The organism is Aquamicrobium defluvii, from assembly GCF_004363725.1.
GTDB classification, from domain to species: Bacteria; Pseudomonadota; Alphaproteobacteria; order Rhizobiales; family Rhizobiaceae; genus Mesorhizobium; species Mesorhizobium defluvii.
This window is the reverse complement of record NZ_SNZF01000001.1, coordinates 112116-224615: the sequence shown is the minus strand read 5'-3', so window position 1 is coordinate 224615 and position 112500 is coordinate 112116. Positions and strand designations below refer to the sequence as shown.

The 112500-nt window shown below is 62.9% G+C and carries 111 protein-coding genes, 1 tRNA gene and 1 riboswitch (2 of these 113 running past the window's edge); of the genes, 43 read left to right on the top strand and 69 right to left on the bottom strand.

Translation table 11 applies throughout. From position 1 onward, the window contains the following. From DES43_RS01105 to DES43_RS01090, 4 genes are all read left to right on the top strand, one after another. A protein-coding gene (locus tag DES43_RS01105; protein WP_035023698.1) for an RDD family protein crosses the window boundary here: on the top strand, window positions 1–429 show its 3' portion. Its footprint begins 42 nt before the window's first position; 429 of the gene's 471 nt are visible here — the last part of the coding sequence; its start codon lies off the left edge, out of view; its stop codon occupies window positions 427–429. A gap of 35 nt (window positions 430–464) precedes the next feature. Beyond that, window positions 465–526: riboswitch (Fluoride riboswitch) on the top strand. 85 nt (window positions 527–611) lie between these two features. Beyond that, window positions 612–1058 carry a fluoride efflux transporter CrcB gene (gene crcB, locus DES43_RS01100; RefSeq protein ID WP_035024087.1) on the top strand — a complete coding sequence of 149 codons (447 nt, stop codon included), beginning with the start codon at window positions 612–614 and terminating at the stop codon, window positions 1056–1058. 52 nt (window positions 1059–1110) lie between these two features. Then, a complete protein-coding gene (locus tag DES43_RS01095; protein WP_035023701.1) occupies window positions 1111–1863 on the top strand; it encodes an arginyltransferase in 753 nt (250 codons plus the stop codon). Between the two features lie 151 nt (window positions 1864–2014). After that, window positions 2015–2857: a DMT family transporter gene (locus DES43_RS01090; RefSeq protein WP_051520392.1), complete on the top strand. Its 843-nt coding sequence runs from the start codon at window positions 2015–2017 to the stop codon at window positions 2855–2857. 22 nt (window positions 2858–2879) lie between these two features. Here the strand turns inward: DES43_RS01090 and DES43_RS01085 are convergent, their stop codons facing one another. The 3 genes from DES43_RS01085 to DES43_RS23140 all read right to left on the bottom strand — a co-directional run bounded on the left by DES43_RS01085 (window position 2880) and on the right by DES43_RS23140 (window position 6726). Then, complete coding sequence (locus DES43_RS01085; protein WP_425352062.1) at window positions 2880–4106, bottom strand: AI-2E family transporter; 1227 nt, start codon at window positions 4104–4106, stop codon at window positions 2880–2882. A gap of 214 nt (window positions 4107–4320) precedes the next feature. Further along, window positions 4321–6588 carry a DNA topoisomerase IV subunit A gene (gene parC / locus DES43_RS01080; RefSeq protein ID WP_035023707.1) on the bottom strand — a complete coding sequence of 756 codons (2268 nt, stop codon included), beginning with the start codon at window positions 6586–6588 and terminating at the stop codon, window positions 4321–4323. A gap of 9 nt (window positions 6589–6597) precedes the next feature. Continuing rightward, window positions 6598–6726, bottom strand: coding sequence for a hypothetical protein (locus tag DES43_RS23140; RefSeq protein ID WP_280940152.1), 129 nt, complete (start codon window positions 6724–6726; stop codon window positions 6598–6600). A 59-nt stretch (window positions 6727–6785) separates the two neighbouring features. On the opposite strand from DES43_RS23140, the gene DES43_RS01075 reads away from it, so the two are divergent. Next, window positions 6786–7979, top strand: a complete 1194-nt coding sequence (locus tag DES43_RS01075; RefSeq protein WP_035023711.1) for a hypothetical protein — start codon at window positions 6786–6788, stop codon at window positions 7977–7979. A 75-nt stretch (window positions 7980–8054) separates the two neighbouring features. Here DES43_RS01075 and DES43_RS01070 read toward each other — a convergent pair whose 3' ends face one another. Then, on the bottom strand, window positions 8055–8609 hold the full coding sequence (locus DES43_RS01070; RefSeq protein WP_035023713.1) for a GNAT family N-acetyltransferase: 555 nt from the start codon (window positions 8607–8609) through the stop codon (window positions 8055–8057). Window positions 8610–8926: 317 nt separating this feature from the next. Between DES43_RS01070 and rirA the strand changes: the two genes are divergently transcribed. Next, entirely contained in the window at window positions 8927–9424 is a 498-nt protein-coding gene (rirA, locus tag DES43_RS01065; RefSeq protein WP_051520394.1) for an iron-responsive transcriptional regulator RirA, read from the top strand. A 65-nt stretch (window positions 9425–9489) separates the two neighbouring features. Here rirA and DES43_RS01060 read toward each other — a convergent pair whose 3' ends face one another. The 6 genes from DES43_RS01060 to DES43_RS01035 form a co-directional block, all read right to left on the bottom strand. Next, window positions 9490–10278 (bottom strand): heme ABC transporter ATP-binding protein, encoded by a 789-nt coding sequence (locus DES43_RS01060; protein ID WP_035023715.1) that lies wholly within the window; start codon window positions 10276–10278, stop codon window positions 9490–9492. A gap of 7 nt (window positions 10279–10285) precedes the next feature. Continuing rightward, a complete protein-coding gene (locus tag DES43_RS01055) occupies window positions 10286–11386 on the bottom strand; it encodes a FecCD family ABC transporter permease (RefSeq protein WP_051520395.1) in 1101 nt (366 codons plus the stop codon). 12 nt (window positions 11387–11398) lie between these two features. Next, the gene (locus DES43_RS01050) at window positions 11399–12292 is read right to left on the bottom strand and encodes a heme/hemin ABC transporter substrate-binding protein (RefSeq protein WP_035023717.1); all 894 of its coding nucleotides are present in this window, start codon (window positions 12290–12292) and stop codon (window positions 11399–11401) included. 10 nt (window positions 12293–12302) lie between these two features. After that, window positions 12303–13364 carry a hemin-degrading factor gene (locus tag DES43_RS01045; protein WP_035023719.1) on the bottom strand — a complete coding sequence of 354 codons (1062 nt, stop codon included), beginning with the start codon at window positions 13362–13364 and terminating at the stop codon, window positions 12303–12305. Between the two features lie 25 nt (window positions 13365–13389). Beyond that, entirely contained in the window at window positions 13390–13599 is a 210-nt protein-coding gene (gene hemP / locus DES43_RS01040; protein WP_035023721.1) for a hemin uptake protein HemP, read from the bottom strand. Window positions 13600–13710: 111 nt separating this feature from the next. Next, window positions 13711–13905 carry a hypothetical protein gene (locus DES43_RS01035; protein ID WP_035023724.1) on the bottom strand — a complete coding sequence of 65 codons (195 nt, stop codon included), beginning with the start codon at window positions 13903–13905 and terminating at the stop codon, window positions 13711–13713. 156 nt (window positions 13906–14061) lie between these two features. Between DES43_RS01035 and DES43_RS01030 the strand changes: the two genes are divergently transcribed. Then, window positions 14062–14475, top strand: coding sequence for a hypothetical protein (locus DES43_RS01030; RefSeq protein ID WP_051520406.1), 414 nt, complete (start codon window positions 14062–14064; stop codon window positions 14473–14475). A gap of 133 nt (window positions 14476–14608) precedes the next feature. After that, the gene (gene hmuQ / locus DES43_RS01020) at window positions 14609–14923 is read left to right on the top strand and encodes a heme-degrading protein HmuQ (protein ID WP_035023727.1); all 315 of its coding nucleotides are present in this window, start codon (window positions 14609–14611) and stop codon (window positions 14921–14923) included. A gap of 74 nt (window positions 14924–14997) precedes the next feature. Here the strand turns inward: hmuQ and putA are convergent, their stop codons facing one another. Next, window positions 14998–18624: a bifunctional proline dehydrogenase/L-glutamate gamma-semialdehyde dehydrogenase PutA gene (gene putA / locus DES43_RS01015; protein WP_035023729.1), complete on the bottom strand. Its 3627-nt coding sequence runs from the start codon at window positions 18622–18624 to the stop codon at window positions 14998–15000. A 171-nt stretch (window positions 18625–18795) separates the two neighbouring features. Between putA and DES43_RS01010 the strand changes: the two genes are divergently transcribed. Next, entirely contained in the window at window positions 18796–19245 is a 450-nt protein-coding gene (locus tag DES43_RS01010; protein WP_035023731.1) for an Lrp/AsnC ligand binding domain-containing protein, read from the top strand. Between the two features lie 20 nt (window positions 19246–19265). Here DES43_RS01010 and DES43_RS01005 read toward each other — a convergent pair whose 3' ends face one another. Together DES43_RS01005 and DES43_RS01000 are read right to left on the bottom strand one after the other, a co-directional pair. After that, a complete protein-coding gene (locus tag DES43_RS01005) occupies window positions 19266–19697 on the bottom strand; it encodes a FixH family protein (RefSeq protein WP_245264638.1) in 432 nt (143 codons plus the stop codon). 170 nt (window positions 19698–19867) lie between these two features. After that, window positions 19868–21325 carry an NAD-dependent succinate-semialdehyde dehydrogenase gene (locus DES43_RS01000; RefSeq protein WP_035023732.1) on the bottom strand — a complete coding sequence of 486 codons (1458 nt, stop codon included), beginning with the start codon at window positions 21323–21325 and terminating at the stop codon, window positions 19868–19870. Between the two features lie 430 nt (window positions 21326–21755). On the opposite strand from DES43_RS01000, the gene DES43_RS00995 reads away from it, so the two are divergent. After that, complete coding sequence (locus DES43_RS00995) at window positions 21756–22304, top strand: histidine phosphatase family protein (protein ID WP_035024098.1); 549 nt, start codon at window positions 21756–21758, stop codon at window positions 22302–22304. Between the two features lie 16 nt (window positions 22305–22320). Here the strand turns inward: DES43_RS00995 and DES43_RS00990 are convergent, their stop codons facing one another. Next, a complete protein-coding gene (locus DES43_RS00990; RefSeq protein ID WP_035023734.1) occupies window positions 22321–22755 on the bottom strand; it encodes a GFA family protein in 435 nt (144 codons plus the stop codon). Window positions 22756–22933: 178 nt separating this feature from the next. On the opposite strand from DES43_RS00990, the gene DES43_RS00985 reads away from it, so the two are divergent. From DES43_RS00985 to DES43_RS22270, 6 genes are all read left to right on the top strand, one after another. Continuing rightward, window positions 22934–23215 carry an acyl carrier protein gene (locus DES43_RS00985; protein ID WP_035023736.1) on the top strand — a complete coding sequence of 94 codons (282 nt, stop codon included), beginning with the start codon at window positions 22934–22936 and terminating at the stop codon, window positions 23213–23215. Between the two features lie 34 nt (window positions 23216–23249). Then, window positions 23250–24437, top strand: a complete 1188-nt coding sequence (locus DES43_RS00980) for a beta-ketoacyl-ACP synthase (RefSeq protein ID WP_035023738.1) — start codon at window positions 23250–23252, stop codon at window positions 24435–24437. Between the two features lie 14 nt (window positions 24438–24451). Then, a complete protein-coding gene (locus DES43_RS00975) occupies window positions 24452–25723 on the top strand; it encodes a beta-ketoacyl-ACP synthase (RefSeq protein WP_035023740.1) in 1272 nt (423 codons plus the stop codon). Between the two features lie 77 nt (window positions 25724–25800). After that, window positions 25801–26829, top strand: coding sequence for a zinc-binding dehydrogenase (locus DES43_RS00970; protein WP_035024100.1), 1029 nt, complete (start codon window positions 25801–25803; stop codon window positions 26827–26829). A gap of 82 nt (window positions 26830–26911) precedes the next feature. Then, window positions 26912–27829, top strand: coding sequence for a lipid A biosynthesis lauroyl acyltransferase (locus DES43_RS00965; protein ID WP_133674773.1), 918 nt, complete (start codon window positions 26912–26914; stop codon window positions 27827–27829). A gap of 99 nt (window positions 27830–27928) precedes the next feature. Beyond that, on the top strand, window positions 27929–28096 hold the full coding sequence (locus DES43_RS22270) for a hypothetical protein (RefSeq protein WP_156953449.1): 168 nt from the start codon (window positions 27929–27931) through the stop codon (window positions 28094–28096). A gap of 67 nt (window positions 28097–28163) precedes the next feature. Here the strand turns inward: DES43_RS22270 and DES43_RS00960 are convergent, their stop codons facing one another. From DES43_RS00960 to DES43_RS00945, 4 genes are all read right to left on the bottom strand, one after another. Beyond that, window positions 28164–29087 (bottom strand): dimethyl sulfoxide reductase anchor subunit family protein, encoded by a 924-nt coding sequence (locus tag DES43_RS00960; RefSeq protein WP_035023744.1) that lies wholly within the window; start codon window positions 29085–29087, stop codon window positions 28164–28166. Window positions 29088–29090: 3 nt separating this feature from the next. Then, on the bottom strand, window positions 29091–29849 hold the full coding sequence (locus DES43_RS00955; protein ID WP_035023746.1) for a 4Fe-4S dicluster domain-containing protein: 759 nt from the start codon (window positions 29847–29849) through the stop codon (window positions 29091–29093). Next, on the bottom strand, window positions 29846–32692 hold the full coding sequence (locus tag DES43_RS00950; RefSeq protein ID WP_035023748.1) for a molybdopterin oxidoreductase family protein: 2847 nt from the start codon (window positions 32690–32692) through the stop codon (window positions 29846–29848). Before DES43_RS00950 ends, DES43_RS00955 begins: the two co-directional genes overlap by 4 nt. A gap of 106 nt (window positions 32693–32798) precedes the next feature. After that, window positions 32799–33230, bottom strand: a complete 432-nt coding sequence (locus tag DES43_RS00945; RefSeq protein ID WP_035023751.1) for a L,D-transpeptidase — start codon at window positions 33228–33230, stop codon at window positions 32799–32801. Window positions 33231–33435: 205 nt separating this feature from the next. Here DES43_RS00945 and DES43_RS00940 point away from each other — a divergent pair, with 205 nt between their 5' ends. From DES43_RS00940 to DES43_RS00920, 5 genes are all read left to right on the top strand, one after another. Next, complete coding sequence (locus tag DES43_RS00940; RefSeq protein ID WP_035024102.1) at window positions 33436–34713, top strand: acetylornithine deacetylase/succinyl-diaminopimelate desuccinylase family protein; 1278 nt, start codon at window positions 33436–33438, stop codon at window positions 34711–34713. Window positions 34714–34812: 99 nt separating this feature from the next. Continuing rightward, entirely contained in the window at window positions 34813–36291 is a 1479-nt protein-coding gene (locus DES43_RS00935; RefSeq protein ID WP_035023753.1) for an ABC transporter substrate-binding protein, read from the top strand. Between the two features lie 31 nt (window positions 36292–36322). Further along, entirely contained in the window at window positions 36323–37270 is a 948-nt protein-coding gene (locus tag DES43_RS00930; RefSeq protein WP_035023755.1) for an ABC transporter permease, read from the top strand. A gap of 13 nt (window positions 37271–37283) precedes the next feature. Next, window positions 37284–38105, top strand: a complete 822-nt coding sequence (locus DES43_RS00925; RefSeq protein ID WP_035023757.1) for an ABC transporter permease — start codon at window positions 37284–37286, stop codon at window positions 38103–38105. Further along, window positions 38102–39736 (top strand): ABC transporter ATP-binding protein, encoded by a 1635-nt coding sequence (locus DES43_RS00920; protein ID WP_035023759.1) that lies wholly within the window; start codon window positions 38102–38104, stop codon window positions 39734–39736. The genes DES43_RS00925 and DES43_RS00920 overlap by 4 nt, the downstream gene beginning before the upstream one ends. 2 nt (window positions 39737–39738) lie before the next feature. Here the strand turns inward: DES43_RS00920 and DES43_RS00915 are convergent, their stop codons facing one another. Further along, complete coding sequence (locus DES43_RS00915; RefSeq protein WP_035023761.1) at window positions 39739–40170, bottom strand: TerB family tellurite resistance protein; 432 nt, start codon at window positions 40168–40170, stop codon at window positions 39739–39741. A 170-nt stretch (window positions 40171–40340) separates the two neighbouring features. On the opposite strand from DES43_RS00915, the gene DES43_RS00910 reads away from it, so the two are divergent. Then, complete coding sequence (locus DES43_RS00910; RefSeq protein ID WP_035023763.1) at window positions 40341–41126, top strand: TSUP family transporter; 786 nt, start codon at window positions 40341–40343, stop codon at window positions 41124–41126. Between the two features lie 3 nt (window positions 41127–41129). Here the strand turns inward: DES43_RS00910 and DES43_RS00905 are convergent, their stop codons facing one another. Further along, entirely contained in the window at window positions 41130–42584 is a 1455-nt protein-coding gene (locus DES43_RS00905) for a cobyric acid synthase (RefSeq protein WP_035023765.1), read from the bottom strand. 208 nt (window positions 42585–42792) lie between these two features. Between DES43_RS00905 and DES43_RS00900 the strand changes: the two genes are divergently transcribed. Next, entirely contained in the window at window positions 42793–43962 is a 1170-nt protein-coding gene (locus DES43_RS00900) for an isobutyryl-CoA dehydrogenase (protein WP_035023767.1), read from the top strand. Between the two features lie 78 nt (window positions 43963–44040). Beyond that, on the top strand, window positions 44041–44925 hold the full coding sequence (gene mmsB, locus DES43_RS00895) for a 3-hydroxyisobutyrate dehydrogenase (RefSeq protein WP_035023768.1): 885 nt from the start codon (window positions 44041–44043) through the stop codon (window positions 44923–44925). Window positions 44926–45254: 329 nt separating this feature from the next. Here the strand turns inward: mmsB and DES43_RS00890 are convergent, their stop codons facing one another. Together DES43_RS00890 and DES43_RS22610 are read right to left on the bottom strand one after the other, a co-directional pair. Further along, window positions 45255–46631, bottom strand: a complete 1377-nt coding sequence (locus DES43_RS00890; protein WP_035023770.1) for an aspartate aminotransferase family protein — start codon at window positions 46629–46631, stop codon at window positions 45255–45257. Window positions 46632–46683: 52 nt separating this feature from the next. Further along, window positions 46684–46809: a capsid protein gene (locus DES43_RS22610; protein WP_198027467.1), complete on the bottom strand. Its 126-nt coding sequence runs from the start codon at window positions 46807–46809 to the stop codon at window positions 46684–46686. A gap of 173 nt (window positions 46810–46982) precedes the next feature. Between DES43_RS22610 and bmt the strand changes: the two genes are divergently transcribed. Beyond that, window positions 46983–47993, top strand: coding sequence for a betaine--homocysteine S-methyltransferase (gene bmt, locus DES43_RS00885; protein ID WP_035023772.1), 1011 nt, complete (start codon window positions 46983–46985; stop codon window positions 47991–47993). Window positions 47994–48098: 105 nt separating this feature from the next. Here the strand turns inward: bmt and DES43_RS00880 are convergent, their stop codons facing one another. The 7 genes from DES43_RS00880 to DES43_RS00850 all read right to left on the bottom strand — a co-directional run bounded on the left by DES43_RS00880 (window position 48099) and on the right by DES43_RS00850 (window position 55590). Beyond that, window positions 48099–48362 (bottom strand): hypothetical protein, encoded by a 264-nt coding sequence (locus tag DES43_RS00880; protein WP_035023774.1) that lies wholly within the window; start codon window positions 48360–48362, stop codon window positions 48099–48101. Window positions 48363–48498: 136 nt separating this feature from the next. Next, window positions 48499–50496, bottom strand: a complete 1998-nt coding sequence (locus DES43_RS00875) for a vWA domain-containing protein (RefSeq protein ID WP_035023776.1) — start codon at window positions 50494–50496, stop codon at window positions 48499–48501. Window positions 50497–50498: 2 nt separating this feature from the next. Next, window positions 50499–51059, bottom strand: coding sequence for an RNA polymerase sigma factor (locus tag DES43_RS00870; protein WP_035024104.1), 561 nt, complete (start codon window positions 51057–51059; stop codon window positions 50499–50501). A 55-nt stretch (window positions 51060–51114) separates the two neighbouring features. Continuing rightward, window positions 51115–52437, bottom strand: coding sequence for a CynX/NimT family MFS transporter (locus DES43_RS00865; protein WP_051520396.1), 1323 nt, complete (start codon window positions 52435–52437; stop codon window positions 51115–51117). Continuing rightward, a complete protein-coding gene (locus DES43_RS00860) occupies window positions 52434–53111 on the bottom strand; it encodes a FadR/GntR family transcriptional regulator (protein WP_035023778.1) in 678 nt (225 codons plus the stop codon). Before DES43_RS00860 ends, DES43_RS00865 begins: the two co-directional genes overlap by 4 nt. Before the next feature lie 92 nt (window positions 53112–53203). Further along, on the bottom strand, window positions 53204–53908 hold the full coding sequence (locus tag DES43_RS00855) for a 4Fe-4S dicluster domain-containing protein (RefSeq protein WP_133674767.1): 705 nt from the start codon (window positions 53906–53908) through the stop codon (window positions 53204–53206). A gap of 95 nt (window positions 53909–54003) precedes the next feature. Further along, entirely contained in the window at window positions 54004–55590 is a 1587-nt protein-coding gene (locus tag DES43_RS00850; protein WP_035023780.1) for a trimethylamine methyltransferase family protein, read from the bottom strand. 262 nt (window positions 55591–55852) lie between these two features. On the opposite strand from DES43_RS00850, the gene DES43_RS00845 reads away from it, so the two are divergent. Beyond that, complete coding sequence (locus tag DES43_RS00845; RefSeq protein ID WP_035023782.1) at window positions 55853–56551, top strand: corrinoid protein; 699 nt, start codon at window positions 55853–55855, stop codon at window positions 56549–56551. A gap of 66 nt (window positions 56552–56617) precedes the next feature. Here DES43_RS00845 and DES43_RS00840 read toward each other — a convergent pair whose 3' ends face one another. Further along, on the bottom strand, window positions 56618–56746 hold the full coding sequence (locus DES43_RS00840; RefSeq protein ID WP_063608040.1) for an entericidin A/B family lipoprotein: 129 nt from the start codon (window positions 56744–56746) through the stop codon (window positions 56618–56620). Between the two features lie 64 nt (window positions 56747–56810). On the opposite strand from DES43_RS00840, the gene DES43_RS00835 reads away from it, so the two are divergent. The 7 genes from DES43_RS00835 (at window position 56811) to DES43_RS00805 (ending at window position 63492) form a co-directional block, all read left to right on the top strand. Further along, window positions 56811–57452: a DUF1638 domain-containing protein gene (locus tag DES43_RS00835; RefSeq protein WP_035023784.1), complete on the top strand. Its 642-nt coding sequence runs from the start codon at window positions 56811–56813 to the stop codon at window positions 57450–57452. Between the two features lie 35 nt (window positions 57453–57487). After that, entirely contained in the window at window positions 57488–58057 is a 570-nt protein-coding gene (locus DES43_RS00830; RefSeq protein WP_133674766.1) for a DUF4893 domain-containing protein, read from the top strand. A 193-nt stretch (window positions 58058–58250) separates the two neighbouring features. Continuing rightward, complete coding sequence (locus DES43_RS00825; RefSeq protein WP_035023787.1) at window positions 58251–58553, top strand: virulence factor; 303 nt, start codon at window positions 58251–58253, stop codon at window positions 58551–58553. Further along, window positions 58546–59190: a methylenetetrahydrofolate reductase C-terminal domain-containing protein gene (locus DES43_RS00820; RefSeq protein WP_051520398.1), complete on the top strand. Its 645-nt coding sequence runs from the start codon at window positions 58546–58548 to the stop codon at window positions 59188–59190. The genes DES43_RS00825 and DES43_RS00820 overlap by 8 nt, the downstream gene beginning before the upstream one ends. Next, a complete protein-coding gene (locus DES43_RS00815; RefSeq protein WP_035023789.1) occupies window positions 59187–60287 on the top strand; it encodes a methylenetetrahydrofolate reductase in 1101 nt (366 codons plus the stop codon). The genes DES43_RS00820 and DES43_RS00815 overlap by 4 nt, the downstream gene beginning before the upstream one ends. A 67-nt stretch (window positions 60288–60354) precedes the next feature. Next, the gene (locus DES43_RS00810; RefSeq protein WP_035023792.1) at window positions 60355–61338 is read left to right on the top strand and encodes a methyltetrahydrofolate cobalamin methyltransferase; all 984 of its coding nucleotides are present in this window, start codon (window positions 60355–60357) and stop codon (window positions 61336–61338) included. A 123-nt stretch (window positions 61339–61461) separates the two neighbouring features. After that, window positions 61462–63492, top strand: coding sequence for an ASKHA domain-containing protein (locus DES43_RS00805; RefSeq protein ID WP_051520408.1), 2031 nt, complete (start codon window positions 61462–61464; stop codon window positions 63490–63492). Window positions 63493–63599: 107 nt separating this feature from the next. Here DES43_RS00805 and DES43_RS00800 read toward each other — a convergent pair whose 3' ends face one another. Continuing rightward, complete coding sequence (locus tag DES43_RS00800; protein ID WP_035024112.1) at window positions 63600–64499, bottom strand: LysR substrate-binding domain-containing protein; 900 nt, start codon at window positions 64497–64499, stop codon at window positions 63600–63602. Between the two features lie 144 nt (window positions 64500–64643). On the opposite strand from DES43_RS00800, the gene DES43_RS00795 reads away from it, so the two are divergent. Together DES43_RS00795 and DES43_RS00790 are read left to right on the top strand one after the other, a co-directional pair. After that, complete coding sequence (locus DES43_RS00795) at window positions 64644–64844, top strand: hypothetical protein (protein WP_035023796.1); 201 nt, start codon at window positions 64644–64646, stop codon at window positions 64842–64844. Between the two features lie 251 nt (window positions 64845–65095). Then, a complete protein-coding gene (locus tag DES43_RS00790) occupies window positions 65096–66034 on the top strand; it encodes a GlxA family transcriptional regulator (protein WP_425352064.1) in 939 nt (312 codons plus the stop codon). Between the two features lie 22 nt (window positions 66035–66056). On the opposite strand, the gene DES43_RS00785 is transcribed toward DES43_RS00790, so the two are convergent. From DES43_RS00785 to DES43_RS00770, 4 genes are all read right to left on the bottom strand, one after another. Further along, window positions 66057–66905 carry a DUF1194 domain-containing protein gene (locus DES43_RS00785; RefSeq protein WP_035023801.1) on the bottom strand — a complete coding sequence of 283 codons (849 nt, stop codon included), beginning with the start codon at window positions 66903–66905 and terminating at the stop codon, window positions 66057–66059. A 118-nt stretch (window positions 66906–67023) separates the two neighbouring features. Further along, window positions 67024–69585 (bottom strand): GcvT family protein, encoded by a 2562-nt coding sequence (locus DES43_RS00780; protein WP_035023804.1) that lies wholly within the window; start codon window positions 69583–69585, stop codon window positions 67024–67026. 198 nt (window positions 69586–69783) lie between these two features. Further along, entirely contained in the window at window positions 69784–70047 is a 264-nt protein-coding gene (locus DES43_RS00775; protein ID WP_035023807.1) for a hypothetical protein, read from the bottom strand. 138 nt (window positions 70048–70185) lie between these two features. Beyond that, window positions 70186–72666 carry a mechanosensitive ion channel family protein gene (locus tag DES43_RS00770; RefSeq protein WP_035024113.1) on the bottom strand — a complete coding sequence of 827 codons (2481 nt, stop codon included), beginning with the start codon at window positions 72664–72666 and terminating at the stop codon, window positions 70186–70188. A gap of 239 nt (window positions 72667–72905) precedes the next feature. Here DES43_RS00770 and DES43_RS00765 point away from each other — a divergent pair, with 239 nt between their 5' ends. After that, window positions 72906–74087: a pyridoxal phosphate-dependent aminotransferase gene (locus DES43_RS00765; protein ID WP_035023809.1), complete on the top strand. Its 1182-nt coding sequence runs from the start codon at window positions 72906–72908 to the stop codon at window positions 74085–74087. Between the two features lie 86 nt (window positions 74088–74173). Next, on the top strand, window positions 74174–74977 hold the full coding sequence (locus DES43_RS00760) for a creatininase family protein (RefSeq protein WP_035023811.1): 804 nt from the start codon (window positions 74174–74176) through the stop codon (window positions 74975–74977). Window positions 74978–75077: 100 nt separating this feature from the next. Here DES43_RS00760 and DES43_RS00755 read toward each other — a convergent pair whose 3' ends face one another. Continuing rightward, window positions 75078–75587 (bottom strand): tyrosine phosphatase family protein, encoded by a 510-nt coding sequence (locus tag DES43_RS00755; protein ID WP_035023813.1) that lies wholly within the window; start codon window positions 75585–75587, stop codon window positions 75078–75080. Next, on the bottom strand, window positions 75584–76633 hold the full coding sequence (gene cobD, locus DES43_RS00750; protein WP_245264639.1) for a threonine-phosphate decarboxylase CobD: 1050 nt from the start codon (window positions 76631–76633) through the stop codon (window positions 75584–75586). Before cobD ends, DES43_RS00755 begins: the two co-directional genes overlap by 4 nt. Between cobD and cbiB the strand changes: the two genes are divergently transcribed. After that, on the top strand, window positions 76611–77579 hold the full coding sequence (gene cbiB, locus DES43_RS00745; protein ID WP_035023816.1) for an adenosylcobinamide-phosphate synthase CbiB: 969 nt from the start codon (window positions 76611–76613) through the stop codon (window positions 77577–77579). The two genes, cobD and cbiB, sit on opposite strands and share 23 nt — an antisense overlap. Here the strand turns inward: cbiB and DES43_RS00740 are convergent, their stop codons facing one another. The 4 genes from DES43_RS00740 to DES43_RS00725 are packed head-to-tail and all read right to left on the bottom strand — an operon-like array spanning window position 77580 to window position 80674. Continuing rightward, entirely contained in the window at window positions 77580–78332 is a 753-nt protein-coding gene (locus tag DES43_RS00740) for a class I SAM-dependent methyltransferase (protein WP_035023818.1), read from the bottom strand. Continuing rightward, window positions 78332–78955: a cob(I)yrinic acid a,c-diamide adenosyltransferase gene (gene cobO, locus DES43_RS00735; protein ID WP_035023820.1), complete on the bottom strand. Its 624-nt coding sequence runs from the start codon at window positions 78953–78955 to the stop codon at window positions 78332–78334. The genes DES43_RS00740 and cobO overlap by 1 nt, the downstream gene beginning before the upstream one ends. 1 nt (window position 78956) lies before the next feature. Then, window positions 78957–79463: a bifunctional adenosylcobinamide kinase/adenosylcobinamide-phosphate guanylyltransferase gene (cobU, locus tag DES43_RS00730; RefSeq protein WP_035024118.1), complete on the bottom strand. Its 507-nt coding sequence runs from the start codon at window positions 79461–79463 to the stop codon at window positions 78957–78959. Window positions 79464–79474: 11 nt separating this feature from the next. After that, on the bottom strand, window positions 79475–80674 hold the full coding sequence (locus DES43_RS00725) for an MFS transporter (RefSeq protein WP_035024120.1): 1200 nt from the start codon (window positions 80672–80674) through the stop codon (window positions 79475–79477). Window positions 80675–81087: 413 nt separating this feature from the next. Here DES43_RS00725 and DES43_RS00720 point away from each other — a divergent pair, with 413 nt between their 5' ends. Further along, window positions 81088–82083 carry a heparan-alpha-glucosaminide N-acetyltransferase gene (locus DES43_RS00720; RefSeq protein ID WP_035023822.1) on the top strand — a complete coding sequence of 332 codons (996 nt, stop codon included), beginning with the start codon at window positions 81088–81090 and terminating at the stop codon, window positions 82081–82083. Then, on the top strand, window positions 82080–82553 hold the full coding sequence (locus tag DES43_RS00715; protein ID WP_035023824.1) for a methyltransferase family protein: 474 nt from the start codon (window positions 82080–82082) through the stop codon (window positions 82551–82553). Before DES43_RS00720 ends, DES43_RS00715 begins: the two co-directional genes overlap by 4 nt. Before the next feature lie 68 nt (window positions 82554–82621). Here the strand turns inward: DES43_RS00715 and DES43_RS00710 are convergent, their stop codons facing one another. Both DES43_RS00710 and mgtE read right to left on the bottom strand, forming a co-directional pair. After that, on the bottom strand, window positions 82622–83008 hold the full coding sequence (locus DES43_RS00710) for a MerR family transcriptional regulator (RefSeq protein WP_035024121.1): 387 nt from the start codon (window positions 83006–83008) through the stop codon (window positions 82622–82624). Between the two features lie 337 nt (window positions 83009–83345). Next, the gene (gene mgtE / locus DES43_RS00705; RefSeq protein ID WP_035023826.1) at window positions 83346–84764 is read right to left on the bottom strand and encodes a magnesium transporter; all 1419 of its coding nucleotides are present in this window, start codon (window positions 84762–84764) and stop codon (window positions 83346–83348) included. A 213-nt stretch (window positions 84765–84977) separates the two neighbouring features. On the opposite strand from mgtE, the gene DES43_RS00700 reads away from it, so the two are divergent. Next, on the top strand, window positions 84978–85187 hold the full coding sequence (locus DES43_RS00700; RefSeq protein ID WP_035023828.1) for a hypothetical protein: 210 nt from the start codon (window positions 84978–84980) through the stop codon (window positions 85185–85187). Between the two features lie 250 nt (window positions 85188–85437). Here the strand turns inward: DES43_RS00700 and DES43_RS00695 are convergent, their stop codons facing one another. The 3 genes from DES43_RS00695 to DES43_RS00685 all read right to left on the bottom strand — a co-directional run bounded on the left by DES43_RS00695 (window position 85438) and on the right by DES43_RS00685 (window position 86869). Then, window positions 85438–85671, bottom strand: coding sequence for a hypothetical protein (locus DES43_RS00695; RefSeq protein ID WP_051520399.1), 234 nt, complete (start codon window positions 85669–85671; stop codon window positions 85438–85440). A gap of 133 nt (window positions 85672–85804) precedes the next feature. After that, window positions 85805–86014 (bottom strand): cold-shock protein, encoded by a 210-nt coding sequence (locus DES43_RS00690; RefSeq protein WP_035023830.1) that lies wholly within the window; start codon window positions 86012–86014, stop codon window positions 85805–85807. A 770-nt stretch (window positions 86015–86784) separates the two neighbouring features. Continuing rightward, window positions 86785–86869: transfer RNA gene (locus DES43_RS00685), tRNA-Leu, on the bottom strand. 186 nt (window positions 86870–87055) lie between these two features. On the opposite strand from DES43_RS00685, the gene lipB reads away from it, so the two are divergent. Continuing rightward, the gene (lipB, locus tag DES43_RS00680) at window positions 87056–87826 is read left to right on the top strand and encodes a lipoyl(octanoyl) transferase LipB (protein WP_051520409.1); all 771 of its coding nucleotides are present in this window, start codon (window positions 87056–87058) and stop codon (window positions 87824–87826) included. Between the two features lie 759 nt (window positions 87827–88585). Here the strand turns inward: lipB and DES43_RS00675 are convergent. The 23 genes from DES43_RS00675 to DES43_RS00565 all read right to left on the bottom strand — a co-directional run bounded on the left by DES43_RS00675 (window position 88586) and on the right by DES43_RS00565 (window position 111700). Further along, window positions 88586–89266: an ABC transporter ATP-binding protein gene (locus tag DES43_RS00675; protein WP_035023831.1), complete on the bottom strand. Its 681-nt coding sequence runs from the start codon at window positions 89264–89266 to the stop codon at window positions 88586–88588. Further along, the gene (locus DES43_RS00670) at window positions 89266–90549 is read right to left on the bottom strand and encodes a lipoprotein-releasing ABC transporter permease subunit (RefSeq protein WP_035023833.1); all 1284 of its coding nucleotides are present in this window, start codon (window positions 90547–90549) and stop codon (window positions 89266–89268) included. The genes DES43_RS00675 and DES43_RS00670 overlap by 1 nt, the downstream gene beginning before the upstream one ends. After that, window positions 90546–91874, bottom strand: coding sequence for a proline--tRNA ligase (proS, locus tag DES43_RS00665; RefSeq protein ID WP_133674764.1), 1329 nt, complete (start codon window positions 91872–91874; stop codon window positions 90546–90548). Before proS ends, DES43_RS00670 begins: the two co-directional genes overlap by 4 nt. 742 nt (window positions 91875–92616) lie before the next feature. Continuing rightward, window positions 92617–92886, bottom strand: coding sequence for a DUF1467 family protein (locus tag DES43_RS00660; RefSeq protein WP_035023837.1), 270 nt, complete (start codon window positions 92884–92886; stop codon window positions 92617–92619). Then, the gene (gene mce / locus DES43_RS00655) at window positions 92883–93290 is read right to left on the bottom strand and encodes a methylmalonyl-CoA epimerase (RefSeq protein WP_035023839.1); all 408 of its coding nucleotides are present in this window, start codon (window positions 93288–93290) and stop codon (window positions 92883–92885) included. Before mce ends, DES43_RS00660 begins: the two co-directional genes overlap by 4 nt. Before the next feature lie 29 nt (window positions 93291–93319). After that, complete coding sequence (locus tag DES43_RS00650; protein ID WP_035023841.1) at window positions 93320–94990, bottom strand: ribonuclease J; 1671 nt, start codon at window positions 94988–94990, stop codon at window positions 93320–93322. A gap of 99 nt (window positions 94991–95089) precedes the next feature. Beyond that, window positions 95090–95926, bottom strand: coding sequence for a biotin--[acetyl-CoA-carboxylase] ligase (locus DES43_RS00645; protein ID WP_035023843.1), 837 nt, complete (start codon window positions 95924–95926; stop codon window positions 95090–95092). Beyond that, a complete protein-coding gene (gene nuoN / locus DES43_RS00640; RefSeq protein ID WP_035023845.1) occupies window positions 95926–97362 on the bottom strand; it encodes an NADH-quinone oxidoreductase subunit NuoN in 1437 nt (478 codons plus the stop codon). Before nuoN ends, DES43_RS00645 begins: the two co-directional genes overlap by 1 nt. Window positions 97363–97380: 18 nt before the next feature. Then, a complete protein-coding gene (locus DES43_RS00635) occupies window positions 97381–98886 on the bottom strand; it encodes an NADH-quinone oxidoreductase subunit M (RefSeq protein ID WP_035023847.1) in 1506 nt (501 codons plus the stop codon). Beyond that, a complete protein-coding gene (nuoL, locus tag DES43_RS00630; RefSeq protein WP_035023849.1) occupies window positions 98883–100856 on the bottom strand; it encodes an NADH-quinone oxidoreductase subunit L in 1974 nt (657 codons plus the stop codon). The genes DES43_RS00635 and nuoL overlap by 4 nt, the downstream gene beginning before the upstream one ends. A 10-nt stretch (window positions 100857–100866) precedes the next feature. Then, window positions 100867–101175: an NADH-quinone oxidoreductase subunit NuoK gene (gene nuoK, locus DES43_RS00625; RefSeq protein WP_035023851.1), complete on the bottom strand. Its 309-nt coding sequence runs from the start codon at window positions 101173–101175 to the stop codon at window positions 100867–100869. Between the two features lies 1 nt (window position 101176). Further along, window positions 101177–101797 (bottom strand): NADH-quinone oxidoreductase subunit J, encoded by a 621-nt coding sequence (locus DES43_RS00620; protein ID WP_035023853.1) that lies wholly within the window; start codon window positions 101795–101797, stop codon window positions 101177–101179. A 134-nt stretch (window positions 101798–101931) separates the two neighbouring features. Further along, window positions 101932–102423: an NADH-quinone oxidoreductase subunit NuoI gene (nuoI, locus tag DES43_RS00615; protein ID WP_035023855.1), complete on the bottom strand. Its 492-nt coding sequence runs from the start codon at window positions 102421–102423 to the stop codon at window positions 101932–101934. Further along, on the bottom strand, window positions 102423–103469 hold the full coding sequence (nuoH, locus tag DES43_RS00610; RefSeq protein ID WP_035023857.1) for an NADH-quinone oxidoreductase subunit NuoH: 1047 nt from the start codon (window positions 103467–103469) through the stop codon (window positions 102423–102425). Before nuoH ends, nuoI begins: the two co-directional genes overlap by 1 nt. Window positions 103470–103472: 3 nt before the next feature. Further along, window positions 103473–105554, bottom strand: a complete 2082-nt coding sequence (gene nuoG, locus DES43_RS00605; protein ID WP_133674763.1) for an NADH-quinone oxidoreductase subunit NuoG — start codon at window positions 105552–105554, stop codon at window positions 103473–103475. Between the two features lie 70 nt (window positions 105555–105624). Further along, window positions 105625–106170, bottom strand: a complete 546-nt coding sequence (locus tag DES43_RS00600) for a hypothetical protein (RefSeq protein ID WP_035023861.1) — start codon at window positions 106168–106170, stop codon at window positions 105625–105627. Between the two features lie 4 nt (window positions 106171–106174). Then, window positions 106175–106489 carry a hypothetical protein gene (locus DES43_RS00595; protein ID WP_133674762.1) on the bottom strand — a complete coding sequence of 105 codons (315 nt, stop codon included), beginning with the start codon at window positions 106487–106489 and terminating at the stop codon, window positions 106175–106177. Window positions 106490–106536: 47 nt separating this feature from the next. Further along, window positions 106537–107841: an NADH-quinone oxidoreductase subunit NuoF gene (gene nuoF / locus DES43_RS00590; protein WP_035023865.1), complete on the bottom strand. Its 1305-nt coding sequence runs from the start codon at window positions 107839–107841 to the stop codon at window positions 106537–106539. Between the two features lie 10 nt (window positions 107842–107851). Next, a complete protein-coding gene (locus DES43_RS00585) occupies window positions 107852–108964 on the bottom strand; it encodes an NADH-quinone oxidoreductase subunit E (RefSeq protein WP_035023866.1) in 1113 nt (370 codons plus the stop codon). Further along, window positions 108964–110154 (bottom strand): NADH-quinone oxidoreductase subunit D, encoded by a 1191-nt coding sequence (locus DES43_RS00580; RefSeq protein ID WP_035023868.1) that lies wholly within the window; start codon window positions 110152–110154, stop codon window positions 108964–108966. Before DES43_RS00580 ends, DES43_RS00585 begins: the two co-directional genes overlap by 1 nt. After that, window positions 110155–110757 carry an NADH-quinone oxidoreductase subunit C gene (locus DES43_RS00575; protein ID WP_035023870.1) on the bottom strand — a complete coding sequence of 201 codons (603 nt, stop codon included), beginning with the start codon at window positions 110755–110757 and terminating at the stop codon, window positions 110155–110157. Window positions 110758–110762: 5 nt separating this feature from the next. Continuing rightward, window positions 110763–111344 (bottom strand): NuoB/complex I 20 kDa subunit family protein, encoded by a 582-nt coding sequence (locus tag DES43_RS00570; RefSeq protein WP_035023872.1) that lies wholly within the window; start codon window positions 111342–111344, stop codon window positions 110763–110765. Beyond that, a complete protein-coding gene (locus DES43_RS00565; protein ID WP_035023873.1) occupies window positions 111335–111700 on the bottom strand; it encodes an NADH-quinone oxidoreductase subunit A in 366 nt (121 codons plus the stop codon). The genes DES43_RS00570 and DES43_RS00565 overlap by 10 nt, the downstream gene beginning before the upstream one ends. A gap of 317 nt (window positions 111701–112017) precedes the next feature. Here DES43_RS00565 and DES43_RS00560 point away from each other — a divergent pair, with 317 nt between their 5' ends. Then, window positions 112018–112500 carry the 5' end (the start) of a winged helix-turn-helix domain-containing protein gene (locus DES43_RS00560; RefSeq protein WP_035023875.1) on the top strand. The gene runs 720 nt beyond the window's last position, so only the first 483 of its 1203 coding nucleotides appear in the window; it begins with the start codon at window positions 112018–112020; the stop codon falls past the right edge of the window.

The window sequence follows — 112500 nt, the reverse complement described above, 5'->3', positions numbered from 1 at the left end:
CTTGACGATATCCGCGCTTATGACGGCGTGCGCACCCGGCGTGTGCTGGCCTTTGCGATCGACTATCTCATCGTGGGCCTGCTTTCGATCCCGTTCGCCGTTCTCGTGCTTCTGCTTGGCCTCATCACATTCGGCCTCGGCTGGGCGCTGTACGGCTTGCTGTTGCCCGTGGTCGCGCTCACCTATGTCTGGTTCACGCTGGGCAGCACGGATCAGGCCACCACAGGCATGAAGCTGATGAACCTTCGCCTTGAACGGCTGGATGGCCGTCCGGTCGACGGCATCTTCGCGATGGTGCATTCGGTGCTGTTCTGGGCCGGAAACGTCATCCTGACGCCGCTTGTGCTGCTGATCACGCTGTTCTCGGACCGCAAGCGCACCCTGCACGACCTGCTGCTCGGCACCGTCGTGGTGCGCACCGATCGCTGACAAGCCTTGCGCGCACCGCGCGCAGGGCTTAGGCTTAAATGGATGGGGATGGAGCTCCCCGAAACCGCCTGAAATGGCTGATGGCTCCTGTCGCAACGAAATCGCGGCAGGGGTGCGTCTGGAAGAGACCCCGCCGCATGGCGGGTTTTTTGTGCCCGCGGGCCAAGAAGGAACTGAAAACGATGTCGTTCACGTCCTGCCTCGCAGTTGCTTTCGGGGGCGCGCTGGGAAGCCTGGCCCGCTACATGCTTTCGGTCGCGGCCCAGCCGATCAGCGGCTCCCTGCCATGGGGCACGATCATCATCAATATTCTCGGCTCCTTCATCATCGGCCTGTTCGGCACGCTGACGCTGGCGCAGGGCCGCTATCCGGTTTCGGAAAATGTGCGCCTGCTGGTGATGGTCGGCATATGCGGCGGCTTCACCACCTTTTCCTCCTTCAGCCTCCAGACCCTCGACCTCATGCGCACTGGCGCGATGGGACGGGCCGCGGTCAACGTCATCGCCTCGGTGGTGCTGTGCGTCGGCGCGGTCGCGCTCGGCCATTTCACCGCCACATGGTTCAACCGCGACGTGCGCATCGTCCAGTTCGCCATCGAGGAAGAAAGCGGGCCTGTGCAAACATCTTGAATTTTTCGGAGAACGGGCCAAGCTATAAATTGTCGCGGAGTTCGCTTGCCAGATGACGCAGCACCTGACCCAATCGCCGCAGTTCTTCCTGACTGCGCCTTCGGCCTGCCCCTATCTCGAGGGCCAGTTCGAACGCAAGGTCTTTACCCATCTCGTCGGCAACAAGGCTGCGGAAATGAACGACCTGTTGACGCAAGGCGGCTTCAGGCGCTCGCAGAACATCGCCTATCGTCCGGCCTGCGAGACCTGCCGGGCCTGCGTGTCGGTGCGTATCCTCGCGCAGGAGTTCGAGGTCAGCCGCAATATGCGGCGTGTGCTGCAACAGAATCGGGATCTGGTGAGCACCATGGCCAATGCCCAGCCCTCGACGGAACAATATTCCCTGTTCCGAACCTATCTCGATGCGCGCCACCGGCTTGGCGGCATGTCCGACATGACTGCCCTCGACTATGCCATGATGGTCGAAGATACCCATGTCGACACCAGGATCATCGAATACCGCAGGCGGGGTCCAGACAGCTTCATCACCGGCAAGGGCGAAGGCGAGCTGATTGCCGTCGCCCTCACCGACCGCATGGCCGACGGCCTGTCCATGGTCTATTCCTTTTTCAACCCCGACATGGACGAGCGCTCGCTGGGGACCTTCATGATCCTCGACCACATCGAGCGCACGCGCGCCATGGGCCTGCCCCATGTCTATCTCGGCTATTGGGTCAATGGCTCTCGCAAGATGGGCTATAAGATGCGTTTCCAGCCGCAGGAGCATCTCAACCCCAAGGGCTGGGAGCGCTACCAGGCCAGATAGGGCGCGAACCGCCCTCGACGGGGCGATGAGTCCGGCTGCGGGCCAACCTGCCGCACATCTTATCCTGTTCCCGCCGCCTGCCGGAGTTATTGCCTTGCCCAAGAACATTGACCAGCACACCAGGGGCTTGTTGCTGACAGCTTTCGGGGGCATGGCCCTGACCATCGATATTCCCCTGATCAAGCTCGCCGGCGGCGATCCGTGGTCGATCCTGTTCGTGCGAAGCGCCACGACCTTTACGGCCGGCCTGCTGATGTGGGCGATCTGGCGTTTCTTTTCCGCGGATGCGCCGAAGCTTGTGCCGGGGCGAACCGGATTTGTCGTCGCCGGGCTCTACGGCCTCAGCTCGATCATGTTCATCACCGCCGTCTTCAACACCTCGACGGCGGACCTCGTCTTCATCCTTGCGTTCAACACCATGTTCTCGGCGCTGTTGTCATGGCTGTTTCTGCGTGAGCGCCCCCGTCCGCAAACCCTGCTTGCCATGGCGCTGATGATCGTGGGGATCTCGATCATCGTCGGCTCGTCGCTGGGAACCGGCAACCTGTTCGGCAACCTGATCGCCATGTTCGCCGCCTTCCTGCTTTCCTGCGCAATCACCGTCTCGCGGGCGAGCGGCAAGGACATGGGTTTCACCGCGCTCGTGGGTGTCATCCTGCCATGTCTCGTCGCCGGCTTCATGGTCTCGAAAAACGGCCTGCATATCGCCGAGCCCGGCTGGATCATCTTCAACGGCGCCGTGATCATGCCGATTTCGTTCTTCTGCCTCGCCAATGGTCCAAGGTACATTTCCGCGCCGGAAGTGGCGATGTTCTATCTTCTGGAAACGGTTCTGGCTCCTGTCTGGGTCTGGATGATCTTTTCGGAGACCCCCACCCGCAACAGCCTGATCGGCGGTGCGATCCTCATCCTGACCCTGGCAGGACATTCGTTCTGGCAGTTGCGGGAAGGCCGCAGGCGGCGCGCCACACTGGCCCTGCGCCATCCCGCCTGAAAAAGCGGGGCGGCGGACGGACTCAGCTTTCGGCCGGTGCCGTCTCGCCCGTCTTGTAGCGCGCGGGCGAAGAACCCTGGGGCGCCTCGACCACGGCTTCCGCCGTCACAACGGGCACGACGGCCGTTTCGGTAACGTCGACCTCATGCTGCCACTCACGCCAGATGGCAACGAGCAGCGCCATCAATACGGGGCCGACGAAGAGGCCGACAAAGCCCATGGTCTTCACCCCGCCGACCAGACCGAAGAAGGTCGGCAGGAACGGCAGCTTGATCGGTCCTCCGACCAGTTTGGGGCGCAGGGTCTTGTCGACGATGAAAAGCTCGACGGAACCCCACATGAACAGGCCGATGCCGGCAAGCGGCGAACCGCTGGCCACGAGGTAAAGCGAGACGAGGGTGAAGGAAAGCGGAGCGCCGCCGGGAACAAGGGCCATCAGCCCCGTGAGCGCGCCAAGCGTGACCGGCGAGGGAACACCGGCAAGCCAGTAGGCAATGCCCAGCACCACACCCTCGCCTATCGCGATCAGCGTCATGCCGGTGACGGTCGAGCTGATGGTGGCCGGGACGACGCGCGAGAAACGCTCCCACCGCGCCGGCAGGATACGTTCGCCGATGCGGTCCACCTGCACCGCGAAGGCTTCGCCGTCGCGGTAGGTGAAGAACAGCGCGATCAGCATGAACAGCAGGGCGAGCAGCAGGCTGAAGGCGCTGCCGCCGGCTGCCACGACGCCACGGTAGATGCTGCCTATATTGGCGCCGCTGACGAGCTGGATCAGCTCTCCGATACCACCAGGATGATCGATGGTAACCGACCATTGCTGCGCCAGCCATTCGCCGATCACGGGCAGCGCCGCGATCCATTCGGGCACCGGCGCACCGTGGCGGTTCGCCTCGACTGCCCACACCACCCAGTCGTGGATTTCGTTGAACGCATACATGCATGCCAGAACAATGGGCACGATGATGAAGGTGAGGATGAGCAGCAGCGCCAGACTGGCGGCCGTCGTCCTGTTGCCGCCGACGGCCGCCAGCAGGCGGCGGTAGAGCGGCCAGCTTGCAAAGGCGATGACCAGCGCCGCCAGAACCGGCACGAGGAAACCGTGAAAGAAGTAGACGCCGGCAGCGACGATCATGATCAGCAGCCAGCGGGCCGCCGACAGCGGCTGGATCACCGCTGACCTGATCGGCGCGGCGCGCCCCATAAGGCGCATCTCACGGCCGTTCGTCTGACTGTCCTGTTCTTTCAAACGTCGCGCCTCCAGCCGACTCGGTCTGTCGGAGTCTCACTATGCATCAGCATAGTGCAGCAATCATTACGACAATCCAATCACGACGAGGATGCAGAAAATATTGTCGGAAGCGTGTTCACAAACCCCTGCCGCCCGGCGAAAGGCTGGCAGAATCCGTTGATTCAATTCCGCAGCGAATGAGGCCGGCCCGTTGAAAACAAAAAGGAAAGCCCTATCCGAACTTCCCCGTGCGCGGGAACCCCTTCGGGACCATCCGCCCGGCGGATGCGCGCGCGCCGATCCATTCCGCAAGTTCCGCCTGCGTGCGTGTGAAGGTCCTGTCCGCTGAATCCTGCCAGGTCAGACCCGCATCCATCGCGAAAGTCTTCAGATCGAGCACCCCGCCGGACTTGTATTTTTGAAGCCGGACGCCCTTGCCGCGTGTCATTTCCGGAATTTCAGACAGCGCAAATACCAGCATCTTGCGGTTCTCGCCGACGATGGCGACATGGTCGCCTGCCGCGGGAATGCAGAAGCGCGCTTCGTCCGGGGTCTTGACGTTCATCACCTGACGGCCCTTGCGGGTGTTGGCGGCGGCCTCATCCTCCGAGACAAGGAAGCCATTGCCCTGATGCGAGGCAAGAAGCAGCCTGCGCTTCGGCTCGTGCACGAAAGCGGTGACGATGTCCTGATCGGTCTCCATGTCGACCATGATGCGGATGGGCTCGCCATGGCCACGGCCTCCGGGCAACCTGTCGGCACCGATCGTGTAGAATTTGCCGCCCGTCGTGAAGATGAGGATCTTGTCCGTCGTCTGCGCGTGGAAGGCAAGCTTGAGGCTGTCGCCCTCCTTGAAGGAAAGCTGGGTGTAGTCGCCGAGATGCCCCTTCATGGCCCGCAGCCAGCCTTTTTCCGACACGACGACCGTGACAGGCTCCTTCTCGATCATCGCCTGCGCAATATCGGTCAGGTCGTGCTCCGGGGCCTCGGCGAAGGCGGTGCGGCGCGGACCGAGTTCCTTGTTCTCCTCCGGGCCGAAATCGCGGCGGATCGTCTGGATTTCCCACGCGATGGTGTTCCATTGCTTCTGCTCGTCGCCGAGCAGGGCCTCGATCTGGCGCTTTTCCTCGGTAAGAGCGTCGAACTCCTTGCGGATTTCGAACTCCTCCAGCTTGCGCAGCGACCGCAGGCGCATGTTGAGGATGGCTTCCGCCTGCGTGTCGGTCAGGTCCCAGCGCCCCATCATGACGGGCTTGGGCTCGTCCTCCTCGCGGATGATGCGGATCACCTCGTCTATATTGAGATAGGCGATGAGGTAGCCGGCCAGTATCTCCAGCCGCCGCTCGATCTCGGCCAGCCGGTGGCGCGAACGGCGCAGCAGCACCTCGCGGCGATGGTCCAGCCATTCGCGCAGCACGCTTTTCAGCGACAGCACGTTCGGCACCTTGCCGCGCGACAGCACGTTCATGTTGAGCGAGAAACGGCTTTCAAGCTCGGTCAGCTTGAACAGCGATTCCATCAGGATGCCCGGATCGACCGAGCGGCTCTTGGGCACCAGCACGACGCGGATGTCCTCCGCGCTCTCGTCGCGGATGTCCTCCAGCAGCGGCAGCTTGCGCGCGATCAGCAGTTCGGCGATCTTCTCGATCAGCCGCGATTTCTGCACGCCATAGGGGATTTCGGTGACGGCGATGACCCAGGTGCCGCGGCCCTGATCCTCCTGATGCCAGCGCGAGCGCACGCGGAACGAGCCGCGCCCCGTGCGATAGGCTTCGGCGATCGAAGCACGGCTGTCGATAACGATGCCCCCGGTCGGGAAATCCGGCCCCTGCACGAAATCCATCAGCCGGTCGTCGGAGACATCCTGTCGGGACTTGATACCGTCGATGAGGCACAGCGCGGCATCGCACAGTTCGGCAGCGTTGTGCGGCGGGATCGAGGTCGCCATGCCGACCGCTATGCCCGAAGAGCCGTTGGCGAGCAGGTTCGGGAACGCGCCCGGCAGCACGACCGGCTCCTCGTCCTCCTCGTTGTAGGTGGGGCGATAGTCGACTGCGTCCTCGGTGATGCCGGCAAGCAGCTCGGTCGCCACATCGGTCATGCGCGCTTCCGTGTAGCGCATGGCAGCGGCGTTATCGCCATCGATATTGCCGAAATTGCCCTGCCCGTCGACCAGCGGGTAGCGCATCGAAAAACCCTGCGCCAGCCGCACCAGCGCGTCGTAGATCGACTGGTCGCCATGGGGGTGGAACTTGCCCATGACCTCGCCGACGATGCGCGCGCATTTGGCGAAACCCTGATCCGGGTTCAGGCGCAACAGCCGCATGGCGTGCATGATGCGCCGGTGGACGGGCTTGAGGCCGTCACGCACATCCGGCAGGGCGCGATGCATGATGGTCGACAGGGCATAGGCGAGGTAACGCTCCTCGAGCGCCTGCTTCAGGTCGACCGGTTCGATATGATCGCCGCCATCACCGGGCGGCAGAAGGCTCTTTCCCATGGGGGTTGACTAAACGAGGTGCCGATTCGCGGCAAGGGCAAGAGGAGCGTCAAGACCTTTTCGATCACCGAAAAATGCAACCGTCTCTGCTATTTTGACGTGAATTTCTACCAATGGATCAAGATTGGCCTTGCTCATGCCCTGCTGCTGCGGGCAGATGCAGGAATATTTCTCTCAAGATACCACTGGAGCCCATGATGAGCTTTCAACGCAAGAACCGGAACAGGCTGTCACTTTCTACCTTCCTGTTCGCGCTGGCCATGGGTCCCGCATCGGCTCAAAGCATCGATGACGTGGCGGCGCGCCTGAAGTCGACCTTCAGCGAGCAGGGCGTCGAAATCGACTGGTCGGGCGTTTCCGGCGACACCTCGTCGATGCTGCTTCAGGGCGTGAAGTTCAAGCCGGCCGGCGTTGAACAGCCCATGGACATCGGCGATGTGACGCTCAAAGGCATAAGCGAGGCGAACGGCGACTACAGGATCGCCACGGTTTCGACGAATGCCTATTCCCGGACCGAGGGAGAACTCGCCTTCGAAATGAGCCCGTTCGTCATGCGCGACGTGGTTCTCTTTGCCGACGGCACCAACAGCCCGTTCGGCGGCATGCTTTATTACCGCGCGGCCAATCTCGACGACCTTGCCGTCAAATCGGCCGGCAAGACGGCGTTCTCCGCCTCCGGCATCGCGATCGAAATGTCCGAGTTCGACGGCGGCAAGCCCGTTTCCATGACAGCCACCGTTCCGTCTTTCACCAGCGATCTCACGCTGATCGAGGACCCCAGGTACAAGGATGCCATCAACGCTCTGGGCTACCAGAACATCAAGGGCTCCATCCTCATGGACGGCAGCTGGAACCTGGCCGATGGCAAGATGGACATTACGAAATACGACATCAAGGTCGACGACGCCGGCACATTCGGCATGACCTTCAGCATCGGCGGATACACCGTCGAGTTCATCAAGTCCGTTCAGGAGTTGCAGAAGCAGATGGCCGCCATGCCCGAAGATGCCGACAATTCCGCGCAGGGCATGGCCATGCTGGGTCTGATGCAGCAGCTCAGCTTCAACAGCGCATCGGTCCGCTTCATCGACAATTCGCTCACCAACAAGGTTCTCGAATATGTCGGAAAGCAGCAGGGCATGTCCGGCAAGGATGTCGCCAACCAGGCCAAGGCCATCATTCCGTTCGGCCTCGCCCAGTTGCAGAACCCCGATCTGACGGCACAGGCTTCGGCGGCTGTGAACCAGTATTTCGACAATCCGCGCAGCCTGGAAATTCTCGCCAGCCCCGCCTCGCCCGTGCCGTTCGCCATGATCATGGCCGACGCCATGGCCAACCCGGCCAATCTCACCAAGACGCTGGGTGTCGCGGTCAAGGCCAACCAGAACTGACCGGCAGAGCCCGTAAACAGAAAGGCCGTAGCGGAAACGCTGCGGCCTTTTTCATACGCTGAACTCCGTAGCTTTTCAGGCCGGCTCCAGGACGGCTCCCTGATACCCATGGCTGGCCGCGAGCACGCCCACCGGCATCAGCGGATCGAGATGGATGGTGCCGAGCGTTTCCCCGTCCTCGAACACCAGCTTGGCATTGTAGCTCCGCGCAAGTGCGCGCATGGCAGCATTCTGCGGGTGGGTGGTGACCAGCAGCTTGGTGTAGCCGAAGTCCCTTGCCTTCTCGATAAGGCGCTCGAAAAGCTTGCCGCCGAGCCCGCGATGCTGGAGATGGCGTTCGACGCTGAAGGCGATCTCGGCCGTCGGCTGGCTTTCCTCGGCGCGCTCGTGAATTTCGGCTGCGCCCAGCACCTCGTCCCCCTCGACATAGCCGATCACCGTGGTGCCGGCTGCGAAGGAACGGTATGCATAGGCGGAAATGAATCGATCGTCGGCAAGGCCGTTGAAACGGTCACGCCGGCTTTCAGCATCGAGCCTGAGAAGATGCGCGCGGAACCTCGGCAAATCCGAGGGTCTTAGCTGGCGTATGGTCCCCGTCAGGCGAGCGGGGCTGTTGAAGTTCTGCTCCATGTCGCACTCCTCTGGGTTCCTCCCTGAGTCGCTTCCGACGCGCCTAATATTGTGCAATGCAGCATAATTATCAAGTGGTTGCGGCCCATCGCAAACCACCAGGAACGGGAGGCTGCCATGCGAAATCGGATGGCTTGCAGCGCCGCTTCCGCACTTTGAACGCCCTGCCCGGCGACAAAGCGTGCATTGCCACGTTTGACGCCATAAAACTGCGTCCATAAAGGTGACGAATAAATTCATAATTTTTAGCGGGCTTGTCTAGAATTATTCCAAGGTATAGGTCATATATAACGCACTGCTTCCTGCGAGGATGAATCATGCGACTCACGCGCCAGACCAATTACGCCATACGTATCCTGATGTATTGCGCGACAAATGACGGCCAGCTGAGCCGTATCCCCGAGATCGCCGCAGCCTATACGGTCTCGGAACTCTTCCTCTTCAAGATCCTCCAGCCGCTCGTCGAGAACGGGCTGGTGGAAACCGTGCGGGGCCGCAACGGCGGCGTTCGTCTCGGCAAGCCGGCCGAGGAGATCACCCTGTTCGAGGTCGTCCGCGTCACGGAAGACAATTTCTCGATGGCCGAATGCTTCGATAGCGATACCGCCGATTGCCCCCTCATCGACAGCTGCGGGCTCAACTCTGCGCTGCGGGAGGCTCTTGGCGCTTTCTTCGCCGTTCTGGAAAAGCACACAATCGCCGATCTGGTCGCTGCCCGCCCCAATATGCGCGAGGCGCTCGGCATCGACAACATTGCGCCCCGCAAAGTCGGCGTGCGCAAGGTCGCGGTCGAGCACAGGGCGCCCGCGGCCTGATCCGGCGGCAGGCCGGGTCCTGCAAATAAAATCATCGACGGCCGGCCTTGCTGGCCGTTCTCGTTTCAGATCGCAGATTGCGGCAGAACGAACGGCGTATTGCCGGCGGGCACGGCACCGACGCGCAACTTGCAGCCGAAAACGCGCTCGATCAACGCATCGCTGAGCACGTCCTTCGGAGCACCCACCGTATCCAGAGTGCCCCGATGCATGACATGAATGCGGTCCCCATACATCGCAGCCAGATTGAGGTCGTGCAATATGGCGACCACCCCGCCTCCGGCGCGCGCGAAATCGCGTGCAATGTCCATGATGATGAGCTGGTGCTTGATATCGAGACTGGAAACCGGCTCATCGAGGAACAGGTAACGCGGCCGCCCATCCAGAACCGGCATCCACACCTGGCACAGCACCCGTGCAAGCTGCACGCGCTGCTGCTCTCCGCCGGAGAGTTCCTGGTAGAAGCGGCCGGCGAAACCGTCCAGATCGACGCGCGCCAGAGCCCGCTCGGGCAGAAGATCCGCTTCCGGCCCGATCACCCCGGATCGCCCTCCGATGAGTCCCATCTTGACGATTTCGCGGACCGTGAAGGGAAACGACAGCATCGTCGCCTGCGGCAGCACGGCACGGATGGCCGCAGCTTCCGCGGGCTTGAGGGACTTCAGATCACGGCCATTGAATGTGACGCGGCCGGAATGGGAAAGCTCCCCGCATAAAGCCTTCAGCATCGTGGTCTTGCCCGAGCCGTTCGGGCCGACGATGGTGGCGAGTTCGCCGGGCCCGGCAGAGAAGTCGACACCATGGACGATGCGTTTCGTGCCGATATGAACGGAAATGCCCTGCGCTTCGATCATGACGGCCTCACAGATCGATGACGCCGCGCTTGCGCAGCAATATCCACAGGAAGAAAGGCGCACCGGCAATGGCCGTGACGATCCCGATCGGCAGTTCTGCGGGCGCCACGATGGTGCGTGCCACGGCGTCCCCCAGCAAAAGCAGCGAGGCGCCCAGCAGCGCCGAGGCCGGCAGCAGATAGCGGTTGTCTGGCCCCATGGCCAGCCGCAACAGATGCGGCACCACGATGCCGACGAAGCCGATGCCGCCGCTGACCGCCACGGAGGAGCCGACCGATGCCGCCACGCTGACGATGGCGATATATTTCAGCCTCTGCACCGGGATGCCAAGGTGGGTAGCCGTCGCCTCGCCCAGCGCCAGCGCATTCAGGCCACGCGCCAGAAAAGGCGTTGCGGCCATGGCAAGAACCATGATCGGCGCCACCGCGCCGATCTTGAGCCAGGTGGCGCCCGCCAGCGAGCCAAGCTGCCAGAATGTCAGGTCCCGCAATTGCCGGTCGTCGGTCACGAACACCAGAATGCCGGTGACGGCACCCGCAAGCGCGGCAAGCGCAATACCCGCCAGAAGCATGGTGGCGACTGACGTGCGCCCCTGACGCGTCGCCACCTTGTAGAGCACGAGCGTTGCAGCAAGACCGCCCAGAAACGCACCGACCGGCAACGAAAACGTACCCAGCGCCGTTGTCAGCGGCGCCAGTACGGTGCCGCCGAGAACAATGATCAGCACCGCGCCGAGACCGGCGCCGGCCGAAACGCCGATCAGGCCGGGATCGGCCAGCGGATTGCGGAACAGGCCCTGCATCACCGCGCCGGAAACGGCCAGCGAAGCGCCGACAAGAGCGCCCAGCATAACCCGCGGCAGGCGTATGTCGTTGATGATGATACGGTCGCGCACCCTCAGCGCGTCTTCGCCGGCACCGGAAAGCCAGCCCCGCGCAACCGAGATGGCCGACGCGTCGGAGGCCCCGGATGCAAGGCTGAACAGCATGGTCAGGCCAAGCAGGACAGCCAGTATGACGATGACCAGCCGGGCGAGCGCCGAGCGGTCACCGGCGGCAACAGCGTTTCTGAGGCCGGAGCTTCTTCGGGCGGCAATGTGGTTCGTCATTCGGGTGCGCGTTCAGTCGGCGATCTGGTCGCCATAGAGTGCCACCGCAACGTCACGAACAGCGTCGGCGGTGCGTGGACCGAAACCGAGCATGTAGGCGCCATCCATGCGCATGATCTTGCCGGCCTTTCCGGCAGGCGTGCTCGCGATGGCCGGATTATTTAGGATTTCGTCGTCGTTCGCAGTATGCTCGCCTGCCCGGCTCATCATCAGGATGACGTCGGGACGCGCCTCGACGATCGCCTCTTCCGTGAGCTGCTTGTAGCCAGAATATCCCTCTATGGCGTTCACCGCGCCAGCGAGGGCGATGATGCCGTTGGCAGCCGTATCGGCCCCGGAAGCCATGACCTTGCCGCCCTGCATCGACAGGATGAAGAGGACGCGCTTGTGTTCCTTCACGTCCTTCGTACGCTCTTCGGCGGCCCTGAGCTTCGCATCGATCTCCTTTGCCAGAACATCCGCCTTCTGCTCGACGCCAAGCGCCGTGCCGACAGCACGGATCTTCGCGAGGATGCCTTGATGATCGAAGCGTTCCGCCACCTCTATATAAGGCACGCTTGCCTTCTTCAGGACATCGATGGTTTCCTTCGGACCGCTTCCTTCGAGGGCCAGAATGCCGCCCGGGCTTACCGAAAGCACACCTTCCGGCGAAAGCTGGCGCATGTAGCCGACATCGGGAAGCGCCATCGCCTCGGGCGGAAACACGCTCGTGGTATCGCGCGCGATGAGGCGGTCACCTTCCCCCAGCGCGAAAACGATCTCGGTGATCGAGCCGCCAATGGCCACGATCCGCGAAGGATCGTCGAATTTCCCAATCGCCTCATCGGCCTGAGCGGAAAACGGCGTGGCCACGGCCAGGCACAACATCACGGCAGCGCGCGATGCGAAACGGGAGAGAATTGTCATTGCAGCACCTTCAAGCCGGAAGCGAAACCGGCACCTTGGGAAGATTTTCGGCAAGGAAGCGCCAGTCGTCACGCTCCATTTCGCCCTCATGGCGCTCACCGAAAAACTGGATAATCATCCTGCCCCGGGAATCGTAGGCTTCTATCGACGTCACAAACCCATCTCGCGTCGGTTTGCGAACACCCCACACCTCGGCGATATGGTCGAGGCGCAAATGCAGGTGGAACGTCTCGTCGAGGACGTTCAGCCACGGCCCCATCGGCTTCACCGAGCTGATCGGACCCGTATGTATCTGGATGCAGCCGTGATTGCCGACGAAACACATGATCGGCAAGCCTTCGGCCGCAGCATGGTGCATCAGGGCGGCAACCGCATCCTCGTCGACCCTCCACGCGTATTCCGGGCCGACCATGCGCATGGCCTGAAGGCGGCCGATCTTCAGCGCACGCAGCATTCCGAAGAACTGATGCACATCCATGAGCGCACCCCAGCGCTCGCGCAGGTCCTCGACATCGACCGACGCTCCCTCGAAAGACGCAGAATCAGGTTCGGAAGCCGGATCGATGTCGATATGAAGACCCTGATCGGCGCTGCGCAATTCCTCGACCAGCTTGTGAAAGGCATAAAGATTGGAGGCGTTGCGCAGATGGATCTTGTGCACCGCATGGCCTGCCCGGTCGAAGAACTGCAGGCTGTGGCGCAGGTCGTCGCCAGTGCGCTTTTCCACCGCAAATCCATGCGCCCACGCCTTTGGGAAAATGCGCAGGTCGATGTCGCGGCCGAGCACGAGCGCATTGTGCTCGCCAGCCGAAATCTTGTCATAGACGCCGATCTTCTCGTGCACGGCGCTCTCGTTGCGGGTCAGCGCCATCACTTCGCCCACCCCGCGCAGACCGCTGAGAACGGCCGCGACCCGGGTATCGATGCGCACGACCTCATGGCCGCAATGCGCCGCCAGAAGCTCGGCCTCCGATATGCCGAGCTGCGCCGACAGATCGCGCTCGCGCATCCTGGGATTTTCGGTCCGGGCCCGCCTGATCTCGAACGGGCTCGGCTTTACGCGCTGGTCCATGGCTCCACCTGTTGAAAGGCGACGCTTACTTGTTCAGGATCAGCTTGCCCTGACGGGTGATCTTGAGCCGGTAGAGCGCACCGTGATGCTCGATGCCGATCTCGTGCTCGCCCTGGAACAGGCTGTTGGAAGAAAGCGTCCTGACGGAAAATGGCGTGCGCTCGACCCGCACCGGAACAGGCTGGTCCGCGCGGCGGATGCGATAGCGGAAGTCGTCGGGAGTGTGCGCAGTCATCGGTCTCGGTCCCTCTCGTTGGATGGCTAGGGGCTAGCTCGACATGACCATTTCTTGACTGCAATGATCATGTTTTATAACCACTGCAATACCGGACCAAATTAGTCAACATTAAAGGTCGGCGCCAGAACAAAAAAGCAGCGGATGAAAGCTGCCGTGCGGATTTTCACCCACAGGGAATATCTCCGCCGCGACTGCCGTCATCGGGACGGCCAGCCCGCCGATCGGCGGCAAGGGTAGCGAGGCACCGCCGTCATCCGACTTTTTTGACAACACAGCCGAATTTGGGCTCTCGACAATCGCCATGCGAGCATGCAGGACTTATAACATGCCAGAGCGGTTCAAGTTTTCAATTCCGGTCCGGTATCCGGCGAAACGCGGCCAGCGTGCTGGTCAAACTGCATGCTGAACGGCAAGAAAGGTGACGACGAAGTGAAACGCCCTGCACTTTTCCAGATCGCGATGCTGGCATTCGCCGGCCTTGTGGCTTCCCCGAGCTTTGCGCAGGACGCCGCGCCTGAACAAACTTCCGCGCTTTCGCTCGAACTCAACGCGGCCCAGCCGTCCGACAAAGGTTGCAGGCTGACATTCGTGGTCAACAACGGCCTCGGCTCGGACCTCACCAAGGCATCTTACGAGATCGCCCTGTTCGATGATTCGGGCGTCGTGGACCGCATGACGGTCCTCGACTTCAAGGAACTGCCGGCCGGCAAGACCAAGGTAACACGCTTCGACCTTTCAGGCATGGACTGCACGAAGATCTCGCGCGTGCTCGTCAACGGTTCAAACGATTGCGCCGGAGAAGGTATCGAGCCATCAGCCTGCATGAAGGCGCTCAAGCCCAGTTCGAAGACCGACATCAGATTCGGCCTGTGAACCGGTTTCCGTTAGAGCATTTCCGCTTTTCCTCGAATCGCAGAAGCGCTCTAACCTTTTGTTTTTACGCAATTCCGAACGCAAAACCGCTTCGCACTTTTGCTGGAATTGCTCTAATCTGAAAGGATAGTCGATGTACATTGCCATGAACCGTTTCAAGGTCCTGAAGGGCTCGGAAACGGATTTCGAGAACCTCTGGAAAAACCGCGATTCGAAGCTGCACGAGATGAAGGGCTTCCGCACCTTCCACCTGCTGCGCGGGCCGGTGAATGAAACCGAGGGTTACACGCTCTATGCCTCGCACACGGTGTGGGAAAGCGAGGACGACTTCATCGCCTGGACGAAGTCGCAGAACTTCCGCGATTCTCACAAGAACGCCGGAACCGGCAAGGTATTGACGGCGGGGCATCCCCGGTTCGAAGGCTTCTCGGCGATCGAGGGCGCCTGAGCCCCTTTTGCCACGGCCTTTCAACCCTTCATGATGACAGCGGCTCCGGGGCCATGTCCCCGGAGCCTTTTAAATCATACGCTCGCAAGCAGGCTGGCATTGCCTCCGGCCGCGGTCGTATCGACACAAACCGCACGCTCATGCGCGTAAGCGGCCGGATAGATCACTTCGGTGACCAGCGGCACAATCGGGCCTGCCCGTTCGGCCAGTGCGCGACGAATGGCGCTCGCCTCATCCGCAGCGCCTGAAAAGGCAACGACGTCGACCGGCAGCGACGAGAGCTGCGCCTCGTCGGGACGCGCATCCAGCACGGCGATGGGCAGCCCCTTGCCGGTCAGCGCCGAAAGTACGGCAGCAGCATCAGGTGCGGCGGCCAGCACGGCATTTCCGGCCGCCAGAGCCTGAATCGCCTGCGCCAGAAGCGTGTCGGCATCGGGACCGAGGACGAGCACGCGGCCGCGCGGCGTCAGCGCCAGGGTGTTCGCCTCGCCGGTGGGGCCCGGCAGGTCGACCTGCCCGAAATCGATGCCCGCAGCGGCGGCAACCGCAGCCGCTCCCTTGCCCCGCAAATGCTTGCGCAGGATGGCGATGCGATCCGGCCGCGCCGACCAGTTGCCGAGCGACGGATCGGGCATGTTGTCCTTCAGTTCCTTCGCCGTCGCCACGCGGGCCGCCGCCACGCGGGCCGCCGCAAGCGCTCCGCCCGCTTCAGCACTTTTGCGGAACCGGCGCAGATAATGCGGGCCGCCGGCTTTGGGACCTGTGCCCGACAGCGCCTCGCCTCCGAATGGCTGCGACCCGACCACGGCACCGATCTGGTTGCGGTTGACATAGATGTTGCCGGCATGGATCCCATCCACGAAGTGCTGGGCGCGGCCTTCGATGCGGGTATGCAGGCCGAAGGTGAGACCATAGCCGCGTGCATTGACCGCTCCGATCACCGAATCGAGCTTGTCGGCCTCGAATGCCGCCACATGCAGCACCGGGCCGAACACCTCGCGCTCGATCTCCTCGATGCCACGCACCGAGATGACATGCGGTGCGACGAAACGGCCGCCTTCCGGTGCATCCAGCTTTGCCACGACCTTGCCGCGCGACGCCATATCGCTGCAGTAGCCGCCGATGGCCTCCTGCGCCTCAGCGTCGATGAGCGGGCCGACATCGGTGGAGATCGACCATGGATTGCCGAGCCGCAGCTCCTCCATGGCACCGACGAGCATTTCCCGCACTTTCTTTTCCACGTCCTTCTGGACGTAGAGGATGCGCAGCGCCGAGCAGCGCTGGCCCGCACTCTGGAAGGCTGAAGCCAGAATATCGCGCACCGCCTGCTCGGGCAGCGCGGTGGAATCGACCACCATGGCGTTGAGGCCGCCGGTTTCGGCGATGAGCATGGAATCGGGCTGCGCAGTGTCGGCAAGCTGCCTTTCGATCAGCTTTGCGACATCGGTCGAGCCTGTAAAGCAGACGCCGGCGATTCGCGGATCGGCGGTCAGCGGTGCCCCGACCGAGGGACCGTCACCCGGCAGGAGCTGGATCACATCTTCGGGAACGCCCGCCTCGCGCAGCAGTTCAACGGCACGACAGGCGATCAGCGGCGTCTGCTCGGCCGGCTTGGCGACGACAGCATTGCCAGTAACGAGTGCCGCCGCGATCTGGCCGGTGAAGATGGCGAGCGGAAAATTCCATGGCGAAATGCAGGCAATCACGCCGCGTGCTTCCGTTCCCGCTTCCGCATTTTCGGCTTCGGAAGCATAATAACGCAGGAAGTCCACCGCCTCGCGCACCTCGGCCACGCCATCGGCCAGTGTCTTTCCCGCTTCGCGCGTGGCCAAGGCGAAGAACTCGGCTGCATTGGCTTCATAAAGATCGGCCGCACGGCGCAGAATATCGGCCCGCTCGGCGACAGGGCGCGTGGCCCAGCCAGGCTGCGCCTTCACGGCAAATCCAACCGCCGCCTGCACCTGCGCTTCACCGGCCTCCGTCACCGTTCCAACCACCTCCCCGATAACGGCGGGGTTGACGACATCGCGCGCGCTGCCCTTGCCTTTGGCACGGGTGAGCGGCTTCGCCTGCCATCTGTACGGGGCGGCGAAGGGTGCCCGCTCCCGTTCGATTGCATCGAGCGTCACGACGTCGGTGATGTCCCAGCCTCTGGCGTTGCGGCGGTCTGCACCGAAGATTGCCGCTGGCTTCGCGATATTCGGATTGGCCGCCGGCCCCTGCGTTTCAACGATCTCCAACGGATCGCGGGCGATGGCTTCAGGCGGCACCGCCTCGTCGGTGAGCTGGTGCACGAAGGAGGAATTGGCGCCGTTCTCCAGAAGGCGGCGCACCAGATAGGCAAGCAGATCCGAATGAGCGCCGACAGGCGCATAGATGCGGCAACGCGTGCCTTCCGCCTTGCGCACCGTCTCGTGCAGCTGTTCGCCCATGCCATGCAGCCGCTGGAACTCGAAGCAGTTCCGGTCCGGGGCCATGGAGAGGATCGCGGCGACCGTATGGGCATTGTGCGTGGCGAACTGCGGATAGATGCGGTCGGTCATCGACAGCAGCTTTTTCGCGCAGGCCAGATAGGACACGTCCGTATTGGCCTTGCGGGTGAAGACCGGATAGCCGGAAAGTCCCATCACCTGCGCCCGCTTGATCTCCGTATCCCAGTAGGCGCCCTTCACCAGCCGCACCATGATGTTGCGGTCGAGCTTCTTCGCCAGTGCATGAAGCCAGTCGATGGCGAAGGCGCAGCGCGGCCCGTAAGCCTGCACAACGACACCGAAGCCGTTCCAGCCGGCAAGGCGCTCATCGGCCAGAACGCGCTCGATGACGTCCAGCGACAGGTCGAGCCGGTCGGCTTCCTCGGCGTCGATATTGAGGCCCATATTGGCCTTCTTCGCCGCCAGCGCCAGCGACAGCAGCCGCTCGGCCATCACCGGCAGCATGGTTTCCTTCTGGGCCACCTCGTAGCGTGGATGGATGGCCGACAGCTTCACCGAAATGCCGTGGTTGCGGCGAATGTCGGGGCCGTTTGCGGGCGTGTCCAGCGCGGCGATGGCGTCGGCATAGGCATTGAGATAGCGCAGGGCGTCCGCCTCTGTGCGCGCCGCCTCGCCCAGCATGTCGAAGGAATAGAGATAGCCCTTGTCGGTCATCGACCTGCCGCGCTTCATCGCCTCTGCGATGGTACGGCCAAGCACGAACTGCTCGCCCATTTCGCGCATCGCCGCAGCCACCGCCTTGCGGATCACCGGCTCTCCCAGACGGCGCACCATGGAGCGCAGCGTCTTTTCGATAGTGCCCTCGCCCTCGTCCAGAACCCGCCCGGTCAGCATCAGCGCCCATGTCGAGGCGTTGACGAAGATGGACGAGGACGAGCCGGAATGGGCCGACCAGTCGTGCGGGGCGATCTTGTCGGCGATCAGGTCGTCCATGGTCTCGGCGTCCGGCACGCGCAGCAGCGCTTCGGCCAGGCACATCAGCGCGACGCCTTCCTTGGTGGAAAGCCCGTAGGCCGAGAGGAAGACTTCCATCAGGCGCGGGTCGGACGAGCCGCGCACGGCCTTCACGAGTTCGACTGCCCGTTGGGTGATGCCCCTGCGCTCTTCGGGCGACAGGGCGACGGTCTCGACCAGCCGTTTTACGGCGGCGCCCTCGTCGGGCAGATAATTGGCGCGAATCTGCTGGCGGATGGAGGCAAGGGTGGGCATGGCGTTCCTGTCGAAACAAAAGCAAATCTCAACGGTCTGGCGGCCGCCACGACCGATAGGAAAATCCTAGCACGAGCCCTGAAATTTATCCGGTCCAAAAAAATGGACAATTCAGCTCATATGAACTAATTATTTTCCAATTTTTCGCTCAAAGGAATTTCATAAGCGCATATGGAAGATCATCTGGACCGCATGGATCGAAGCATCCTTGCCGCGCTGGGACGCGATGGCCGGCTTTCCATGGCGGAACTGGCCGCAAGGGTGGGTCTGTCGAAGACGCCGGTGCAGGCACGCGTGAAGCGGCTGGAGCGCGACGGCTTCATCCGCGGCTACAGCGCCATCATCGACCGCGAGCGCATGGGCGAAGGCCATGTCGCCTTCGTACAGGTGAAACTGTCGGACACGCGCTCGGCGGCGCTCGACGAGTTCAACCGTGCTGTCCAGAATGTGCGGGAAATCGAGCAATGCCACATGATGGCGGCGAGCTTCGACTATCTCCTGAAAGTCCGCACCAGCGACATCGCCAGCTATCGCCGCGTGCTGGGAGAGCGCATTTCTGCCCTGCCCCACGTCGCACAGACCTCGACCTTCGTGGCGATGGAGACCGTCAAGGAGCGGTAATCTATAGAAAATTCAATACATTACAGGACGATGTTGAAGACCACCGTATCGGTTCCGGCAGCCGCGAATATCCACAGGCGCAACTGCCACCAGCCGGGAACGGAGAACCTAACGCCTTCGATCCGGTAGCGCCCGTTGCCCAGATAGCCTGTCGCCTGCGGGCTGGTCGGCAAGCCCAGATTTTGCTCGGCCATCCCGCCGGAAACGTGCAGCGCGGCGTTCTCCACCGGCTGCCCCTCTTTCGATTTGACCGTGACCAGCCACGACTGGGTTTCGCCTATGCGAATCGCGCCCTTTTCCGGCTGCATGATGACGCTGAACAGGCCATTCTCGCTCTGCTTGGCCTTGGCGATGTCCTGCCTGGTCTTGTCTGCCCCCCAGAAATAGACAGCGGCAAGAATGGCGATAAACGCCGCCGTGATGCCGGCGGAGATGAGAAGATTGCGCCCCAAGGATGCCAAAACGTTGCCCCGGCCGGAAATGGAACCTGATCGCCCGGCAAACCGGATCACGATCGGATTATATGGGTTTCATGATCCTTATGACCAGAGTCCGTTGCCTTCGGAAACGGAAAAGGGCGCGCCGAAGCGCGCCCTGATCTCAGGGGACCAGAGGTCCCTCATCAAAGGCCAAGTCCGCCGATGCAGACATATTTGGTGTCGAGATAGTCGTCCATGCCCTGATGGCCGCCCTCGCGGCCGAGGCCGGATTCCTTGACGCCGCCGAACGGCGCTTCCGGCGTGGTGATGATGCCTTCGTTAACGCCGACCATGCCGTATTTCAGGCCCTCCATGACGCGGAAGGCGCGGCCGAGATCGCCGGTGTAGAAGTAGCAGGCCAGCCCGAACTCCGTATCGTTGGCCAGTGCGACGGCCTCTTCCTCGGTCTCGAACCTGAAGACAGGCGCGAGCGGCCCGAAGATTTCCTCCTTCATGAACTTCATCTGCGGGGTCGCGCCGGCCACCACGGTCGGCTGGAAGAACGAACCGCCCAGTTCATGGCGCTTGCCGCCGGTGACGACCTTGCCGCCCTTGGCAACCGCGTCCTCGATGAATTCCTCGACCTTTTCGACCGCATTGACGTCGATCAGTGGGCCCTGCTGCACGCCTTCGTCAAGCCCCGGCCCGACCTTCAGCGACGCGGAAGCCTCGGCGAGCTTTTCCACGAAAGCATCGTAGATGCCGGCCTGCACGAAGAAACGGTTGGTACACACGCAGGTCTGGCCGGAATTGCGGAACTTCGCGGCGATCGCACCCTGCACCGCGCGGTCGATGTCGGCATCGTCGAACACAAGGAACGGCGCGTTGCCGCCGAGTTCCATGGAAACTTTCTTCACCGTCGAGGCGCATTTTTCCATGAGCATCTTGCCGACTTCCGTCGAGCCGGTGAAGGTCAGCTTCTTGACCAGCGGGTTGGCGCAAATCTCATCGCCGATAGCGCCGGCCGAACCCGTCACGATGTTGACGACGCCCTTCGGGAAGCCGACTTCCTCGCACAGCGCACCCCATGCAAGACCGGAGTAAGGCGTCTGCGAAGCAGGCTTGACGACAGCGGTACAGCCAGCGGCGAGCGCGGGGCCGAGCTTGCGCGACAGCATGGACGAGGGGAAGTTCCACGGCGTGATCGCGGCAACCACGCCGACCGGCTCCTTCGTGACCAGCACACGGCGATCGGCCCATGGAGAAGGCACCACATCGCCATAGGCGCGACGCGCTTCTTCGGCGAACCACAGCACATAGGCGGCGGAAGAGCCGACTTCACCCCTGGCCTCCGTCAGGGACTTGCCCTGCTCCATGGTCAGCAGTTCGGCCAGCGCATCCTGATTGTCCATGATGGCGTCATGCAGCTTGCGCAGCAATTTCGAGCGATCCAGCGCCGAAGTCCTGCGGAACGACTGAAACGCCTCTTCGGCAGCTGCGATGGCGCGGCGGGTTTCGGCAGCGCCCGATTTCGGCACGGTGCCGATCTTGAGGCCCGTGGCAGGATTGATCACGTCGATGGTCTGGCCGGAATCGGCCTGCACCCATTCACCGTTGATGAGATTGGCCTGCTTCATGAAATGGCTGGTCTTCTGGAGCATATGCTTGCCTCCGCTGGGCGCTGTTCCAGCGCCGCTGTCAGGAATTCGTGAAACGACGCGCCGGGAAACACGCGCACACGCCGCTCTTATCGCAGGCAAACTACACGGATCAACCGCTTTCGCCTATCTTTGCGCTGGTCCAGTGCGGCGTATTTCATCCCGATATGTACCCGGCCACGACCAGCCACGTTGATGCCGTCACCGTCGCCATCAACGTGGACAGGGTCATCTGGTTCGAGGCCAGCCCCTGCCCGATCAGGGAAGACATGCAACTCCACGCCAATACACGCCGGCAGCACGCTTCATCGCAGCGGGCACAGGGAAGGTAAGGGTTCGTCAACGAATAGTTGATTCGCCCGCAAACCCCGCCTTCTTGTTTTTCAAAGGGCTTTGGCGTCCCTATATGCCTCGAATCGAAACAGGAATGCTCATGCTCCGATACCTCACCGCGCTGCTCGTCCTGCTCTTTGCCCTGCCCGCCAGCGCCACGGATGCAGGCTGGGCGGCATTGCGCGAAGGCGGGCATGTCGTGCTGCTGCGGCATGCCATGATCAGCGGCAGCGCCGAGCCCGCCAATTTCGACATCGGGCAATGCAATACGCAGCGCAACCTGTCCGATCGTGGCAGGCAGCAGGCGCGAAAGATCGGCGCGCTGTTCGGCGCGCGCGCCGCCCGCATCGAAAGGGTGCAGTCGAGCCGCTATTGCCGGTGCCTGGATACGGCGCGCCTTGCCTTCGGAAGTCAGCCCGAAGCTCTCGACGCGCTCGACCCGCTGAGCGAGGACGCAGAAGAACGGTCCCGGCAGATAGACGCGATTCTCGAAGAAATCCGCACCTATTCGGGTTCGGATCTGCTGGTGCTGGTCACCCATCTGGAAAATATTCAGGAAATCACCGGCGTTTCCCCCCGCGAGGGCGAGGTTGTCATCGTCGCTCCGCAAGGCGACGGCGTTCGAGTGCTGGGGCGTGTGACGTTCTGAAGCCGACGTGCGGCCCTCACGCCTCGGCTGCGATGAATTTCAGGACGCCGACGATGCCCGACCCGCTGCGCTTGCCGTCCGAAGGATGGTTGATGCCATCCGTCACCGGCACTTCTCCGAAATCGAACGGGCTCACGCCTTCGAGGCAGGCCGCATTGACACCGTATTCATTCGGGTTGGAGCGCCTCTGGTGATGGGTGTAGATGCCGCAGACCGAACAGAAATAGTGTTTGGCGGTGCCAGTGTTGAATTGATAGAGGGTCAGCTTGTCCCGCCCCTCCAGAATATCGAAGTCGCCGGGTTCGGCCGTCACCGCAACGGCACCGCGCATCCGGCAATAGCTGCATGTGCAGCGGCGCGCCGAACGCAGCCCGTCGCGCAGGCGCACATGGAACCGGACAGTTCCGCAATGGCAGGCGCCGCGGGCTTCACTCATATCGAAATTGGGCATTGCAATCTCCATCTGGTGGACCGACATCAGGCTGGCATGGAAAAGCGCCACCAAGCGTCAACAGCAGGGCCATGGCCCGGGCTGCGGCACATTCGGCCTTTTCCTGCCGGCAAAAACCGATTAGACAGCGGCCAAACGCTTGAATACAGCTTTCGCCGGAAAACCGAAGGAAAAGCCCTTGTCTACCACGTTCGATAAAGTCGCCAAGATCATCGCCGACACCAGCGAGATCGACCTTGCCACGATCACGCCCGACAGCCACACCATCGACGATCTGGGCATCGACAGCCTCGACTTCCTCGACATCGTGTTCGCCATCGACAAGGAATTCGGCATCAAGGTTCCGCTCGAAAAGTGGACCCAGGAGGTCAATGACGGCAAGGCATCCACCGACGAATATTTCGTCATGAAGAACCTCTGCGCCAAGATCGACGGTCTGATCGCCGCCAAGGGCGCCTGAGCCCTCCGGACAGGCAGAGGATCGTCAAAATCATATGAGCGCTCGCGACGTCGTCATCACCGGCATCGGCCTCGTCTCCTCCCTTGGGGAGGGTGCCGATACGCACTGGCAGAAGCTGTCCGCTTCCGGCACGAAGCCGGTGATCGATGCAGAGCGCTTCGCGCCCTACACCATCCATCCGCTGCCGGAGATCGACTGGAGCCTCCAGATCGCCAAGCGCGGCGATCAGCGCCAGATGGAGACCTGGCAGCGCCTCGGCACCTATGTCGCCGGGCTCGCACTGACCGACGCCGGCATCAAGGACAATGAGGACCTTTGCGCCACCATGGACATGGTGGTGGCGGCAGGCGGCGGCGAGCGCGACGTGGCCGTCGATTCCGACATTCTGGCCGCTTCCGTGCAGCGCGACGACTTCGACGTTCTGCTCAACGAAAAGCTGACCACGGAGCTGCGCCCCACCCTCTTCCTGGCCCAGCTTTCCAATCTGCTGGCCGGCAACATCTCCATCGTCCACAAGGTCACCGGCTCCTCGCGCACCTTCATGGGCGAGGAAGGCGCGGGCGTTTCGGCCATCGAGACGGCGGCCGCGCGCATCCGGTCGGGCCAGTCCACCCACATGCTGGTCGGCGGCGCGTTCCAGACCGAGCATCCCGATATGCTGCTGGGCTACGAGCTTGCCGGCTACCTGCATCGCGGCGAGTGGAAGCCGGTCTGGCAGCGGCAGGGCGCGGAAGGCGGTGGCATCGTTTCCGGCTCCGGCGGCGCGTTCCTCGTGCTGGAAAGCCGCGAGCATGCCAAAAAGCGCGGCCAGCGCATCTATGCCACCCTCGGTCCCGTTGCCTCCGGCCGTGCCCGTCGCGGCAAGGACGAACTGGCAGCCGGAATCGGGAAGCTGCTCGATACGATCGATGCACCCGAAAACGGGCTGCTCGCCATTTCCGGTGCATCCGGCGCGCACAAGGCGACCGCCACCGAAAAGGCCGTAATAGACGCCAGGACCGACATTGCAGCGCGCGCTTTCTCGACGCTGACCGGCCATCTCAAGGAAGCGCAGTTCCCGTTCGCCGTGGCCCTCGCCGCCCTCGCCGTCGCCAACAGCGCCGCCTATCCGCCTTTCGAGGCCGGCGAGAAGGCATTCGACGGGCCGCTGAAATCCGTTCTGGCAACGACCATCGGCTATCACCATTTCGAGGGCATGGCGCTGGTCAGCGCATCAGATTGAAGCCGGAGCCTGACATGACGAAGTTCACGGATCATCTTGGACGTCCCGTCGTGGCCGTCACCGGTATCGGCGTAGTGACTTCGCTCGGCGTCGGCAAGAAAGACAACTGGGAAGCGCTGACCGCCGGCAGGTCCGGCATCCATCCGATCACGCGCTTTCCTGTCGACCAGCTCAACACCCGCATCGCCGGCACGGTGGATTTCCTCGCCTCCAGCTCCAAGGGCGCCAGCGCGCTGACCTACGAACTGGCCGAGACTGCCGCCGGGGAAGCCATCACCGAAGCGGGCTTTACCATCGACGATTTCGGCGGACCGCTGTTCCTCGCCTCTCCGCCGGTGGAACTCGACTGGCACGACCGCCTCGCGCTCTACAAGGGCGGTGATCGCGAACCCGCCTCGGACCGGTTGCTGGAGGTTGCGCGCAACCTCAATTCGCTGGAGATGTTCGATTCCGCGCAGTTCGCCTCCATCGCCGACCGTCTGGCCGACCGTTTCGGCGCGACCGGCCTGCCGATCACGCTTTCCACCGCCTGCGCATCCGGCGCGACCGCCATCCAGCTCGGCGTCGAGGCAATCCGGCGCGGCGAGGCGCAGCGCGCGCTCTCCATCGGTGCGGACGGCTCGGCCACCGCCGAGGCGCTGATCCGCTTCTCGCTGCTGTCGGCGCTCTCGACCAGCAACGACGCTCCTGAAAAGGCTTCAAAACCCTTCTCGAAGGACCGCGACGGATTCGTTCTGGCCGAAGGCTCGGCGGCGCTCGTGCTGGAATCGCTGGAATCCGCCACAGCCCGCGGCGCGACAGTGCTTGGCATCATTCAGGGCTGCGGCGAGAAGGCCGACGATTTCCACCGCACCCGCTCCAAGCCGGACGGCTCACCTGCCATCGCGGCGGTGCGCGCCGCCCTTGCCGACGCGGGACTGGGCGAGGATGGCATCGACTACATCAACGCCCATGGCACCTCGACGCCGGAAAACGACAAGATGGAGCATATGTCGCTGTCGACCGTGTTCGGCGAGCACATCAACCGCATTCCGATCTCGTCCAACAAGTCGATGATCGGCCACACGCTGTCCGCCGCCGGCGCCATCGAGGCCGCCTTTTCGCTGATGACGATGCGCGAGGGCGTCATTCCGCCGACCATCAATTACGACAATCCCGATCCGGCGATTGCGCTGGATGTCGTGCCCAACGTGAAGCGCGAGGCCAGTGTGAGGACGGTGCTCTCCAACTCCTTCGGCTTCGGTGGCCAGAACACCTGCCTTGTCATGGCACGGGAACCTGTCTAATCCCCCTGGGGTGAAATTAATTGCACGGACGGGACGGCCCTGCCGCCCGTTCTTTCGTTGATATGGAGCGTCGTTCGATGCGCGCACTGCAACTCATCGAGGATCGCCGTCTGGAGACGGTTGACATCGCCCCGCCGCCCGCCCCCGCACAGGGCGAGGTGACGCTGCGCATCAAGGCCGTGGCGCTCAACCACATCGACGTCTGGGGCTGGCGCGGCATGGCCTTCGCCAAGCGCAAGCTGCCGCTCACCGTCGGCGCTGAGGCTTCCGGCGAGGTCGAGGCGGTCGGCCCCGGCGTGTCGAACCTCCTGCCCGGCCAGCTCGTTTCCATCTACGGCGCGCGCACCTGTGGGCTGTGCCGCGCCTGCCGCGAAAAGCGCGACAATCTGTGCGAGCATGTTTCCGGCGTGCACGGCTTCCACCTCGACGGCTTCGCGCAGGAAAAGATCAACCTGCCCGCCCGCCTTCTGGTGCCCGCCCCGCCTGGCGTCGATGCCATAGGCGCCGCCGTCGCGCCCGTCACCTTCGGCACGGTAGAGCACATGCTGTTCGACAACGCGAAGCTCCAACCCGGCGAGACGATCCTCATCCATGCCGGCGGTTCCGGCATCGGCTCAGCCGCCATCCAGCTTGCCAAGAAGATGGGCTGCACCGTCATCACCACGGTCGGCTCGAACGACAAGATCGAGAAGGCGAAGGCGCTGGGCGCCGATCATGTCATCAACTACCGCGAGGACCGCTTCGAGGGCGTCGTGCGCAAGCTGACGAAGAAGAAGGGCGTCGATGTGGTGTTCGAGCATGTCGGCAAGGACACCTGGGCCGGTTCGATGCTGAGCCTCAAGCGCGGCGGCCGTCTCGTCACCTGCGGCTCGACCTCGGGCGTATCGACCGAAGTGAACCTGATGATGCTGTTCCAGCAGCAGCTGAAGCTGCTCGGCTCCTTCGGGTGCCGCATGGAGAACATGGCCGATGCCATGCAGAAGATGGCGGCGGGGCTGGTCCATCCGGTCATCGACACTCAAGTCGATTTTGACGGTATCGACGCGGCGCTGAAGCGCATGGAAGGCCGCGACGTGTTCGGCAAGATCATCCTCAACGTCGGCTGAGGGATTTTTCGCCTTGGCCTCCGGTTCGACCGGCAACTGGCGGCGCGAGCTGAAATTCCGCACCGCCCTGCGCTTCCGCAAGATGCGGCATTGGCTGGTGGCGAAGCTTGCCATCGGCATCATGTCGGTACTGCGCCTGCTGCCGCCGGACAGCGCGCTCAACTTCGCCGGCCGTGTCGCCCGCCGCATCGGTCCGCTGACCGGCCGCCATCGGCTGACACTGGACAATCTGCGCCACGCCTATCCCGAAAAGAGCGAGGCCGAGATCGAAGCCATCGCCCTCGACATGTGGGGCAACATGGCGAAACTGGGTGCGGAATACATCTTCCTCGACAAGCTGTTCGATCTCGACCCCTGGTCGGACAAGCCCGGCCGCATCGAAGTCTCGAAGGAAAGCATCGCGCTGTTCGAGCGGATCGCTGCCGATAGTCATCGCCCGCACATCATCTTCACCGGCCATCTCGGCAATTTCGAATTGCTGCCGGTGGCGGCGGCTACCTTCGGCATGAAGGTGACGGCGCTGTTTCGTCCCCCGAACAATCCCTACATCGCCGAATATATCCAGTCGATGCGCGCATCGAACATGGGCGCGCTGCTGCCCTCGCTCAGCGGCGCATCCTTCGCGCTGGCCTCGATCCTCGATCAGGGCGGCAATGTCGGCGTGCTGGTCGACCAGAAATTCATCAGCGGGCTGGAAACGACCTTCTTCGGCCGCACCTGCCAGACCAATCCCCTGCTCGGCATGCTGGCGCGCCATTACGACTGCGACGTCTATCCGGCCCGTTGCGTGCGCCTACCGGGCAACCGATACCGGCTGGAAATCGAGGAAAAGCTCGACCTGCCGCGCGGTCCGAAAGGCAATGTGGACGTGAAGGCAACCACCCAGCTCGTCACCGATGTGGTCGAGCGCTGGGTGCGCGAGGACCCCGGCCAATGGATGTGGTTCCACAAGCGCTGGCAGCTCAGCGGCCGCCGCCGCACCATTCGCGGACGCAACTGACGCATCCCCGCAATCCGGTCATGAAGTGCCTTTGCGTCACTTCACCTTTCCCCACGATATGTTACACTATTTGTACGATGTTCGTGAGGGAGGCTTATTATGAAGACGACCAGGGACAGCAACCGCCCCCCGATGCTCTGGACCCCATGGGGAGAGCAGAAGATCGCGCAGCCGGGTGAGAAATTCGCAGCACTGCGCCGGCTCGCACTGAGACTGCGCAAGTCGCGCCAGTTCAAGCTTGCCCAGCAGAAGCCCACGGCAAACTGAACGCCACGCGATACGGCAGTTCGCCAGTCACATGGAACCGGCAGGGATGAGCATCCCTGCCTTTTTGTTATCCGCCATAGTAGTTCATCACCGCATGGCGGGCTTCGGCGAAAAACAGCCACCGCTCCGCCAGAAGCCCGGCCGAGAAGGCGGCCAGCGCAAGGCCGGCAATCAACGCTCCCGCCATGCCGCCTTGTGCCCACACCATCAGAACCAGCAACAGCATGGCCGGGACCACTGCCCCGAATGATACCGCAATCTTCCACAGTTTGGCGGCGTGCTTGCGCCCGACGCGAAAACCCATTTCACGGGTAAGATAGTTCTCCGTCATATGCGGACGCTCGAACAGGCGCACGCTGCCGAGATAACCAAGACCCGTCGCGCTTTCCTGCGTGGAAAGTGGCGCAAGCTCCCGCATCCGCATGCGCCATTTCACCTTCACCGCCCACGCCGCCGCCAGCGCAGCCAGTGCGCCTGCGGGCAGCAATCGCTCGACCGCACCGGAACATGCGGCAACGAAAAGAGCGATCATCAGCCCTCCGGCTATCGCGAAAAGAAGATAGCAGGCCGGTGTCAGCCTTGTGTGCCATGCCTGTACGGATTTGAGCGACGCATAGATCATGGCCGTGCAGAATACCGTGAAAAGGCTCATTGCCATGCCAAGAAGCCCCGGCAGCCAGAAATAGCGGCCCTCGATGACCGCCAGCCAGGCCGACCATGTGAGCGGCACGAAGGTGGCGATCGCCATAACCCCCTCGCGCGACAGCCAGCTCGAACGCCACTGGCTGAGCGCCCTCCAGGCGCGCTGCGGGTTGCCGAGATGTGCGGTTGAAGACAACAGCCCCGCCGAGATCAGCGCCAGCGCAACGACATGCGCGAGTTTCGTCGCTATGTGGGCGGGATCGAGCAGGCCGAGGCCAAGCATCGCTGCCAGCCCGTAGCCAAGGCCGGACAGTGTGGTGAACAGGATGATCGAAGGCGCCGGATGCAAATTTCAGATCCTGTCCAGCATCTTGTCCAGCCATCCGAACAGGCCGGTGGCGTCGCTTGTGTTTTCCGCTAGCAGGCCCGAGCTTGCCGAAAGCGGCTTGCGCTGGCGTGGTGGCAGGTACTTGTTGACCGGCCGGGTTCCCTGCTCCGGCATCAGATCGATGCCGCCGCGCTCCGCGACCAGTTTCGACACGTCCGATTCGGGATCGCCAAGATCGCCGAAATGGCGCGCATTGGCCGGGCAGGTGCGCACGCAGGCAGGCGTCCTGTCCGCTTCGTCCAGCGTCTCGTTGTAGATGCGGTCGATGCACAGTGTGCACTTCTTCATCACGCCGGCGGCAAGATCCATCTCGCGCGCGCCATAAGGGCATGCCCAGGCGCACAGGCCGCAGCCGATGCACTTGTCTTCCTCCACCAGAACGATGCCGTCATCGGCGCGCTTGTAGGAAGCGCCGGTAGGACACACGGTCACGCACGGCGCATTCTCGCAATGCAGGCAGGATTTGGGGAAATGCACGATGCGCGCCTCACCCGCTTCGCCCACCACCTCCCCATCCGGAACCACTTCGAAGGAATGCACGCGGTTCAGCCACGCGCCTGAAACCTCCGCCCCGTAAGGGTCCTGGTCGGAAAGCGCTGCACCATAACCGCCGGTGTTCCATTCCTTGCAATTGACCACGCAGGCATGGCAGCCGACACAGGTGTCGAGATCGATGACGAGGCCGAGCTTTCTCGGCGTAGGCAGGGCGGGAAGCGAGGTCATTGCGCCCACTCCTGTCCATAGCGGAGTTCCGAGGGGTGGGGCTCAGGCTCCGGCTGCGCGACCGGCGTCAGTTGTGGCTCGCTGACCGGACCGGCATCCGCCTTCTCGATGCGTACGCGCAGGTCGTACCAGGCAGCCTGTCCGGTCACCGGATCGGAGTTTGAAAGCCGCAATCCACCCTCACGCGGTGGCAGAAGTTCCGAGATCAGGTGATTCAGCAAAAAGCCTTTTCTGGCTTCGGGAACGTCTCTGTCCAGCGCCCATGTCCCGGCCCGCTTGCCGATGGCGTTCCAGGTCCACAAGGTGGACGCGTTCACCGCCTCCATGCGCGCTACCTCGACCTTGATGCGGCCGTGATGCGAACTCACCCACGCCCAGTCGCCGTCCCTGAGGCCAAGCTCGTCGCAGATCGGTCCCGGCACATAGAGTGGGTTGCGTGTGTGGATCTGGCGCAGCCATGCATTCATCGATCCCCATGAATGGTACATGGCCGCCGGCCGCTGGGTGATGGCGTGATAAGGGAACTCCTTCTGGTCCACCATCGCCTCGCCGAATGGCCGGTACCAGTGCGGCAGCGGGTCGAAGGACTGCATGATCCGCTCGCGATGCGTCCCGGGCGCTACCGGTTCGCGTACCCCTTCGGCCGAGAGCCGGAACTTTTGCAGGGATTCCTGATAGAGCTGGAAAGTCACCGGCTGCGGCGTGTCGAAGAAGCCCATGCGTACGGCGAAATCCTGATAGGCCTGGTTTGCGTGCTTGAAGAACTGCGCTTCCATCGGGATATGCGCCGAAAAGAACGAGCCGTTTTCGATATAGCGCTGCAATTGCCGCCGATTGGCCGCACCCCTGCCCGCCTTGTCGCCTTCCCGTCCACGGAAACCGGCCAGCGGCCCGATGCCCGGCCGCCGCTCATGGCGCACGATGTAGTCGGCGTAGTCCTTGTAGAGCGGCCTGCCGTGGCCGTCGGAAAACCCCGGCAGGTTGAGCCGCACGCCAATATCGAGCAGCACCGTCTGGAACGGCCGCACGTCGCGGTCCGGCTCCAGAACCGGCCAGCGGATGGCGTCCTGCACGGCATCCGGCTCGGAAATCGGCCGGTCGAGCAGCGAAATGCAGTCGTAACGCTCCAGATAGGTGGTGTCGGGCAGCACGAGATCGGCATAGGCAACCATCTCCGAGGCGTAAGCGTCGGAATAGATGATCTTCGGGATGCGGTATTCGCCGGTCTTCTCGTCCTTGTCCTCCAGCATCCTGATGGTGCCGGCCGTGTTCATGGACGAGTTCCACGCCATGTTGGCCATATACATGAACAGGACGTCGATCGGATAAGGGTCGCCGGCATGGGCATTGGCGATCACCATGTGCATCATGCCGTGCGCCGCGAAAGGCGCATCCCATGAAAATGCCTTGTCGATGCGCGCCGGCCTGCCGTTGGCATCGATCAGCAGGTCTTCCGGTCCGCGCGGGAAGCCCAGATGCGGCCCGGCCAGCGGCGTGTTGGAGCCGAAATGCTCGGCCTTGCCGTGCGGTGTCGGATGCGCCGACATCGGCTTCGGATAGGGCGGCTCGAAGCGGAAGCCGCCGGGGCAATCCACCGCGCCGATCAGCACCTGAAGCATATGCAGCGCCCGCGCCGTCTGGAAGCCGTTGGAATGGGCCGAAAGCCCGCGCATGGCGTGGAAGGAAACCGGCCGCCCGACATACCCTTGATGCCGCTGGCCGTTCATGTCCACCCATGGCTGCCCGATGAAGATTTCCTCCTCGAACGCCACGCGGGCGATTTCGGCCGCCAGCCCGCGAATCGTTTCGGGCCGCACGCCGGTTTCGGCCGCCACCGCCTCCGGTGCATATTTTTCATCCAGATATTTTTCGGCCAGAAGCTGGAACGACGGCACGGCAAAGCGCCCGTCACCGAGCTGCACCCGGCCAGACAGCGCCGCCCGCGCACCCCTGGTCCCAAGCGGCACGACCCTTTCCGTCACCGTTTCATGAATGAGCGGCCTGCCCTTGCCGTCGCGTGCGAACAGGCCATGATCGGCCGTGCCGGGTGCATCGATCACGAGCCAGGTGGCATTGGTGTAGCGCACCAGATAATCGACATCGATCCTGCGCGCCTTCAGCAATTCATGCACGACCGACAGGATCAGCAGCCCGTCCGTGCCCGGCCTGATGCCGATCCAGTTGTCGGCCACCGCCGAATAGCCGGTGCGGACCGGGTTGACCGAGACGAAGCGCGCGCCCCGCTTCTTCAGCCTGGCGATGCCCATCTTGATGGGGTTCGAATCATGATCCTCGGCCACGCCGAACATGACGAACAGTTTTGTCCGCTCCCAGTCCGGCGCGCCGAACTCCCAGAACGCCCCGCCGATGGTCATGATTCCCGCCGCCGCCATGTTGACCGAGCAGAAGCCGCCATGGGCGGCATAGTTGGGCGTGCCGAACTGCTGCGCCCAGAAACCGGTCAGCGATTGCGACTGGTCGCGCCCGGTGAAGAAGGCCAGTTTCTTCGGGTCGTTCGCACGAACCGCGCCCAGCCATTCGGCGGCCGTTGAAAGCGCCTCCTCCCACGATATTTCCTGAAACTGCCCGGAACCGCGCGGCCCGACCCGCTTCAGCGGCGCGCGCAGCCTCGCCGGGGCATAGTGCTGCATGATGCCGGCCGATCCCTTGGCGCACAGCACGCCCCTGTTCACCGGATGATCGCGGTTGCCCTCGATGTAGCGGATCTTGCCGTCCTTGATATGGACGTTGATGCCGCAGCGGCACGCGCACATGTAACAGGTGGTCTTGCGCACCTCATCCGCGACCGGCCTTGAAAGCGCGACACGCTCTCTGGGTTTCATCGGCAATGCTCCTCGCCACCAGTGGTAGCCGGGCTTGGCCGGAAAAGAAACTCCGGCGCTCAGCCATCAAGAGCAAAATGATTTCGGTACGCCTTCGGTTGCCTTGTCAATTGGTGACGATGATGCGGGTGTTGCTCATGCCGGCTTCGCGGACCAGCGCATAGAAAGTCGCCGCATTGCCGGTCTGCAAACGGACACAGCCATGCGAGGCGGGACGGCCAAGCTGCCTGACGGCCCCGGTGCCGTGTATGGCGTAGCCGCCATGGTAGAAAACCGAATAGGGCATGGGCGACATGTCGTATTTGCGCGAATGCCACATCCTGTGCATGCGCTTCGGCCGCCATGTTCCGCGCGGCGTGACATACCCCTTGCGCGCCGTGGAAACCTTCCATGTGTAGAGCACGCGGCCATGCTTCCTGACCGTCATGGTCTGCGAGGAGATGCTCACCTTCGCCTCAAGCACTCCAGCACCGGCCGCAGCGATCGGTCCGAGCATCATCGCCAGCAACGCGGTTACGACAAGTATGGTTTTCTGCATCGGACACTCCCCTTTTTCAGCCCCCGCTGCAATCCGCTCTCCGGATTTTCTTGCCCAACCAAATGTGGTTTTGGATGATCTTCCCTATTGATTGAGATTTTACTGAAGCAATGCGTGGCATTGATGCCTTTCGCCTTGCACAACATACGGCTTGCCAAAGACACTCGTTCCTTGCTCAACTGACGGCATGCAAGATCGACCCTCCCTGCCTGAAAAGCTGCTTGAAGCCGTGGAAGCGCGCCGCGACGAGGTGACGGTGCTGACAAGGGAACTGATCCGCTTCCCGACCGTCAATCCGCCGGGAGAAGCCTACACCCCATGTGCCGAATTCATCGGCAGTTACCTGAAACGGCATGGCTTCGAGGTCGAATATATCCGCGGCGAAGGCGCGCCAGGCGACACCGACCGCTATCCGCGCACCAATGTGGTGGCCCGGTTCGACGGGCGCGTGCCCGGCCCCACCGTGCATTTCAATTCGCATATCGACGTTGTGGAAGCCGGCGACGGATGGACGGTCGATCCTTTCGAGGCGGTCGTGAAGGACGGCCGCGTCTATGGCCGCGGCGCCTGCGACATGAAGGGCGGCCTCGCCTCCTCCATCGTTGCCGCGCTCGCCTTCATGCAGATTTATCCGGATTTTCCGGGGGCCATCGAGATCTCAGGCACGGTGGACGAGGAATCGGGCGGTTTCGGCGGCGTCGCCCATCTGGCGAGGCTCGGCTATTTCTCGAAGCCGAAGGTCGATCACGTCATCATCCCCGAACCGCTCAACAAGGAGCGCATCTGCCTTGGCCATCGCGGCGTGTGGTGGGCGGAGATCGAGACGAAGGGCGAGATCGCGCACGGTTCCATGCCCTTTCTCGGCGACTGCGCCGTGCGCCACATGGGCGCTGTGCTGCAAGCCTTCGAGGAAGAACTGTTCCCGGCGCTGGATGCCAAGCGCACGGCAATGCCGGTGGTGCCGGAAGGCGCGCGGCGCTCGACAATGAACATCAACTCCATCCATGGCGGCCAGACCGACGACTTCCGCCCCGGCCTGCCCTCGCCCAATGTGCCCGACCGCTGCCGCCTCACCATCGACCGCCGCTTCCTGCTGGAGGAGAAGATCGACGAGGTGAAGGGCGAGGTCGTTTCGATTCTCGACCGGCTGAAACGCGACCGTGCAAAGTTCGACTATGAAATCCGCGACCTGATGGAAGTTCAGCCGACCATGACCGAGCGCGACGCGCCGGTGGTCAGGGCCGTTGCGCAGGGCATCATGGCGCTGTTCGACCGCGAGCCGGACTATGTCATCTCGCCCGGCACCTACGACCAGAAGCACGTCGCGCGTCTCGGGCACCTCTACGATTGCATCGCCTATGGCCCCGGCATTCTGGATCTTGCGCACCGCCCCGATGAATGGGTCGGCATCGACGACATGGTGGACGCAGCCAAGGTCATGACAATCGGCCTCAACGTGCTGCTGCGCGGCGGCGCACATTGACGCGCCATACTGCAATGCACAAAAAGCGCGACAAAGGCGATTTACTCACGGGCGATTCCGCGCTTTGATCCGCCACATCGGGAGACAGGGAGAAGACCGATGAAATCCTGGACATCTTTCCTTGCAGCGGCAGCCGTGGCGACGGCGTTGAGCCTGCCTGCCTTCGCGGCCCGCACCGACCTTGTCATCGGCATTCCGCTGGAGCCGCCTCATCTCGACCCGACGGCTGGTGCCGCCGCAGCCATAGACGAAGTGCTTTATGCCAACGTGTTCGAGGGCCTCACCCGCATCGGCCCCTCCGGCGAGGTGTTGCCGGCGCTTGCCGAAAGCTGGGACATTTCCGAAGACGGCACCGTCTATACGTTCAGGCTGCGCAGCGGCGTGAAATTCCATGACGGCAGCGATTTCGACGCAGAAGACGTGAAATTCTCGCTCGACCGCGCCCGCGCCGAAGATTCGGTCAACGCCCAGAAAATTCTGTTCGAAGCCATCGACAGCGTCGAAGCCGTCGATCCGGCTACGGTGAAGATCATGCTCAAGCATCCGCAGGGTGCATTCCTTTACAATATGGGCTGGGGCGACGCGGTGATCGTGGCGCCGGAATCGGCGGATACCAACAAGGAAAAGCCCATCGGCACCGGCCCGTTCCGCTTCGAGAACTGGGCCAAGGGCGCGTCCATAAGGCTGGCAAAGGCCGACAGCTATTGGGGCGAGCCGGCTTATCTCGACAAGGTTGAGTTCCGCATCGTGCCCGATGCCGCCGCCGCCGTGCCCGCTCTCCTTTCGGGCGACGTTCAGGCATTCCCCTTCTTCCAGCCGGATGGCGTCGCCCAGATCGAGGGCGATCCGCGCTTCAGGATCGAGGTTGGCGCCACCGAGGGCGAAACGCTGCTGTCGATGAACAACAAGAAGGAGCCCTTCGACAAGTTGCAGGTGCGGCAGGCGATTTCCTATGCGCTCGACCGGCAGGCGATTATCGACGGCGCTTCGGCCGGGCTCGGAACCCCCATCGGTTCGCACCAGTCGCCGGCATCCAAAGCCTATGTCGATCTTACCGGCACCTACCCGCATGATGTCGCCAGGGCGAAAGAGCTGCTCAAGGAAGCCGGGCTGGAGAACGGATTCAAGACCAGCATAAAGCTGCCGCCACCTTCCTATGCGCGTCTTGGCGGCGAAATCATCGCCTCGCAGTTGCGCGAGATCGGCATCGAGGCCGAGATCATCCCGGTCGAGTGGGCGCAGTGGCTGGATCAGGTCTTTACCCGCAAGGACTACGACCTCACCATCGTCTCGCACACCGAACCGAACGACATCGATATCTATTCACGCAAGGACTATTACTTCAACTACGACAATCCGGCCTTCGACAAGGTGATCGCGGAGCTGAACCTCACCTCCGACGAGGCCAAACGCAACGAGTTGCTCGGGCAGGCGCAGAAAATCCTCGCCGACGACGCCGTGGTCGGCTTCCTCTACGAACTGCCGAAGGTGGGCGTATGGGATGCGAAGCTGGAAGGCTTCTGGAAGGACGCCCCCATTCAGGCCAACGATGTGACGAAGGTGCGGTGGACCGACTGAGCGCCTTACCCCGCGCCGGATCGCCGATCCAATGACAGCCTATCTCGCGAAACGGCTCGCCATCGCCGCCATCACGCTGGCTCTGGCTTCCGTGGTGGTGTTCGCGGTGCTGGAGATCGTGCCGGGCGATCCGGCCCGCGTCATGCTCGGCATGAACGCCAGCGAGGCGCAGGTGGAACAGTTGCGCCAGCAGATGGGTCTGGATGGCGGCCCGGTGCAGCGCTACCTGCATTGGGCGGGCAACCTGCTGTCTCTCGATTTCGGACGCTCCTACACCTATTCCGTGCCGGTCATCGATCTGGTTACGGAACGGCTCGCCGTTTCCCTGCCGCTGGCGCTGATCGCGCTGGCGCTCTCCACTGCCATCGCCATTCCGGTCGGGCTTTACGCCGCCTCTCGGCGCGGCAAAACCGGCGACGTCATCTCGATGGGCGCTGCACAGCTTGGCGTGGCCGTGCCCAATTTCTGGTTCGCGCTGCTGCTCGTTTACCTGTTCGCCGTGTGGCTGCGCTGGCTGCCCGCGGGCGGCTTCCCCGGCTGGGGCGCCGGCATCTGGCCGGCCCTTAAGGCCCTGATGTTGCCCGCGCTGGCGCTTGCCCTGCCGCAGGCCGCCATCCTCGCCCGCGTCACCCGCTCGGCGCTTGTCGATGTGCTGTCGGAGGACTACATCCGCACCGCCCGCGCCAAGGGCATGCCGTGGCGCAGGGTGCTGTGGGGCCATGCGCTGCGCAATGCGCTCATCCCCGTGGTCACCATCATGGGCCTGCAATTCGCCTTCCTTTTGGCCGGCACCATCATCATCGAGAACGTTTTCTACCTGCCGGGCCTCGGCCGCCTCATCTTCCAGGCGATCACCCAGCGCGACCTGATCGTGGTCGAAAGCGTGGTCATGCTGCTGGTCGCCACCGTCATCGCCGTCAACCTGATCGTCGACCTGTCCTATGCGCTGGTCGATCCCCGTCTCAGGCACCGGACATGAGGGGGAACCGGGCATGAAGGCGCTCGCCAACCGCTCCCTGCTCGCCGGCTGCCTGATCACCGCGCTCGTCGCCCTCATGGCGCTCGCCTCCTTCCTGTGGACGCCCTATGACGTGACGAAGCTTGTCGTGGCGGACCGGACGCAGGCTCCTTCCCTCATCCACTGGTTCGGCACCGACCATTTCGGTCGCGACATCGCCTCGATGATCATGGTGGGCGCGCGCAATTCCATTGCCGTCGCGCTGGTGGCGGTCGGTATCGGCATGGGTATCGGCGTGCCGCTCGGCCTGTTCGCGGCCGCACGCGGCGGCCTGCTCGATGAAGCGCTGATGCGCCTGAACGATCTCGTCTTCGCCTTTCCCGCGCTTTTGTCCGCGATCATGATCACCGCCATTTTCGGCCCCGGCGCCATCAACGCCATCATCGCCATCGGCATCTTCAACGTGCCGGTCTTTGCCCGCGTGGCGCGCGCCGGCGCGCTGTCGGTCTGGCCGCGCGAATTCATTCTGGCCGCCCGCGCCGCCGGCAAGGGCCAGACTCTGATCACCGTCGAACACATATTGCCGAACATCGCCAACCAGTTGCTTGTGCAGGGAACGATCCAGTTCGCGCTCGGCATATTGGCGGAAGCCGGCCTTTCCTATCTCGGCCTTGGCGCACAGCCGCCCATGCCGAGTTGGGGGCGCATGCTGTTCGATGCCCAGACCCGCATGACCATCGCGCCGTGGATGGCGCTGTTTCCCGGCATGGCCATCGTCATCACCGTGCTGGGGCTGAACCTTCTGGGCGACGGCATTGCCGACCTGCTCGATCCGAAATCGAGGCGGCGCCGATGAGCCTGCTCGAGATCGAAAACCTTTCGCTCTCCATCGGGGCCGTGCCTGTTCTCAGCGATGTCGACCTGTCGGTTGAACAGGGCGAGATCGTGGCTCTGGTCGGCGAATCCGGCTCCGGCAAGTCGATGACCGCGCTCACCGTCATGCAGCTTCTGCCCCATGCCGCGCGCACGTCCGGACGTGTGCTGCTGGACGGAGCCAATCTGCTGGAAGCCAGCGAAGAGCATATGTGCACGCTGCGCGGCGACGACATCGGCATGGTGTTCCAGGAGCCGATGACTGCGCTCAACCCGCTCAAGACCATCGGCGAACAGGTGGCCGAGGGCATACGCTGGCACGCGCGCGCCAGCCGTGCGGAGGCGGAGGAGCGCACACGTCGGATACTCGACCGCGTCGGCCTGCCGGAGGCGAAATTCCCGCTCTCGCGCTATCCCCACGAATTGTCCGGAGGCCAGCGCCAGCGCGTGGTCATCGCCATCGCCTGCGCGCTGAAGCCCCGGTTGCTGATCGCGGACGAGCCTACCACGGCGCTCGATGTGGTATTGCAGGCGCAGGTGCTGGACCTGCTGCGCGATCTGGTGGCGGAAAACCGTATGGGCCTGCTTCTGATCTCGCACGACCTCGCGGTCGTGGCCGACATGGCGGACCGCATCACCATTCTGCGCAACGGACAGGTGATGGAGGATGGCGAGGCCGCACAGGTGCTCTCAGTACGGACGCATCCCTATACGCGGCAACTGGCGCAAGCCTCGACCCATGTGCCGGAAATCCGCGCTGCGGCTGCACACAACACGCTCGACAGCCCGCAAGCCCCGCTGCTTGTCGTCCAGAACCTCACCCGCGACTATCCCGGCCGCCGCTTGTCCCTGCTCCGGCGCGGGGCGCCCACCCGCGCCGTGGACGATGTGTCGTTTTCCATCGCGCCCGGCCGTTCGGTGGCGCTCGTCGGCCGTTCCGGCTGCGGCAAGTCCACGCTGGCGCGCATGGTGCTGGCGCTGGATCGGCCGACCGCCGGTGAAATCCGCTTCCGGGGTGAAACCCTCACCGGCAGGAGCGAGGTCGAGCTGAAGCCCGCCCGCCGCGACATGCAGGTGGTGTTCCAGGACCCTTACGGCTCCTTCGACCCGCGCCAGAAGGTCGTAAAACTGGTGACGGAGCCGCTGCATCTGCTGGAAAAATCACCATCGAGGGCAGAGCGCCGCGATATGGCAGCCGCCGCGCTGGCAGAGGTGGGCCTCGGGCCGGACGCGCTCGACAGATATCCGCATGAGTTCTCCGGCGGTCAGCGTCAGCGCATTTCGATTGCCCGCGCCATCATCACGAGGCCCAGGCTTGTGGTGGCAGACGAGCCGGTTTCGGCGCTCGACGTCTCGATCCGCGCCCAGATTCTCGATCTTTTCGCCGATCTGAATGCACGGCTCGGCATCGCTTACCTGTTCATCACCCATGACCTGACCGTCGCGCGCGCCATAACGGACGAGGTGATGGTCATGGAGGAAGGCCGCGTTGTCGAGCGCGGTCTCACACATGCAGTGCTGGACAATCCGCAATCCGGCGCGGCACAGGAACTGGTTTCCGCAGCCCCCGACCTGAAGCGCGCGCTTGAAAGGCGGCTGCGGGAACAGGGATAAGCTTAATCCCTGCGCTTCACCACATCGGCGGGGTCGACATCGAGAACTTCGAGCGTACGTTTCAGCAGCCTGATCTCGGTGTCGGCGAGGCTGGCATCGGCCTTTGCGATCTCGGCCATGTGGCTTGCCAGAACGCGCCGGCGCTCGACCGGCAGATCGCGGAACAGCGCAATCGCCTGCGCGCCGGTCGTCTCGTAGCCGGACTCGTTGAGATACTCGATCACGCTGTCGATGCTGGATTCGGCAATGCCGAAAGCGTCCCGGCAGATGCGGCGGAACGTTTCCATTTCGCTATCGCTGACGGAGCCGTCGGCCAGGATCATGCGAAACAGCATCAGCAGTTCGGCCGACAGAACAGGATCGTCGGCAACCTTGCGTACGCCTGGATCGCCCTCGAACATGCTGCGGATATGGTCCAGAAACGCAAACGCCATGACAAGCCCCCTTATGCGGCAATGGCGACATAGTTAGAGCATCCCGGCGCAAAGGGGAATCCCGCTTTCACCCTCATGCATCAACACAAGGTCGGGTGTGGCCATTGCGCAATCCCGCATCATGTGATCGAAGCAGGCTCCACCCCCGCTCTTCCTCCCGCCGGTGCAAAATGTTCGAACTTGCCGCCGATACCGTGGCCCTTCTGGCGCTGGCCGCCTTCTTCGCCGGCATCATCGATTCGATTGCCGGCGGCGGCGGTCTCATCACCATCCCCGCCCTGCTGCTGGCCGGCATGCCGCCGGTCGAAACGCTGGGCACCAACAAGTTGCAGGGCCTGTTCGGCTCCGGCTCGGCAACGATCGCCTATGCGAGCAAGGGCCATGTCGACCTGCGCAGGCAACTGCCTGCCGCTACATTCGCCCTGATCGGCAGCGCGCTGGGTGCGATAGCGGCCACCGTCGTGCCGGCCGAAATCATGCAGGCGGCACTTCCCGTCCTGCTGATCGCCATTGCGCTCTATTTTGCGCTCAAGCCCAATATGGGCGACGTGGACCGCACCGAGCGGATCTCGCCTTTCCTGTTCGGATTGACCGTGGTGCCAGCCATCGGTTTCTACGACGGCCTGTTCGGGCCCGGCACAGGCTCCTTCTACATGCTGGCCTTCGTGACGCTGGCCGGCTACGGCGTCCTGAAAGCCACGGCCCACACCAAGCTGCTGAATTTCGCCACCAATATCGGCGCTTTCGGCGTCTTTGCGCTCGCCGGCGTCATCTACTGGAAAATCGGCCTGATCATGGGTGTCGCCCAGTTCCTCGGCGCGCGGCTGGGGGCCATGCTGGCCATGCGCATAGGCGCGGGCCTCATCAAGCCGCTTCTGGTCATCGTCTGTCTGGTGCTGGCGGTGAAACTGCTTGCCGATCCCGCCAATCCGCTGCGCCTCCTGCTTGGCGTGTAGGGACTATCTCGCCAGCGCGAAAATGGCATCGCAGTCCAGACAGGCTTCGAGTTCGGCCGCGATATCGTCCAGCGCCCGCTCCACCTGCGCGCGATAATCGAGGCCGGAACCCTTCAAGCCAAGGCTTTCAAGGAAGCGCGCCCGAAAACCGTCCACACCGAAAAGTCCATGCAGATAGGTGCCGAACACCTTGCCGTCGGACGAGGTCGCGCCATCCTCGACGCCGTCGATCACGGCAACCGGCCGGCCGCAATCGGGGCCGGACGTGCGTCCGAGATGGATTTCGTAGCCGTCCAGGGGCAGATCGTATGCGACCGAGTGGGCGCTGACATTGCGCACCGTCTTTTCAGGTTCCAGCACCGTCTCTACATCGAGCAGGCCAAGCCCGTCGGCTTCCCTCACCCCGCCTTCGACACCGCCCGGATCGCGCACCTTGCGGCCCAGCATCTGGTATCCGCCGCAGATTCCGACGACGTGCCCGCCCCGCCTCCGATGCGCCGCCAGATCGCTGTCCCAGCCGTTATCGCGGAACTGAATGAGATCGCCGATGGTCGATTTTGAGCCCGGAATAACGACCAGACCCGCATCTTCCGGCAATTGCCGGCCGGGCGGCACGAACACCACCTCGACCTGAGGTTCGGCGCGCAAGGGATCGAGGTCGTCGAAATTGGCGATGCGCGACAGCATCGGCACCGCCACCCTGAGCGCCCGCCTCTCGCCTGCGGCAAGGCGTTCCAGCATGACCGAATCCTCGGAAGGAAGCCGCGACGCAGCCTTCAGCCACGGCACCACGCCAAAGCAGGGCCAGCCGGTGAATTTACCGATCGCATCGATGCCTTCGCTGAAAAGGCTGACATCGCCGCGAAACTTGTTGACGATGTAGCCGGCCACCATGCTTCGGTCTTCTTCCGGCAGGATGAGATGCGTGCCCGCCAGCGATGCAATCACTCCGCCGCGGTCGATATCCCCCACCATCACCACCGGCACATTGGCGCGGGTGGCAAAGCCCATATTGGCGATATCGCGTGCGCGCAGGTTGATTTCAGCCGGCGACCCGGCCCCCTCGACGATGACAAGATCGGCTCCGTCGCCAACCTTCCCCCAGGAGTCCATCACCGCGTCCATCAGTTGCCCCTTCAGGGTCTGATAGTCGCGGGCGCGCGCTTCGCCCTTCACCTTTCCCTGCACCACGACCTGCGAGCCGATGTCGGTCTGCGGTTTCAGCAGAACCGGATTCATGTGCACGCTTGGCGCGACCCCGCACGCCAGTGCCTGCAACCATTGCGCCCGGCCGATCTCGCCGCCGCCGGCCTCGCCCGGAATGTCGGCGACGGCAGCATTGTTCGACATGTTCTGCGGCTTGAAGGGGCGGACCGTCAGCCCGCGGCGCCGCGCAACGCGGCACAAGCCGGCCACCAGAACGGTCTTGCCGACATCGGAGCCGGTACCTTGCAGCATCACCGCCCGAGCCGTCAAAGGGTGTTCCTCCGGCAAAGTGGCTCATGCATTTGTGCCAGCATGCGCTATCCCGATCTTCAAATTTTGCACAGCCGCTCCGCTCATCGTCGGGTTGCGCGACCTCTTCATTGGTCTAGAGTGTCCCGCATCCATAGCCAAGCATTGCCGGCGAGCAAAATGACGGCCCGCCGATTGACCGGAGGACGCGATGGACGGCGCTGTTTCGACACATGGCAACCAGTTCGAGCTCACCGAGGATCAACGTGCGATTCAGGAAATGGCGCAAGCCTTCGCGCAAGACCGCGTCGCCCCGAACGCGCTCGACTGGGACAGGCAAAAGCACTTCCCCGCAGACGTGATCCGCGAGACCGGGCCGCTCGGGCTTGGCGGCATCTATGTGCGCGACGATGTTGGCGGCTCCGCCCTTTCGCGTCTGGACGCCGTGCTGGTCTTCGAAGCGCTTTCGCACGCATGCCCCGCCTTCTCGTCCTTCATTTCCATTCACAACATGGCCGCCTCGATGATCGACCGCTACGGCGACGACGAGCAGCGCCAGCGCTTCCTGCCGAAGCTCACCTCCATGGAATGGCTGGCGAGCTACTGCCTGACCGAGCCCGGCTCGGGCTCCGACGCGGCGGCGCTGCGCACCAGGGCCGTGCGCGATGGCGACGACTATGTGCTGAACGGCGTCAAGCAGTTCATTTCCGGAGCCGGCGACAGCGACATCTACGTGGTGATGGCGCGCACCGGCGAGGATGGCCCCAAGGGCATCTCCACCTTCGTGGTCGGGAAGGACACGCCCGGCCTCTCCTTCGGCGCCAACGAGCACAAGATGGGCTGGCACATGCAGTCCACCCGTCAGGTCGTCTTCGAGGATTGCCGGGTTCCGGCCTCCAACCTGCTCGCTCAGGAAGGCAAGGGATTCTCCATCGCCATGTCCGGGCTCGATGGCGGCCGCCTCAACATCGGCGCCTGCTCGCTGGGCGGGGCGCAGTCCGCGCTCGACAAGGCGCTGGCCTATGCGGGCGAACGCAGGGCCTTCGGCAAGAGCATCGACCAGTTCCAGGCGCTCCAGTTCCGCCTTGCGGACATGGAAACCGAGCTCCAGGCGGCGCGCATCTTCCTTTACACCGCAGCTGCGAAAATGGACGCAAAGGCCCATGACACGTCCAAATGGTCGGCCATGGCCAAGCGCTTCGTCACCGACACCGGGTTCAGGGTGGCGAACGACGCGCTCCAGATACTCGGCGGCTACGGCTATCTGCACGACTATGGCATCGAGAAGCTGGTTCGCGATCTGCGCGTCCACCAGATCCTCGAAGGCACCAACGAGATCATGCGCGTGATCGTCGCAAGGCACATGATCGGAAGGCAATAGGGCGGCATCTTCAGACCCTTTTCCCGATTTGCCTTTCCGTCTGCTTCCCTGCTGCCCCAATTCCGGAGGAAAACCACCATGACCACCATCGCCTTCATCGGCCTCGGCAATATGGGCAACCCCATGGCCGCCAATCTGGTCAAGGCAGGCCACTGCGTCACCGGCTTCGATCTGATGGCGGAAAATCTTGCCACGGCGCGCGAACATGGCCTGTCAATTGCCGCCGACGCCAGGGAAGCGGTGAAGGATGCCGATGTTGTGGTGACCATGCTGCCCGCAGGCAAGCATGTGGTCGCCGTCTACGAAGAGATCGCACCGGCGGCGAGGCCCGGCACGCTGTTCATCGATTCCTCCACCATCGATGTGGAATCGGCGCGCAAGGCCCATGCGCTGGTCGCCGACCATGGCCATGTTTCGGTCGACGCCCCCGTTTCAGGCGGTACAGGCGGCGCGGCCGCCGGCACGCTGACCTTCATGTGCGGCGGAGCCGAAGGCGCTTTCACCCGCGCCGAACCGATCCTGCAACCCATGGCCGGACGCATCGTGCATTGCGGGGGCGCCGGGGCCGGTCAGGCCGCCAAGATCTGCAACAACATGATCCTCGGCATCTCGATGATCGGCGTCGCGGAAGCCTTCGTGCTGGGTGAGAAGCTCGGCCTGTCGCATCAGGCGCTGTTCGACGTGGCCTCCACCTCCTCCGGCCAGTGCTGGTCGCTCACGACCTATTGCCCGGTCCCCGGCCCTGTACCGACCTCGCCCGCGAACAATGGCTACAAGCCCGGTTTCGCCGCCGCTCTCATGCTAAAGGACCTGAAGCTGGCGCAGGAAGCTGCACAAGGCGCCGGCGCACCGACGCCGCTCGGCGCCGAAGCCGCACAACTCTACGCCCTGTTCAATGCCCAGGGTGGCGGCGGTACGGATTTTTCCGGGATCGTCGAGTTCCTTCGCGGCAAGATCGCCTGAATCTGAAACCGTCCGGATGTCGTTTTTGCGCCTCCGGGTTGCAGCCCGGGATGGCTTTGCACGCCCTGCGTTAGGGTCTAAGCCTTCAGGAAATATCGCAAATTTAGGTTTGCTTAAGCACTTGCTAACCGTCCGGTAACGATGTCGCGGTAAAACCACATTCGAAGGCGGGCGACCGCCCTGAGCTCCGGATCAGGTGTTGCGTACCGGAGCGTATAGTTTGAGTGAGCGTACAGGTTTCGCGGTGTTCGAGTAGCGAAACCGCCTGGCGTATCCGGCAATGCCGCGCCCCGAAAGGAGCGCGGCTTTTGCTTTACGGGGCTCGCGGATCAGCCGAAAAGATCTTTCTCCGCCAGATCCAGCGCCTTCACGATACGGTCGCAGGCGAGGTCGATGGTCTCGCGGGTCCAGATCAGCGGAGGCGACAGGATCATGGTGTCACCGGTGGCGCGCAACATCAGCCCGCTGGCGATGGCATGGTCGCGCACCACGACAGCCGCGCGGCCCTCGCCCTCGAAGCGCTCCCTGGTCGCCTTGTCCCTGACGATCTCGATCGCGCCCATCAGGCCGAAGGAGCGCACCTCGCCCACCAGGCGATGATCCGCAATGCGTTCGCGCAGCGCCTGGGCGAAATAAGGGCCGGTATCGTTCTTCACCCGGTCGACCAGCCCTTCCCGCTCAATGATGTCGAGATTGGCGAGCGCCACCGCGCACGCCACGGGATGACCGGCATAGGTGTAGCCATGGTAGAACTCGCCCCCCTTCTCCACCAGCGTCCTGGCGATGCGGTCGCCGACCAGCAGCGCCGAAAGCGGCTGATAACCGGAAGTCAGCGCCTTGGCCGTGGTGATGGTGTCCGGCTCGATCCCGAAGGACTGCGCCGCAAACCACTCGCCCGTACGGCCATAACCGGTGATCACCTCGTCCAGCATCAGCAGCACGTCGTATTTGCGGCAGATGCGCTCCACTTCGGGCCAATAGCTCATCGGCGGAATCTTGACGCCGCCCGCCCCCATGATCGGCTCGCCGATGAAGGCCGCGACCTTTTCCGGACCGGCCTCGACGATGGCGTCCTCGACCGCCTTTGCCGCACGCAGACCGAACTCATGGTCGCTCTCGCCCGGCAGCGCCAGTTCATATGCATAGGGCATCATCACATGCACGATGTTGGGAACCGCACCGCCGAGCTGCTTGTGCATAGGCTCCATGCCGCCCAGCGATGTGCCGGCCACGGTGGAGCCGTGATAGGCATTCCTGCGCGAAATGATGCGGTTCTTCTCCGGCTTGCCTTCCAGCGCCCAGTAGTGGCGCACCAGGCGCAGCGCCGTGTCGTTGGCCTCCGAGCCGGATGAGCCAAAGAACACCTGATTGACGCTCTTCGGCGCCAGTTCCGCCAGTCTTTTGGCCAGCAGCACCGGTGTCGGCGTCGAGCACTTGAAGAAGGAATTGTAATAGGGCAGCTCCTTCATCTGCCTGTAGGCGGCCTCGGCCAGTTCGTTGCGGCCATAGCCGACATTGACGCACCACAGGCCGGCCATGCCGTCGAGAATCTCGTTCCCTTCCGAATCGTAGATGTAAGGCCCCTCGGCACGCGTGATGATGCGTGAACCGGCCTCCCGCAATTCCTTGTGGTCGGTGAAGGGATGAAGATGGTGCGCTGCATCGATCTGCTGAAGCTGCTTCAGCGAATAATTCTGATAGGTCATGATGTTATCCCTGTTTCCTGAATCTGTCCGGCAAGCTGGCCGGTGGCGGATTTCAGGTCAGGATGTGCGGCGAATAGCCGATGCGCGCGCACAGGCGCAGAAGTTCGGCATGGCGCGTGCGCGGCGACGGTGTCGCCCCGACGAACCCCATCGCAGAATGGTTTACAGCCGAGCACATGCCACAATCCTAGCAAAGCGCATTGCGAAACGCCAGTTTGGAGCGCGCCGCGCGCAGGCAAACTCCTGTCGCAACCTGCGCCGCGCGCAGGCAAATGCCTGTCGCAACCTGCATTGACGTAACCGCCCGTGAATCCTTATGTCTGGGGAAACAGACGCCGAAGGCAGTTCTCCATGACAAATCCGATCGAGGCCCTGATCGCCGAAAAAGGCGTGCTGCTTGCCGATGGCGCGACCGGCACGAACCTGTTCGCCATGGGCCTGTCCGCGGGCGAGGCGCCCGAACTGCTCAACGATACGGCGCCCGACACCATCGCCGCCCTGCACCGGAATTTCGTCGATGCCGGCGCCGACATCATCCTCACCAATTCGTTCGGCGGCACACGCCACCGGCTCAAGTTGCACCATGCGCAGGATCGCGTTCACGAACTGAACAGGCGAGCGGCCGAAATAGCCCGCTCGGTTACCGACAAGGCAGGCCGCAAGGTTATCGTTGCCGGTTCGGTCGGCCCCACAGGCGAATTGCTGGTTCCGCTGGGCGCCCTCACCTACGAGGAAGCCGTTGACGCCTTTGCCGAGCAGATGGAGGGGCTCAAGGCGGGCGGTGCGGAAATTGCATGGATCGAGACCATGTCGGCGCCCGATGAAATCCGCGCGGCAGCCGAGGCGGCCATCCGAGTGGGTATGCCCTATGTCTACACCGGCTCCTTCGACACCGCCGGGCGCACCATGATGGGCCTTCTGCCGAAGGATATCCATGGAGTTGCGGACGGTTTGGAGCGAGCGCCGCTCGGGGTCGGAGCCAATTGCGGCGTCGGCGCCTCCGATATTCTCGCCTCGCTGCTCGACATGACCGGGGCGAAGCCGGAAGCGACCGTCATCGTCAAGGGCAATTGCGGCATTCCCGAATTCCATGGCTCGGAAATCCGCTACTCCGGTACACCCGAACTGATGGCCGATTATGTGCGGCTTGCGGTCGACGCCGGGGCAAGAATCATAGGAGGTTGCTGTGGCACCTCCTTCGCCCATCTGGCAGCCATGCGCGAAGCGCTGGACAGTCACAGCAAGGCTGTCCGCCCGACCATCGAAACCATCGTCGAACGCATCGGCCCCCTCCGCAACAAGCCGGCAAGCCCCAATGAAGCTGGCGAAGGCAGGCGCGAACGACGCCGTTCAAGAGTCTGATTTAAAGCGTATCGCGATCTTTCAGCTTTGCTCCTTACGCTTTAAATAATTGTTTTTACGCATGTCTTTGTCCCGAAACCGGTTTCCGATTTCGGGCGACATGCTTCAGAACTCGGTATAGCTGGAAAGCACCGACGCCTGATCCCTGACCGCGCCCTCGCCGCCGCGCATCATCATCACGGCTTCGCTGGAGCGTGGATCGGAAATCCGCTCCAGCATGGCCCCGAAGCGTTCGTTGTGGAGCGCCGACAGTGCCGTCTGGCGTGCCGCCTGCACCGCGCTCATCATCTGTTCGGAATTGCTGCGATTGCCGGCAACGCTCTCGCGCGCCGCGTAGGCGCCAGATCCTGCATATCCATCGACGCGCATCCAACGAGCCCCCGTGTCTGAAGCACTCACCATAGTGTGCAGGGATTTCGATGCCGTCTTTCAGTTTGGTTGCATTTTAACGATCCGGAAAAAACCGGCGAAGCTGTCGCCGGTTTGCAAAGGAAACCGGAAACCGTCAGTTCCGGTCCGACAATGCCTGCGCCAGACGCACCAGCGCCAGGAACTCCGACCGGTAGCCGAACGGATCGGCCCCCCGGGCTTCGGACGCCATTTGCAGGATGCGATCATAGCCGAAGCCGGCAAGTTCTCCCTCCTGGCGCAGTTTCTGCGCAAAAGCCGCAACGGCCACGGAGAAACGCTGATCCACACTCGCCGCTTCAGGTGACATCACCTCATCTGCGGCCGTCACCGGACGGGTGATGAGTTTCGATACATCTTCGCCCGGCAGCTTGTAACGGATCTTCACGAAAGCATATTCTTCGGCACCAGAAATCCCGCCATTGTCGGTCGATGCCTCGCCATAGCGCAGCGGATCGATACGCTGGGCCGCGCCCTTCGGCGTGATTTCATAGATTGCCGTGACCGAGTGGCCTGAGCCGATATCGCCGGCATCGACGCGGTCGTTGTTGAAATCCTCGCGGGCGAGAGCGCGCGTTTCATAACCGATCAGCCGATATTCCGACACCTTCTGCGGGTTGAACTCGACCTGGATTTTCACATCGCTGGCGATGGGAAACAGGGTCGATGCCGATTCCTGCACCAGAACCTTTTCGGCCTCCGCCAGCGTGTCGATATAGGCGGCAGTGCCGTTGCCGTTCTGGGCAATCGTCTGCATCATGCTGTCGTTGAGGTTTCCTCGCCCAAAGCCCAGAACCGAAAGGAAGATTCCGGCCTTGCGCTCTTCTTCGATCAGGCGCTTCAGGTCACCGTCATCGGTCTGGCCGACGTTGAAGTCGCCATCGGTGGCCAGCATGATGCGGTTCACACCACCTTGCACGAAAGACTGTTTCGCCAGCCGGTAGGCTTCGCGGATGCCGGCCTCCCCGGCCGTCGACCCGCCTGCCAGCAATCCATCCATGGCGGCGAGGATCTTCGCCTTTTCCGATGCCTTCGTGGGTTCGAGAACCGTTCCGGCCTCGCCCGCATAGGTGACGATGGACACTGTGTCGTCCGCCTCCAGCCGGTTCACCAGCAGGCGGAAGGCCGATTGCAGCAGCGGAAGTTTGTCCGGCTCGTTCATCGAGCCGGAAACGTCGATGAGGAAGACAAGATTGGACTTCGGCTTTTCGGCCGGCTGCACGTCATAACCCTTGATGGCGACATGCATGAGCTTGTGCTCGCCGTTCCACGGCGCGGGCATCACAGTCACATCGGCGTTGAATGGCGTTTCGGCCGATTGCGGCCCTTTCCAGTCGTAAGGAAAATAGTTGACCATTTCCTCGACCCGCACGGTATCGGCCTGCGGCAGCATACCCTCCCTGAGCGAGCGGCGCACATAGGCATAGGAAGCCGTGTCCACATCGACGGAGAAGGTCGAGACCGGCTGTTCGGCGACAGAGCGCACCGGATTGCTGTCGAAATTGCCGATCCGGTCGCGGTTTGGATTGGCAGGCACATAAGGCTCCGGCACGGGAGGAGCCAGAATCGTGCGCTGCATCGGAGCGGCGCCTCCCCGCCCGATCTGCGCCTGCAAAGGCGCATTGGTCCGGGCTGCGGGTACCTCCGCGGATGTCGGCGCGGGCGCGGCCTGCGGCACCGGCGCTTCGGCATCGGCGAAAGCCTCGCGCACCCTGTTCTCCGATGCCTCGGTTTTTGCATGGGGCTGGCTGGCGACCTGATCGGCTGCCTCCCCGACTGCATCAGGAACTTGCCGGCCCGCCCCGAACGGCGATTCCTGCAAAAGATAAAGCGCCGTATAACCGGCGATCGGCAGGGCGACGAGGCCGGCCAGGGCCGGAACGGCAATCAGTTTTTTCTGCATCACGTCTCTCCAGAGCTTGCGTGCTCGATCGGTGAGACGTTGCCTGCTGTCCATTCCTTGGGGTGCGCCCGAAATTTCCTCGTTCGCGTCGAAAGCCTGCATGGCCGCATGCAGGGCGCGCACCTTCGATTCCGGGCTCGCGCCGGGTGCGGGCATCCTGCCAAGCCTGCCGAGTTCCTTGTCATCGACCATGGTCACACTTCCCCGGCCTGGCGCATCAGCACCTTCAGCCGCTTCTTCGCTTCATGGATGTGCCAGGATACCGTCGCTTCCGAGATCGCCATGGCTGCGGCGGCCCCGGCGTGGGTCAACCCCTCGCCATAGACGAGAAGCACGGCATCGCGTTGCCTGTCGGGCAATGCGCGAACGCAATGCCACAGGGTCTCCGACGCCTCGTCCGTCATGCCGTCGGCCTCGGCCACCGTCAGAAGCTCGGCGCCATAAGCCTGCGCCTTTGCCGTCTCGCGGGCGTTCTTGCGGGCCATATCGCGCACCGCGTTCAACGTCATGGCATAGAGCCATGTGGTGAACGCGCCATTGCCCTGATAGGACCGGATCGAACGACCGATGCGCACGCAGACCTCCTGCGCGATGTCTTCGGCGTCTGCGCGGCTGCCGCTCCAGCGCCAGGCCACACGGCGGACGAAATCGTAATATCTTTCGACCAGTGCGCCGAAAGCCGCCCTGTCCCCGTTCCTCGCCCTGCCGATCAGCTCGGCATCCGCGGTATCGCCGTCATCCAGCACCATAGCCATCATCGTGCCTTGGACGACGCGGTTTGACCATTCCTTGGGGTGGCGCGGAAAAAAATTATGGCGCTCGGGATTTGCGGCTTTCGAGCCGTACCGTGCGCGCGCCGACATGCAGGGCCCTTCCCGCGCCGGCGCCGGCCACCCCGGCACCCAGCCCGAGCGCGACGATGAGCAGCGCTGCCGCATCGAAGCTGCCGGTCCAGCTTCGGATCAGTCCCAGAAGCAGCGGTCCGACAGCCGCCAGAACATAGCCGACACCCTGCGCCATGCCCGAGAGATGGGCTGCAACATGCGAATCGGAGGAACGCAGCACGATGACGATCATCGCCGCTGCGATCAGTCCGCCCTGCCCTATGCCCTGCAAGACGGCCCACAACAGCACCGACCACATCGGTGCGAACATCATGCCGAGCAAACCTGCCGTCGCGCACAGCACCAGTGCGACGTTGACGCCGCGCTGGTCCTTGCAGCGAATGGCGAAGGACGGCACGCCAAGACATGTCACCACCTGCACCATGACCGAGAGCGATACGATGCCGCCGGCGACCGTCGGCTCGAAACCCCGCTCGCGCAGCATCGGAGCCAGCCAGCCGAATACGCAATAGGCGAGCGCCGATTGCAGCCCGGTGAACAGTGTCACCTGCCAGGCCAGACGGTCGCGCCACAGGCCCTCCACCCGAAAGCCGGTATGAGCGGCCTGCGGCTTCACCCGCATGGCCTGCGGGATGAAGAGCAGCAGCACCGCAAACGCGGGCACGGCCCACGCGGCAAGCGCCGCGGGCCATGAGCCGAGCACATGTTCGAGCGGCAAGGTCAGCCCGGCCGCCGCCGCCGATCCGGCGCAGAGCGCCATGGTGTAGAGACCGGTCATGATGGCAGCACGCTCGGGAAAGTCGCGTTTCACCACGCCCGGCAGCAGCACGTTGGAAACCGCAATGGCCGCCCCGGCGGCAAACGTGCCGAAGAACAGCAATGCGACCGAGTCGATGCCCCGCAGGGCGGTTCCGGCGGTCAGCAACACCAACGCACCCATAAGCGTCCGCTCCGCGCCATATCGCTGCGCCAGCCCCGGCGCGAAAGGCGCGAAAAGCCCAAGGCAGAGCACGGGAAGCGTGGTCAGCAGGCTGGCTCCCACCGTGGACAGGCCGGTGTCGCGGATAACCTCCGGTAAAACGACGGAAAGCGATGGAAAGATCGGCCTCAGGTTGAAGGCGATCAGCACCAGGCTGATCGCAAACAGCAGACGCGCGGTCGGGCTGGCGAATTTGGGCGGTGCCGGAGGCGGCAGGCTGTCGGCCTCTGCATCGACCAGTTGCTCTTCGAGCGCATCGGGCACGATATGAGATCCCGATGCGCCGGAGGCGGATGTATTGACGGTCATCTGGAGAGAAGCCTATCGAGCTGGAGAAGAACAGGCGCCATGAAGGCGCGAACGGATGCGGCCGCCCTGTCCGGGTCGCCGGATGCAACAGCCTCCACGATCTGCGCATGAGCCTGATCGTTGGGCTCGGGCAGATCGCCTTGCAGCGTCGAGCCGATCACGTCCGTGATGGCCGCCGTGAAGAAATCGTAGATTTCGACCATCGCCTGATTGCCGGATGCCCTGACCACGGCACGGTGAAAGGCAAGATCGCGCCGGATGAAAGCCTCGCGCCCGCCATCCGCAACCGTGCCCCGCTCCGACAGCAGCCGGCGCAGGGTCGCGATGTCCGCTGGCGTGTGGCGCAGGGCGGCAAGCCGTGCCGCCTCGACATCGAGAAGCGCACGTGCCTCCCATTGATCGCGCAGGCAGGTCTGCCTGACGCGGTCGAGGGCAGCCGCAGGATCCGCCGTCGCCAGCACATAGGTGCCGGAGCCCTGCCGGGTTTCCAGAAGCCCCTGCGAGACCAGCGCGCGCACCGCTTCCCGCACCGTTCCGCGGCTGACACCAAGCATTTCGACGAGCGTCGCTTCATTGGGGATACGCTCGCCAACAGGCCATCGCCCCGCAGCGATTTCGGATCGCAGGCTGGTCGCCGCACTCTCGGTAAGGTTGGTTCGTATCGCTTGCTTCATGAGTCATCAAATCATCTGATGACTTTAGTTAAACTTGGCGGGCGACAGAGTCAATCGCACAGAGAGGAACCGTCACATGCCGTGCGCAGCTCTCATGTCGGAGAAGCGAAAGCAGCCATATGGAACGCCTGCACCTCTGCCGGATAGCGATAGGCCGCGCCATACGGACATGCATTGCGATCGAGGCAGCCACCTTGCCTGCAAGCATCGCCCAGCGGGCCCCGCACATGCGAAAGGCAGGCACGATGGTCGAAGCCCTGCACCGAACAGGCATCGACCGGACAGGCATTCATGCAAGGTTTTCCGATACATGCATCGCAGCGATGAATCGTCTTCTGAGGCACTTCGACCGTAATCTCATGATCGAACAGCAGCGCGCCGCGATAGGCATGCCAGAGCCCGTATTCGGGATGCATGAGAATGCCCAGCGGCGACGGCTTCAACCCCTCGGCCCGCATCGCCCACTGCTGGAACGGCAGGAAAGGCCGGTCGCTGGGCGAAACGGCTCTGGCTCCGAAACGTGCGGCGACAGAGGCAATGACCTCGCGCGACCAGGTATCGAGAGGATTTTCCCGCACTTCTGGCCGTTCGCGCCGCCAGCGCATGAAATGCGGCCATGGTCTGGCCCCGGCCTGTCCCACGAGGAGCACGGCACGCGCCGGCCTTTCCGCCGGCCCGGGCGGAGCATGCTCATCCGGCGTGAAATTGAGGCCGCCACGTATCAGAAGACCGTGCGCCGCCAAGGCGTCAGCTATGCGCTGCTGCCAGACCTCGCCCCATACGCTGCTGCCGGACATGGCAATCATTTCCGGTCCGGCCCGGAGAAGGCGCTCCGCCAGACTTCCTTGTGTATGATGCTGGCCACTTTAGCCCGGCCTGTCTCGGGCTCCTTTCAGGTGAATGCGTCCGGCATGGATTCCTTCTTGCGGGCGATGAAATCCTTCAGGCCGTCATCGATGCCGGGGTCGAGGAACGGCGCCTCGTAGCTTTCCAGCCACTGGCGGGCGATCTGGTTGGCGCGTTGCGGCGCTGTCTTCTCGCCCTCGGCCAGCCACTGCTCGTAGGAATTGTTGTCGGCGATGCTGGAGCGGTAGAATGCGCTCTGGAAATTGGCCTGCGTATGGTCGCAGCCGAGGAAGTGGCTACCCGGCCCCACCTGCCGGATCGCATCCATTGCCTGCCCGTTCTCGGACAGGTCCACGCCTTCGCAGAACTTCTGCTGCATGCCGAGCTGGTCGATATCCATCATGAATTTCTCGTAGCAGGAAGCCAGACCGCCCTCCAGCCAGCCGGCGGCGTGCAGCACGAAGTTGGTTCCGGCCAGAACCGTGGAATTGAGCGTATTGGCGCTCTCATAGGCCGCCTGCGCATCCGGGATCTTGGAGGCGCACAGCGACCCGCCCGTGCGGAACGGCAGGTTGAGCCGCCGCGCAAGCTGCGCAGCTCCGTAGGAAACGAGCGACGGCTCCGGCGTGCCGAAGGTCGGCGCGCCGGATTGCATGGAGATGGACGAAGCGAAGGTGCCGAACAGCACCGGCGCGCCAGGGCGCACAAGTTGCGTAAAGGCAGCGCCCGCCAGCACCTCGGCCAGAACCTGCGTCAGCGTGCCGGCCACCGTCACCGGGCTCATGGCCCCGGCAAGAATGAAGGGCGTGACGATGCATGCCTGATTGTGGCGGGCATAGACCTTGGCCGCACCCAGCATGGTCTCGTCGAACACCATCGGCGAATTGGCGTTGATCAGGCTGGTGAGCACCGTGTTGTTCTCGACGAAATCGTCGCCGAACACGATCTTGGCCATGGCCACCGTGTCCTCGGCGCGCTCAGGCGCGGTCACCGACCCCATGAACGGCTTGTCCGAATAGCGGATGTGCGAATAGACCATGTCGAGATGGCGCTTGTTCACCGGCACGTCCACCGGCTCGCACACGGTGCCGCCGGAATGGTGGATCGACGGCGCCATGTAGGCGAGCTTCACGAAATTGCGGAAATCCTCGATCGTCGCATAGCGGCGGTTGCCGTCGAGATCGCGCACGAAGGGCGGGCCGTAGACCGGCGCGAACACGGTGGCCTTGCCGCCGATCTGCACCGAGCGCTCGGGATTGCGCGCATGCTGGGTGTAGGTGGACGGCGCGCTCCTGAGCAGCGACCGGCACAGACCCTTGGGGAAATGCACGCGCTCGCCGCGCACATCGGCGCCGGCCTGCTTCCACATCTCCAGCGCCTCGGCATCGTCGCGGAAGATGATGCCGGTTTCCTCCAGCACCGTGTCGGCATTTTTCTCGATCAGCGCCAGACCTTCCTCGTCCAGCACCTCGTAGACGCCCATCTTGCGGGTGATGTAGGTGAGCTGGATGCCCGGCCCTCCGCCTGCACGCGCCGCCCTGCGGGCGGCAGCGCCTCCACCGGCGCCTCGCCCGGCTCCGCGCGCCCGGCGGGCGCCTGCTGCTTCCTGATCGACTGCCGCGCTATCGCTCATGGTGCTTTTCCCCGAAAACCGATCCTGGCGCGCATGCGCCGCTCCTTGCCGGATCGTAGCCATGCATCGGCCCCGAAACGGCTCCACAGCGCCAGCCTCTGTCGCAAAATCGACAGGGACCAAAGCCTTATGCCAGTCGCTTTCCCATTGCAGGAAGTCGCAAATCAGCCATGGCCGCAAACGCGCCTTATGTACCTATTATGGAGCGATCGTTGTCCGCAGCAAAAGCGGCAACCGGGACGCGCCAATCTGGAGTGGGATTATGGCCGACGACGAGATCATCCTTTCCGAACTTTCCGACGACGAACTCGTCCAGCAGATGCATGACGACCTTTACGACGGCCTGAAGGAAGAGATCGAGGAAGGGACGCAAATCCTTCTCGACCGTGGCTGGCTGCCCTACAAGGTGCTGACCGAGGCTTTGGTGGAAGGAATGCGCATCGTCGGCGAGGATTTTCGCGACGGCATCCTGTTCGTGCCGGAAGTGCTGCTTTCCGCCAACGCGATGAAGGCCGGAATGGCCATCCTGCGCCCGCTGCTGGCGGCTACCGGCGCGCCCAAGCAGGGCAAGCTGGTGATCGGCACGGTCAAGGGCGACATCCACGACATCGGCAAGAACCTCGTTGGCATGATGATGGAAGGCGCGGGATTCGACGTCATCGACCTTGGCATCAACAATCCGGTCGAAAAATATCTGGAAGCGATCGAGGAGCACCAGCCTGACATTGTCGGCATGTCGGCCCTGCTCACCACGACCATGCCCTACATGAAGGTGGTCATCGACACGATGAAGGAAAAGGGCATCCGCGACGACTATGTGGTGCTGGTCGGCGGCGCGCCGCTGAACGAGGAGTTCGGCAAGGCCGTGGGAGCGGACGCATATTGCCGCGACGCGGCCGTGGCGGTCGAGACCGCCAAGGATTTCATGAACCGCAAGCACAATCTGCGTGCTTCGGCCTGAGGCATATACGGAAAAGGCCGCTCCTTGCGGCGCGGCCTTGTTCCATTCCCGGAACGGGAAAAAGGGTCAGTTGACCGTATCCTCGACGGCGTTGGCGGTCGACTTCACATCCTGACCGACACCGCGGACGGTGTTGGCGCAGGCGGCCAATGCAAGGGCGCAGACGAGAACGGCAACAGGCGCAAGACGTGACATGAATGGTGTCTCCCTCGTTCGGTAGTTTCGCCTGAATGCAACGAAAAGCGGTCGTACTGGTTCCATGGCAACCGTACAAAAACAGGAAAGAACGCCTCCCACCCGTCCCGAGCGGGTGCTGGTCATCGCCTGTGGCATGATTGCGCGCGAGGTTCTGGCCGTTAAGGAGCAGCTTGGCCTCGGCCATCTCGATCTCACCTGCCTGCCTGCGGAATATCACTTCTACCCGGACCGCATCGCACCGGCCATGGACAAGGCCATCGAGCAGGCGAAGTCCGATGGCTACCGGCATATCTTCGTCGGCTATGCCGATTGCGGCACCGGCGGGCTGCTCGACCGCATATGCGAAAAGCACGGCGTCGAACGCATGGCCGGACCGCACTGCTTTGCCTTCTATCAGGGACTGGAAGCCTACAGGAAGGTCGAGGATGCGGACATGATGTCGTTCTACATGACCGACTTCCTGTGCCGCCAGTTCGACGCGTTCTTCATGAAACCGCTGGGTCTCGACCGTCATCCCGAGCTGATCCCGGATTATTTCGGCAACTACGAGAAGCTGATCTATCTCGCCCAGACCGACGATCCAGCTCTGGATGCGGTGGCCGAGAACGCCGCAAGAATGCTCGGCCTCGCCTATGAACGGCGCGCCACCGGTTATGGCGATCTCGTGCCGGGTCTTGCACGAGCGGTGCCTCCTGTCATGTAATGGGTGGCTGATGGGGCGTGCCGGACAGGACGGCCATGAAACTTGCCATTATAATGTTTGCCTCGCTTCTTGCCGCAGCGCCCGCCCTGGCCGACGGCGAGGTCCAGAAGCTGATCACTCCCGCCGACGCGGCCCGGCTCGAAAGCTATGAAAGCACGCGCAGGTCAGCGCTCGATGAAGCCCACGGGGGCAATCCGGAAGACGTCGCCGTTCTGGAACAAATCCTTGCCCGCCCCGCTATCGCCTTCTCCGACACGGACCTGACCGGCGACTGGCGATGCCGCACCATCAAGGCTGGCGGGATCGGGACGCTGGTCATCTACGACTGGTTCCGCTGCAAGGTCACCGATGACGGATCCGGCTGGCTGCTGGACAAGACAAGCGGTTCGCAGCGCACGCGGGGGCGGCTTTACGACGACGGGGACAAGCGTGCGATTTATCTCGGCTCGCTTCGCTACAACGACGACCCCGCCAGCGACTACGCCGCCGATCCGGAGATGGATCAGGTGGGCTATGCCTTCCGCACGGGCACTGATGAATGGCGCATCGAATTTCCCCGGCCGCAGCGGGAATCCCTGCTCGACATACTTGAATTGCGGCGCTGAGCCCTTCGCTTTTCTTTTGGCGGCATCGCCCCGGCAAATGTCGCATTCAGCGTCGTTTTTGAATGGTCGCGCGTCGCCCCATGAGAAGCGGCACCCCGGTGGTTGCGGCAATGCTCCAGACCAGAGCATGTCTCCCGAAAGCGGGAACCGGTTTCGGAAGGAAGACATGCACCTCTTGTGAAGAGTGCAGCTCATGGCCGATCTGGTTGTCCTCTACTGGCGTGATATTCCCGCACAGGTGATCGTTCGCAAAGGACGGCAGAACGCCAAACGCGAGCTGTCGCTGCGTTTCACCGAGGCCATAGACATGGCCGCGATGCGCTCCGGAGCGGCGCAGAGCGACGACTATCTCGCCGAATGGCGCAAATCCGAGCCTGTGGGAGTGGGCGACGACCTCGAAGCGGAGGCGGAAAAGGCGGCAGCCGAACTCGAAGCGCAATATGGCCGGGAGCGGCTCGTCGCTCTGGCCAAAGCCGGTGGCAAGGAAAATGGCTGACACCCCGATCAAGCCCGTGCCCATCGGGGCCGGCATCCCGCCCGCCGCAACCGGCACGACCACGCAGGCGGCGGCGGTCAGGAAAAATGCGCCGAAGAGCGACTACAAGCCCGCCGACGTGTCGCCGCAGCGGCGCATGCAGCGCTCCTGGTCGGTGCGGCTGTGGTCCGTGCGCCATTCCCGCCTGCTGGAGTGGGTATACGCCCGCCTGGCCGAGACTTTCCTCGCCTTGCACCCGCTGTGGAAGGCGATCGGCTATGGCCGGGTCGAAGCGCCAGTCAAGTTCGTCGAGAAACGGGTAAAGGGGTTCATGTTCGACTGCCGCATGTGCGGCCAGTGCATCCTCTCCTCGACCGGCATGTCCTGTCCCATGAACTGCCCCAAGCAGTTGCGCAACGGGCCTTGCGGAGGCGTGCGCGCCAACGGCAACTGCGAGGTCGAGCCGGACATGCCCTGCGTCTGGGTCAAGGCATGGGAAGGCTCGCGCAACATGGTGAAGGGCGATGCCATCCTCAACGTGCAGAACCCGGTCGATCAGTCGCTGCGCGAGACCTCCGCCTGGCTGCGCGTCACCGCGCAGGCCGCGGCCGCGCGCGAACAGGCGAAGACCTCGACAGACGTCGGAGCCGCCGCATGAACGCCGCGCAGCACCGACATCCCGACGAAAATCCGGCAGGCGCGCACCTGCCGCTGGAACCGCTGCCCGGCCATTTCTCGCGCGGAAGGCTGGAAAGGGTGTTGCGACGCGGTGAGTTCGCGGTCACGACCGAGCTCAATCCGCCAGACAGCGCCGACCCGGAAGACGTCTACAACCGGGCAAAAATCTTCGATGGCTGGGTGGACGGCATCAATGCCGTGGACGCCTCCGGCGCGAACTGCCACATGTCGTCGGTCGGCATCTGCGCCCTGCTCACCCGCATGGGCTACGCCCCGATCATGCAGATTGCCTGCCGCGACAGGAACCGCATCGCCATACAGGGCGACGTGCTGGGCGCCGCGGCCATGGGCGTGGCCAACATATTGTGCCTGACCGGCGACGGTGTGCAAGCGGGAGACCAGCCCGGTGCCAAACCCGTGTTCGATCTCGATTCCATGTCGCTGCTGGAGACGATACGCGTCATGCGCGACAATGGAAAATTCCTGTCGGGGCGCAAGCTGACAACGCCGCCGCAGGTCTTTCTCGGCGCGGCGGTCAACCCGTTTGCCCCGCCATTCGACTTTCGCCCGATCCATCTGGGCAAGAAGATCGCAGCCGGCGCGCAGTTCGTGCAGACCCAGTATTGCTTCGACGTGCCGATGTTCCGTGACTTCATGCAGCGGGCCCGCGACCTCGGCCTGACGGATAAGGTGTTCATCCTGTGTGGTGTCGGCCCGCTCGCCTCAGCCAGGACCGCGAAATGGATTCGCTCAAACGTGCCGGGCATCCACATTCCCGATGCCGTCATCAGAAGGCTGGAGGGCGCGCAGGACCAGAAAGCCGAAGGCAAGCGGCTGTGCATCGACATCATCGACGAGGTCAAGGAAATTTCCGGCGTTTCCGGCGTGCATGTCATGGCCTACCGGCAGGAAGAATATGTTGCCGAGATCGTCGACGAATCCGGAGTTCTCAGGGGCCGGCGGCCATGGAAGCGCGAGGCGCGCGCCGACGATGCGCTGGTTGCCGAGCGGCTGGAGCACATTCTCGGCGAGGACGTGACCGAAAAGCAGGTGGACATGGTCAGGAGCGCGCATTGATACCGGCGGCCCGCGCGCCCGCCAACATGAGGCAAAACGGAATTCTCTCTATCAACGGAGACATTGCATGACCCGCACGATCGTCGCCTCGGCGACCAGGGAAATCGTCATCGGCTTCGACCAGCCATTCTGCGTCATCGGCGAGCGCATCAACCCGACAGGGCGCAAGAAGCTCGCTGCCGAGATGATCGAAGGCAATTTCGAGACGGTGAAGAAGGACGCGCTGGAGCAGGCGGCGGCCGGCGCCACGATGCTCGACGTCAATGCCGGCGTCACCGCCGTCGACCCCAATGCCACCGAGCCCGGCTTGCTGGTACAAACGCTGGAGATTGTGCAGAATCTCGTCGACCTTCCGCTGTCGATCGACTCTTCGGTCACCGCTGCCATCGAGGCGGCGCTGAAGGTGGCGAAGGGCCGGCCGCTGGTGAACTCCGTCACCGGCGAGGAGGAGAAGCTGGAAGCCATCCTTCCGCTGGTGAAGAAATACAACGTGCCCGTGGTCGCCATTTCCAATGACGAGACCGGCATTTCCATGGACCCGGACGTGCGCTTCGCCGTGGCGAAGAAGATCGTCGAGCGTTGCGCCGACCATGGTATCCCGGCCCATGACGTGGTGGTCGATCCGCTGGTGATGCCTATCGGCGCTCTGGGCGATGCCGGGCGTCAGGTGTTCGCCCTGCTGCGCCGCCTGCGCGAGGAACTGAAGGTCAACACCACCTGCGGCCTTTCCAACATCTCCTTCGGCCTGCCGCATCGTCACGGCATCAACGCCGCCTTCATCCCGATGGTGATCGGAGCAGGAATGACCTCGGCGATCATGAATCCCTGCCGCCCGCAGGAAATGGAAGCCGTGCGCGGCGCCAATGTGCTGGCCGGAACGGACAGGGACTGCACGACATGGATCAAGACCTACAAGGATTACAAGCCGGGTGTGCATGCAGCGCCCGCCCCCGTGGCGGTCAACGCGCCCTCGGCCGATGGCGCCGCATCCGCCGGCAACGGCGGACGCCGGCGCGGCGGTCGTGACGCGCGCCGGGCGGTGTTGGGATAGAAAATCAGTCCGTGCGGGCTCTCGCGGAACCGGTCCGCAGGAAGCCCGGATGAGGAGCATCCGGTAGCAGGCAGGCAGGAATTGAACGCACCGCTCAACAAGACCGACCCACTCGTGCTGTTCATGCCATCGGGCAAGCGCGGGCGTTTTCCTGTCGGAACCCCTGTCCTCGATGCCGCGCGTCAGCTCGGCGTCTATGTGGAAAGCGTATGCGGCGGTCGCGCCACCTGCGGCCGCTGCCAGATCGAGGTGCAGGAAGGCAACTTCGCCAAGCACCAGATCGTCTCGACCCTCGACCACATATCGCCCAAGGGCCCCAAGGAGGAACGCTACGAACGCGTGCGCGGCCTGCCCGAAGGCAGGCGACTCTCCTGCTCAGCCACGATCCAGGGGGACCTGGTGGTGGACGTGCCACAGGACACGGTCATCAACGCGCAGGTGGTGCGCAAGGCCGCCGTCGACCGGCACATCGACCGCAACCCGGCGGTCCAGCTCTGCTATGTCGAGGTGGACGAGCCCGACATGCACAAGCCGCTGGGCGATCTCGACCGCATGAAGCTGGTGCTGGAGAAAGACTGGGGCTGGAAAGACCCGCTGATCGCCGCCCATATCGTGCCGCAGGTGCAGGGCATGTTGCGCAAGGAGAACTGGGGCGTCACCGTAGCCATCCATCGCGACATGGACATTTCGCGCCCCTTCATCATCGCCATGTGGCCGGGGCTGAAGAACGAAGCCTACGGCATCGCCTGCGACATCGGCTCGACCACCATCGCCATGCATCTGGTGTCGCTGCTGTCGGGCCGCATCGTCGCCTCCTCCGGCGCGCCCAATCCGCAGATCCGCTTCGGCGAAGACCTCATGAGCCGCGTCTCCTATGTGATGATGAACCCGGACGGGCGCGAGGCCATGACCAAGGCCGTGCGCGAGGCCGTCAACGGGCTGATCGGCAAGGTGTGCGCGGAAGGCGGGGTGGACCGCAACGACATTCTCGACGCCGTGTTCGTCGCCAACCCGATCATGCACCACCTGTTCCTCGGCATCGACCCGACCGAGCTGGGCCAGGCCCCCTTTGCGCTCGCCGTGTCCGGCGCGATGCACTACTGGGCGCATGAGCTCGACATCGACATCAATCGCGGCGCACGCCTCTACACGCTGCCCTGCATCGCCGGCCATGTCGGAGCCGATGCGGCGGGCGCTGCCCTTTCGGAAGGGCCGTATCGTCAGGACGGGATGATGCTGCTGGTCGATGTCGGCACGAATGCCGAGATCATCCTCGGCAATCGCGAACGGGTCGTCGCCGCCTCCTCGCCCACGGGACCGGCCTTCGAGGGCGCGGAGATTTCATCCGGCCAGCGCGCCGCCCCCGGCGCCATCGAGCGCGTGCGCATCGACGCGCAAACGCTTGAGCCAAAATTCCGCGTCATCGGCGTCGACAAATGGTCCGACGAGGAGGGCTTCGAGGAAGCCACCGGCGCTGTCGGCGTCACCGGCATCTGCGGCTCGGCCATCATCGAGGTGGTGGCGGAAATGTATCTGTCCGGCATCATTTCCGAGGACGGCGTGATCGACGGCGACATGGCCGCCCGCTCGCCGCGCATCTTCCAGAACGGCCGCACCTTCTCCTATCTGCTGCGCGACGGCGAGCCCCGCATCGCGGTCACGCAGAACGATGTGCGCGCCATCCAGCTCGCCAAGGCCGCGCTCTATGCCGGCGTCAAGCTGCTGATGGAAAAGCAGGGCATCGACCATGTCGACCTGATACGCTTCGCCGGCGCATTCGGCTCCTTCATCGATCCGAAATACGCGATGGTGCTCGGCCTCATCCCCGATTGCGACCTCGCCGACGTCAAGGCCGTGGGCAACGCCTCGGGCACCGGGGCGCTGATGGCGCTGCTCAACCGCGACCACCGGCGCGAGATCGAGGACGAGGTGAGGAAGATCGAGAAGATCGAAACCGCGCTGGAGCCGCATTTCCAGCAGCTCTTCATCGACGCCATGGCGCTGCCCAACAAGGTCGATCCGTTCCCGAAGCTTTCCGAAGCGGTGAAGCTGCCGCCAAGGAAGGCTGTAACCGGAGACGGGCCGGAGGCCGGTGTCGGCGCGGCCCCTCGTCGCCGCTCCCGCGAGGAACGCGCCGCGCGGCGGCGCGGATAAGGCATGCCGCCCGAAATCGAGAATCGGTTTCGGGACAACGACATGCGTGAAAACATGAACTTAAAGCGTAAGGAGCGAATCTGAAAGATCGCCACACGCTTCAGGCATCAGAACTTTCCGGTGTGGCGCAGCACCTCGAAGGTCGCACGGATATGATCCGCCACCGCCTTCACCGGGGCGCTGGCTTCGGGCGACACCACCATGGCCAGTGAATAGTCGCCAATATCCGGCAGGCCATCTGCCGGTCCCAGTTCAACCATGTCGCAGCCGAGGAAGGATTTGGGCAGCGGCGCGACCGCGAGATCGGACAAGATCGCGGCGCGCTGGCCGGCCGTATGCGCGCTCATATAGGCGACGCGGTAGTTGCGCCCTTCCCGCCCGAGCGCCTCCAGCGCGCCGGCCCGCCACACGCAGCCTTCTTCCCAGATCGAGACCGGCAGCGGCTCGCGCAGATGCGCGCCCCCGCCTTTTGCACCGGCCCAGACGATCGGCTCGGTCAGCAGCACCTCCGCCCCGTCCGCGACGGCTCTGCACGAATTGGTGAGCAGCGTGAGGTCCAGCGCCCGGTCGTCCATGCGCCTGCGCAGGTTGACACTCTGATCGATGGTCACATCGACGGCGATGCAGGGATGGGACTGCGCAAACCGCTTCAGCACATGCGGCAGCGCCCGCTCGCCGAAGTCATCCGGCGAGCCGAGGCGGACCACGCCGACGATATCGGGAACGATGAACTTCGAAACTGCCTCGCGGTTGATCGCCAGCATGCGCCGTGCATATCCAAGCAGCATCTCGCCGTCGATGGTCAGCTTCACCGAACGCGCGTCGCGCGAAAAAACCGAGCGGCCGAGAATGTCCTCGAGCTTCTTGATCTGCATCGAAACAGCCGAAGGGGTGCGGTAGACGGAACTGGCGGCCGTCGTGAAACTGCCGGTTTCGGCAATCGCCACGAAGGTTCGCAGCACGTCGAGGTCAAGAAGCGGAAGAGGATGATTGAGAGGCGCGTTCATCGTGCTTGCCTTCATTATTTCTGAATATAAAGCTCATTCCATTTCGTTTGATTGAACATCAACCCAGCCTCATAGTCAATGTCATGGAAAGCAGAGAAGGCGGAACCGATCAGCGTTCGCCGGTTATGAAGGAAGGAACACGTCATGTTCGCCGTGCCTTTTTTAAGTGAGACGATGCACAGGATTGGCGAGGCTCGCGCCCGTCACAAGACCGAACGCCTGCTGCGCTCGCTGCCGCTGGAAATACAGAAGGATATCGGCTGGCCCGAGGTCACCGAACGACGACAGCGGTCGACCGGGATCGCCGCACGCAACAATCCTGGCATTTTCCCCGGGCATGCCTGAAAAGCCTTGCCCGCCAATGGTTGCGACCCCGAAAGCATTGTATTTTCTGCCTCGCCGGCCGGCCAATGAGAGCGGGCCGGCAAAATATCTCGTTACCGACACCCTACCCGATTGACAGGAAACAATTTTCCTGATGACGCTATGCTGTAAGCGACGTTCCGCACGCGCCTTGGCACCGGGAGGGTACCTTGAACGCCGTAAAGCAGCCGATCAAAAGATCGTTCGTCTTTTTTCTGGTTCCCGACTTCACCATGATCGCCTTCGCGACGGCGCTGGACCCGCTGCGTTCGGCCAACCGCATGCTGGGCTACGAGGCTTATAGCTGGCGCCTTGCCAGTCTGGACGGCAAGCCGGTGCGCGCCTCGAACGGCGTGCAATGCGCGGTCGACACCTCGCTTGAAGACGAACGCAGGAAGATGTCGGGTCCCGAGCGGCCTTCCATGGCCATCGTGTGCAGCGGCCTCGATGTCGAGAAATACTACAACAAGTCCGTGTTCGCCTGGCTGCGCGAGGAATACAATCGCGGCGTCGCGATCGGCGGCCTGTGCACCGGCGCACACATTCTGGCGGCGGCGGGCCTGTTGTCGAACAAGCGTTGCGCCATCCATTGGGAGAACCTGCCCGGCTTCTCGGAAGCCTTCCCCAGGGTGAACGTGTTCGCCGACCTGTTCGAGGTGGACCAGAACATCTACACCTGCGCCGGCGGCACCGCCGCGCTCGACATGATGCTCAAGCTGATCGGCGAGGATTTCGACGAGAACGTCGTCAACCGCGTCTGCGAGCAGGTTCTGACCGATCGCGTGCGCAGTCCCACCGACCGCCAGCGCCTGCCGCTGCGCGCGCGGCTCGGCGTGCAGAACTCCAAGGTTCTGACCATCATCGAACTGATGGAGGCCAATCTTTCCGAGCCGTTGTCGCTGATCGAGATCGCCGATCATGTGGATCTGTCGCGCCGGCAGATCGAGCGCCTGTTCCGCTCGGAGATGGGGCGCTCGCCTGCGCGCTACTATCTGGAAATCAGGCTCGACCGCGCGCGCCATCTTCTCATCCAGTCGTCCATGCCGGTGGTCGAGGTTGCCGTAGCCTGCGGTTTCGTGTCCGCCTCGCATTTCTCCAAATGCTATCGGGAACTTTACGCCCGCTCGCCACAGCAGGAGCGCGTCGACCGCAAGCAACTGGTCGCGGCATAGTTCGTGAACGCAGGCCGCGCCGTCACTGCGCGTCCATCATCCAGTAGCGGTTGCGCCACATCTTCTCGCCGGCGAGGCAATCGCTGGCCGACATCGCCTGGGCCAGGATCACAGGCGGGTTCGAGGATTCGGCATGGTCCGTCAGGGGCGGCGTTGCCGCCAGTTCCAGCACCAGCTTGCGCCTCACCGCCTCCGCAAACTGCGTCCAGTCGTTCACCGGGATCATGAAGGCGCCCGGGCCGCCAATGATGCAATCGGCATAATACCGGTCCAGATTGGCGACGTCATAACCTGAATCGAAGCCGCCATTGGTCATCAGCGGCAGCCCGTTTATGGTGATGCCCTGCCCGATCAGCCGGTCACGCACCCCGGTTACCGGCGCGCCCTGATTGTTGGGTCCGTCGCCCGAAACGTCGATCACACGCTTCACGCCCTCGAAGCCGCTTTCGGCAAACATGTCGCCGCCAAATTCAAGAGCGGCGGAGATGGACGTCCGCCGTGCGCTGTTGGGCGGATGCGCGGAAAGCTGCGCCGCGACGCGCTCGGCGTCCGCCTTGCCGGCGATGACCGTCCAGGGCACCACGATATGCTGGGTGGTTATCCCGGCCCATTCGACATAGGAAATCGCAATGCGTCCGTGGGCACCGCCGGCGATGGCTTGCAGAACGCTCTCATGCGTGAGCGCAGCGGCATAGCCGCGCCGCTGGATTTCCAGCTCCACGGGCGACATGGAAAGCGACACGTCGACCGCCAGCACGAGTTCCACATCGACAGGTTCCGACTTGGCCGCTCCCGTACCGCAGAGGCCCGCGGCCACCAGCGTCAGGCCGGTCGCAAGGGCATGTCGCGCGTTGCTCCACAAGGCAGACATGGGTTGACACTACGCGAGATTACAGCCGCACAAAAGAAAGGCCCGGCGCATCGCCGGGCCTGTCCCTTCACATTTTTGCGAGGAAAACGGGCTGCCGCACCCCTTTTCCCTTCCCCGATCAGCTTCGCGGCTTGAGGTTCTCCGGGTCATAGAGCGACTTGTAACCGACCGCGGCGACCTCGACCGGATAGGTTTCGCCAAAATATTCGACCGCCAACTCACGGCCTTCCTGACAATAGCTCCACGGCAGCCAGGCAAGCGCGATGTTCTTGGCCAGAGTCGGACCATAGGCAATCGAGGTGGTGTAGGAGCGGCGGCCAAGTTCGTCGACAAGCGTCTCCCCGGTCGCCGGGTCGACAACCGGCATATTGCCGACCGGATAGCGCGCCACGCCCGCGGCATCGACATTGTCGGTCATCACCAGCGTGCACAGCATGGCCGGCTGATGCTCGCGCGCCTTGTATTCCAGATGCTTCGCCTTGCCGCAGAAATCCGCCTCCTTGACCTTCGGACGGGCAAGATCGGCCTCCAGAAGATTGTATTCGGTCAGGAGATCGGCGTTCTGCAGGCGCAGGCTCTTCTCCATGCGCCGCGTATTGGCGTAGGTCTCGACGCCCACGGCGATCACCCCCGTCGAGCGCAGCGCATCCCACACCGCCAATCCGTCCTCGTAGGCCATGTGCAGTTCCCAGCCCTGCTCCCCGACATAGGAGATGCGGAAGGCGGTCACGTCCTTTCCGGCGATGCGGATCGGCTTGATGGCGGCGAAGGGGAAATTCTCCTGCGAGAGCCCGCCCGGGTCTTCCGCTACATTTTGCAGGGTCACGCGGGCATTCGGTCCCCAGATGCCCAGCGTGATGTATTTCTCGGTCACATCGGTGACGGTGACGTCGAACCCCTTATCCTGCGCCACCCGCTTCATATAGTTGAAGTCGCGCGGGCCGGCATCGGCGCCATCGACCACCCGGCAGCGGTCGGCCATGCGGAACACCGTCAGATCGGCGCGCACCATGCCTTCCTCATCGAGGAAGTGGGTGTAGATGCCCTTGCCGATATTGGCCTCGCCGCCGATCTTTGCCGCGCACAGCCATTCCATCAACGCCACATGGTCGGGACCTTCGACATCGTACATGGCGAAATGCGAAAGGTTGATGATGCCGCAATCCTCGCTGAGCGCCAGATGCTCGGCATTGGAGACGCGCCAGAAATGGCGATTGTCCCATTCGTTCTCACGAACCGGCACGCGCGCGCCATATTTCTCCAGCAGGTGCTCGTTGGCGGCATAGCCATGGGCGCGCTCCCAGCCGCCCAGTTCCATGAAATAGCCGCCAAGCTCCTTTTCGCGCTCGTAGAAGGGCGAGCGGCGGACATTGCGGCCACCGGAGAACGGCTCGCGCGGATGAACGGCGGGATTGTAGACCTTCATCGCCGTTTCGGTGCAACGCGCAGTGATGAAGTCTTCTTGCAACTGGAACGGCTGGAACCGGCTGTAGTCGATGCGGTTGTGGTCGATTGGCGTGCGGCCGTCCGTCATCCAGTCGGCTATCAGCTTGCCCATGCCGGGGCCGTCCTTGACCCAGATGCCGACGGCGTACCAAAGCCCCCGCACCTTCTGGCTCTCGCCCATGGAGGGCCCGCCATCGGTGGTGACCTGAAGCAGGCCGTTGAAGGAATGACTCTCATTGTAGCCGAGCTCGCCCAGGATCGGCGTCAGTTCCATGGCCCGCTCCAGCGGCTCCATGATCTGGTCCATGTCGAGGTCGCGCTGCGAGGGCGAAAGCCGCGCCTCTTCCTTTTCCAGAAGATCGCGCGGATGGACGAGGCGCGGATTGGTCTCTTCGTAGTAGCCCCACTCGATCTGGCCGCCCTCGGCGGTTTTCGGATCGCCGGTGTCGCGCATGTAGGCCGAGTTGCCCTGGTCGCGTAGCAGCGGCCAGCCGATCTCCTTGCCTGTGCCTGCGAACTCGTTGTAGGGGCCGAAGAAGGTCAGCGGATGGTCGATCGGCATGACCGGCAGGTCCTCGCCCGCCATTTCGGCGATCAGCCTGCCCCACAGGCCGGCGCAGACCACCACATGATCGGCCATGATCGTGCCGCGATCCGTCACCACGCCCCTGATGCGCCCTCCCTCGATGACCAGCGAACGGGCGGAAGTGTTCGCGAAGGCTTGCAGCCTGCCGGCAGCGACGCCCTGATCGACCAGCCTTCCCGCCACCGTCTGCGAACGCGGGATGACGAGGCCCGCATCCGGGTCCCACAACCCGCCCTGGACCAGATCCTCCTCGATCAGCGGGAACTTCTCCTTGATCTCGGCCGGCTCGATGAGGCGCGCGCGCGTTCCGAAGGCACGGCCGGAAGTTACCTTGCGCCGGATTTCATCCATGCGGGCATCGTCGCCCACGCGCGCGACCTCAAGCCCACCGACGCGGGCATAGTGGCCCATCCGGTCGAAGAATTCTATGGAGTAGAGCGTCGTCCAGCAGGACAGGAAGTCGTGGCTCGTGGCGTAGCAGAAGTCGGAAGCATGCGCGGTCGAGCCGATATCGGTCGGGATGCCGGACTTGTCGATGCCGACGATATCGTCCCATCCGCGCCCGATCAGGTGATGCGCGACCGAAGCGCCCACGATGCCGCCAAGACCGACGATGACGACCTTCGCCTTTTCCGGAAACCCTGCCATTGCCCGCGACTCCAAAAGTGCTGTTGCGACCGGACTATAAGGCGTGAGGGCGACTGGACCGCAGCCTGTTTGCGACACGCCCGGCATACAGCGCGACGGAAGCGGTCCGGCTCTTTCCTGGACGCATTCAGACAGGAAAAAGGCCGGACTGGGAGCCCGGCCTGCGTTCCAGAACGTTAACTCTGATGGGGAGGCGCCTTATTTCACGCGAGCCACGCCACCCGAAATCTCGACGGTTTCGGAGCCCGTCAGCGCCTCAAGGTCGCCGTTGGGCATGGTGACGAAACAGCCGCTCGGGCAAAATTCGACCGTCTCGCCCGGACCAAGCGTCAGTTCCCGCTTGCTGCTGCCCTCCGTGACGATCAGCGTACGCGGATCGGAGTCATTGTTCACGGCGCTAGCGGCCAGCGCACTGCCGGATACCGACAGCAGGACCGACACGGCGATCAGTGATTTCCACATTGCGTTTCCGGTGTCGCCACCGCCCCTGTTTGCCATTGCAAGGCATTCCCGCCAATGCAGGCAGCTTATAGGAGAACGAAGCTGAACCGCAACTGAATGTCTCATTCATGTCGCAATGGGATGCAGCGGCCGGTTCGCCTATGCCGGATCGGGTTTACCCGGCTTGCGCCTGCCCTTGCGCGCCTTTTCTTCCTCTTCCGCCTTCAGACGCTCCCGCTCGGCGAATTCGGCCTCAGTCTTGTCGTCATCATGCGGCCAGGGCTCCAGAACCGACCGCTTGTATTCCGCACGAGCCGTGGAGGGAATTTCGATTCCCTCGCGATTGAAGGCATCCATGATCGCGAACCGGATGTCGTTCTGCACCCCGCCGCCGTTGGTGATATCGGCAAGGAAGAAGCGGATCTCGAATTCAAGCGCCGCTGGCCCGAAGTTTGCAAATTGAACAAAAGGCTCGGGGTTTTTCAGGACGGCGGGGTGTGCGCGCGTGATCTCCAGCAGGATTTCCTGCACTCGGCGCACATCGGTGCCATAGGCAACGCCAACCCGGATATCGACGCGCCCGAGCTTGTTGCGATGCGTCCAGTTGCCGACAGCGCCGTTGATGAGGTTGGAGTTAGGCAGGATCACGGTCTGGCGCTGGAACGTTTCGATTTCCGTGGCGCGCACGCTGATCTTGCGCACCGTGCCGCTGACATCGCCGGCCACGATCCAGTCGCCCACCTTGAATGGCCGCTCGGCCAGCAGGATCAGGCCCGAAACGAAGTTCGAGACGACATTCTGCAAGCCGAAGCCGATGCCGAGGGAAAGCGCGCCGGCCACGAGCGCGAGGTTGGAAAGATCGATGCCCGCCGCGGATATGCCGACCAGCGCGGCGACCGCGATGCCGGCATAGCCCACCGCGAGCCGGATCGAGTTGCGTACGCCGGCATCGACCTTGCCACGCGCCATCACCGATCCGTCGAGCCAGCCCTGGAACCAGCGGGTCAGGAAATAGCCGATCCCGAAGACGAACAGGCCACTCAGAATCCCTATCAGCGATATGGTGACCGAACCGATGCTGAACCCCGTCGCCAGCTTCTGGGCCCATGCCTGAATGTCCCCCGGCTGGAACCCCCACATGAACAGGGTAAGCGGCAGGAAAATGAGCAGGATCAGCATGTTGAGCAGGACGCTTACGCCAAGCCCGATCTGGTCCATCGAGCTTTCGTCGGCATAGCCGCGGGCCATCATCGAGCGACCGAGCCATGAGCCGCCAAGACCACCCTCCGCGCCGATTGCACCAGCGCAGAGGAAACCGATATAGGCCGTCACCAGAATGGTTCCGGTCATCACCACCTGCAACGACACGAAGATGGCAAAGCCTATATACCCGAACAGGGCTGCCGTGATGTTGAGGGCCCCGATTGCGAACAGGCTGTAGCGCAGCCAGGCCGGCCACGGTTTCCAGTTGCCATCCCCGCCCCTGAACGGCTTCACCAAGCCGATCAGGATCAGGATGACGCCGACGATGAGCGAAGCGATGAAGCTGCGCGTCACGGTCAGCGACAGGGGTGACGACATCTGGTCGGCCACCCGCGAGAGGAAATTGTTCAACGCGACGGCGACCGCCATCGCGGTCGCCAACCGCACCAGCCAGCGTGCCGGGCGGGACTCGACCGGCACGAGCCGCCATTGCGGAAGCTTCGGCACAAGCACGGCATTGGTCAGCCTGTTGACCAGAAAGACGCCCAGCACCATCAGCATTGCCGAGCGCAGGTAGAGCCCGATGTCGCCGCGCAGCACCTGACTGGAATTGAAGAAAAACCAGGTCGCTGCAAAGAAAACGAAAAGCGCCGCCGTTGGCAGCAGCGTGGACCAGAATGCCACCGAAAGCCGGGTGAGATAAGGCGGCTCCTCGACTGCGGGATCGGCCCGGAACAGGCCGCCCACCAGACGCCGGCCGCCGAACATCAGGACAAGGGCCGCAATGAGCGCCATGAACGTCGCCGCGACCATGGCATTGAACTTGAACTTGTAGGCGAATGTGGCCCATGAAGAGACGGCGCTGCTGAACTTTCCGAACTCGCTGACCGCATCCGACACGACCTTGCCGTTGAACGTCTCGGCCAGCGGATAGCGTCTCGTCAGCATGCTGCGGAACAGGTCACGACGGATCACCGCTATCTGCTCGATCAGCTTGTTGGATCGCAGCGACAGATTCTGCGCGGTTGCGATCACCGCGTTGATCCCGGCCTTCTCCGAGGCGAGCGCCTCACGCTCTTCCCTGATGGTTTCAGCTTCGGGCGGTTGGCCGTCTGCCGGCGGACTGCCCAGTTGCTCGAGACGGGTATTGATCTCGGCAAGCCTGGGCTTGAAGGCGAGTGCGCTTTGCAAGGACTCGGCGGATACGGCTTCAAGCTTCAGACGAAGCCGCACCAGATAGGCATCGTCGTCGTCATGGGCCACGATGTCCTTCTCCAGTCCGTCAAGCGTCGTGGTCAGCGTTTCGAGCGCTTGCCGCTGTTCTTCCAGCAATTGTGCCGCTTCGGCGGCTGCCATGTCCTGTGCAGCGACCGGACAGGCGGCTGCGCCGAGCACGATAAGAACGGCAAGGAGATAGCGGGCAATACGCAAGAGCATGATCTGGTCTTGATCCCGTTGATACATTCGCCGCGGCGGCCCTCGTCTGGCAGCCACGGGAACGGTCATAGATAAAGAGGCGCCGCTCAGCCGGCAAGCTGCCAGCCATGGCCAAACGGCTGGTGTGCGCTGGCCGCTCCCAAAAAGCGAATCTTTGCGGTAGAAGCAGCCGATCAACACACAAGCCGGGCGGGTTTTCCCCTTGCAACCTCGCCTGCACACAGCCTCGAAGAGTGGAAATGCCCCTGCCTTCATCCCGAATCACCGGCATCTCGCCATCCGGCAAGGACGGCTGGGAGGTCCACGCCACCGCCATGGCCCGGCGCCACGCAGGCGAGGACATCATTGTCCTTTCCGTCGGTGATCATGACTTCCACACACCAGCCGACACGGTCGAAGCCTGCGTGCGGGCCGTTCGCGAAGGCTGTCATCATTATACGCATCTGGCCGGCATACCGCGGCTGCGCGCCGCCATGGCGCATCTGTCCGCCCGCAGTTCGGGCCTGGAAACCCCGGTCAGGCAGGTGATAGCGACGCCGGGCGGACAGGCAGCCCTCTACGCGGCTGTTCAGGCCACCCTCGACCCGGGCAGCCATGCCGTCGTCGTCGCGCCTTATTATGCGACCTATCCGGGCACATTCCGCGCCGCCGGCGCGGAATTCACCGTGGTCGAGGCTCGTGCCGCCGACGGCTTCCAGCCGGACGCCGGCGCAATCGAGGCTGCCGTGCGCCCCAACACCCGCGCCATCCTCATCAACACGCCGAACAATCCGACCGGGGCAGTCTACACGCGGGCGACCCTCGAAGGTATCGCGGAACTGTGCAGGCGCCGCGATCTGTGGCTGCTGTCCGACGAGGTCTACTGGACGCTGGGCGCTTGCGAGCACATGTCGCCCCGCGCCCTTCCCGGCATGGCAGAACGCACCGTCGTGATCAATTCCATGTCCAAGAGCCACGGCATGACCGGCTGGCGCATCGGCTGGCTGACCGCACCGGAATCTCTGGTCGAACTGCTTATCGGCTACAATCTGGTGTCCACCTACGGCCTGCCCGATTTCATTTCCCATGCAGCAGCGGAGGCTATGGAGAACGATTACGGCGTGGCGGAAATCGCAGCCCGCTATGCCGGCAGGCGCACAATCTTTCTCGACGCCATACACGGCGCCGACCGGTTGCAGGTGCGCGGGTCGGAAGGCGGCATGTATGTCATGCTCGACATTTCGGCGGTCGAGCCGGACGACGAGGCCTTCGCCTGGGCCTTGCTCGAAAGCGAGAAGATCAGCGTCACGCCCGGCTCCAGCTTCGGCGAGGCGGCGGCCGGGCACATACGCATCAGTCTGTGCAAGCCTGAACCTGTGTTGCGGGAAGCGGCGGCACGTCTGCTTCGTTTCATGTCGCAATACCGAAGCAAAGCCGCGTGAATTCCCGCGACACCCTCGCATCGACAGGCACCGCCGGAACCGATAGTGATCGAAGGATATCCGATACAACGGACAGGAAACCCGTAATGGCAGCGCAACGGCGGAAAATCTGGTGGGGGGACTTCAAGGCGCCAGACTTTGCGCGCATCGATACCGAGCAGACCATTGCCGTGCTGCCGGTAGCCGCCGTCGAGCAACACGGACCGCATCTGCCGCTGTCCACCGATGCCGACATCATGAACGGCATGCTTGAGACGGCCATTCCGCTTGTGCCGCATGACCTCGATTTGCGCATCCTTCCGGTTCAGGCAATCGGCAAATCGGACGAGCATATCCATGCACCGGGAACGCTCACTCTCCCTGCTACCAATCTGATCGAGGCATGGACCGAGCTCGGATCTTCCGTGGCGCGTGCCGGCGTGCGAAAGCTCGTCGTCATCACCTCTCATGGCGGCAACGAGGAGGTGATGGGAATCGTCACCCGCAATCTGCGCGTCCGTTTCGGCATGATGGCGGTGCGCACGAGCTGGGAGCGTTTCGGAAGGCCGGAAGGGCTGTTCAGCGCTCATGAGGTGCGGCGCGGCATCCACGGTGGCGACGTGGAAACCTCGCTGATGCTGCATTTCCGGCCCGACCTCGTCGATCCCCGCAAGGCGCAGGATTTCCCATCCAGCGCCGACAGGGCCGAGAAGGAGTTCGCCCTGCTCAACGCGCAAAGCCCGCATGCCTTTGCGTGGATCGCCAGCGATCTCAATCCGCATGGCGTGGTCGGCAACGCCGCCGCAGCCACGGCCGGGAAGGGCCGGCTGACGGCGCAGCATCAGGCCAGAGGCTTTGTCACACTTCTGGAGGACGTGCGCAAGGCGAAGCTTTCCGATTGGTTGACCTAAAGCATGTCGCCCGAAAGTGGAAACCGGTTTCGGGATAACGACATGCGTAAAAACAACAACGTAAAGCGTTAGGAGGGAATCTGAAAGATCGCGACACGCTTTAACCGAACGGGTCGAGCTCGAACGGCTCGCCTTCGAACGCCTCCGCGCCGCGCCCGATGCCCTTTATCGCCGCCACCATGCGCCCCTCTCGTCCAAGCAGCACATCGGCCACAGCGATCAGGCGCGGATTGGGCGTGGCCGAGGGCGACAGCCAGCGCAGCATGGCAGCCAGTTCGGCCTCGCACTGCGCAGGGTTAAGGGCCGCAGCGACGATATAGGCGGCTGCCGTGGAGCGGCTGACTCCGGCATAGCAATGAACGACCATGGGCTTTGCCCGGTCCCATTCATATGCGAAACCCAGAAGGCGGCGCACATGCTCCTCGCCCGGCATGGTCAGCCCATCGCGCAGTTCGGCGATGTCGTTCATGCGAAGGTAAAGGTGGTCCTGCGCCGCAATCGAGGCCGGGCGCACCATGTCCATGTCAGCGGAAAGCAGCGTGACCAGCCGTCCCGCACCGGTTCGCGAAACGGTCTGTTCCAGCCTTGAAAGCGGACAGACATGGATCATTGCGCGCCCTTCCATCCGGCCAGCGCAGCTTCCAGCCGCCGCCACTCCTCCTCACTTCCCGGCAGACCGGCGCGCAGCGCATGCGGCCGATCCTCGAAATGGCGGAGCAATATTCCCGCTCGCCCAAGGGCGCGGAACAGCCTGCCCGCTTCCGGGAACTCCATGTAGCGATAAAGCGGCGTGCCGCTCCGAACCTCAACGTCATGGCGTGCAAACAGGCTGTCGAGCCGCGCCGCCTCGCCCGTCAGCCGCGCCCTCATGTCCCGCTGCCAGCTCGTATCGGAAAGCGCCCTGATGCCATATTCCAGCGCCGGACCGGAAACGGCCCATGGACCGAACCCGGCGGCAAGCCGTGCAACCGTCGCCTTTTCGGCAAGGGCAAACCCCAGCCGCACACCGGCCAGTCCAAAAAACTTGCCGAAGGAGCGCAGCACGACCAGCCCGCCCCGCTCCGCATCGCCGGCAACGCTTTCCTCAGGCGGACCGACGTCCATGAACGCTTCGTCCACCACCAGAAAACCGCCTTTGGCCTTCATATGAGAAGCCAGTTCCAGCAAATCCCGGCGGGCAATCATGCGCCCGTCCGGATTGTTCGGATTGACGACGATGGCAAGGTCCGCCGCGCGCAGCGCCTCGAAATCCGTAGCCTCTTCAACCTCATGGCCGGCAATGCGTGCGGCACGGGCATGCTCGGCATAGGTTGGGCCGAGCACCAGAGCCCTGCCCGGCCTAGCCAGCATACAGACGCGCGGCAGAAGAATCTGGGTGCCCGGCGCGCCTGCAATATTTGCGGGCGACGGCGCTCCATAGGCGCCGGCCGCAATCGCCGACAATTCGTCTATCCGCTCCCGCTCGGGCAGACGGGTCAATGCGGTGGCGGGCAGGTCGAAAAGCGGGTAGGAGTGCGGATTGATCCCGGTCGAGAGATCGACGAACGGTTCCGGCGCCTGCGGAAACAGCGCCCGGGCCCGGCCGAGGCTTCCGCCATGATCGACCGCCGCCAAAACCTCGCCCGGAATATCCATGTCGGTCCTGATCGCCTTCATTTCGCTGCTTGCCGAACGCATCGCCGGATACCCGGATTGGCTCTTCCGCGCCATCGGCCATCCGGTCACCTGGATCGGCAGGCTGATATCCTGTCTCGACCGCACGCTCAACCGTGCATCCCACGGCGACACGTCAAGGCGATTTTGCGGCGTGCTGGCACTGGTGGCGATCGTGTCGGTGCCGGCAGCCGTCGCATTCGTGGTTGAGGCCCTGTTCGGCCGCATTGCTTTCGGCTTCATCGCCACGGCAATACTCGCATCCGCGTTGCTGTCGCAGCGCAGCCTTGGAGAGCATGTCGAGGCAGTTGCGACGGCACTGGAAACAGGCGGTCTCGAAGCCGGCCGCAAGGCAGTTTCCATGATCGTCGGCCGCGACCCCGAACAGCTTGACGAGGCCGGCGTCTCCCGCGCCGCGATCGAAAGTCTTGCCGAGAATTTCTCCGACGGCATCGTGGCCCCCGCCTTGTGGCTTGGGTTGGGCGGGCTGACCGGAGGCGTCACCTACAAGGCCGTCAACACCGCCGATTCCATGATCGGCCATCGCACCCCGCGCCACGAAGCATTCGGCTGGGCCTCGGCGCGCTTCGACGATCTCGTCAATCTGCCGGCCTCCCGGCTCACCGGCCTGCTGATCGTTGCCGCGGCCTTCCTGATGAAAAGGGCCGATCCCGGCTCGGGCTGGAAGGCAATATGGCGCGATGCGCGCAAGCACCGCTCACCCAATGCCGGCTGGCCGGAAGCCGCCATGGCCGGCGCGCTGGGGCTCGCTCTTGCCGGTCCGCGCGTCTATGGCGGCGTGACGGTGGAGGACGCCTTCATGGGCGAAGGGGGACGGCGCGAAGCCAGTGCCGCCGATATCCGGCGCGCGCTGAAGCTCTACCGGATGGCCGACATGCTGCTGATCGCCTTGTTCGGGCTTGTCGCAGCAGGAATCTGGCTGGTCTGACTACGCCCGCCGCGCCTCGAAGGTGATGATGCCATCGCCTTTTTGCGGTTTGCGGCCATGCTGATAGTCGCCGCAGGCAGCCACGCCGGTAAAGCCTGCCGCCTGCAACGCCATCCCGAACTCCGCTACGCCCCACCAGCGCAGGCAAAACAGATCGATTTCGCTGTCCACCAGCTTGCCGGCCCGCCAATGTTCATAGCGCAGGCTGGTCGTGGTTGTCTGCGCCACATAATCCGTGTCGATCCTGTCGGCGGTCAGCGTCAGAAGATCGTCTCCCGCCTTCCACGTTCGCACCGAATGCGGCGCATCGAGGAAGCCGTCGATGGTGTCGAGATCGAGGATCAGCCGGCCTCCCGGCGCAAGATGGTCATGAAAGCGCTTCAGGACCGCCAGCGCAGCTTCATGGTCGGTGATGAGCTGGATTGAGCCCAGCGGTACGAGAATGGCCTCGAAGCGCTCGTCATAGGAAAAAGCCTCGAAGGTCTGCGCACTCAGCTGGACGGACAGCGACCGACTCGCACAGGCCGCACGGCAATAAGACAGCATTTCCTCGGAAGCGTCGAAGCCTTTCACATCCAGTCCCGCCTCAAGCAGCGGCACCAGCAGGCGCCCGTTGCCGACAGCCGGCTCCAGAATCGGGCCGCTCACGCCTTTCAGCCTCTCCAGATAGAACTCGACGTCGCCGAAGGAGCGCCCTACCGGCTTGTCCAGTTCGTAGACCCGGGCGGCCAGAGTTGCATAACGATTTTGCACTAGAATTCTATTCCCTTTTGCGCCTTCACCCCGGCAGCGAAATGATGTTTGGTCGACCCCATTTCGGTGACGAGATCTGCGGCGTCGACCAGCGTCGGCCTGGCGTTACGGCCGGTGACGACGACATGCAACCCCTCGCGACGCGCCTTCAGCACCGCGACGACGTTTTCAACATCGAGATAGTCGTAGCGCAGCGCGATGTTGAGTTCGTCGAGAACAACGAGGCTTATCGTCGGATCGGCCATCAGTTCAAGCGCCTTCGCCCACGCCGCCTGCGCGGCGGCGATGTCGCGCTTCAGGTCCTGCGTTTCCCAGGTAAAGCCTTCACCCATGGTGTGCCAGGAAACCAGATCGCCGAACCGCGCGAGAGCATCCTGCTCGCCCGAATGCCACGCCCCCTTGATGAACTGGACGACGCCGACACGGCGACCATGGCCCAGCATGCGCAGCGCCAGCCCGAAGGCGGCCGTGCTCTTGCCTTTTCCCGGCCCGGTGTTGACGATCAGCAGGCCCTTCTCGACCGTCTTTGCGGCCACCTCGGCATCCTGAACCGCCTTGCGCTTTTCCATCTTGATGCGGTGGCGCTCGGCTTCCGCATCGTCGATCCTGCGTTCGTCCGCCATCTCACTTCACCTTCAGCGGCAACCCGGCCACCATCATCAGGACCTTGTCGGCCAGACCTGCGATTCTCTGGTTGAGCCGCCCCGCCTCATCGCGGAAACGGCGGGCCAGTGCATTGTCCGGCACGATGCCTTGCCCCACCTCGTTGGACACCACGAACCACGGTCCACGCGGATTGGCGAGCACCTCGGCGAGCCGGCCACACTCGGCATCGGGATCGTGTCCGGCCAGCATGTGGTTGGTGAGCCACAATGTCAGGCAATCGACCAGCACCGGCTGTCCCTGCGGCTGCGCGGCAAGCGCGCCGGCGAGATCGAGGGGTGCATCGACCGTTTGCCAGCCAGCGCCGCGCCGGCTGCGATGCTCGCCTATCCGCGCGCGCATCTCGTCGTCGTAAGCCTCGGCCGTCGCGATATAGGTCCACGATCCCGGCAGCGACGTCACCAGTTCCTCCGCATGCCGGCTCTTGCCGGAGCGCGCGCCGCCGATGATGAATGTCAGACCCTTCATGGCGGCCACTCTTACATCGACTTCGGCACATAACGCCAGCTTACCGCCGCGCAGCCCGCCATCAGCAGCCCGAGCGTGACGAAAACCGAGCCGAGCCCGAAAAAAGCCAGCACGATCGAATAGATCATGGGCGGCGTGAGTTCCGAGAAATCGAGATAAGTGCGGTAGACCGCCGCCATCTGCGAACGCTCGTAAGGATGCACGGAGCGCATGAACACCGTCGAACCCAGCGCATCGATGGCGATGGCGAACAGCGCGCCGCACAGAAGCAGCGCCCCGGTGATCAATGGGGCGGTGGTGCTTACCCAGCCGGCGGCGAACAGGGTCACGGCCATGGCGGCGAAGGCGACCGCGATGGTGCCGCGCGTGCCGAAGCGCTTGCCAGCCCTGCCCCAGAAAATGGCGGTGAACAGCAACGCATTGCCGGCGGAAATCAGCAGGCCGCCCGCCACCTCTCCTTCGCCTGCGATGACCATAAACAGTGGGCCATAGACGAAAAAGGTCGTCCAGTAGCAGTTGCGGCCAAAGGCGATCAGCCATGCCAGCCGCAACCGCGGCTGGGCGATGAAGCGGCTGATATTGGTGATCGGGTTCAGCGCGCGGCTCTTGCCGGCAGCGATCATCTGGTTGTCGCTCAGCCGATAATACCAGAACAGCGCCAGAAGGATTAGCGCGAACACAGCCACCGCGCCATGAGCGGCGTAAATGCCGTATTTCGTGTAAAGCAGGATTCCGAGCGTCGGGCCCCCTGTCCAGGCGAAGGTGGACCATGCCAAGCGCAGCGATTCGGAGCGGATGAACTCCGTCTTGCGGATATGGTCCATGATGTACAGGTTGAGCGTAATCGACAGCGCACTCGCGCCCATCACCCGGCACAGCATGCCAAGCGCCTGCCCGGCCAGCGTGTCCGTGACGAAGAACAGCGACCCGACCGCCAGCAGGCAGGCCCCCGCAGTATAAACCCAGCGCCGGGCAAAGCGCCCGATCAGCATGGGCATGAACAGCGTCACGGAAAGGCCCAGCAGCGACACGATCGTGTAGAGTATCGAGACCGCCTGCTCGCTTTGCAGGATTTCATAGGCCTGAATGGGAATGACACTCGATACAGTCGCCCGCGCGAAGGATTCCATCGTGTAAAGCGATGCAAAGGTGCGCGCCCCGGCCGGGCGGACCTGCCGCAGCCAGATGGGGTGACGCACATGCGTTGCCATGAAATCCTCCCGTCGAATCCCTCCGCCGGACTCGCCGGTCGCCATTGTGTAGCCTTTGTGACAGGTGCCGGTATCGGAAAACCGACCTGCAAGGGCGGAAACACGGGATAGTCCAAAGGCTTTTCAACTCTGGACCAACGCGGCAGCGATCGAATTGCACTGTTGCAGGCAAGATCGGGGTGCGGGACTTCGAGTTTCCGAGCAATACAGTCCGCCCTCCTGCCGCTTGTCAGCCGCATTGCTGCAAAGCGGGAAAATTCCGCCTGTCTGCAAAATGCTCCAGATCGCCGTGCGGCCATCCGGACGCACAAAGGACGATCTAAATTATTGATAGAGCATCGGAATCAGCGAAACCGGATTCCACTTTCCGGTCCGATGCTCTAGAAATGGCGTGACGACCTTCCGGAGTTTCCATGCAGTCATCCACTTCTCCCGGCAGTCTGCAACAACCTGCCCGCCGCATCGAAGCCATCGACGCCGCACGGGGCATCGCACTGCTGGCCATGGTCAGCTACCATTTCACCTGGGATCTGGAGTTTTTCGGTTATGTGCCGCCCGGGCTCACCGCATTCGGCGGCTGGAAGATTTACGCGCGCTGCATCGCCTCCGGTTTCCTGTTCCTTGTCGGTGTCAGCCTCATGCTCGCCCATGGCAACGGCATCCGCTGGAACGGTTTCGGCAAACGGCTTGCCATGATCGTGGCAGCCGCAGCGGCCATCACTGTGGCGACATGGTTCGCCACTCCGGGTTCCTTCATCTTCTTCGGCATCCTGCACCACATTGCGCTGGCCAGTGTGCTGGGCCTCGCTTTTCTCCGCTTTCCGGCATGGGCGCTGGCGCTGACTGCGCTTCTGGTGGCCGCCGCTCCTTACTATCTGCGCATGCCGGCATTCGATCACCCGGTGCTATGGTGGCTCGGCCTTTCCACCGTCAGCCCGCGCTCCAATGACTATGTGCCGCTGTTTCCCTGGTTCGCGGCCGTGCTGGCGGGGATGGCGGCGGCCCGCTTCGCACGCGATTTCGGCCTGCTGGCGCGGCTTGGCGGGGAACTTCCGCAGCGTGCCACGCGGCCCCTTGTGACGATCGGCCAGCACAGTCTTGCCTTCTACCTCGTCCACCAGCCGGTTCTGATTGCCTGCATCTGGCTGTTTGCGCAAATCTGGCCCGCAGCGGTCCAGAGCCCGGCAGCCGGCTTCCTCAACGCTTGCGAATCCTACTGCCGGGAAAGCCGGGATCAGACCTTCTGCACCGCCTATTGCGCCTGCATGTTCGATGCGGTGCAAAACGACGGCGCTATCGACAATGTGATGCGCGGTGAGCAGACTGTCGAACTGTCCAGCCGACTCGGCGAACTGGCATCCGCCTGCACAGTGGAAACGGACATGAGCCTGATGGGGGAGGAAAAATGAAAGCAGTTCCAGCCTGGCGCAGGATTCCGTGGCCGCCGCTGATCTATCTCGCGGCGATTGCAGCCGGCATATTGCTCGGTCTGGTCATGCCCCTGCCCCGCCTCACCGGTCCGTTCGCAAATGTGCTCTACGCAATGGGCTGGCTGCTGATCGTCGCATTCGTTGCCCTGTGGGTGTCATCCTTCCGGGCCATGCGGCGCGCCGGAACAACGCTCGATCCTTCCGGCGAGCCGAGCCACCTGCTCACGGAGGGGCCCTTCTCCATCACACGCAACCCGATCTACCTCGCCAACACCCTTCTGATGTTCGGCGTCGGTTTCATCTCTGGCAACTGGTGGTTCCTGCTTCTTGCCATCATCGCAGCCGTCCTCACGCAGAAGATCGCAATCGGGTTCGAGGAGAAAGTGCTTGCGGAGAAATTCGGCCGCAGATACCGCGACTATGCAAAGAAAGTCCGCCGCTGGATCTGACGGTGCTTTAAAGGGCTACGCCAGCGGCTTCCGCGTTTCGCGCAAAATCGCCGCGCAGCATGTAGACATCAAGTGTTCACGCCGAGTTCGGCCATGCGCTCGAGGCAGGCGTCCTCCGCCTGATCCAGTTCTGCAAGCGTATCCTCGAGATCGCGGCGTTTCTGACGTAATTCCTCGCGTTTTTCCTCGATCCTCTTGACCATGAGCTGGAGCTGGCCGACTTCGCCCGGCGGCTCCTTGTACATCTTGATGATCTCGCGGATTTCGTTAATGGAGAAGCCCAGACGCTTGCCGCGCAAAATCTGGCGGACAAGATGACGGTCGGAGGGCCTGAACAGCCGCGTGCGGCCGCGACGGACCGGCTGGACCAGCCCTTCGTCCTCATAAAAGCGCAAGGTCCGGGTGGAAACGCCGAATTCCCGCGTCAGTTCGGTGATGGTGTAATATTCCCGCATCATCATCCTGTAGCTGGCGCGGACAAGCCCAACGCCGCTCTTTCTCGTTCTTCCTGCTGCCTCATGCAACGACCGGTGAAACCGTGCGCATCACGACTGCACCGGACCATCTGCCGTTCCGGACACATTTGCGGCTCGCAGCTTCGGTTGAACTTGAGTTCTCCCCAAGCGTGGTTCCCTTGTCCGCCGTCGCAGACCCTCGGCCTGAACCCGCGCCCATACCTGATCCCAAACGGGCTTTTCCTGTTCAGACTGTCGCGGAACCGCCAAAGTGCCTGCGGTCGAGCAAGATTTAGGAATCTCGCACAGCGCTTACGTAAAAGTCAATTAAATCCATTCAACTGAAGCCGAACCACCATGACGCCAGCCCGAGAAAGGCGAAAAATCCCACGACATCGGTGACGGCGGTGACGAAAACGGCGGAAGCCACGGCAGGATCGATCCCGTAACGGTCAAGCACCAGGGGAATCAGAATGCCGGCCAGCGCCGCCACGAACATGTTGATGACCATGGCGCCTGCAATGATGCCGCCAAGATAGGGATCGGAGAACCATGTCGCGGCGACCGTGCCGATCAGCATCGCGAATATGATGCCGTTGATGAAGCCGACGCCCATCTCGCGGCGTATGATGCGCCATGCATTGTAGATGTCGAGGTCTTTCGTAGCCAGCGCGCGCACCGTCACCGTCATGGTCTGCGAGGCGGCATTGCCGCCCATGCCGGCCACGATCGGCATGAGCACCGCCAGCGCCACCACCCGTTCGATCGTATGGTCGAACAGCCCGATAACCGAGGCGGCGAGGAAAGCAGTGAACAGATTGACCAGCAGCCACGGCACGCGCGAGCGCGACGCCGCCAGTATGGTGTCGGACAGTTCCTCATCGCCCACGCCGCCGAGGCGCATAAGGTCTTCCTCGGCTTCCTGCTGGATCACGTCCACCACGTCGTCGATGGTCAGCACGCCGACCAGCCGCTCGTTCTCGTCCACCACCGCGGCCGACAGAAGGTCGTACTGTTCGAACTCGCGGGCCGCCTCCTCCTGGTCCATCGTGGCCGGAATGGCATGGCGGGTCTCGTGCATGATGTCCTCGACCTTCACCGCGCGCTTGGTGCGCAGGATCTGGTCGAGATGCACGGCGCCGAGCAGCTTGAAGGTCGGATCGATGACGAAGATCTGGCTGAAGCTGTCGGGAAGATCCTTGTCCTCGCGCATGTAGTCGATGGTCTGGCCAACCGTCCAGAACGGCGGCACGGCCACGAACTCGGTCTGCATGCGCCGGCCGGCGCTTTCCTCCGGATAATCGAGAGAGCGTCTCAGCCTGATCCGTTCGGTGAACGGGAGCTGCGCCAGAATCTCGTCCTGATCTTCCTGATCGAGGTCTTCGAGAATGTAGACGGCATCGTCGGAATCGAGTTCCTGCACCGCCTGTGCGATCTGCTCGTTTGGCAGGTTCTCGACGATGTCGAGACGGATCGCCTCGTCCACCTCGGTAAGCGCCGAGAAATCGAAATCCGCCCCCAGCAATTCGACCAGAGACCGGCGCTGGTCCGGTTGCAGGGCCTCGAGCAGATCGCCGAGTTCCGATTCGTGCAGGGATGCGACATCTCCCTTGAGTGTCAGCGTATCTCGATCTGCGATGGCAGCGCCGATATGGGCGAGAAATGACGCGCGAACGACGCCATCATCGTCATAGATGTCGCTATGCTCTGCATGCGCAGGAGCATCTTCAGCAGCTTGTTCGTTTCCACTTTGCAAGACTGCCTCGCGCTGCTTCGAAGTTGCGGATCCCCGCCTCCGTAGCGTAATTCAGGAGGAATTAACAAGGGAGACGAATGCGCCACAATATCATCCGCGTGGATGAAAATTAGCTGACATTCATGAAGGTAGCGCACGCTGGCAAGAGGGAAACCGCACGGAGCCATCAACCGCCCGCGTGGAACCAAATCCTGACATCGCCGTTCGGGATAAATGGAAAAGATCATCCGGCCGAAACACGAGGGCATGTATCCGGACCGCGCCAGCGATTGCCGGAAGGCGATGGACGTTGCGCTTGGAGAATTGCTGGATCTGGCCGGCAACGCGGGATGGTCGGTTCCGGAGACACTGGATGCAATCGAACAGGTCCTGCCCAGTCAGCGGGCCGCATATTCCAGAGATCCGGACCCTGCAGAAGGCTGAACCGTCGGCAAGCGAGGCGCTGTCACACCGAAGAGGCGGGCCATATCCGAAGACCAGATGTTCTGGTTAGCCAGATTCGTCGCTGCAGCTTGCTTCCGCTGTCAGCATCCTCTTCAGCCGGACCATTTTTACCCGACTGCAAAGCCCTCCAAACGGGCAACGCTCTTTCAGGTTCTTTCCCAGCGCTTCCAGTTGTTGTCATCATGCATGTCGTGATCCTGAAACCGGTCGCCTTTTTCGGGAGACAGGATCAGGTAGCAGCTTTCATCGATGCCTTTGCTCCGCGAGGCTTTGGCAGGGTCAGATTGGCGTTCAACTCCGCCTCCATTTCCAGCCGCGCCTGCCGAAGCCGTGCGGTCTTGGCGTTGCGTCTGCCGACTTCGGTATCACTGATCTCGCGAGCTACGCGCGCCGATATTTCCGCCTTGGTTTCCATTTTGGTGAGCTTGGGGGTGAAAACTCCCCCGACAGCGCTGTCATCCATAACATCACTCCTTTGCAGAAAATGAAAACCTTTGCAGAAAATGAAAAAGGCCGGGAAATTCCCGACCTTCTCCTGCCCGCCTCGATGGGTCGTACCAGTACATCCGTGGTCACAAGCCAGAGGCAGATTTTCGTCAGGCCGCCTGAAGGTTTTCGGCCGCGCTCTTGCCGTTGCGATTATCCTTCACAACATCGAAGCTGAGCTTCTGGCCCTCGACCAGGGTGCGCATGCCTGCACGCTCGACAGCAGAAACATGGACGAATACGTCCGGCTGTCCGTTACCCACTTCAATGAAGCCGAAACCCTTGGTGGAATTGAAGAACTTGACCGTTCCGGTGTTCATGACGATTTCCTTTCAAATCGGCACAGATTTTCGTCGCCCGACCGAATGTCAGGCGCCTAGCCTTTCGAGATTGAGAGGGGAATATCGTCAGAACGCCAAAGCGTGAAACAAAGTTCATCAGCAATATCGATCATGAAAGCTACCCTGCAATTGCGCCGATTTCAAGATTCAATCCGAAAATTTATCTTCTTCTTATAAACGGGTCATCTGACTGAATTCAGCGGGTGAAATATCTACCGCCCCTGAACGCTTGGGGACCGCGAAAGCACGCCCTGGACGACGAACAGATTGCGGCATGTCGCGTGCGTGGCCGCCATGGGGAACCGCCGCATATTTCAGTTGCACCCCCCCTGCGGCCGGCAGGAGTCCCGGAGATGCTGGTGCCATCTACAGCTTGTCGTCCGGAAGCATAGGGAGAAGATTTGAAAACTTCGCGACGCGTTCGAAGATATGGTCAGGCCGCTCAGGAAAGAATCGTTCGGGAATATCCTCCGCGCGGGCTGCAATAAGGCCGGATTCAGGAAATCCGCTCATGGTGCTCGCACAGCTGGCGCGACAAGGGCAGCGGAAGCTGGCGCAGCAGTCGGAGAATTGGAGGTAATGTTTGGCCAGATAGGCGAAACAATGGCGAGCCATTATGCGAAAACGGGTGACCGAAAACAGCTGGCCAAAACAGGCGCTGGAAAAGATCAGGAACGTCCAACACCCCGCACCTCGATACGGTGCGCGGGAAAAATCAAAAATCACAATGATCGACTGTATATTTAGAATGGTGCGGTCGAGAAGACTCGAACTTCCACGGGTTGCCCCACAGCGACCTCAACGCTGCGCGTCTACCAATTCCGCCACGACCGCCCGTGGTAGGAGCCAAACATGTTCGGCACGCGGCGTGTAGCAAATCGCTTATCCCGAAACAAGGGTATCTGGAGGAATAATCGCGCTTTAAATCACAGCGCTGCCTGCACGCCTGCCTCCATGCCCCGGCCGCTGGACGTGCGGGGCATTTCTCGCCATATGATCGGGTGAAATATGGACCAGCACATGCCTGAACGCAGCCAGATCGCCACGTCGTTTTTTGCCAGAGCCGGCTCCGCACCCGTCGAGTGGCGCGTCGAGCCCGGCCTCCTCGATTATCCGCGGGCACTGGCCTTCATGGAAGCCTATGCAGAATCGATTCGCAGCGTGGGCGCTCGCGAAATGATCTGGCTCGTCGAACACCCTCCCCTTTACACATCCGGCACCAGCGCACGGGCAGAGGATCTCATCGATCCGGAGCGTTTTCCTGTCTACGCCGCCGGCCGGGGCGGCGAATACACCTATCACGGCCCCGGCCAGCGCGTCGCCTATGTCATGCTCGATCTTAAGCGCCGGCGAGAGGATGTGCGCGCCTTTGTAGCCGCACTGGAAGAATGGATCATTCGCACGCTGGACGCCTTCAACATCAGGGGAGAGCGCCGTGAGGACCGCGTCGGCGTATGGGTGCAGCGGCCGGAGCGCCCGCCGATGCCGGATGGCTCCATGGCCGAGGACAAGATCGCCGCAATCGGCATCCGCATGCGCAAATGGGTCAGCTTCCATGGCATCGCCATCAATGTGGAACCCGACCTGACCCATTTTGGAGGCATCGTGCCCTGCGGCGTCCAGAAGCATGGCGTCACCAGCCTCGTCGATCTCGGCCTGCCGGTAACCATGGCCGATCTGGATATCGCGCTGAAAGCCGCCTTCGAAGACGTTTTCGGCCCTGTCACGACCCAGATCGAACCGGATTCGCCAGCCGTACCCGACCCGGCCGCACCCGACATTGCCTCCTGAACGAGACCGGCAGCCCCTTCCCCGCCGCCCGGCCTGAACGCCTGCGGCGGTTCTCATTTCCAGCAACAGAAAACCGGCAACGAGAAACTGCATGGCTGGGGCGGCATTTTTGTGTATCCGAAAGGACGCAAGCGCCCCAACGTCGGGGCGAAAGCCTGCCTTGCAGACAACCTGCCATCTTCACAGGGGCCATAACGGCAAATGCAGCCTCCCTCACCAGAGAACCCCGCCATCGGGACGCTGGCCGGAAACGGTGCCTCGGATCGGTTCGGAACCCTTTATCGTCACCCTGATCAGAGTGCACCTATCCACATTGCCATGGAAACAAGGAAGGTTCCCATGCACACCATCGAGACAACATCCTGAACGAGATCGGTCATGGCTTGCTCCTGTTTTCTATATGTTCTCAATTTGTTCTAATTCTGTTCAAATGTCAATTAGCAGAATTGCATCTTCATCCGAATCGGAATCGGCTGATTCTCAGGGTTAAGGATTAGTTTCCGGGCCTGACGAGGAAGGCATGCGATCAGCCCCGAACAGCCGGGCTCGCGTGTCGGGAATTGCACTTCGTGATGTCAGGGCACTGAAGATTCAGGCCAGCAGGACATCGGGAGCGGGATATCGATCCGCGCAGTTCACGCAGCCAGTTGTCGGGCCCGGACCGCAAACGACCCTGGCCGACCCTTCCCGTCATGGAAAGGCGCTCCCGATATGGATACCCGCTTCAGGCGATACGAAGTTGTAACCAACAACGGAGTTTCAGAGAGGAACGACCTTGCCTTCGGACAGGGTCACCCGCCGGTCCATACGGGCGGCGAGCTCATGATTGTGGGTGGCGATCAGCGCCGCGAGGCCCGACTGCCGCACAAGCGCCGACAGTGCCTGGAACACGTAGGAAGCGGTGACCGGATCGAGATTGCCGGTCGGCTCGTCGGCCAGCAGCACCAGCGGCGCGTTGGCCACGGCGCGCGCAATTGCCACGCGCTGCTGCTCACCGCCCGACAATTCAGAAGGCCGGTGCGTGGTGCGCTTTCCAAGCTGCATGTAATCCAGCAATTGCCCTGCCCGCTCGGCCGCCTCGGCGCGCGGCAACCCCTTGATGAGCTGCGGCATCATCACGTTCTCCAGCGCGGAGAATTCGGGCAGCAGATGATGGAACTGGTAGACGAAACCGATGTCGTTGCGGCGGATCGCCGTACGCTGATCGTCCGAAAGCCTGCCGCAATTTCGTCCAGCCAGGACGACGTCGCCGCCGTCCGGCCTTTCCAGAAGCCCGGCCGTATGCAGCAAGGTCGACTTGCCGGTGCCGGAAGGCGCCACCAGCGCCACCATCTCGCCGGACCGCAGCACGAAATCCGTGCCGCTCAATATGGTGAGCCTGCGCTCACCCTGCTGATAATGGCGCTCGACGCCCTTCAGTTCGAGAACGGCATTCGCCATCACTCATACCTCAGCGCTTCGACAGGGTCGAGCCGCGCCGCCCGCCAGGCAGGAAACAGCGTGGCGATGAACGACAGCACGAGCGCCATCAGGATGACCGAGAACGTTTCGCCCGCATCCATCCTGGCTGGTAGCTGGCTGAGGAAATAGAGTTCCGGGTTGAACAGGATCGTGCCTGAAATCCACGAGAAGAACTGGCGTATGTGCTCGACATTGAGGCAAATCACGACCCCCAGCACGAAGCCGGCCAGGGTGCCCACCACTCCGATTGCCGCGCCCGTCATCAGGAAGATGCGCAGGATCGCTCCCCGTGTCGCGCCCATGGTGCGCAGGATGGCGATATCGTGACCCTTGTCCTTCACCAGCATGATGAGGCCGGAAATGATGTTGAGCGCAGCCACCAGAACGATCAGGGTCAGGATCATGAACATGACGTTGCGCTCTACCTGCAGGGCCGAGAAGAAGGTCTGGTTGTGCTGGCGCCAGTCGCTCAGAAGGATCGGCCGCTGCGCCGCCTCCTCGACCTTCGGCTTCAGAGCGTCGACAGCATCCGGATTGTCGACATAGATCTCGATGCTTTGCGCGAGATTTTCCATGTTGAAATAAAGCTGGGCTTCCGACAGCGGCATGTAGACGATCGAGCTGTCATATTCCGACATGCCCACCTCGAAGATGGCGACAACCGTATAACCCTTGATTCTCGCCGTGGTGCCGAACGGCGTGACGTCACCGTCGGGTGAAGTCAGGGTGATCGTGTCGCCAACCGCCAGTCCGAGATTGCCGGCCATGCGCGAGCCGACCGCGACGCCGTCGGACTGGTCGAAATTCTCCAGTGTGCCGAAGCGGATATTGTCGGCGACCATTGCCACTTTGGACAGGTCCGCCCCCCTTATGCCGCGCACCAGAGCGCCGGTACCGGATCCGACATTGCCCTGTGCCAGCACCTGCCCGTCAATCAGCGGCAGGGCGTATCTGACGCCGCCCACGCCGTTGATACGGTCGGCCACCTGCTGATAGTCCTCAAGCGGCAGGTCGATCGGCGTCACGATCAGATGACCGTTGACGCCGAGGATACGGGTGAGCAGTTCGGCGCGGAAGCCGTTCATCACCGCCATCACCACGATCAGCGTCGCCACACCCAGCATGATGCCGAGGAACGAGATCGACGCGATGACCGAGATGACCGTCTCCTTGCGGCGCGAACGCAGGTAGCGCCAGGCCACCATGCGCTCGAAACCGGAAAACGGCCCGGCGGCGGAAGGCTTCGCGGACGTCTTGCTCATGCAATGCCACCAAGTCGCGCGATCGCCGCCGCTATGGACAGGTTCTCGCGTTCGCCGGTCTTGCGGTTCTTCAGCTCGACCTCGCCAGCCGCCACGCCGCGCGGACTGACGATAAGCTGCCATGGCAGTCCGATCAGGTCGGCGGTGGCGAATTTGGCGCCCGGCCGCTGGTCGGTGTCGTCGTAGAGCACATCCTTGCCCGCGGCGGACAGGGCTGCCTCAAGCTCGTTGCAAACGCGGTCGCATTCGGTGTCACCGGACTTCATATTGATGAGCGCGACATCGAACGGCGAAATGGATTCCGGCCACACGATGCCGTTCTCGTCATGGCTCGCTTCGATGATGGCAGCGATCAGCCGCGAGGGGCCGATGCCATAGGACCCCATGGAGACGAAATGCTCCTTGCCGTCCGGTCCGGTGACACTGGCATTCATCGGCTTCGAATATTTCTCGCCGAAGTGGAAGATGTGGCCGACCTCGATGCCGCGCGCCGAAACCTTGTCGTCCCCGGCAATGGCGCTCCATGCGGCCTCGTCATGCATTTCGTCGGTCGCCGCATAGGGCGTCGTCCACTTCCCGACGATGCCGGCGATCTCCGCGGCATTGCCGAAATCGACATCCTCGCCCGGCACCTCGAAGCCGAGATAGTCGCGATGGCAATAGACCTGGCTCTCGCCGGTTTCCGCCAGAATGATGAACTCGTGGCTCAGGTCGCCACCGATCGGGCCGGTGTCGGCGCGCATCGGAATGGCCTGCAGGCCCATGCGCGTGAAGGTGCGCAGGTAAGCCACGAACATGCGATGATAGGCTTCCTTCGCCCCCTCATAGTCGAGGTCGAAGGAATAGGCGTCCTTCATCAGGAACTCGCGCGAACGCATGACGCCGAAACGCGGGCGCACCTCGTCGCGGAACTTCCACTGGATATGGTAGAGGTTGAGTGGAAGGTCCTTGTAGGATTTCACATAGGCGCGGAAAATATCCGTCACCATCTCTTCATTCGTCGGCCCGTAAAGCATGTCGCGCTCATGGCGGTCCTTGATGCGCAGCATCTCCTTGCCATAGGCGTCGTAGCGCCCGCTCTCGCGCCACAGATCGGCCGACTGGATGGTCGGCATCATAATCTCCAGCGCCCCGGAGCGATCCTGCTCCTCACGGATGATCCGGCACACCTTGTCGAGAACGCGCTTGCCCAGCGGCAGCCACGAGAAGCTTCCCGCGCCCTGCTGGCGGATCATGCCGGCGCGCAGCATAAGCCGGTGCGAGACGATTTCGGCCTCGCGCGGGTTTTCCTTGAGAATGGGCAAAAAATAGCGCGACAAACGCATATGCTGATCCGTGAGAAAAGGGCACGACCTGAATCGGCGTACCGAGGCCTGTTTGTTCCGGCTTCATAGCCATTTCATGGCAGATTGGAAACCCGCAGCGACATTCGACGTTTCGTCGCGTTTCTTTGCTGAAAGTCATGCCGGTCCGGCTTGTTCATCGCATAGGCAGGCCGTGCCACGTTATTGTGCATTGCAGCACATTTAAGTTCACTTCGGGGCAAAATTTATAGTGACTTTGCCGGCTTTATTGGTCTAGTGTGCCACGCATAATCGAGAGAGCAGAGGGAAAATCTGTTCTCCTACGCGGTCAAAGTCTTGGGAGGATGCGATCTAGGCGCGGTTACTCGCTGCCGCCGGAATACGGAAACGGATCGGACGCGTTCAATTTGCAAGGCCTCCAGCCTTGCATTTTTTTTGTGCAGATTTCAGCCATCGCAGCCCTTGCCCGTTCCATTGAGAGTTAGATCTTCATGGCAACGTCGCAGCCGGACCCATTGTTCCAGCTACAGCTTCCGGTTTCCGGACATGCGGTGGCTTTCAGGTTCTTCTCACGCATGTCACCCGAAAGTGGGAGCCGGTTTCGGGACAACGAACATGCGTAGAAACAGGAACCTGAAGCGTATGGAGCGAATCTGAAAGATCGCGACACGCTTCAAACAGGAAATCCCTGTCCGCAATCAGCATTATGCTGGCCGGCAGGGGCCGCAAGCAGCCATTCGGCAACCCGGCACGGGAATTTCGTTCAGTCCGAACCCGGAACCATGCGCGGGATATCGTCGAAGCTGTAGCCGAGCCCCAGTGTCAGCCAGCCATAGATGCCCATGATGATCGTGGTGACGATTGTCGTCCAGATGACGGCGCGCAGCATATGCGGCCCGCGCGGTGCGCTGGAAACGGTGCCCAGCGTGACATTGTCGTCGTCGTCCTGCGTTTTCACGCCGAAGGGCAGGATGGCGAACAGAACCAGCCACCACATCACGAAATAGATGGCGACGAGTGAAACCCAGCTCATGCCTGTTCCAGTTCGACCAGCGTTCCGCAGAAATCCTTGGGATGCAGGAACAGCACGGGCTTGCCGTGGGCACCCGTCTTCGGTTCGCCGTCGCCCAGAACGCGCGCGCCGCCGGCCTTCAGCCGGTCACGCGCTACAATGATGTCGTCCACTTCGTAGCAGACATGATGCATGCCGCCGGACGGGTTCTTTTCAAGGAAGGCGCCTATGGGCGAACCCTCGCCCAGGGGCTCCAGAAGCTCGACCTTGGTGTTGCCGAGATCGACGAACACCACCGTCACTCCATGCTCGGGCAATGCCTGAGGCTCGGTGACTGAGCCCCCCAGCGTATCGCGATAGATGGCGGTTGCCTTTTCAAGGTCCGGCACGGCAATAGCAACGTGATTGAGACGTCCGAGCTTCATTGCCTCACTCCCCGAATGAAAGCCCGCCGCTAGCGGGTCACGAACACTGTCACCAGCGGCTTCTTGCCCCACGCCTGATTGGCGGCGGCGCGCACCGCACGGCGCACGGATTCCTGTACCAGATCGAGGTCTTTTCGACGCTGTCGCGGGATGGAGTCCACCGCGCCTATTGCCGCATCGATCATCAGATCTTCCAGCGGCTCGCCGCCTGCATCGACCTGCGCAACGCCGACCGCGACGAGATCGGGGTCACCGGAAAGCTCGTAGCGATCGTCCAGCACGACATTGACCACGACATGCCCCGCATAGGAAAGCTTGCGGCGGTCACGGATACCCATCGTCTCGTCGGTGCCGACAAGCTTGCCATCCTTGTAGAGGCGGCCGAACGGCACCTGATCGATGATCGTGGCCGCTCCCGGCCACAGGCGCAGCATGTCGCCGTCGCGCACCTGCGCCACCTGGCCGATGCCGGCCATGGCCATCAGGGAACCCTGAGCGACCAGATGCGCGGCTTCGCCATGCACGGGCACGCCGATCTGCGGGCGCACCCATTCATACATGCGCTTCAGTTCGCTGCGGCGCGGGTGGCCGGAGACATGCACGAGCGCATCGCCGTCCTCGATGATCCTGATGCCGAGATCGATCAGGCGGTTCTTGATCTCCAGAATGGCCTTTTCGTTGCCGGGAATGGTGCGCGAGGAGAAGATCACGGTATCGCCCGCATTGAGCGCGACCGTCTTCATCTCGTCGCGCGACAGCTTGGCGAGCGCCGCCAGCGGTTCGCCCTGGCTGCCGGTGCAGATGATGACCAGTTCGCGTCTGTCGATGAAGTTGTAGTCTTCTTCCGCCACGAATTCCGGCAGGCCGTCCAGATAGCCGAGTTCGTCTGCCACCTCGATGACCCGCTTCAGAGAGCGGCCGAGCACCAGGCATTTGCGTCCGGCATCCCGCGCAGCGCGGGCAATCGAGATGATACGACCGACATTGGAGGAGAAAGTCGTGATGGCGACGCGCCCCTTCTCCTGCTCGATGAGGGTCTTGAGACTGGCGCCCACTTCCTCCTCCGAGGGCGAATCCCCTTCCCTCAGCGCATTGGTGGAATCGCAGATCAGCGCCAGAACGCCCTTGTCGCCATAAGCGCGAAAGCGCGCCTCGTCCGTCTTGGGGCCGAGCGTCGGGGCGGGGTCTATCTTCCAGTCGCCGGTGTGGATCACCGTTCCGGCCGGTGTGGTGATGGCCAGCGACATCGGCTCGGGAATGGAATGCGCCACCGGAATGGCCTCGATCTCGAAGGGCCCGACCGTAAACTTCTCGCCGGCGCGATAGATGGTCACCGGGATTTTCGGCGCGCCCTGCTCGGACTGCCGCTTGGCTTCGAGCAGGCCGGCGGCGAAAGGCGTCATCCACACCGGGGCCTTCAGGCGCGGCCAGATGTCGTGCAGCGCACCGTAGTGGTCCTCATGCGCATGGGTGATGACGATGCCGCGCAGCCTGTCGAGCTTGTCCTCGATGAAACGCGTATCCGGCAGGATGAGGTCGACGCCGGGATGTGCGGCGTCCGGAAAGGTCACGCCGACATCGACGATCAGCCACTCGCGGGCGTTGGCGGGACCGTAGCCGTAGAGGGCGAAGTTCATGCCAATCTCGCCAACGCCTCCCAGGGGCGCGAACACCAGCTCGGCATTTTCCTTCACAGCCATACTCGTCTCCAAATCATGCGGAACTCATTTCCGCTCTAGATATCTCCGCGCCTGACGCAATCGCAGACAAGAGAACCGGTTGCTGTTTCCACGGAATTGTCAGATCGCGCCTGCGCTGGCGACCGCGCCGAAATGCACATCGCCCGCCGCAATCGTCACCGTCCCCCCGTCATGGTCCCGGATGACAAAACGACAGTCCTCGTCGATGGTCTCGAAAATACCGCGCACCACGCGGTTGTCGATGTGCACGGCAACCTCGCTGCCGATGCCGGCGGCGCGCTCCAGCCAGCGGTTGCGAATGGCGGCAAGACCTCGCCCCTCGCCCCACAGCCGCGCATTGACCGCCCATGCATCGGACAGCGCCAGAAACAGCGTTTCGGCGTCGCAGGTTGCGCCGAGCTTTTTCAGCGATGTCGCCGGATATGGCAGGTCATCGGGATGGGCGACCACATTGACGCCAATGCCGACCGCCACCGCGAACCGGCCTTCGTCCAGCATGGTGGATTCCAGCAGGATGCCGGCAAGCTTGGCGCCGGAGGCCAGCACGTCGTTCGGCCATTTCAGCTCGAACCGGTTGCTGCCGCCCTTGCCGAAATTGCCGCCACCATCGACGCCCACGGAAATGCTGCCCTTCGGCGCAACGGCATCCAGCGCATCGGCCAGCGCCAGTCCGGCCACGAAGCCAAGCGTCGAGGCGAGCTTCAGCTCATAATCGGCGACCACGAGCAGGGTCGCGGCAAGATTGCCCGGCGGCGACTGCCAGGCACGGCCGCGCCGTCCGCGCCCGCTCTGCTGGTTCTTCGACACGACCCACAGCTTGCCGGAATCTCCGGCGCGGGCATGATCGAGCGCCTGCGCATTGGTGGAGCCGACCGTGTCCAGCGCCTCGAGGCGATAGCCATCGGATGCCGCAGTCGGCGCCAGCGTAAACGCCATCAGAAGAACGTCTTGGCCGCTGCCTGCGCCATCGCGCCGATCGGAGCGCCGAACAGCACATAGAAGGTGACGAAGGCGCCGGACAGGCCGAGGATGACGCGCAGTTCGGCCGACATCGGCTGGAATCCGCCGGCCGGTTCATCGAACCACATGATCTTGATGATGCGCAGATAATAGAACGCCGCCACCACCGAAGTCAGAACGCCGATAATGGAAAGAGCGTAGAGGCCCGCGTCGATGGCCGCGAGGAAAACGTACCACTTGGCCCAGAACCCCGCCAGCCAGGGGATGCCCGCCAGCGAAAACAGCATCAGCGTCATGATGGTGGCCATGACCGGATTGGTTTGGGAAAGGCCGGCCAGATCGCCGATCTCCTCCACATTCTCGTCGTTGCGGCGCATCGACAGGATGAAGGCGAAGACGCCCAGCGTCATGGCGACATAGATCATCATGTAGATGAGCACGCCGCGCACGCCCGCCTCGCTGTTGGCCGCAAGGCCGACCAGCGCGAAGCCCATATGGCCGATGGACGAATAGGCCATCAGGCGCTTGATGTTGCGCTGGCCGATGGCCGCGAAGGAACCGAGCGCCATCGAGGCGATGGACACGAACACGATGATCTGCTGCCAGTCCGAAGCAGCCGGCTGGAACGTCTCCATCACCATGCGCAGGATGAGCGCCATGGTCGCGACCTTCGGAGCCACCGCGAAGAACGCCGTCACCGGCGTCGGCGCGCCCTCGTAGACGTCCGGCGTCCACATGTGGAACGGCGCTGCGGAAATCTTGAAAACGAGGCCGGACAGGATGAACACGATGCCGAACAGCACGCCGATCTGGCGTCCCTGTCCCGAAATCACGGATGCAATGACCTCGAAGTCGACCGAGCCGGTATAGCCGTAGACCAGCGAGATGCCGTAGAGCATCATGCCCGTGCCGAGCGCGCCGAGCACGAAATATTTGAGGCCGGCCTCGCTGGAGCGCAGCGAGTCGCGGTTGATGGCCGCGACGATGTAGAGCGCCAGCGACTGCAACTCGAAGCTCAGATAAAGCGCGATCATGTCGTTGGCCGAGGCCATCAGCAGCATGCCGACGGTCGAAAGCATGACCAGAACGGGATATTCGAAGGTGTCGAAGCGGTGCGCGCGGCTGTAGCCGATCGACATGACCAGCGCCACGGCCGAGCCGCCGAGCGTCAGCAGCTTCATGAAGCGCGCGAACGGATCGACCACGAAGGAATTGCCGAACGCCCTGCCCTCACCGGTGAAGAATGCCAGCCACAGGCCGGCAACCGCCATGACCAGCACGGCAAGCGTCGTGACCAATGCGCCCGGCCGGCCGCTTGAGAACACACCGATCATCAGAAGCACGATGGCGCCTGCGACGATGATGAGCTCGGGCGTGACGAGCGCGAGACTGGTGGAGAGTTCCGGCGTCATTGTTACCTCGGTCTCCGGTCAGTTTACGGCCGCGGTCTGCGCGGCATTGATCGATGCGTTGACGTTTTCCACCAGCGCCTTCACCGACTCGGCGGTGACGTCCAGCACCGGGGCGGGATAGACGCCATAGAAGATCGTCAGCACCACCAGCGGATAGATCACGACCTTCTCGCGGGTGGAGAGGTCGAGCAGCCCCTTGAGGCTGTCCTTGGTCAGCGCGCCGAACACCACGCGGCGATAGAGCCAAAGCGCATAGCCGGCCGACAGGATCACGCCGGTGGCGGCGAACAGGGCCACCCAGGTGTTGACCCGGAACACGCCGAGCAGCGTCAGGAATTCGCCGACGAAACCGCTGGTGCCCGGCAGGCCGACATTGGCCATGGTGAAAATCAGGAACACCACCGCATATTTCGGCATGTTGTTGACGAGGCCGCCATAGGCGTCGATCTCGCGGGTGTGCATGCGGTCATAAATGACGCCAACGCACAGGAACAGCGCGGAAGACACCAGACCGTGCGACAGCATCTGGAAGATGGCGCCGTCGATGCCTTCGGTGTTCATGGCGAAGATGCCCATGGTCACATAGCCCATGTGGGCGACAGAAGAATAGGCGATCAGCTTCTTCATGTCCTCCTGCATCAGTGCCACCAGAGAGGTGTACACGATGGCGATCACCGACAGGGTGAACACGAACGGCTGGAACATATCCGAGGCGAGCGGGAACATCGGCAGCGAGAAGCGCAGGAAACCGTAGCCGCCCATTTTCAGGAGGATGCCGGCCAGGATGACCGAACCCGCCGTCGGCGCCTCCACATGCGCGTCCGGCAGCCAGGTGTGAACGGGCCACATCGGCATCTTCACCGCGAAGGAGGCGAAGAAGGCGAGCCACAGCCATGTCTGCATGCTGGCCGGGAAGTCGTGGGCGAGCAGCGTCGGAATGTCGGTCGTGCCTGCATTCCAGTACATCGCCATGATGGCCAGCAGCATCAGCACCGAGCCCAGCAGCGTGTAGAGGAAGAACTTGAACGATGCGTAGACGCGCCGCTTGCCGCCCCACACGCCGATGATGATGAACATCGGGATCAGGCCAGCCTCGAAGAAGACGTAGAACAGCACCAAATCCAGCGCGCAGAACACGCCGATCATCAGCGTTTCGAGCAGCAGGAAGGCGATCATGTACGCCTTGACGCGCTTCTGCACCGCCTCCCACGAAGCGAGGATGCAAAGCGGCATCAGGAAGGTGGTAAGAATGACGAACAGCATGGAAATGCCGTCGACACCCATCTGATAGGAGATGCCGCTATCCAGCCATTCCGCCTTCTCCACCATCTGGAAGCCGGATTGCGAATTGTCGAAGCCGATCCAGACGAACAGCGACACCACGAAGGTGAAGACCGTCGTCAGCAGCGTGATCGAGCGGATGTTGCGGAGACCATTCTCGCTTTCGTCGTTGACCAGCAGCACCAGAAGTGCGCCGGCCAGCGGCAGGAACGTGACCGTAGAAAGAATGGGCCAGTCGGTCATAGCATCATCCAGGTGGCAAGTGCGGCAACGCCGATCAGCATTGCGAATGCGTAGTGGTAGAGATAGCCGGACTGGAGCCTGACGACACGCTGGGTGACGTCGACGACGCGCGCCGAAACGCCGTCCGGTCCAAGCCCGTCAATGATCTTTCCGTCGCCGGTCTTCCACAGGAAGCGGCCCAGCGCCTTGGCCGAACGCACGAACAGGAAGTCGTAGAGCTCGTCGAAGTACCACTTGTTCAGCAGGAACTGGTAGAGGCCGCGATGTTGCGCGGCGAGGCGCTTCGGCGTCTCCGGCGAGCGGATATAGAACTGGTAGGACAGCAGGAAGCCGACGACCATCGCCACGAATGGCGACATCTTCACCCACATCGGCACATTGTGCATGTCGTGGAGAACATGGTTGTCGGCCGAGGTGAACAGCGCCGTCTTCCAGAATGCCTCATAGGCATCGCCGATGAACTGGTCGTGGAACACGAAGCCCGCAAACAGCGCTCCGACGGCGAGGATGTAGAGCGGCACCAGCATCACCGGCGGCGATTCATGGACGTGGTGCAGAACCTCCTCGCTGGCGCGCGACTTGCCGTGGAAAGTCATGAAGATGAGGCGCCAGGAATAGAAGGAGGTGAAGCAGGCGGCGATCACCAGCAGCGCGAAGGCGAAGCCCGCGACCGCATTGTGGCCGACGAAGGCGCTTTCGATGATCGCGTCCTTGGAGAAGAAGCCTGCCGTGCCGATGACGGTGGCCGGGATGCCCAGACCGGTCAGCGCGACCGTGCCGATGATCATCATCCAGTAGGTGGTCGGGATCAGCTTGCGGATGCCGCCCATCTTGCGCATGTCCTGCTCGTCCGACATGGCGTGAATGACCGAGCCGGAGCCCAGGAACAGCAGGGCCTTGAAGAAGGCATGCGTGAACAGGTGGAATATCGCCGCGCCGTAGGCCCCCACGCCCAGCGCCACGAACATGTAGCCGAGCTGCGAGCAGGTCGAGTAGGCGATGACGCGCTTGATGTCGTTCTGCACGAGGCCGACCGTCGCCGCGAAGAAGGCGGTGGTTGCGCCGATGAAGGTGACGACGGTAAGCGCGCTGTGCGACAGTTCGAACAGCGGCGAAAGGCGCGCCAGCATGAACACGCCGGCGGTGACCATGGTCGCCGCGTGGATCAGCGCCGAAACCGGGGTCGGGCCTTCCATGGCGTCCGGCAGCCAGGTGTGCAGCGGCACCTGGGCCGACTTGCCCATGGCGCCCATGAACAGCAGCAGGCACACCACGGTGATCGCCGCCGTCCTGTCGAGCGAATAGCCGAGGAACGTCAGCACGGAGCCCGCCTCGGCGCCGCCCTCGGCCGGCAGATAGGTGGCCGCGCCCGCGAAAATGGTCGAGAAATTGACCGAGCCGAACAGCACGAACACACCGAACAGACCGAGCAGGAAGCCGAAGTCGCCGACACGGTTGACGATGAATGCCTTCATGGCCGCGGCGCTTGCCGAGGGCTTCTTGTACCAGAAGCCGATCAGCAGATAGGAGGCCAGGCCGACGCCTTCCCAGCCGAAGAACATCTGCACCAGATTGTCGGAGGTCACCAGCATCAGCATGGCGAAGGTGAACAGCGACAGATAGGCGAAGAAGCGCGGCCGGTGCGGATCGTGGTGCATGTAGCCGATGGAGTAGATGTGAACCAGCGCCGAGACGGTGTTCACCACCACCAGCATGACGACGGTCAGCGTGTCGATGCGCAGCGCCCACGCGGCGTCGAGCCCGCCTGTCTGGAGCCAGCGCAGCAGCGGAACGGTGAAAGTTTCGGCGTCGGAGAAGCCCACCGAGAAGAAGGCGATCCATGAAAGCGCTGCCGAAACCACCACCAGTCCGGAGGTGATGTATTCCGAAGCCTTGGCGCCGAGCGAGGTGCCGAACAGCCCGACGATCAGGAAGCCGATGAGGGGCAGGAAGACGATGGCCTGATACATGTTCCGCGCCTCAACCCTTCATCATATTAACGTCTTCCACCGCGATGGACCCGCGGTTGCGGAAGAAGACCACCAGGATGGACAGGCCGATCGCCGCCTCGGCCGCCGCGACCGTCAGCACGAACAGCACGAAGACCTGCCCCACGAGATCGTTGAGCACCGAGGAGAAGGCGACCAGATTGATGTTGGCAGCAAGAAGCAGCAGTTCGATCGACATCATGATGACGATGACGTTTTTGCGGTTCAGGAAGATGCCGAACACGCCGATGGTGAACAGGATCGCCGAGAGTGTCAGATAATGTCCGATGCCGACGGTCATGTCAGATGCCCTTCCCCGTCTCGACCTTGCGTACTTCGATGGCGGTCTCGGGCGTGCGGCCGACCTGCGCCGAAATCGACTGGCGTCTGACGCCCTGCTTGTGGCGCAACGTCAGCACGATGGCGCCGACCATGGCGACCAGAAGCACGACGCCCGCCATCTGGAAGAAATGGATGTAGTCCGTGTAGAGAATGTCGCCGAGTGCGGCCGTGTTGGTGCGCTCCGCCAGATCCGGGATCGGCCGCGCCACCGACGAACTCAGTTCGGGTGCCAGCACGTAGCCGCCGGTGACGATGATCAGCTCGGCGGCGAAGATCAGCCCGACCAGCGCGCCGATCGGCGCATAGCGCAGCGCACCCTGCTTGAACTCGGCGAAATCGACGTCGAGCATCATGACCACGAACAGGAACAGCACCATGACCGCGCCGACATAGACGATGAGCAGGATCAGCGCCAGGAATTCGGCTCCCGCCAGCAGGAACAGCCCCGCCGCATTGAAGAAGGCGAGGATCAGGAACAGCACCGAATGAACGGGATTGCGCGACGAGATGACCATCAGGGCCGACGCGACCGCGACGAGGGCGAAGAGGTAGAAGAAAGCCGCCTCTAGTCCTTCAAGCATGGGGATCCCCCAGGTTTCCAAATCCTGATTCCGTGCCGCCTCCGGTCACGAAACCGCGTGTTCCTTAGACGAGCCGTTGCGGCCCGTCCATGTGTCAAATGCCGATGTCCGGATCGCACGTCCGGCATCCGCGTTCAGCGATAAGGCGCATCCATCGCCATGTTGCGCGCGATTTCGCGCTCCCAGCGGTCGCCGTTCGCCAGAAGCTTGTCCTTGTCATAGTAAAGCTCCTCGCGCGTCTCGGTCGCGAACTCGAAGTTCGGCCCCTCGACGATGGCGTCGACCGGGCAGGCTTCCTGGCAGAAACCGCAATAGATGCACTTCACCATGTCGATATCGTAGCGCACGGTGCGGCGCGTGCCATCGTTGCGGCGCGGGCCTGCCTCGATGGTGATGGCCTGGGCCGGGCAGATCGCCTCGCACAGCTTGCAGGCGATGCAGCGCTCCTCGCCGTTCGGATAACGGCGCAGCGCGTGCTCGCCACGAAAGCGGGGGCTGATCGGCCCCTTTTCGTGCGGATAGTTGATGGTTTCCTTGGGCTGGAACATCTTCTTCATGCCCAGCCAGTAGCCACCCAGGATATCTTTCAGGATCAGCGACTTAGCCGCTTGAGCGATTGCAGACATCAGGCAAGCCCCGTCAGCTTGAGGAACGCGGCCGTGGCCACGACCATGAACAGCGAGATCGGCAGGAAGACTTTCCAGCCCAGCCGCATCAGCTGGTCGTAGCGGTAGCGTGGAAGAACGCCCTTGGCCATCGAGATGATGAAGAACACAAAGCACACCTTGAGCACGAACCAGACAACGCCCGGCACCCAGGTGAACGGCGCGAAGTCGAACGGCGGCAGCCAGCCTCCAAGGAAGAGGATCGTGGTCAGCGCGCACATCAGCACGATTGCCACATACTCGCCGAGGAAAAACAGCAGGAACGCCGTCGAGGAATATTCCACCATGTGGCCGGCAACCAGCTCCGATTCCGCTTCCACGAGATCGAAGGGCGGGCGGTTGGTTTCAGCCAGCGCCGAGATGATGAAGATGACGAACATCGGGAACAGGCCGAGCCAGTGCCAGTCGAGGAAGCTGTTGGGCATGCCGGCCCATGTACCGATTCCATCCTTCTGCGCCAGAACGATATCGGTGAGGTTCAGCGAACCGACGCACAGAAGCACGGTGACGATGACGAATCCGATGGAGACTTCGTAGGAGACCATCTGCGCCGCCGAGCGCAGCGCGCCGAGGAACGGATATTTCGAGTTCGACGCCCAGCCGCCCATGATCACGCCGTAGACCTCCAGCGAGGAGATGGCGAGAACGTAGAGAATGCCGACATTGATGTTGGCGACGGCCCAGCCCTCGTTCACCGGGATGACCGCCCACGCGGCCATCGCCAGAACCGAGGACACCAGCGGCGCCAGCAGGAACACGCCCTTGTTGGCGCCGGAGGGGATCACCGGTTCCTTGAACACGAACTTGAACAGGTCCGCGAAAGCCTGGAACAGGCCCCAGGGACCAACCACGTTCGGGCCGCGGCGCATCTGCACGGCAGCCCAGATCTTGCGGTCGGCATACAGGATGTAGGCCACGAAGATCAGCAGGATGACCAGCAGCGCGAGCGATTTCGCGAGAATGATCAGCGCCGGCAGGATGTAGAAGGAGAAGAAGCTGTCGTCCATGTCCTATTCCGCCGCCTGCTTGAAGCCGCCCTGCGCCAGCGCCGAGCACTCGGCCATCACGGCCGATGCGCGAGCGATCGGGTTGGTCAGGTAGAAGTCGCGTACCGGCGACACGAAGCCGGCCTTTTCGATACGGCCGGCGATCCTGGCGGCCCCGGCAACATCGTCCGCGGAGCCTGCCTCGATCCGGTCGATGCGAGCCAGATGCGGGTGTTCGCCATACAGTTCCCTGCGAAGCTGCCCCAACGAATCGAACGGCAATCTGTGGCCGAGAACGTCCGAGAGCGCACGCAAGATCGCCCAGTCCTCACGGGCGTCGCCGGGAGCGAAACCGGCGCGGCTCGTCTGCTGCACGCGGCCTTCCGTATTCACATAGGTTCCCGACTTCTCGGTATAGGCCGAAGCCGGCAGGATCACATCGGCGCGATGGGCGCCGGCATCGCCATGCGTGCCGACATAGACCACGAAACCGCTCTTGACCTTGCCCATGTCGATCTCGTCGGCGCCGAGCAGGAACAGAAGGTCGGTGCCTTCGAGCATGGCGGCGGCATCCTTGCCGCCCTCCTCCGGCACGAAACCGATGTCGAGACCGCCGACGCGGGCGGCCGCATGGTGCAGCACGGCAAAGCCGTTCCAGTCCGGCCCGACAGCGTCGACAGCCATTGCGAGTTTGGCTGTCAGACCGAGCACGGCGGCACCATCGGGGCGCGCCAGGGCACCCTGCCCGACGATGATGAGCGGCCGCTCGGCCTTCTTCAGCGCCTCGAAGAACGTACCGTTGCCGCCGGCGATGTCCTTCAGCGCATCCGGTCCCGCGCCAAGGGCTTCATAGTCGTAGCGCAGATCGCCGAACTCGCCGATCACGCCGATCGGCAGCGGGCCGGCGCGGAAACGCTTGCGGATACGGGCATTGAGCACCGAAGCCTCGAAACGCGGATTGGCGCCGACGATAAGGATCGCATCGGCATTCTCGATCCCCTCGATCGTCGGATTGAAGATATAGCTCGCGCGACCGAGTGCCGGGTTGAGCGCGGCACCGTCCTGGCGGCAGTCGATATTGGTCGAGCCAAGCGATGCCATAAGGCGCTTCAGCGCATACATTTCCTCGACGGCAGCCAGATCGCCGGCAATCGCGCCGATCCTGTCGGGGGTGGTAGCCGAAACGGCATCGCGGATGGCGGCGAAGGCTTCACCCCAGCTTGCCGGTTTCAGCTTGCCGTCGCGCCGCACATAGGGCCGGTCGAGGCGCTGGGTGCGCAGACCATCCCAGATGAAACGGGTCTTGTCCGAAATCCATTCCTCGTTCACCGCGTCGTTGTTGCGCGGCAGGATGCGCATCACCTCCCGGCCGCGCGTGTCGACGCGGATGGCGGAGCCCACGGCGTCCATCACGTCGATGGATTCGGTCTTTGTCAGCTCCCACGGGCGCGCCTGGAAAGCGTATGGCCTTGCGGTCAGCGCACCGACCGGACAAAGGTCGATGACGTTGCCCTGCAGTTCGGAGGTCATCGCCTGCTCGAGATAGGTGGTGATCTCGGCGTCCTCGCCGCGGCCGATCAGGCCGAGCTCGGAAATGCCGGCCACTTCCGTGGTGAAGCGCACGCAGCGCGTGCAGTGGATGCAGCGCGTCATGATCGTCTTGACCAGCGGGCCGATATATTTGTCCTCGACGGCGCGCTTGTTCTCGTGGAAGCGGGAGGAATCCATGCCGAAGGCCATAGCCTGGTCCTGCAGGTCGCACTCGCCGCCCTGATCGCAGATCGGACAATCCAGCGGGTGGTTGATGAGCAGGAACTCCATCACGCCTTCGCGGGCCTTCTTGACCATCGGCGTGTTGGTGAACACCTCGGGAAGCTGGCCTTCCGGACCGGGGCGCAGGTCGCGCACGCCCATGGCGCAGGAAGCCTGCGGCTTGGGGGGACCGCCCTTCACCTCGACCAGACACATGCGGCAGTTGCCGGCGATCGACAGCCGTTCATGGAAGCAGAAACGCGGCACTTCCGCGCCGGCCGCCTCCGCCGCCTGCAGCAGCGTGTAGTGGTCGGGTACCTCGATCTCTTTCCCGTCGACCTTGAGCTTTGCCATTTCGCCTCAACCCCGCAGCCGTGCCGCGATCTTCATTGCTGGCGCCATCGAAGCCGCGCCCTGCCTGATTTTACTTTGCCCGTTGCCCGTCTTGCAGCACCGCTGCCTGTCCGACCCAGTCGTCGCGCCGGATGCGGCCGCGAAAGCCGAGCGTTTCGTCCATCCACGCAATCTCGGCGTCCGTCCATTCCGCAATCTGGCGCCAGGTCCAGATGCCATAGCCATTGAGAACCGCCTCAAGCTTCGGGCCGATCCCGGAGATTGCCTTCAGGTCGTCCGGAGCGGACGGCTTGTCCAGCGCCTTGGGCCGATGCGCCTCCGCCTGTACGGCAACGTCGGCGGCAGCCGCGCGCTCGGTATGGGCAGCGGGCTTTGCTTCGTCGGCGGCCTTATGTTCATCCTGCGCCGCCGCATCGCCAAAAGTCTGGAACAGCTTCTGCGAAGCTTCGCTTGCGCCGTTCAGCGCGCCCAACCAGACACCGAGCGCCTGACTGGCCAGACCGAACCCAAGCGCCGACGCGGCCGCCATTCCGGCTGCCGGATGGGCGAGCAGATTCACCGAGTTGGCAAGCTCGGCAGGCAGCACCACGTTATGATTGCGTCCGGTCTGTGTCATTTGCCTAAAGCATAAACGGAAAATTGATCGATCCGATCAACAGGGTGCACCACCATCCCGCCAAAGCGATCAGCAAGTGCGGATAGGTAAGAAGCACTGATGGCGACTGCCTCCAACGCCAGATTCCGGCAACCGGCCAGCCGATCAGAATTGCCAGCCCGACAAGCTGATAAATCCGATAGGCCCACGCCATCCCCGCGCTTCGCTCGGCGCCTCCCAGGCTGGTAACCAGCAGGTAGGGCAGAGAAGCCAGCAGAAACATCACAGCTATCGGAGCATGCGCCACGGCTTTCACGTGCAGCGCCAGAAAGGCCAGCACCGCCCACAAAAGCCCGTGTATCGCGTAATCTCAACAGCATCGTTTCACTACTCCGCCGCCACCAGAACCGGCTCGACCCGGTGGGAATTGCGGGTGAATTCGTCGATGCGGCGCTCGATCTCGGGGCGGAAGTTGCGGATCAGGCCCTGCACCGGCCACGCAGCCGCGTCGCCCAGCGCGCAGATGGTGTGACCTTCGATCTGCCTGGTGACGTCGAGCAGCATGTCGATCTCGCGCTTCTGCGCCTCGCCGCGCACCAGCCGCTCCATCACGCGCCACATCCAGCCCGTGCCCTCGCGGCACGGCGTGCACTGGCCGCAGCTCTCGTGCTTGAAGAAGTAGGAGAGACGCGCGATCGCCTTCACGATGTCGGTCGACTTGTCCATGATGATCATCGCAGCCGTGCCGAAGGAGGACTTCACCTCACGCATGCCGTCAAAATCCATCGGCGCATCGATGATGTCCTCGGCCTTGACCACCGGACACGACGCTCCGCCGGGAATGACCGCCAGCAGATTGTCCCAGCCCCCGCGAATGCCGCCGCCGTGCTTCTCCACCAGCTCGCGGAAGGTGGTGCCCATCTCTTCCTCGACCGTGCAGGGCGTGTTCACATGCCCGACCAGCATGTACAGCTTGGTGCCGACATTGTTCGGACGCCCGAAGGACGAGAACCAGGCCGCGCCGCGCCGCAGGATGGTCGGCGCAACGGCGATGGATTCGACATTGTTGACCGTGGTCGGGCAGCCGTAGAGGCCCATATTCGCCGGGAACGGCGGCTTCAGGCGCGGCTGGCCCTTCTTGCCTTCGAGGCTTTCCAGCAGGGCCGTTTCCTCGCCGCAGATGTAGGCGCCAGCGCCGTGATGGACATAAACGTCGAAGTCGTAGCCGTTCTTGTTGTTCTTGCCGATGAGCTTCGCATCGTAAGCCTCATCGATGGCGCGTTGCAGGGCTTCGCGCTCGCGCATGAACTCGCCGCGTACATAGATGTAGGCCGCGACCGCGCCCATGGCGAAGCCGGCCAGCAGGCAGCCTTCGACCAGCGTATGCGGGTCGTGGCGCAGAATGTCCCGGTCCTTGCAGGTGCCGGGCTCGGATTCGTCGGCATTGACCACCAGATAGCTCGGGCGGCCGTCGCTTTCCTTGGGCATGAACGACCACTTGAGACCGGTCGGGAAGCCTGCGCCGCCGCGGCCGCGCAGGCCGGACGCCTTCATCTCGTTGATGATCCAGTCACGGCCCTTGTCGATGATGCCCTTGGTGCCATCCCAGCAACCGCGCGACATCGCGCCCGCCAGCGACCTGTCGAAGCGGCCGTAGATGTTGGTAAAGATGCGATCCTTGTCCTGAAGCATCGTTCTTCCCTCAAACCGGCTTCTTGCCGAAGACGCGGACATATTCGTCCACGCCGCCCCTGGCGAGCGCCTTGGCCTGCTTGACCCAGTCCTCGCGCTCGATGCGGCCGTGGAAATTGAGATAGCCGTCGACCCACTCGCGCTCGGCCTTCTTCCACGATGCAACCTGCGCAAAGGTGAAAATGCCGAGCTCGTGCAGAACCTTCTCGTTCTTCGGGCCAACACCCGAAATCAGCTTGAGGTCATCGACCATGGCCGGACGGGCAATGCCAGCCGGACGGTTCTTGTCGTCAAGAGACGGCTTTGCCGGCTTGGCAGCGGGCGCGGCAACGCTTGCGGCCTTCTCGGCCTCCGGTGCGGCTTTCACCTTCGACGGGGTCTTCAGCGCCGGACTGGTCTCGGGCGCATCGGTCTTCGGCTTGCCGGCATTGGACGGAGGCACTGCCGCGCCAGCGGCGGCCCCGGCCGCATCGGCCTTCGCCTCGCGGGCACGGGCCGACTTCAGAACGGCTTTCTCGTCGGTCAGCGCGGTGAACCCGCCTTCCGGCGCAGAGAAGAAGCGATCGACCTGCGGCCCGGTAGGCACGGAATCGCCCCTGCCCGCCTCGAACTCGTCGATGATCTCGGCCAGACGCTCGGGCGTCAGGTCTTCATAGGAATCCTTGAAGATCATGACCATCGGCGCGTTCACGCAGGCGCCCTGGCACTCGACCTCTTCCCACGACAGCGTTCCATCCTCGTTGGTGTGGAACTGCTCATGATGGATTTTGGAGCGACACACATCCATCAGCTCGCCCGCGCCGCGCAGCATGCACGGCGTCGTGCCGCAGACCTGAATATGGGCGCGCGTGCCGACCGGCTTCAACTGGAACTGCGTGTAGAAGGTCGCGACTTCGAGGCCGCGGATATATGGCATGCCCAGCATGTCGCAGATCTGCTCGATTGCGGCTTTGGTCACCCAGCCATCCTGCTCCTGAGCAAGCATGAGCAGCGGGATGATCGCCGATTGCTGGCGGCCTTCCGGATATTTTGCGATCCACTTCTGCGCAGCCGAAGCGAACTCCTCGTTGAAGGAGAATGCTGCTGGCTGGACGCTGGCATCTGCGAGACGGCGAACGGACATTAGCGGTCGACCTCACCAAAGACGATGTCGAGGGAGCCGAGGATGGCTGCGACGTCCGCAAGCATGTAGCCCTTGCACAGGAAATCCATGGCCTGCAAATGGGCGAAGCCCGGCGCGCGCAGCTTGCAGCGATACGGCTTGTTGGTTCCGTCCGACACCAGATAGACGCCGAACTCGCCCTTCGGCGCTTCGACGGCCGCATAAACCTCGCCGGCCGGCACCTTGTAACCCTCGGTATAGAGCTTGAAGTGATGGATCAGCGCTTCCATCGAGCGCTTCATCTCGCCACGCTTCGGCGGCACCACCTTGCCGTCCAGGTTGGAGACGGGGCCGGTGCTTTCCTTGCCGAGCAGAAGATCGACGCACTGGCGCATGATCCGCGCCGACTGGCGCATCTCTTCCATGCGAATGAGATAGCGGTCGAAATTGTCGCCGTTCTTGCCGATCGGAATGTCGAAATCCATTTCGGAGTAGCACTCGTAGGGCTGCGACTTGCGCAGGTCCCACGCCGCGCCCGAACCGCGCACCATGACGCCCGAGAAACCCCATGCCCATGCATCGTCCAGCGACACCACGCCGATATCGACGTTGCGCTGCTTGAAGATGCGGTTGGGTGTCAGCAGCGCATCGAGATCGTCGATGGTCCTGAGGAACGGGTCGATCCACTTGCCGATGTCCTCGATCAGCTTCTGCGGCAGGTCCTGATGCACGCCGCCCGGGCGGAAATAGGCCGCATGCATGCGCGAACCGGAAGCCCGCTCATAGAAGACCATCAGCTTCTCGCGCTCAACGAATCCCCACAGCGGCGGGGTCAGCGCGCCGACGTCCATGGCCTGCGTCGTCACATTGAGGATGTGCGACATGATGCGGCCGATTTCGGAATAGAGCACGCGGATGATCTGCCCGCGCTTCGGAACCTCGATGCCCAGCAGGCGCTCGACCGCCAGGGCGTAGGCATGCTCCTGATTCATGGGCGAGCAATAGTCGAGCCGGTCCAGATAGGGCACGGCCTGAAGATAGGTCTTGGCCTCCATCAGCTTCTCGGTGCCGCGATGCAACAGACCGATATGCGGATCGACGCGGTCGACCACCTCGCCGTCCAACTCCAGCACGAGACGCAGCACGCCGTGCGCAGCCGGATGCTGCGGGCCGAAGTTGATGTTGAAATTGCGGACGGAGGTTTCAGCCATTTACTGCTTCACCTTTTCATCGCCGGGCAGCACGTAGTCGGTGCCCTCCCACGGCGAGAGGAAGTCGAAATTGCGGAACTCCTGCTTCAGCTCGACAGGCTCGTAAACGACGCGCTTTGCCTCGTCGTCGTAACGCACCTCGACAAAGCCGGTGAGAGGGAAGTCCTTGCGCAGCGGATGCCCTTCGAAGCCGTAGTCGGTCAGGATGCGGCGCAGGTCCGGATGACCGGAGAACAGCACGCCGTAGAGGTCGTAGGTCTCCCGCTCGAACCAGTCGGCTCCCGGCCAGACACCGGTGACGGAGGGAACGACCGTCTCCTCGCCGGCCTGAACCTTGAGGCGCAGGCGCAGGTTCCTCGTCGGCGACAGCAGGTGATAGACAACGTCGAAACGGTCGAACCGCTCCGGATAATCCGCGCCGGAAACATCGATCATCGACACAAACCGGCATCTGGCGTCGTCGCGCACGAAGCGCGCCAGAGTGACGATATCGGCAGGCGCGACGGTCATCGTCAGCTCGCCGAAAGCCAGCTCGCTATGCAGAATCTCGACACCGCAATTGGCTTCGATATGGGCGGCCAGTTCCCTGAGTGCTTCACTCATTCTTGTCACCGCTCGATGGTGCCGGTACGCCGGATTTTCTTCTGCAACAGAAGAAGGCCGTACATCAGCGCCTCGGCGCTTGGCGGACAACCCGGCACATAGATATCGACGGGCACGACGCGGTCGCAGCCGCGCACCACCGAATAGGAATAATGGTAGTAGCCGCCGCCATTGGCGCACGACCCCATGGAGATCACGTAACGCGGCTCCGGCATCTGGTCGTAAACCTTGCGCAGCGCCGGCGCCATCTTGTTGGTCAGCGTCCCGGCCACGATCATGACGTCCGACTGGCGCGGCGAGGCGCGCGGCGCAATGCCGAAGCGCTCGCTGTCATAGCGCGGCATGGCCGAGTGAATCATCTCGACGGCGCAACAGGCCAGCCCGAACGTCATATACATCAGCGAGCCGGTACGGGCCCAAGTGATCAGCGCCTCGGTCGAGGTGACAATGAATCCCTTGTCGGCCAGTTCGTCATTGATGCCGATGAAGAACGGGTCGTCCGAGCCCACCGGCTTGCCGGTGCGCGGATCCAGAACGCCCTTTGGCTGCGGCGCGACAAGCGTGCCGGAATTGCCGATCAATCCCATTCCAGCGCCCCTTTCTTCCACTCATATATGAAGCCGACGGTGAGAACGCCAAGGAACACCATCATCGACCAGAAGCCGAGCATGCCAATGTCGCCGAACGAAACGGCCCACGGGAACAGGAAAGCCACCTCGAGATCGAAGATGATGAACAGGATCGACACCAGATAGAACCGGATGTCGAACTTCATGCGCGCATCGTCGAACGAGTTGAAGCCGCACTCGTAGGCGGACAGCTTCTCGGGATCCGGATCGCGGTAGGCAACCAGAAAGGGCGCTACGATGAGCGCCAGCCCGATCACCAGTGCCACGCCGATGAATATGACGATCGGCAGATACGAACTCAGCAATTCGTTCATGCTGCAACTTTCCGTTGGCGGCGGATCCGCCTGAAACTAGCGCAGCCGGCCCTGTTACGGAAGCGTGACAGATTTGCCCCCGGAACCCTTTCGGCCCCATGCTGCAACGCGGCGAGGGTTAGCGCAGGCGGATTGCCGAAGCAAGTCAAACCTTGATCAAAACGCTGCACCGCACACTATCTGCGACAAAACTGATCATCCTTGATTTCCTTCACTTTTAACTCCACTTTTATTCCTGACAGTATTCCGGCGGTTTGGCTGCTAGCCTGCCGGAATCGGGTGTTCGTAGACCATGCCCGCAGACAGACCTGGATCGCATGAAGGAAATCCTCTCGACAGCTCTGGCACGACGCGTCGCACTGGCCGCACAGGGGTTCGGCGGCCCTCGCGCAAAAAGTGCGCCGGGCCGTCGACATATCTCGCGCGTCGTCTCGCGCACGGCGCTTTTGCAGATCGACTCGGTCAGCGCCGTGGTGCGCGCGCACTACATGCCTGTTTATTCCCGCCTCGGCCCCTACCCTTTGTCCTTGCTGGATGAGGCTGCCCGTCCGGGGGCAAGGCGCCTGTTTTTCGAATACTGGGCGCATGAGGCATCGCTCCTGCCCCTGGAAACATGGCCGCTGCTGCGCTGGCGCATGGAAAGGGCGGCACGCGGCGAAGGGATGTACAGCGGGTTGGCAAGATTCGGCCGCGAACGGCCGGCCTTCATCGAGGAGATCTTCCGCGAAATCGAGGCCCGGGGGCCACTGGCGGCTTCCGACATGGACGGCCACAAGGGGTCGGGCGGCTGGTGGGGCTGG

What these genes read in the sequence shown, in the direction of transcription:
- crcB (WP_035024087.1), top strand. Translation starts at nt 612, where the DNA reads ATGTCGTTCACGTCCTGCCTCGCAGTTGCTTTCGGGGGCGCGCTGGGA.
- DES43_RS01095 (WP_035023701.1), top strand. Translation starts at nt 1,111, where the DNA reads ATGACGCAGCACCTGACCCAATCGCCGCAGTTCTTCCTGACTGCGCCT.
- DES43_RS01090 (WP_051520392.1), top strand. Translation starts at nt 2,015, where the DNA reads ATGGCCCTGACCATCGATATTCCCCTGATCAAGCTCGCCGGCGGCGAT.
- parC (WP_035023707.1), bottom strand. Translation starts at nt 6,588, where the DNA reads ATGGGAAAGAGCCTTCTGCCGCCCGGTGATGGCGGCGATCATATCGAA.
- DES43_RS23140 (WP_280940152.1), bottom strand. Translation starts at nt 6,726, where the DNA reads ATGAGCAAGGCCAATCTTGATCCATTGGTAGAAATTCACGTCAAAATA.
- DES43_RS01075 (WP_035023711.1), top strand. Translation starts at nt 6,786, where the DNA reads ATGAGCTTTCAACGCAAGAACCGGAACAGGCTGTCACTTTCTACCTTC.
- DES43_RS01070 (WP_035023713.1), bottom strand. Translation starts at nt 8,609, where the DNA reads ATGGAGCAGAACTTCAACAGCCCCGCTCGCCTGACGGGGACCATACGC.
- rirA (WP_051520394.1), top strand. Translation starts at nt 8,927, where the DNA reads ATGCGACTCACGCGCCAGACCAATTACGCCATACGTATCCTGATGTAT.
- DES43_RS01060 (WP_035023715.1), bottom strand. Translation starts at nt 10,278, where the DNA reads ATGATCGAAGCGCAGGGCATTTCCGTTCATATCGGCACGAAACGCATC.
- DES43_RS01055 (WP_051520395.1), bottom strand. Translation starts at nt 11,386, where the DNA reads ATGACGAACCACATTGCCGCCCGAAGAAGCTCCGGCCTCAGAAACGCT.
- DES43_RS01050 (WP_035023717.1), bottom strand. Translation starts at nt 12,292, where the DNA reads ATGACAATTCTCTCCCGTTTCGCATCGCGCGCTGCCGTGATGTTGTGC.
- DES43_RS01045 (WP_035023719.1), bottom strand. Translation starts at nt 13,364, where the DNA reads ATGGACCAGCGCGTAAAGCCGAGCCCGTTCGAGATCAGGCGGGCCCGG.
- hemP (WP_035023721.1), bottom strand. Translation starts at nt 13,599, where the DNA reads ATGACTGCGCACACTCCCGACGACTTCCGCTATCGCATCCGCCGCGCG.
- DES43_RS01035 (WP_035023724.1), bottom strand. Translation starts at nt 13,905, where the DNA reads ATGGCGATTGTCGAGAGCCCAAATTCGGCTGTGTTGTCAAAAAAGTCG.
- DES43_RS01030 (WP_051520406.1), top strand. Translation starts at nt 14,062, where the DNA reads ATGCTGGCATTCGCCGGCCTTGTGGCTTCCCCGAGCTTTGCGCAGGAC.
- hmuQ (WP_035023727.1), top strand. Translation starts at nt 14,609, where the DNA reads ATGTACATTGCCATGAACCGTTTCAAGGTCCTGAAGGGCTCGGAAACG.
- putA (WP_035023729.1), bottom strand. Translation starts at nt 18,624, where the DNA reads ATGCCCACCCTTGCCTCCATCCGCCAGCAGATTCGCGCCAATTATCTG.
- DES43_RS01010 (WP_035023731.1), top strand. Translation starts at nt 18,796, where the DNA reads ATGGAAGATCATCTGGACCGCATGGATCGAAGCATCCTTGCCGCGCTG.
- DES43_RS01000 (WP_035023732.1), bottom strand. Translation starts at nt 21,325, where the DNA reads ATGCTCCAGAAGACCAGCCATTTCATGAAGCAGGCCAATCTCATCAAC.
- DES43_RS00995 (WP_035024098.1), top strand. Translation starts at nt 21,756, where the DNA reads ATGCTCCGATACCTCACCGCGCTGCTCGTCCTGCTCTTTGCCCTGCCC.
- DES43_RS00990 (WP_035023734.1), bottom strand. Translation starts at nt 22,755, where the DNA reads ATGCCCAATTTCGATATGAGTGAAGCCCGCGGCGCCTGCCATTGCGGA.
- DES43_RS00980 (WP_035023738.1), top strand. Translation starts at nt 23,250, where the DNA reads ATGAGCGCTCGCGACGTCGTCATCACCGGCATCGGCCTCGTCTCCTCC.
- DES43_RS00975 (WP_035023740.1), top strand. Translation starts at nt 24,452, where the DNA reads ATGACGAAGTTCACGGATCATCTTGGACGTCCCGTCGTGGCCGTCACC.
- DES43_RS00970 (WP_035024100.1), top strand. Translation starts at nt 25,801, where the DNA reads ATGCGCGCACTGCAACTCATCGAGGATCGCCGTCTGGAGACGGTTGAC.
- DES43_RS00965 (WP_133674773.1), top strand. Translation starts at nt 26,912, where the DNA reads ATGCGGCATTGGCTGGTGGCGAAGCTTGCCATCGGCATCATGTCGGTA.
- DES43_RS22270 (WP_156953449.1), top strand. Translation starts at nt 27,929, where the DNA reads ATGAAGACGACCAGGGACAGCAACCGCCCCCCGATGCTCTGGACCCCA.
- DES43_RS00955 (WP_035023746.1), bottom strand. Translation starts at nt 29,849, where the DNA reads ATGACCTCGCTTCCCGCCCTGCCTACGCCGAGAAAGCTCGGCCTCGTC.
- DES43_RS00950 (WP_035023748.1), bottom strand. Translation starts at nt 32,692, where the DNA reads ATGAAACCCAGAGAGCGTGTCGCGCTTTCAAGGCCGGTCGCGGATGAG.
- DES43_RS00945 (WP_035023751.1), bottom strand. Translation starts at nt 33,230, where the DNA reads ATGCAGAAAACCATACTTGTCGTAACCGCGTTGCTGGCGATGATGCTC.
- DES43_RS00935 (WP_035023753.1), top strand. Translation starts at nt 34,813, where the DNA reads ATGAAATCCTGGACATCTTTCCTTGCAGCGGCAGCCGTGGCGACGGCG.
- DES43_RS00930 (WP_035023755.1), top strand. Translation starts at nt 36,323, where the DNA reads ATGACAGCCTATCTCGCGAAACGGCTCGCCATCGCCGCCATCACGCTG.
- DES43_RS00925 (WP_035023757.1), top strand. Translation starts at nt 37,284, where the DNA reads ATGAAGGCGCTCGCCAACCGCTCCCTGCTCGCCGGCTGCCTGATCACC.
- DES43_RS00920 (WP_035023759.1), top strand. Translation starts at nt 38,102, where the DNA reads ATGAGCCTGCTCGAGATCGAAAACCTTTCGCTCTCCATCGGGGCCGTG.
- DES43_RS00915 (WP_035023761.1), bottom strand. Translation starts at nt 40,170, where the DNA reads ATGGCGTTTGCGTTTCTGGACCATATCCGCAGCATGTTCGAGGGCGAT.
- DES43_RS00910 (WP_035023763.1), top strand. Translation starts at nt 40,341, where the DNA reads ATGTTCGAACTTGCCGCCGATACCGTGGCCCTTCTGGCGCTGGCCGCC.
- DES43_RS00905 (WP_035023765.1), bottom strand. Translation starts at nt 42,584, where the DNA reads ATGCTGCAAGGTACCGGCTCCGATGTCGGCAAGACCGTTCTGGTGGCC.
- DES43_RS00900 (WP_035023767.1), top strand. Translation starts at nt 42,793, where the DNA reads ATGGACGGCGCTGTTTCGACACATGGCAACCAGTTCGAGCTCACCGAG.
- mmsB (WP_035023768.1), top strand. Translation starts at nt 44,041, where the DNA reads ATGACCACCATCGCCTTCATCGGCCTCGGCAATATGGGCAACCCCATG.
- DES43_RS00890 (WP_035023770.1), bottom strand. Translation starts at nt 46,631, where the DNA reads ATGACCTATCAGAATTATTCGCTGAAGCAGCTTCAGCAGATCGATGCA.
- DES43_RS22610 (WP_198027467.1), bottom strand. Translation starts at nt 46,809, where the DNA reads ATGTGCTCGGCTGTAAACCATTCTGCGATGGGGTTCGTCGGGGCGACA.
- bmt (WP_035023772.1), top strand. Translation starts at nt 46,983, where the DNA reads ATGACAAATCCGATCGAGGCCCTGATCGCCGAAAAAGGCGTGCTGCTT.
- DES43_RS00880 (WP_035023774.1), bottom strand. Translation starts at nt 48,362, where the DNA reads ATGCGCGTCGATGGATATGCAGGATCTGGCGCCTACGCGGCGCGCGAG.
- DES43_RS00875 (WP_035023776.1), bottom strand. Translation starts at nt 50,496, where the DNA reads ATGGTCGATGACAAGGAACTCGGCAGGCTTGGCAGGATGCCCGCACCC.
- DES43_RS00870 (WP_035024104.1), bottom strand. Translation starts at nt 51,059, where the DNA reads ATGGCTATGGTGCTGGATGACGGCGATACCGCGGATGCCGAGCTGATC.
- DES43_RS00865 (WP_051520396.1), bottom strand. Translation starts at nt 52,437, where the DNA reads ATGACCGTCAATACATCCGCCTCCGGCGCATCGGGATCTCATATCGTG.
- DES43_RS00860 (WP_035023778.1), bottom strand. Translation starts at nt 53,111, where the DNA reads ATGAAGCAAGCGATACGAACCAACCTTACCGAGAGTGCGGCGACCAGC.
- DES43_RS00855 (WP_133674767.1), bottom strand. Translation starts at nt 53,908, where the DNA reads ATGTCCGGCAGCAGCGTATGGGGCGAGGTCTGGCAGCAGCGCATAGCT.
- DES43_RS00850 (WP_035023780.1), bottom strand. Translation starts at nt 55,590, where the DNA reads ATGAGCGATAGCGCGGCAGTCGATCAGGAAGCAGCAGGCGCCCGCCGG.
- DES43_RS00845 (WP_035023782.1), top strand. Translation starts at nt 55,853, where the DNA reads ATGGCCGACGACGAGATCATCCTTTCCGAACTTTCCGACGACGAACTC.
- DES43_RS00840 (WP_063608040.1), bottom strand. Translation starts at nt 56,746, where the DNA reads ATGTCACGTCTTGCGCCTGTTGCCGTTCTCGTCTGCGCCCTTGCATTG.
- DES43_RS00835 (WP_035023784.1), top strand. Translation starts at nt 56,811, where the DNA reads ATGGCAACCGTACAAAAACAGGAAAGAACGCCTCCCACCCGTCCCGAG.
- DES43_RS00830 (WP_133674766.1), top strand. Translation starts at nt 57,488, where the DNA reads ATGAAACTTGCCATTATAATGTTTGCCTCGCTTCTTGCCGCAGCGCCC.
- DES43_RS00825 (WP_035023787.1), top strand. Translation starts at nt 58,251, where the DNA reads ATGGCCGATCTGGTTGTCCTCTACTGGCGTGATATTCCCGCACAGGTG.
- DES43_RS00820 (WP_051520398.1), top strand. Translation starts at nt 58,546, where the DNA reads ATGGCTGACACCCCGATCAAGCCCGTGCCCATCGGGGCCGGCATCCCG.
- DES43_RS00815 (WP_035023789.1), top strand. Translation starts at nt 59,187, where the DNA reads ATGAACGCCGCGCAGCACCGACATCCCGACGAAAATCCGGCAGGCGCG.
- DES43_RS00810 (WP_035023792.1), top strand. Translation starts at nt 60,355, where the DNA reads ATGACCCGCACGATCGTCGCCTCGGCGACCAGGGAAATCGTCATCGGC.
- DES43_RS00805 (WP_051520408.1), top strand. Translation starts at nt 61,462, where the DNA reads ATGCCATCGGGCAAGCGCGGGCGTTTTCCTGTCGGAACCCCTGTCCTC.
- DES43_RS00800 (WP_035024112.1), bottom strand. Translation starts at nt 64,499, where the DNA reads ATGAACGCGCCTCTCAATCATCCTCTTCCGCTTCTTGACCTCGACGTG.
- DES43_RS00795 (WP_035023796.1), top strand. Translation starts at nt 64,644, where the DNA reads ATGTTCGCCGTGCCTTTTTTAAGTGAGACGATGCACAGGATTGGCGAG.
- DES43_RS00790 (WP_425352064.1), top strand. Translation starts at nt 65,096, where the DNA reads ATGATCGCCTTCGCGACGGCGCTGGACCCGCTGCGTTCGGCCAACCGC.
- DES43_RS00785 (WP_035023801.1), bottom strand. Translation starts at nt 66,905, where the DNA reads ATGTCTGCCTTGTGGAGCAACGCGCGACATGCCCTTGCGACCGGCCTG.
- DES43_RS00780 (WP_035023804.1), bottom strand. Translation starts at nt 69,585, where the DNA reads ATGGCAGGGTTTCCGGAAAAGGCGAAGGTCGTCATCGTCGGTCTTGGC.
- DES43_RS00775 (WP_035023807.1), bottom strand. Translation starts at nt 70,047, where the DNA reads ATGTGGAAATCACTGATCGCCGTGTCGGTCCTGCTGTCGGTATCCGGC.
- DES43_RS00770 (WP_035024113.1), bottom strand. Translation starts at nt 72,666, where the DNA reads ATGCTCTTGCGTATTGCCCGCTATCTCCTTGCCGTTCTTATCGTGCTC.
- DES43_RS00765 (WP_035023809.1), top strand. Translation starts at nt 72,906, where the DNA reads ATGCCCCTGCCTTCATCCCGAATCACCGGCATCTCGCCATCCGGCAAG.
- DES43_RS00760 (WP_035023811.1), top strand. Translation starts at nt 74,174, where the DNA reads ATGGCAGCGCAACGGCGGAAAATCTGGTGGGGGGACTTCAAGGCGCCA.
- DES43_RS00755 (WP_035023813.1), bottom strand. Translation starts at nt 75,587, where the DNA reads ATGATCCATGTCTGTCCGCTTTCAAGGCTGGAACAGACCGTTTCGCGA.
- cbiB (WP_035023816.1), top strand. Translation starts at nt 76,611, where the DNA reads ATGTCGGTCCTGATCGCCTTCATTTCGCTGCTTGCCGAACGCATCGCC.
- cobD (WP_245264639.1), bottom strand. Translation starts at nt 76,633, where the DNA reads ATGAAGGCGATCAGGACCGACATGGATATTCCGGGCGAGGTTTTGGCG.
- cobO (WP_035023820.1), bottom strand. Translation starts at nt 78,955, where the DNA reads ATGGCGGACGAACGCAGGATCGACGATGCGGAAGCCGAGCGCCACCGC.
- cobU (WP_035024118.1), bottom strand. Translation starts at nt 79,463, where the DNA reads ATGAAGGGTCTGACATTCATCATCGGCGGCGCGCGCTCCGGCAAGAGC.
- DES43_RS00725 (WP_035024120.1), bottom strand. Translation starts at nt 80,674, where the DNA reads ATGGCAACGCATGTGCGTCACCCCATCTGGCTGCGGCAGGTCCGCCCG.
- DES43_RS00720 (WP_035023822.1), top strand. Translation starts at nt 81,088, where the DNA reads ATGCAGTCATCCACTTCTCCCGGCAGTCTGCAACAACCTGCCCGCCGC.
- DES43_RS00715 (WP_035023824.1), top strand. Translation starts at nt 82,080, where the DNA reads ATGAAAGCAGTTCCAGCCTGGCGCAGGATTCCGTGGCCGCCGCTGATC.
- DES43_RS00710 (WP_035024121.1), bottom strand. Translation starts at nt 83,008, where the DNA reads ATGCGGGAATATTACACCATCACCGAACTGACGCGGGAATTCGGCGTT.
- DES43_RS00700 (WP_035023828.1), top strand. Translation starts at nt 84,978, where the DNA reads ATGGAAAAGATCATCCGGCCGAAACACGAGGGCATGTATCCGGACCGC.
- DES43_RS00695 (WP_051520399.1), bottom strand. Translation starts at nt 85,671, where the DNA reads ATGGATGACAGCGCTGTCGGGGGAGTTTTCACCCCCAAGCTCACCAAA.
- DES43_RS00690 (WP_035023830.1), bottom strand. Translation starts at nt 86,014, where the DNA reads ATGAACACCGGAACGGTCAAGTTCTTCAATTCCACCAAGGGTTTCGGC.
- lipB (WP_051520409.1), top strand. Translation starts at nt 87,056, where the DNA reads ATGCCTGAACGCAGCCAGATCGCCACGTCGTTTTTTGCCAGAGCCGGC.
- DES43_RS00675 (WP_035023831.1), bottom strand. Translation starts at nt 89,266, where the DNA reads ATGGCGAATGCCGTTCTCGAACTGAAGGGCGTCGAGCGCCATTATCAG.
- DES43_RS00670 (WP_035023833.1), bottom strand. Translation starts at nt 90,549, where the DNA reads ATGAGCAAGACGTCCGCGAAGCCTTCCGCCGCCGGGCCGTTTTCCGGT.
- proS (WP_133674764.1), bottom strand. Translation starts at nt 91,874, where the DNA reads ATGCGTTTGTCGCGCTATTTTTTGCCCATTCTCAAGGAAAACCCGCGC.
- DES43_RS00660 (WP_035023837.1), bottom strand. Translation starts at nt 92,886, where the DNA reads ATGAGCTGGGTTTCACTCGTCGCCATCTATTTCGTGATGTGGTGGCTG.
- mce (WP_035023839.1), bottom strand. Translation starts at nt 93,290, where the DNA reads ATGAAGCTCGGACGTCTCAATCACGTTGCTATTGCCGTGCCGGACCTT.
- DES43_RS00650 (WP_035023841.1), bottom strand. Translation starts at nt 94,990, where the DNA reads ATGGCTGTGAAGGAAAATGCCGAGCTGGTGTTCGCGCCCCTGGGAGGC.
- DES43_RS00645 (WP_035023843.1), bottom strand. Translation starts at nt 95,926, where the DNA reads ATGGCGTTTACGCTGGCGCCGACTGCGGCATCCGATGGCTATCGCCTC.
- nuoN (WP_035023845.1), bottom strand. Translation starts at nt 97,362, where the DNA reads ATGACGCCGGAACTCTCCACCAGTCTCGCGCTCGTCACGCCCGAGCTC.
- DES43_RS00635 (WP_035023847.1), bottom strand. Translation starts at nt 98,886, where the DNA reads ATGACCGACTGGCCCATTCTTTCTACGGTCACGTTCCTGCCGCTGGCC.
- nuoL (WP_035023849.1), bottom strand. Translation starts at nt 100,856, where the DNA reads ATGTATCAGGCCATCGTCTTCCTGCCCCTCATCGGCTTCCTGATCGTC.
- nuoK (WP_035023851.1), bottom strand. Translation starts at nt 101,175, where the DNA reads ATGACCGTCGGCATCGGACATTATCTGACACTCTCGGCGATCCTGTTC.
- DES43_RS00620 (WP_035023853.1), bottom strand. Translation starts at nt 101,797, where the DNA reads ATGCTTGAAGGACTAGAGGCGGCTTTCTTCTACCTCTTCGCCCTCGTC.
- nuoI (WP_035023855.1), bottom strand. Translation starts at nt 102,423, where the DNA reads ATGTCTGCAATCGCTCAAGCGGCTAAGTCGCTGATCCTGAAAGATATC.
- nuoH (WP_035023857.1), bottom strand. Translation starts at nt 103,469, where the DNA reads ATGGACGACAGCTTCTTCTCCTTCTACATCCTGCCGGCGCTGATCATT.
- nuoG (WP_133674763.1), bottom strand. Translation starts at nt 105,554, where the DNA reads ATGGCAAAGCTCAAGGTCGACGGGAAAGAGATCGAGGTACCCGACCAC.
- DES43_RS00600 (WP_035023861.1), bottom strand. Translation starts at nt 106,170, where the DNA reads ATGACACAGACCGGACGCAATCATAACGTGGTGCTGCCTGCCGAGCTT.
- nuoF (WP_035023865.1), bottom strand. Translation starts at nt 107,841, where the DNA reads ATGCTTCAGGACAAGGATCGCATCTTTACCAACATCTACGGCCGCTTC.
- DES43_RS00585 (WP_035023866.1), bottom strand. Translation starts at nt 108,964, where the DNA reads ATGTCCGTTCGCCGTCTCGCAGATGCCAGCGTCCAGCCAGCAGCATTC.
- DES43_RS00580 (WP_035023868.1), bottom strand. Translation starts at nt 110,154, where the DNA reads ATGGCTGAAACCTCCGTCCGCAATTTCAACATCAACTTCGGCCCGCAG.
- DES43_RS00575 (WP_035023870.1), bottom strand. Translation starts at nt 110,757, where the DNA reads ATGAGTGAAGCACTCAGGGAACTGGCCGCCCATATCGAAGCCAATTGC.
- DES43_RS00570 (WP_035023872.1), bottom strand. Translation starts at nt 111,344, where the DNA reads ATGGGATTGATCGGCAATTCCGGCACGCTTGTCGCGCCGCAGCCAAAG.
- DES43_RS00565 (WP_035023873.1), bottom strand. Translation starts at nt 111,700, where the DNA reads ATGAACGAATTGCTGAGTTCGTATCTGCCGATCGTCATATTCATCGGC.